This window comes from Arthrobacter rhizophilus, from assembly GCF_026241105.1.
Taxonomy (GTDB): domain Bacteria; phylum Actinomycetota; class Actinomycetes; order Actinomycetales; family Micrococcaceae; genus Arthrobacter.
Genome location: NZ_JAPFFT010000015.1, coordinates 1 through 114,396, shown reverse-complemented (window position 1 = coordinate 114,396; position 114,396 = coordinate 1). Strand labels below are relative to the sequence as shown.

The following is a 114,396-nucleotide window of genomic DNA, read 5'->3' as shown; positions in this document are numbered from 1 at the left end:
CACGGCCAACACCAAGAAAGCAACCCCCGGGACCGCTTCTCCCCGCCCCTTGACGGAACCAACCACATATTAGGGTTGTTCGGCGGAAATCTCGCAGGGCCACGAACCAGTGATAGAGACTGGCTGCGGAGTTCTTCGAGCAGCAGGACGGCGCCGATCAGATCTTTCTTGCACAGAACAGAAAGCCAGGATGCGCCTCGAACAGGCGACGACCGAAGCCAAGCCGAATGTCCTGAAGCGGAGAAGGGTGCTTCCTTCCTGAGCCTCATGGCTTGGACACCGCAATGTGCTAGTGGAAAGCCTTTAATGAAAGGTGCGGGTTCCTCTGAGCTGCGTTTGGCGTTTGGCGGAGGAGGTGAAGTTGCCGGTCTATGATCGGCGCGGCTGACAACTCAGCGGGCTGGTGAAACTGAAATGGTGGCTGCTGTGGCTCGCACCTTGAGCGTGAGCAAAGCCAGCGCGAGCATTTCGAGTCCGGTCCATGCGAGCGTCCCGCCCCAAATTTCAGGGGAGAAGCTGAGTGCGCCGTCGTGGAGCGCCACGCCAGCGAAGTACGGGGCCCAGAACACAACGGGGGAGAGGCCTATCGCGGTCATGAGCCTGGCGTGACGGTCCGGCCTGGGTCGCACCACCGCCCACACCACTCCGACGAGGACGGCACCGACGAGGGCCGCCGGCACGAGCCAGGCGTCCCGCAGCGCGACCATGATCTGCAGGGCTACGGAGGGGAGTAGTGCCATGGCCGCGGGCACCGCGGCGTGCAGGCGCCAGCGCAGCGACAGCAAGAGGACGGGCACGAAGAGCACGGCCGTTGAGACGAAGAAGGATGCCAAAGAGACCATGATGGACGACGACGTCGGCATCGTCACCGCGGGCTGCGCCCCGGCAGCGCCGGTGTATGTCTGGATGAGCCCGTGGCGCGCGAAGACCGCGAACTCCTGCAGGATGAACGCCGCGACCATGCCGGAGAGCATGGCGCTCACGACGGCGGGCATCAGCCGTGGCCATGACCGCTGGGGTGAGTGCCATGCTGCGGAGAACGGCGCGCTGAGGATGAGGAAGCCGCCGGTGGCGAGCCCCAGATGGGACGGGCTGAATAGTGCCTTGAGGCCCTGTTCAATGCCGAACACCGAATGCCAGGCGAAGTCGGCCGCCCCGGAGATGAGGAAGAGGACGACCCCGGCTGCCGCGGCCCCATAGCCGGCGGGGATCGCTTCCGTCCATCGCGAGCCGGGGGCGTGCCGGCGCCAGGTCAGGGCGGTGATCCAGAGGGCGCAGGCCGCGAAGCCCGAGTAGAGGATCGCGTGCCAGGGAGTGAAGAACGTCTCGAGGTCGCGGAGGTTGTTGTGCGCCCAGCCGTCAACATAGGTTCCGGTGAGGAGCCAGACGCCGGCTGCGAGGGTGATGACTTCCTCAACGGCAGTGGTGGGGCGGTGAACCGATACCGGCGGATTCGCAAAGGCGTGAGCTACTGGGGCGTCCATAGCTCCACAGTAAGTCTCGCGGCTTTCCGCGGCGAGAGGGAATCCCCTTGGCTGGCGAAGGGTCCGTCCTTACTTTGCCGTCCGAGCACAACCGGCGGATATCGAGCTGTAGTCCGAGATGTCGAATAGCTGGCGTTGTCATCCTCACTGAAGGTCTAGGCTCAGATACCATTCTCAAGGAATCGGTTTGGTGCCCTTTTGGGAACTGTCCTTGGACGGTGTTTTCTTCAGGGCTCCACGGATATTGGGGGAAAGTTGAAAAGAATAGTTGCCGGTGCCGTCAGTTCTTCGGTGAAACAGAAGAACGGCGTGCGTAATGCCGCACTGGGAGTCGCGACAGGTGCTGCACTTCTCATCCCCGGGATGATTGCCGCTCCAGCGGCGTTGGCTGCGGAGACACCTATTCCTGCACCGACTCAGGGAACAACCGCCAGCGCCCCTAGCACCAAGGCCGCCACCACGACGGCCCTTACCCCCGCTCCCCAGCCCTCGGTTGCACCCAAGCCTGGTATAGCCGTCAGGCCCCAGACTGCTCCTGCCCCTCCCCCTTCCGCTCCGGCACTGGCTACTCCGGCGCCCACAAAGCCCGCACCTTTGACTGCAGCGGTTGCCCCCGTGAAGGCTGCCGCGCTGCATTCTCTGAGCTCAACGATCTCGGACCGCACGGTAACCGTCAGCGGTTTCGGCTTTGAACCGAATGAGACCTTGACGCTGACACTGAACCGGAGTGACGGTCTCTCGATTCCGGCGACCTTACAGGCGACCTTGGCAGGCACGGTCGCCTTCACGATCAACGCAACCGATGCTGCATCGGGGTTCTACACCCTGACCGCGACGGGAACCACGTCGACGGCTGTATCCACCACCTTCGAGTTGCTCAAGGTATACACCTACGCTCCTACTGCGACGGCCACACCAGCAGTCAAGGTGGGCCAGCACTTCCTCGTCTCCGGTACCGGCTGGACCAAGGGTCCGGTCACGGTGACGCAAAGTGGATCTAACCAGGCCCAAGGCGTGAATACCGGGCTTGATGGCACCTTCAGCGTATTTGTGACTCCTCAGACGGTGAGAACGGTTACCATCACGATCACCGATGGAATCACCACTAAGACGGTCGCCGCCACTGCAGAGGCGTACACGCCGGCAGTGAACCCCGAAGTCTCGGCAGTCGCGGAGCAGGACAAGATCATCGTCCACGGCACCGGCTTCGTGCCGAACTCCACGGTGACGTTCGATCTGACACCGTGGCCCGCCTTCACCTTCGGTCCCGGTTTCCAGATGACCTCGGATGCGAATGGTGACATAACCGCCTCCTTCACGGTACCAAGCAACAGTGATCTCCCTGTCGGCACCAAGATGACCATCACTGCTACCGGCGATTACAGCACCACCGCCAGCACATTGGTGACCATCATCGACAACGTCCACCCGAATGCCGAACTAGGCGCCGTCGCTCCGGTGGAGCAGGGTGCGCCCGTAGTGCTCGGCGGCGACGGATTCCGCCCCAATGCGAAAGTGATGGTTGCCATCGACGGCGTGGGAGAGATGGATACCCACACCGACTCCAAGGGCAAGTTCAATGTCAGCATGGCGACGGACTACGACACCACTGCTGGGGATCACGCCGTCAAGGTGACCGCTGGATCAACTGTGCTCACCGGTGCAGCCACGGTGACGGAACATATCTTCCACCCTGTCCTCTCTGCAGACTCACAGGTGCAACAGGGAGAGACCTTCGCCGTCACGGGCAACAGATTCAAGCCGGGCGAGAAGGTCACCCTCGACATGGACGGAATCACCGTCAACACCGTAACGGTGAATCCCGACGGCATGTTCTTCTACGGGATCAGGGTGCTCCGGAACTCTCCGATCGGTAGCCACACCGTCACGGCCCGCTCCCAGGATGGCAAGCGGGTATCAAGCCTCGCCATCTCGGTGGTGGACCGGATCTCGCCCATCATTTCGGTAACACCGGTAATAACTGCCGGCGGCTATGTAAAAGTCACCGGTAGCGGCTTCGATCCCAATGGGCTCGTATGGATGACGATTCCCGGCGTCGGAACCTTCACCACCATGGCCGAAATCGACGGCACATTCGGTATGCACTATGGTGAAGTTGCCTATCGGGTGAACACCCCGGGAACGTACGCTATGACGCTGGAGGATACCAACGGCGACGTCCTCCAGGCCGCGTTCACCGTTGTACCAGCTGTTGCGGTCACTCCGGTTGATCCTGCTGTTTCCCCGGAGCCTTTGACGCAGGCTCCGCAAGCACCGGTTGAACCGATAGCGGCGGTAGCCCCGCACGTGCTGGCGTTCACCAGCCAGGACCCTATGCCTCGGCCGGAAGCTGTTTCCGCCTCCGTGGCTCCGATCGATGCCCAGAAGGGTTCCGAACAAAACACGGCCACGGTTCGGGCCAATCCAACGCCTTTGGTCGCTCCGAAGATTGAACCTTCCGCCGTATCGGCGGATATCTCCAAGGTGTCGGATGACATCAGCTGGATTCCCTACGTGTTCGGCGGGATCTTGGTCCTGGTGGCGGCTGGCGGTGGAGTGCTGGTGGCCGCAAGGGGCCGCCGGGCGGGTGATTCCGGGTAGTTCCGACATGGCCTGAACCTGGTGGCCGTTAGTGCCGGCAAACCCGCCACGTCTGTGTTGCGTTATGACGTGAGGTTCCCCATGACTGGGCCAGCGCGACGCGCACGGCCGACGCGAGATCGCTCAGGCGGTTTGATTCTCCAACCGTCGGTCTTGAGTCGTTGGGTTCGATCACCATAGAGTGATGCGACTGACAACCACTTCAGGAGATGACATGTCCCTCGTCCGCGTGCATAACTTCTCGGTCTCCCTCGACGGCTTCGGCACCGGCGAGGGTCAGCAACTCGACGCTCCGTTCGGTCACGCAGGCTCGCGGCTAATGGAGTGGGCTTTCGGGACGCGCACCTTCCGCGAGATGGGCATCCCCGGGGAGCCGGAGGGTTCCCACGGCGTCGACGAGGCATTCGCCAGCACTTGGGGGCCCGGGATCGGCGTGGAGATCATGGGGCGCAACAAGTTCGGCCCTCAACGCGGTCCCTGGGAGGACGAGGAATGGAAGGGATGGTGGGGCGATAACCCTGTCTTCCACACCCCTGTCGTTGTTCTGACACACCATGCTCGGCCGGTACTCGAGATGGAAGGCGGAACAACCTTCCATTTCGTTGATGCCGATCCCGTCTCCGCGCTAAAGCAAGCTCGCGCCCTGGCCGGCGATCTCGACGTCCGGATCGGTGGCGGCGTCAGCACGGTTCGGCAGTTCCTGGAGGCCGATCTGATCGACCACATGCACATCGTCCTCGTGCCGATCGTCCTGGGCCGGGGCGAACGGCTGTGGGATGGACTCGAAGGACTCGAACAACGCTTTGAAATCGAAGCGACCCCTTCTCCAGCCGGAGTTCTCCACCTGGTCTTCACTCGTCGCACGGCCCGGTAGGCCGACGTGGGAGCAATCGCCCCCGCGGATTTTGGGCACGTAGCGCTTTGACCGCGCGTGGCTGTTGACCCTCTCGGCGTCACGAAGCAGAACCGTGAGGGGTACCCGGATGTTGCGGCGGTGGTCCGCTGTCCCGGTTAAGCATGTCGCTCAAAGTTCACCACACCTATACCGGGCAGTAACTTGGCGCTGGAAGAGTCCATCGGGGATCACCGGACCACAACGCACTAGGAGCAGCTCATGGCAGGTTTGGACCGCCGACGTTTTCTTCAACTTTCGGCCGCGGGCGCCGCCGGCACCGCGATCTCGCAGATGCTGGGGGAGAGCATCGCCAGGGCGGCGGAGATCCCCGCCAACCGGGCCACCGGCTCGATCAAGGACGTTGAGCATGTGGTGATCTTCATGCAGGAGAACCGGGCGTTCGACCATTACTTCGGCACGCTCAAGGGTGTGCGAGGGTTCTCCGACCCGCACCCCGCGGTTTTGCCGTCCGGCAAGGACGCGTTCCACCAGGCCAACGCCGCACGCGAGGTTACTCCTTTCCACCCGACGGCGCCGAACCTCGGCATGCAGTTCATGGAGGACCTTGACCACTCGTGGAAGCTCACCCATGAAGCCTTTAACAACGGCAAGTACGATAAGTGGCTGCCGGAGAAGACCGACGCGACGATGGCGTTTTACGGACGCCAGGACATCCCTTTCCACTTCGCCCTTGCCGACGCGTTCACGGTCTGCGATCAGTACCACTGCTCGGTCCTTGGGCCGACGGACCCGAACCGGTACTTCATGTTCGCCGGCGGGGACGACCCGGACCGCAAAGGCGGGGGTCCTGACCTGTGGAACGATGAGAACGGGTACTGGTGGAGCACGTACCCCGAGGAGCTTGAGAAGGCCGGGGTGAGCTGGAAGGTCTACCAGGACGTCGGCGAGGGCCTCGACCCGGCGCACTATGAGGGCTGGACTGGCGACCCGTATATCGGCAACTACGGCGACAACTCGCTCCTGTATTTCAAGCAGTACCAGGACGCGAAGCCGGGCACTCCCTTGTATGAGAAGGCGCGCACCGGAACGAACGCGAAGGCCGGCGATGACCTCTTCCGGGTCCTCCGCGAGGACGTTGCGGGTGGCAAGCTTCCCCAGGTGTCCTATATCGTGGCGCCCGAGGCCTACACGGAGCACTCGAACTGGCCGCCGAACTTCGGCGCCTGGTACGCGGCGAACGTCCTGGACATCCTTACCTCCAACCCGGGGGTGTGGAGCAAGACGGCAGTGCTGTTCATGTACGACGAGAACGACGGTTTCTTCGACCACATCGTTCCGCCGCACCCCAACACCCCGGCGATCCCGGGAGCGTCCACGGTCTCGACCGCCGGCGAGTGGTACGACGGAACCCCGACGTTCTACGGCAGCAAGGACGTTCCGGGACATTTCGGCCTTGGCGTCCGCGTGCCGATGATCGTGGCCTCGCCATGGAGCATGGGTGGCTGGGTCTGCTCGGAGACTTTCGACCATACCTCGATCATCCGGTTCCTCGAAGCCCGATTCGGCGTCGCCTCGCCGAACATCACGCCGTGGCGCCGCGCTGTCAGCGGCGACCTCACCAGCGCCTTCGACTTCGCAGTGGCCGGCGGCGCTGCGCCGGCCATGCCCGACACCTCGGCCTACAAGCCAACTGACCATAACCGCCACCCGAGCTATGTCCCGACGCCCCCGGCGACGAACTCGATGCCCGCCCAGGAGAAGGGCACGCGTCCGTCCCGGCCGCTCGGCTACGCCCTCGACGTCGAAACGAAGATCGACGCAGGTAAACTCACCGCCCGCTGGGCGAACCGGGGCACCCTGGGCGCGCACGTGCAGGTCCGTTCCAATTCGCTGCCGCAGGCTCCCTACTCGTACACCATCGGGGCAACAGCCTCACTGGACGCGGCGTGGGCGCTCGGTGCCGAATACGATGTGCACATGCACGGCCCGGCCGGCTGGTACCGCCGCTTGGCGGGCACGACGGCGGCCGCGGACCTCCGCGTTACTGTCGCCGCGGACGGCAAATCACCGCACGCGCAGTTCCGGATCGAGAACACCGGCTCCATGGGCGAAGTCCTCACCCTGACGGACGCGTACGGCGCCGGTACCCAGACGCTCTCGCTCAACCCTGGCCAGGGCAAGACCGTCGTCATCCCCACCCAGGGCGGCTGGTACGACCTGACAATCACCTCCGCTGCCAACGCCAAGCTCGTCCGCGCCCTGGCGGGCCGGCTCGAAAACGGCCGTCAGCTCACGAGCGACCCCCAACTGGGCCGATAACGGGACCGGGCGCGGGAGCGACGGCCGGAGTGCTTTCGTACTTCGCCTGCAACTGGGCCTTACCTTGCTGCTGTACCCGAGAGACAGGTGCCCCGTCCGGGGCGCGAACCGAAAGGATTATTCAATGCTCAGCATGCTGAAAAACCGGGCGGCAGGCGCAGCTGCACTTGCTGCCGCCATCGCGCTCACTGGATCGGCAGCCGCTGGCGCGGCCGCACCCGCCGACGCCCAAACGACGTCGGGCACTGTCGCCCAGGCCAACGGGCAGGGCGAGAACGGCCCTGACCACGTTTTCGTCATCATGATGGAGAACCACGGCTACGACCAAGTCATCGGCAACATCGCCGACGCGCCGTACATCAATACCCTTGCCCAGCGGTACAACACCGCGGCGGATTACCACGGCGTGACCCACCCGAGCCTGCCCAACTACCTCGCAACCATCTCGGGAAGCACCCAGGGGATCTGGGATGACTGCAAAGCCGGCGCGGATGTCAAGTGCGCCCCGGAGGAGTTTGTCCCCGGCTCCAGCGACACGGGAGCCACCGGCCTCCTGACCCCTGCCCAGGTCGCCAGCGCCTCGGCGACTCCGCATATGTTCTCCGGCAAGACGATTGTTGACCAGCTCGAGAACAAGGGCCTGAGCTGGAAGGCGTACATGGAGAACCTCCCGAGCACCGGCTCGCAGGTCGAGTACGCGCCCACGATCGGATCCACCACGGTCAAGCTGTATGCGCAGAAGCACAACCCCTTCATGTACTTCTCGGATATCAACTACCCGGGCAGCCCGCGCCTACAGAACATCGTGCCAATGGAGAACAACCTCAAGGCCGACCTCGCCAGCGGATCCGTGCCGAACTTCGTCTGGATCAGCCCGAACCAGTGCCACGACATGCACGGAATTTCCCCCTCCGGTGCGGCCCTGATCGGCCTGCCCCAGTGTGGGTACCCTGACTCAGGCCTGGACCACGGAGCGATCCAGCTCGGCGACGCCTACCTCAAGCAGACCGTCCAGCAGATCATGGACTCCCCAACGTGGAAGACGACCAAGTCCAGCATCGTCCTGGCCTGGGACGAGAACGACTACTCCGGATCCACCGGCGGCCCGGGCAGCCCGGTCGGGCAGAACGGCGCGGTCCTCGGCGGCGGGCACGCCCCCATGATCGTGATCAACTCCTCCGACGGCCCGCACAAGACAACCAGCCAGCTTTCGGACCACTACACCCTGCTCTCCACCATCGAGCACCTGTGGCACCTCGGCTGCCTGGCCAACACCTGCTCGCCGACCACATCAGGCACCTTCGAGGAACTCTTCCGCCCCTGACTCGGGCTTGGATTCGCTCAGAGGGTTCAGACAAAGACGGCTCGCCTGCACGCCACGTGCGGGCGGGCCGTCGGTGCGTGTTCTTGAGGAGCTAGGACTCTCCGCATGTGCCAATGAAGCAGCTAGGGCTTGAAGGTGAATGAACCCGCCGCCGGTGCTGCCGAGCAAGCCGAGGAGCCAGAGAACAGCGAGAATGACGGCCCGGGCGATGCTCCATTGAGTTATGCTCACTTCAATGCGCCGGGCGAGTGCAGGCATGAGGAGAAGACATGATTTCAACGAAGGGCGCCCTGGTACTCGCCGGCGGCGGTGTGGCGGGAATCGCCTGGGAGACCGGCTTCCTCCTCGGCCTCCAGGACGAAGCGCCCGGCCTGGTGCGGCGCCTCCTGACCCACTCGACGACTTTGGTCGGGACGTCTGCAGGATCAACGGTCGCCGCCCAGATCGCTACCGGAAACAACCTCCAACAGCTTTTCGACCGGCAGGTCGCGGCGATGACCGCAGAGCGGATCGCCGTGATCGACTTGGCGCAGTTGGGCGGCATGGTGACGGAGGCGACAAAGGACGCGGCGTCGCCCGAGCAGGCGCGGCAACGGTTGGGCACGCTGGCCCGGGAGGCGGACACTCCACCGGCGGCCGTGCGTCGCGCCGTCATCGAAGCGCGATTGACGACGCACGAGTGGTCGGATTGGCCCCTGCTCATTCCTGCCATCGACACGAGCACCGGCGAGCTCCGAGTGTTCGACAACACGTCGGGCACGAATCTGGTGGATGTCGTGGCGGCGAGTTGCGCTGTTCCCGCAGTCTGGCCACCGGTTGAAATCGAGGGGCGCCTTTACATGGATGGCGGCGCGAGGTCATTGGCCAATGCGGACCTTGCTGCAGGAGCGGCGCAAGTCCTCATCCTCGTTCCATCGCCGGCGGAGTCATCTTTCGGCGTCGCGGTTTCAGACGAGCAGTTGCGTGCCCTGGATCCTGCCCGCGTCCGTATGATCAATGCGGACGCTGCGTCGCTGAAGGCAATGGGTGCCAATCCGCTGGATCCCGAGTCGCGTACTCCCGCAGCTCAAGCCGGCCGAGATCAGGGCCGCCGCCTCGCAGCGGAGGTCGACACCTTCTGGAGCTGAAGCCCAGGCGCCGGGGGAGGGGTTCGTTGGCCATGGCGGCGGGCGATCCCGGCCCGGGGTCTGGCCGGACGAAGCTGGAAAGCTCCACCTAAGACTCCTGCCGCGCGGCTGGAGTCTTTGTACGGGTCGCTTGACTTGCGAGGTGCGATGTAAAATCTCCGTATGACGGTCCCCGTCAAAATACAGACTGTTCGCCCCCGCACCCTGGCCGCCGTCCGGCGCGAGGTCCCTCCGAATGAAGTTGGCTCAGCATGGGGTCCTGCGGTGGGCAAGGTCTGGGAGTTCATTCGCAGTCAGCCGGGTCTGTGGACGGACGGCCACAACATCTTCGTCTACCACCACTCGAACAACCCCGACGCGCCCATTCTGTGCGACTTCGGCGTCGAAGTCACACGCGCCTTTGAAACGGCGGGCGAGGTATACGCGACCGAAACGCCCGGGGGCGAGGCTGCCGTGGCAGTCCACCACGGACCGTACCACCGCATGAACGAGGCATACAACGCGATCGACGAGTGGATGGCGACGAATCGTAGGGAGTCTGCCGGGCACTCCTGGGAGATCTACGGAGATCCGACACCCGATCCGGCCCACACCGAAACGACGGTCGTGCACCTGCTGAAGTAAATGACAGTGAGACCGAGCCTCACCGTCAGCCATCTTCAGCCATGCCAGACTGGACGCATGTGTCCTCATCCTGTGAAGCCGTGCCCTCAGTCCGACAGTGTTGACAGCGGCGGCCCGGCGCCGAGCGGCGAGGGCCGCCACCTCGCCCTCAGGCTCGACGACGCCTGGCTCAGGTTCCAGACGCGTCTCGCGATCCGGCGCGGTCGAGTTGAGACCGTCATCCCGTACACCGGTTACGGCACAACTTCCTGGGTCCGGGTGTTGGCCCGCGTTGTCCGCAGTGAGCCGCGGGACACCGGAAGCGGTGCTCAGGCAAGTGCACTCAAACCGCTGAAGGACGGCATGCGCGGCTGGCGCAATTTCACGAGTGCGCCCGTGGCACACGCCCGCGTGCACGTGACCATCGCAGGCACCGTCCATGATCTCGAAGCCGACCGCGGAGGCGTGGTCGACGCGCGGATCCCTGTAGCCCTCGACGCCGGCTGGCATACAATCACCGTGCAATCCGGGATCTCCAGGATCGTGGAGGCTCCAGTGCAGATCCTCGCTGACGACACAGCCTTCGGTGTCGTCTCCGACATCGACGACACCGTGATGGTGACGGCGCTGCCCCGTCCATTCCTAGCCGCCTGGAACACTTTCGTACTCGATGAGCACGCGAGGACCCCGACGCCGGGCATGGCTGTGCTGTACGAGCGGATCGTTAGGACGGTGCCTTCGGCGCCCGTGGTTTACCTGTCGACCGGACCCTGGAACGTCGCACCGACGCTGTCGCGGTTCCTGTCCCGCAATTTGTATCCCGCGGGTCCAAAGCTCCTCACCGACTGGGGACCCACCCCGGACCGCTGGTTCCGTAGCGGCCAGGAGCACAAAAGGACCTCTCTGGAGCGTCTCGCGGAGGAGTTGCCCGGAGTCAAGTGGCTGCTGATTGGCGACGACGGACAGCACGACGAGGCCATCTACGCAGAGTTCGCCCAACGCCATCCGAGGAACGTCAAGGCCATAGCAATCCGTCAGCTCTCCGCCGGCGAAGCGGTGCTCGCGGGCGGGCGGTCGAAGTCCGGAGGTCAGCCCACCCCCGGGATCCCCTGGATCTACTCTCCTGACGGCGCAGGGATGTCGGCCCAGCTTGAGCAGTTGGGCATCATCCGGAGCAGCGTCCGGTCCGCAGACGTGCCGGAGGAATCTGACTGAGGAGCGGTTGCCGGAAGGGACTGATCCTGCTTTGCGTGAACGGAATACCGCCTCCATGGGAAGTCGTGGCGCAGAGCGAAGGCCATGGTGACCAATGGATTATGGCGGCACCATCGGTCTCCGGCGAAGAGGAGACTGGCGATCGAGACTGCTTCCGTAAACACCGAAGGTGTTTTGCCTTAAGCTGATGAGTGATTGGGGATAATCAGCATGCTTAGCAATTAACGTAAGCGAAGAGCAGGAGAACAAAATGAGTGCTGTGGATTCCACTGAACCTGAATCCCGCGAGACCCCACCGAGCAACAGCAAGCCAGACGATTCTTCCGGCGGGGACAAGGCTCCTTCGGGCGCGAAGCGCTCGCCGGTCCGGCGGTTCCTCGGTTTGCTCGGTCCGGGCTTGGTCACGGGCGCAGCCGATGATGATCCGTCAGGAATCGCGACCTACGCCCAGGTCGGCGCTACCTTCTCCAACGGGATGCTCTGGACCGCGCCGGTGACTTTGCCGATGATGATGGCCGTCCAGGAGATCTGCGACCGCACAGCCTTGGCCACCGGGGATAGCCTAGGCAGGCTGGCTCGTCGGAAATTCTCGCGCAAACCGCGGGTGGTCATCGCAATCCTCGTTGTGGCCCTGTTGGGAGCCAATACCCTCAACGCGGCGGCGGACCTGATGGCAGTCGGCCAGGGCATGGAACTGTTCGGCGCGGGCCCGGCTCAGCTGTGGAGCGCGATCGCCGGAATCGGCATCGCCCTCGTCCTGGTCGCCGGCGGTTTCGCGGTCATTGCGAAGATCTTCAAGTGGCTCTGCCTGGCCCTGCTGGCCTATGTGGCGGTGCTGTTCGTGGCCAAGGTGGACTGGGCCGACGTTATGGCGGGTCTGCTGGGCCTGCAGTTCCGGTTTAGCTGGGACTACCTGGGCCTCATCGTCGCGGTCCTCGGCACCACCATCTCCCCGTACCTGTTTTTCTGGCAAAGCGCGCACCGGGTCGAGGAGCTGAGGGAAGATGACCTCGGAGGGGACAACGCCGTCGGGCTGGAAGACAGCTCCGCTGCCGCCGCCCACCGCAAGCTCCGCAACGCCCGCGCGGACGTGTTCATCGGCATGTTCTTCTCCGTCCTGGTCATGTTCGCCATCATCGCGGCCACCGCTGCGACCCTGGGAAAGAACGGCACGGACATCAAGACCGCCGCGGACGCGGCCAAGGCCCTGGAACCCATCGCGGGTCCCGCTGCCAAGTTCCTCTTCGCAGCCGGTTTCGTCGGCTCCGGGATCCTCGCGGTTCCTGTCCTGGCAGCCTCAGGCTCTGCCGGCCTGGCTGGCCTGCTCGGCAAGAACTGGGGTTTTGATCGGCGTCCCAGTCAGGCACGCACGTTCTATGTGCTGCTTGGTGTGGGAACCATCGGCGGCGTCATCATCAGCCTCTTCGACTCCGACCCCATTGGATTGCTGGTCCTGAGCGCTGTCATCAACGGGATTGCCGCCGCGCCGTTCCTCATTGTCACCATGCTCATCTCCCGGGACAAAGAGCTCATGGGCAAATACCGCAACGGAAAACTCGCGGCCACACTCGGTTGGTCCACGACCGCGATCATGGTTGTCGCGGGTGCTGTCGGCATCTGGACCACGGTGACAGGGACATAGCTGGGGCCGAGGTGCGGTTATGGGGCGCTGACAGGCACGGGACGCGGCAGTCGTCGAAGGTCCGGGACCACCCCGTCCGCAGAATTCTCGAGCATTCCTGGCATGTAGCCAGGGATTATCTGAACGGTGCCGAAAGGAACAGGCTGTGGACATAACTGATGTGATCCTCGACGATCATCACGACCAGCGCCGTATGTTTGCGCTCCTGGACGAGACGCGTGACGCGTCGGCTTCGGAACTCGATGCGGTCTGGTCTCGCCTATGCATACTCCTTGAGGTCCATGCGAGGGCTGAAGAGCTGACTTTACGGTTTCCCGGCCCTTCGGCCTGGGGCGCAAATGCAAATTGGGTTTTCGATGGTCCGGTGGCCACGCGGCCGGGACGTGGGATTTTCGGGCATCACGAGTAGATATCTGGAGCGGCAATGACTTCTGCAAGAACCTTTGAATCAATCGTCATCATTTTCAATCCCAACAGCACGGGGGATGCACGGAAGCTGGCTGAGCGTCTCCACGGCGAACTGGAGGATATCCTCAGCTACGCGGTGGACATCAGGCTCCAGCCGACCGGTCACGCCGGTCATGCCGTCGAGCTGGCACGGGATGCTGTCCGCGGTGGCGGGGACGTGCTGGTGGTCTCTGTCAGCGGTGACGGTGGCTACAACGAGGTTGTCAACGGAGTGATGCAAGGCGGCAATCCCAGAGCCGTGTGTGCGGTGCTGGGGGCGGGAAATGCCAATGATCACCGGCGAAGCACCGGCACCCAGCCGCTGGGGGAAGCGATCGCCGGGGGCAGGGTGCGGAGCATCGATTTGCTGCGTGTTCACACGGGCGAGGAAGCGCACTCCCCGGCGGAGTACGCGCACTCCTACGTCGGGTTTGGGCTGACGCCGGTGGTCGCTATGGACCTGGAAAAGGGCGGCAAGGGGGCCCTGAAGGAAATGGTCTCGGTGATGCGGAGCTTCTCGAAGTTTGAGCCTTTCGAAATACGCCAGGCCGACGGCGGGCACCGCACCTTGGACAGCCTCGTGCTCGCCAACATTCCAGAGATGGCGAAGTACGCCACACTCAGCGACGCGGACGAGAAGCTCTCAGACGGAAAATTCGAAGTGATCGCCTTTGCCCACGTGCCAAAGTGGCGGGTCCTCTTGACGGCGCTGCGGGCCGCTACGAAGGGACTGGGGGACCAGCCCAGTGTGAGCAGTTACTCGTTCACCACCCTCAAACCCCTGGCCTATCAGATCGATGGTGAAGTGAAATCCGTTGACGCGAACATGCTGGTCAGGATCGAGTGCGCCCCGGCGGCCCTCTCCACCCTGGGATAAAAACCCCGCCCAGGAAACCCATTGCCCGCGGCTCAGGGATCCCATAGCCGTGCGTTCCTGACGGAGGACCTCACCTGATAGCTGCAAACATTCGATGAGGCGAGCGCGGCGCGCCCGTCCGCTTCGAACCGCTCCGCGTCAATGGAGACCTCGCCGTCGGGCAGTAAAACAGCCAGTGTGATCGGCTGGATCTGACCCCGGTTCAGCCGCCGGTTCGTCACGTATGCCTTAGGCTGACGGGACTTCAACATTGGTTAAGTCCACGCCCACGTTTGAACCGCGGCGTGCGGCTCACTGGGGGGACCAAATGATTGACAAGATAGCTACGCCCAAGCCAGCGGACCGGAGCCGCCCTGAACCGGCGGCGACGCAGTCGGCTGAAAACGACCCCGAATTCCTCGCGGTGCAGTCCAACGCCGATGTCCGCACTGCTAGGCGCAGCCGGGTGGCCTCCTTGGTGCTGGTGCTGGTGCTGCTCGGCGTCGCTCTCTTTGCCGTCTGGTCCTCCCAATCCACATCCTCGGCGGCCCGTTCGGCTGATCTTGCAAGCAAGCTGTCTGATTATTATGATCAGGCCGATCGTGCAGTCGCGGCGGAGGAATCACTCGAGCGAAAGTACCGCCTTGAGCCCGGTCCGGGCGTGCGGGCCGAATACGACGCAGCCTCCGCTGATCTGATGAATGCGCTCGATCTCGTGGCCCGGAACGGGGACCAGGGTGACCGCGAGCGGGCATCGCGGGTAAACGCGGCGCATCAGGACTATCGCTCGTCGATCAGCCGCCTGTTCGACGCCGTCGATAGACGGGATACCCTGCTTGCCCTGGAAATCGACTCCAAAGAGGTCGACCCCAAGTTCGTTGCCATCGCGGAGGCGGTGCACTCGGCGGACGGTAGCCACCATGAGACTTCGTTGTCCCAACTGACTCAGCTCCGGCATCTGGAGGAGCTTCAGGGCTGGCTGACCCCGTGGGTTTTCCTGCTGGGGCTGCTGCTGGCCTTGGCGACGGCCTCGGTCACGCGGGGCCATCGCCGGCTCCTTGACGCCGAACGGCGCCGGGCGTTGCACCGCTCACTACACGATGCGCTGACTGGGCTGCCGAACCGCACGCTGCTCTTCGAACGTTGCAGGTGGGCGCTCTCTGAGGCCCAGCACACCGGCACGACCGCGGGGCTCTTGCTGATCGATATGGACAGATTCAAGGAGATCAACGACACTTTCGGCCACCACTACGGCGACGAGTTGCTGAAACAGGTCGGCGCACGGCTGCGCTCGGTGCTGACCGGAGGGGACACGATCGCCCGACTCGGCGGGGACGAGTTCGCCGTCCTGCTCCCGGACGTCACTGATGTCCTGGCGGCCACGGACGTCGGCGCCAAGTTGCGGGACGCATTAGAGGCGCCGTTCCTGATCGACGGCGTTGCCCTTGACGTCGAAGCCAGCGTCGGGGTGGTGCTCTCCGGCGAGCACGGGACCGACCCGACGACGCTGCTGCAGCGGGCAGACGTCGCGATGTATGTCGCCAAGGCCCAGAACCTCGGCGTATTCGCCTACGACCCGGGCGCGGACGGGCACAGCCCGGCCAGGTTGGCCCTGCTCGGAGATCTGCGTCGGGCCCTGACCGCGAACCAGCTCGTACTTGACTACCAGCCCAAGATCAGCCTCGGCGATGGGGAAATCATCGGGGCCGAAGCCTTGGTCCGGTGGCAACACCCCGAGAGGGGACTCATCTTCCCGGACGGCTTTGTTCCGCTCGCCGAACACACTGGCTTGATTGGACCACTGACCAGCCACGTGCTGGACTCCGCCCTTGCACAGGCCCGGGCCTGGATAGACGACGGGCGTCCTTTGCCTTTATCGGTCAATCTGTCCGCCCGCAGCCTGCTCGATGACAGCCTGCCCCGGCACGTTGCCGATCTGCTCGCATTACACAGGGTACCGGCCGAACTGCTCGAGCTCGAGATCACCGAGAGCGCACTAATGGCCGAACCTGCACGAGCCCGGCGGCTACTCGAAACCCTCGCCTTGATGGGCGTCAGGCTCTCCATTGACGACTTCGGCGCGGGGTATACCAGTCTGGGCCAACTCAAGAACCTGCCCGTCACCGAGATCAAGATCGACAAATCGTTCATCATAAACATGACAACGCAGCCCAGCGACGCCCTGATTGCGCGCAGCGTCATCGACCTGGGTCATAGCCTCGGACTGACCGTCCTCGCCGAGGGCGTCGAGACCAGCGAGATACTCTCGCATCTGATGACGTTCGACTGCGACGTTGCCCAGGGGTACTATTTCTGTCGCCCTGCGCCGGCGGCAGCATTCGATGCCTGGCGGGCCTCGTACTCGCCGGGCACGACCGTCAGCCGTGAGGAGCTTTGCCCGGCCGACGAACCGGTCGAAGGCATGGGAGGGATACCGACCTGATCCCCGGGACGTCCGAGTAACGGGCGACGCAGGTATCGAATGGTCCCCTCCGGTTGAAACAGGCACTGGCGCAATTCTTGCCAAGACCTCGCGGAGTCCATGCGCTGGCTCCCGCCGCGCCGGTGACACGGTGCTGTGCGGCTCCTGTGGCGGGGCCGTGGGTGGGCCGTTCGCGCGCTGAAGCCTTTGCAGGTGTATCGGGGCGCGAAAAGGTCTCAGAAAATTGTATACAGTAGTCAAAAGACGGAGTAGGGTGATGCATATCACGCAGCATGGCTGGCCGCCCCGCTGCCCGAACACACACTGAAGGAACTGCGATGACCCGCACCACCCGATTCAGGGCACTAACACTTTCCCTGGCCACCATGACGCTCGTGGCACTTGCAGGCTGTTCCGAGGGCGCCAGTACGACCACGTCCGGTACGCAGAACCCTGCCATCGATACCACCGCGGTGAAGGCCGTCATCGACCAGGCGAAGGCGGCACCGTCGTTTTCCGCGCCGGGTCCGGCTTTCGATGCTTCCAAGGCCAAGGGGAAAGTCGTGGCCAACATCAGCTTGAACAGCACTGTTCCGTTCAACCAGATTGTTGACGCAGCGATGGGAGACGCGGGCAAGGCTGCCGGAGTGAAGGTGGTTCAGTTCACCAACCAGGGACAGGTGTCGCAATGGATCCAGGGAATGGACAGCGCCGTCGCCCAAAAGGTCGATGCGATCGTGCTGGAGGGCTCACCTGACCCGAAGCTGCTCGGACCGCAGATTGCTGCGGCTAAGGCGGCAGGGATTCCCGTCATCAGCACTCACCTCTACGACGAGTCTTACATCGGTTCTGCAAAGAAGGATCTTCCTGATGTGACGGCTTTCGTGGACGCCCACCACTACCGCGCGGGGACGCTGATGGCCGACTATGCGATCGCGCAGTCCGGTGGTCATGTGAATGCCTACTTTGTGGCCTCCAATGAAGTCCAGCCCAGCGCGGGTATAGCGTCCGCGTTCAGCGATGAATTGAAAGCCCGTTGCCCCGACAGTTGCAAAGCCAAGGTCGTGAACATCCCGATTTCGAACTGGGCGACCGACGTTCCCACCCAGGTCCAGGCTGCCCTGCTCAGCGATCCGTCGATCAACTACGTTGTCCCGGTGTTCGACGGAATGACTCCGTTGCTTGGCACTGGCATCACCCAGGCGGGTAAGACAGATAGCGTCAAAATTGTTGCCTACAACGGAACAGCTTCGGTAATGAGCATGATCCAGGCGAAGAACCTGGTCGCAGCCGAGATCGGCGAACCCCTCGAGTGGCTGGGATGGGCCAACATGGACCAGGTCCTTCGCGTCCTCACCGGAACGGCCCCGATTGCCAGTGAAAAAACTCCGTTGCGGCTCTTCGACGCAGGCAACGTCAATGAGACGGGAACACCCGCGAACCAGAAGGATGGCTACGGGGATCCGGCGAAGTTCCAGGACGGATACAAGACCCTCTGGGGCGTGAAGTAATGTCAGCCGTTCTGCAGATCAGTAATCTCGCCAAGACCTTCGGCGGAGTCAAGGCGCTCCAGGGGGTTGACCTCACTGTCAACGCCGGCGAGATCCACGGGCTGCTGGGCCAGAACGGCTCCGGGAAGTCCACCCTCATCAAGGTGCTCGCCGGTTTCCACGAACCGGATGCCGGTGGCCGTTTGATGGTGAACGGAAGCGAAGTCAGGCTTCCGCTTGCCCCCGGAGACTACAAGGCGCTGGGGATGAGGTTTGTCCACCAGGATCTAGGTCTCATCTCCAGTCTGAGCGTTCTCGAGAATCTGTTTCTCGATGAGATCTCTACTGGAAACTCCGCGGGCATCCGCTGGAGGTCCTGGCGCCGGACCGCCAATGAGCTGTTCAGGAAGTACAAGGTCGAGCTGGATCCGTCCGCCGCGGTCAGCACGCTTCGGCCTGTCGAACGGGCGCTGCTGGCAATTGTCCGGGCCGTCTCCGGTGCGCCCCGCAACGGTCTTCTGGTCCTTGATGAACCCACGGTGTTCCTGCCGCAGGACGACACGGAGATGCTCTTCGATCTGACCCGCAACGTCGCCGCAGGCGGGGCGGGGGTGTTGTTTGTCTCCCACGACCTCGAAGAAGTGAAACGCCTTACGAACCGATTTACCGTATTCCGGGACGGTCGCGTTGTTGGCAACGGCGCGACGGAGCAGACCAGCCGCGAGGAATTGGTCAAGCTGATCGTAGGCCACGAGCTCGAGGCCGTGTCTCACCGCAGTGCGGCGCAAATCGCAGCCACCAAGCCAGTCGCGGTCATCGACGGGCTCAAGGGTGGCCTCGTCGCCGAGGCATCCTTCGCCGTTCATGAGGGAGAAATCCTCGGAGTGACAGGTTTGTCGGGGTCCGGCTTCGAGGATCTTCCCTACATTCTGTTCGGCGCGGCCAAAGCCGAGACCGGGACCCTGACCCTGAACGGATCGGTCATGCGTTTGCGGGGCCAAAACCCGACCAGTGCTTTCCGGTCAGGCATGGCTCTTGTTCCAGCCGACCGGCCTCGCGACGGGGCGATTCTCTCGCTCTCGGTCTTGGACAACGTCAGCATGCAGACCATGGACCAATTCCAGAAGGGCCCCTTCCTTCGCCGCTCCCGCATGCGCGAGGAGGCCAGGAAGGTCCTTTCCGCCTTCCAGGTACGGCCCAATGATCCGACCCTGCCGTGCTCAAGCCTGTCCGGCGGCAACCAGCAAAAGGTTCTCATGGCCAAATGGCTGCAGACCAGACCGTCACTGTTGATGGTCCATGAGCCGACACAGGGCGTCGACGTCGGCGCCCGCGAAGAAATCTTCAGCGTATTGCGGTCAGCGACCGCAGAAGGGATGGCTGTGCTATGCGCGAGCAGCGACCACGAACAACTGGCATTGATCTGCGACCGAGTCCTGGTATTCAGACAGGGACGGATCGTGGCGGAATTGACCGGAACCCACGTGAACAAGGAAGAGATCTCGGAGCAGTCGTACGCAGTGGACCAGGAAGCCCAACCGGCGGAGGCCTCATGACTCTTCTCAAAGGCGGGGGCCGGCTCAGCCTGGTTCAGCGCATCGCACTGCCCGGTGCGTGGCTACTGCTGATCATAGGTTTCGGCATCGCAAACCCCCACGTCTTCCTGACCCCGGCGACGTTCCAGACGATGTTCGGCTCCCAAGCCGTCCTCTTGGTCCTGACACTGGCCTTGATCGTTCCCCTCACCGCCGGCGACTACGATCTTTCGGTCGGTGCGGTGCTCACGCTGTCGGCCATGATGATCGCCATCCTGAACGTCCAATACGGCTGGCCCATCTGGGCTGCAATCCTGGCCGCCCTCGCGATGGGCCTGCTGGTCGGTTTCCTCAACGGCATCATCATGGTCTTCTTCGGGATTGAATCCCTGATCGTCACCCTCGGCATGGGTACTTTGCTCGGCGGAATTACCCTCTGGGTCAGCAACTCCGCAACCATTTCGGGAATCTCCCACACGCTGGTGGACTGGGTCATCGTAAAACGCTTTGGCGGCATCTCCTTGGCTTTCTTTTACGCGATCGGCTTGTGCGCCTTGCTGTGGTGGATCATGGAATACACCTCCATAGGACGCCGCCTGCTCTTCGTCGGGCGTGGTCGGAATGTCTCCAAGCTCAGCGGCGTCCGAGTCGGACGTGTACGGGTTGGCGCGCTGATGGGGTCCTCGACCCTGGCGGCAGTCGCGGGAGTCCTCTACGCCGGGACCTCAGGCGGCGCTGATCCCACCTCGGGCACGAATCTCCTGCTTCCCGCTTTCGCGGCGGCGTTCCTAGGAGCGACGAGCATCATGCCCGGCAGGTTCAATCCGTGGGGGACCGCCATCGCCGTGTACTTCCTGGTCACTGGAATCACCGGTCTGCAGCTGATGGGCATCCAGTCCTACGTCCAACAGCTCTTCTACGGTGGTGCCCTGCTTGTAGCGGTCGCCTTGTCCCAGCTGTCCCGACGCCGGGTTCCATTGGACAACGGATGATGCGCGTGATCGAAGCAGCCAAGGATCTGCTCGCCGTTCTCGAAGCAGAGCCTTCGGCGGACACCGTGGACGACATGATCGCAGTCCAGACGCTGGCGCTGGGGAACAAGGCCGTCGTCGTGGTCACGCTCACCCGCCCGGCCCAGCACAACGCCCTGACCCTCGCTGGCTGGCAGCGCCTAGGCGCGGTCTTCACCGATCTACGCGATGACACCGCTGTGCGGGTCGTCATCGTGAGGGGTGCCGGGGGACGAGCCTTTGGCGCGGGCGCCGACATCTCGGAGTTCCCGGCAAAGCGCCTTGGGACCGCCGCGGCAGATCGGTACAACGCTGCGATCGCCGTCGCCCTGCATGCGATCCAGTCAGTGCCCTTCCCGGTGATCGCTATGATCGATGGCTTGGCCGTCGGCGGCGGATGCGAACTTGCAACTGCCTGCGACATCCGCTTGGCCAGCAGCGGCTCGCGTTTCGGCATTCCGATCGGCAGGCTCGGCGTGACGTTGGGGCTCACCGAGACACGCGCCGTCGTCGGCCTCATCGGGGCCGCCAACCTCAAATACCTTGTCTACAGCGGCGCCCTCGCCACGGCGGACCAGGCCTTGGCCTGGGGTCTTGTTCAAAGGGTCGTCGAGGCCGGGGAACTCAGTGCTGAAACGGCCCGCCTGGCATGGAACATTGTCGAAAGCTCGGAGGTCACTGTCAGGGCCACCAAACAAATAACGGCGCTCGCCGCCGACCCAGCGGTCATGGATGGGCATGAACTGATCCGGGAACTGCACGCCCAGGCCTACGAGGGAAACGATCTCCGCGAAGGAATCGACGCATTTCTCACCGGCCGGACCCCAAATTTCACTGACGGAAGGATCCCCGCTCATGGCCGCGCTTGACGGTTTGAAAGTAATTGACCTTACTCGCTACCTTTCGGGCCCAACGCTGACGATGCTCCTTGCAGACCTTGGGGCCGACGTCATTAAGATCGAGACCCTCCCGACAGGGGATCCGGCCCGCCAGTCCGGCCCGTTCCACGGTGATGAAAGCGTGTATTACCTCGCGTCGAACCGCAATAAGCGTTCGTTTGCCGTGGACCTCCGGCAGGCTGAAGGCCGGAACCTACTGCTGGGGCTCATTGATGACGCCGATGTTTTCGTGCAGAACTTCCGTCCGGGGACGGCCGAACAGATGGGGTTGGGCGCCGAGGTGCTCAGGGCCCGCAATCCACGGTTGATCTACGTCAACATCAGCGGATTCGGCACGAAGCCACCAGGCGACGCACTTCCCGGATTCGACCAGACGGCACAGGCGATGTCGGGACTCATGAGTGTGACAGGGACACAGGAGACCGGGCCGCTGCGCGTCGGGATTGCCATCAGCGATTCGGCCACGGGCGTTTTCGCGGCTGTGGGCGTACTGGCTGCCCTTCACGAGCGCGACCGGACGGGCGCGGGCTCGGTAGTCGAATCCTCTCTGATGGAGTCCACGTTGACGCTGATGTCCTATCAAGCCCAGAAGTATCTCAGCCTCGGAATCATCCCGGGACGTGACGGGAACGATCACCCGATCATGTTCCCGCAGGGGACGTTCAAGACCCGGGATGCCTCGGTGACCCTCGCATCGGGGAACGAGAAGATGTGGCGGCGCCTCTGCACGGTGCTGAACCTGGATGGTTTGGCCGAGGACACCAGATTCGCCGACAACGCTGGCCGCATGGCCAACCGCGTCGAACTCCGCCGTCTCATCGAGGATGCTCTGGCAACGCGGGGCGCGGAAGCGTGGATTCCGCTCATCAACGACGCCGGCATCCCTTGCGGGCGTGTGCTGGACCTGGAGCAAGCCCTTAATCACCCGATTACCGCGGCTTTGGGCATGGTGCAAACCGTTGAGCACCCGGAACTGGGTACCATGAAAGTGCTTGGCCAGGCTGTCAAGGTCCAGGGCAGCGAAGAAGGCTGGCTGCGCCGCCCCGCACCGATGCTGGGCGAACACACGGTGGAAATCGCGGCGGAACTTGGCATCCCGACGTCGGAAATCACCCGCCTTATTGATGCCGGCATCATCACCGGTCCGGTCCACGTCCACCCGGACCCGGACAGGGCCAGCAATGGCGGACTATGAAGCCGACACACGATCAGGAGACACCATGAGTGCTGAAGCAACGGCCCCCGGCACGAGCAAAGTCTTGGTCCCGACCATGGCCGACGCCGTCGTCCAGCGGTTGAGGGCCCTGATCGTGTCCGGCGAATTCCGGCCCGGGGAACGGCTCGTTGAGGAACGGCTGTCGGAGATGTTCGGCGTCAGCCGGCCGCCGCTGCGAGAGGCCTTGCGGATACTTCAACGGGACGGCTTGGTCCAGAGCCTTCCCCGGCGAGGCTTCATCGTCATCCCCATCACGGCCGACGACGTCCGGGAGATCTATTCCCTTCGCTTCGCGCTGGAGCGGATGGCCGTGGAATTGGGCATGCCGGTCCTGGACCCGAACCGGCTTCAGCCCATGCGCGATGCCCTCGAAGACATGCGCGTCGCGGCCGAAGAAATGAACGATGAAGCAGCGGTCGAGGCCAATAGCCGTTTCCACGCGGCGTTGGTCTCCCTGCCGGGCCACAAACGGCTCATCGACACCTACGAAGGACTCCGCCTTCAGCTTGAACTCTGCATGGGGTACAACCTGAAGTTCCGTGAACAAATGTTTGGTGACCGCAAAGACATGCACCCCCGCCATGCCCAACTGCTGGAAAGCATCGAGACAGGCGACAAGGAAGCTGTCCTGTATGAGATCGCCCATCACGGTAATGCGTCTCTCCTTGAAAATCTCGATGATCTGATTGGCACTGGAGGGTGACCACAACCCCGGTGACCCTGCGGGATCTCACCGCGCAGCTGCGGTCCGGACAGTTGGCAAATGGCGCCCTTGTGAAGTACGCGGTGGACCAGATCGAACACCGCAACGGCACACTCAATGCCCTGGTCTGCAGCCGGGGCGCCGATGCCCTGGCAGAAGCTGTCGCGCCGGACGGGACAGGCCGCCCGCTTGCGGGCATCCCGTTCACCGTGAAGGACATGCTCGCAACGGCAGACCTGCCGACCACCTGCGGATCCAAGACTCTTGAGGGCTGGAGCGCTGGAACCGACGCAACTGCCGTGGCCAGAATGCGTGTGGCAGGTGCCGTCCTCATGGGCAAGTCCAACTGTCCGGAGTTTGCCCTAGGCGTGGACACGACAAACGAGTTGTTCGGTAGGACGTTCAATCCGCTCGGAGAGTGGACGCCGGGAGGATCCAGCGGCGGTGAAGGCGCCGCGATTGCCGCCGGAATGTCATTGGTGGGCCTCGGCAGCGACTACGGCGGCTCGATCCGCTGGCCGGCGCAGTGCGCTGGTCTCGTCGGTCTGCGTCCAACCGTGGGACGGGTGCCCAGATCGGGGGAGCAGCCAACCCTTCCCGGCGCCGATCCGCTGGGCGTGGAGGCATTGTCCTTCCAGGACGCCGTCCAGGTCATCGGCCCGCTGGGCCGGAGCATCGATGACATTCACATGGTGCTTTCGGTGATCAGCGGTCCAGACGGCATCGACCCGATCGCCGTCGACGAACCGCTGGGAGACTACCGCGAAGTGGACGCGCGTGACATCGAAGTCCGCTGGGGTACCCACATCGGGAACATACCGGTGGACCCCGAGGTTGTGGGAACCATCCTTTTCGCAGTCGAAGCACTCAGGTCATCCGGAACGCGTGTCCAGGAGGGCCTGCCTGAGGCGGTCAACGATGGGCTTCAGGTCTATGACCTGCTCCGAGCCGCGGACACCATGAGCACCATCGCCGCCCTCAATACTGCGCGCCCAGGACTCATTGGTGCCCCCGTTCGTGCCATGCTGGGGAACCGGACGGAACCCGGCCGGGCCGAACGGGCCGCGCTGTGGGAACACCGGAGCCAGATTATCGCCAAGCTTCGTCAGTGGCTCACGGGGGAGCGGGCCCTCATTCTGCCGGTGAGCGTCGACGTCCCGCGGGACCTGCGGGGCAACGTAGGAAACTTCGCCTTGCTTGCCCCCAGCCGGGCCATCAGCCTCTTCGGCCTTCCGTCCTTGTCCGTACCCGTCGCCACGGCCCACTCGGGAGCGCCCATCTCCGTCCAGATCGTCGCGCCCCCTTTCAGGGAAGATATCGCGCTCGCGCTTGGCGCGGCGCTGGAAAAGGCGTCCGAATGGGGGCGCACCACAACACTGAGGAACAGGATCCCGGATGCGAACTGACGTGCATGTATGCCAGATGCGAACCCCCGCCGATGTCTCGGAGATTGCCAAGCTCTTCGACGCCGGAACCATCGATCCCGCCGACGTTGTCGCCGTCGTGGGCAAGAGCGAGGGGACCGGCCTCGGCCGGGACGTCGGCCGGGAAACAGCCGATCTTGCAATCCGGACCCTTCTCGCTCAACGGACCGGATGCAGCCCGGCAGAGATCGCCGACCGGGTCTGCATCGTGCTCTCCGGCGGCAGTCCCGGGGTGATCACTCCCCACGTTGCCCTCTTCACACGGACGGCCGACCCCGCGCCGAAACCCGGCAACAGCAGTCCGCGCCTCGTCGTCGGGTTGTCCCACTCCGAGGAAATCCTCCCCGAGGAAGTCGGGCGGATGGGCCAGATCTCCAAGGTCCGGTCCGCGGTCAGCTCGGCCATGAAGGATGCCGGGCTGACGGATCCGTCCGATGTCCACCTCGTCCTTGTCAAGGCGCCGTCTCTGACCACCGAGTCGATCGCGGATGCGAACTCCCGTGGCCATGAAACTGTCACCAGAGATGTCTCTATCGGACCTGAGGGGGCCATCTGCTACTCCAACGACGGATCCGCGCTCGGCGTGGCTCTCGCCTTGGGCGAGGCAACGGACGATCAAGTACACGATTCGATGGTCCGCAGGGATTGGTCCGTGTACTCGGACGTCGCCATGACTTCCTCCGGGGGCGAGAAAACCCACGCCGAAGTCCTGTTGCTGGGCAACTCAACCGGCTCTTCCAGCCCACTGCGCATCGGCCACCGATCCATGCGGACCATCATCGACGCCTCCGCCGTGGGTGGCGCTCTCGAATCTGCCGGCATAGCACGCGGATGCGACGTCGGTGAGACGTCAAGAACCGTTGTCTACGCCTTGGCCAAGATGATCATGCCCGAAACAGCCGAGCTGGACGGCCGACGCATCACCATGCTCGACGACCAGGTGGGATACCACGTCGCAAAGGCAATGGGCGGCTTTCTCCTTGCGTCCCTGACAGGCCACACCGCTGTCTTCGTCAGCGGCGGCGAGCGGAACTCACATCAAGGCCCTCCCAATGGCAACCCGCTTGCCGTAATTGTCAGGATGGGGGTCTGAGGAGGATCGGTACGGAAATTCACGGCAAGGGATTCGGTGGTTGTTGAATTGGTGCCATGGCGGTCGATTTTCTAAGTGATGAGCAGGCCGCCGGGTTCGGCCGATTTCCTGATGAGATGTCGCTGGAGGACCTGGAACGCTTTTGTTGGTTGGACGACGCCGATCTGTCGGTAGCCGGCCGCCGCCGGGGGATGCACAACCGTCTGGGATTCGCTGTGCAGCTGGCTACGGCGTGGGTCGTGGGCCGGTTCCTGACGGATCCGTTGGTTGTGCCCTGGCCGGTGGTCGAGTCCTTGGCCGGACAGCTGGGCATTGCGGATGCCTCCGTTCTGAAGCTATACGCGCAGCGGGAACAGACCGGTTACGAGCATGCTGCGGAGATCTGTGCCGTGTACGGGTACGTGGACTTCGCCGATCCGGCGAGGAACGAGGAGCTGAAGCTGTTCTTGTCGGCCCGGGCGTGGACGTCGTCGGAGGGCCCGGTGCGCTTGTTTGAACGGGCGGCGGTCTGGCTGCGCGAGCGGAAGGTCCTTCTCCCGGGCGTCTCCACATTGACGCGCCTGGTTTCAGAGGTCCGTGCCGGCGCGAATGACCGACTCTATGCGGTGCTGATTGACGCGGCCGGGCCCTCCCTGATCCAGGAGTTGGAGGGCCTGCTTCGCGTCGAGGACGGCTCGAGGCTGACCTCCAGGGTGTCGGTGCCGGAGCTGCTGCGGCAGCTGGACCGGTTGGCACGCCTGCGGGCGCTGGGCGCGGGGACCGTTGACGTGGAAATGATACGCGACCGCCCGGTTGAAGTCCCTGCCCCGCTTGTCGCGGGCGTTGCTGTAGCTGACCAAGGCCTCGGAAACTCTGGTTGAGGTCCTGGGCAATGCGGAATTTTCCGGTGCAGAGGCCGCATCCATGCTTGCCGAGCAGATTTCGTTGCCCGAGTTGCGCGCTGCGGTCGATGTGGTGACTGAATTGGTGAATCCTGCCGGCAGCGAGGGCGATACCGCGGCCGAGATGGTGCGCCGGTTCACAACGGTGCGTTCCTTCCTGCCGGCCTTGGCATCGGCGGCACCTTTTGGGGCCACGGCAGGCGGGACCCCGACATTGGCGGCGCTGGCAGCGTTGCCGGACGTTTTTGGACGGCCGTAAAACCGATCCGGGCCAAGTTGATCTGTCCGTTCTGTCACCCGTTTGGAAACGCCTCATCAACGCCTCGGAAGAGATCGATCGCAGGGCCTACACGGTAGCGGTAATGGACGCCGTCCATAAGGCGCTGCGACGCAGGGACATTTTCGTTCTCGACGGGCGCCGTTGGGAAGACCCCAGGGCACGGCTGCTGACCGACCAGGCATGGCATGCGACCAAGAACGAGACCTTGAGAGCACTCCAGCTGCCTGAAGATCCCGCGGCACACCTCGACGGTGTCCGCGAGAGCCTGGACGCCCACTACCGGGCGGCGGCCGATCAACTGGCGGATAATCCTGCGGTGCGGATTGGCGATGACGGCAAGGTTCATCTCGCGCCCCTGGAGCCCGGCACGCCCTGGCCGGACTCATTTTCCGCGGCAGGAGGGGACAGATACGGCAGCCTTACCGGGAAGGCCAGGAAGACCAGCTCGGAGCCCTGGGCCTGGTCCTAAACGCAATCATCCTGTGGAACACCCGGTACGTGGACGCCGCTCTCACCGAGCTCCGCGACCGTGGCTCCAGTGTTGCCGATGAAGACGTGCGACGCCTTACCTCGCTGGCCTCAGAACACGTCAACATGCTGGGCCGCTACACTTTCACCGCAGGCCCCGCCGGCACCGGGCTTCGGCCCTTTCGGAACCCCGACGAAGACCGAGAGGCCTGACCCGGAAAACGGTGTGCGGCGGGCGCCACGGGTCTTGCGCCGGCGCTGACCGGGCCCAGATCGTCAGCCTACGCGGATGCCATTGTCAGCGAGGAACTGGCGGGCACGGCCCATCTGCCGGTCGGTGGAGAAGGCGTACCACTGTTCGCTAAGGTTCTCGCCGTGGACGATGTCGCGGAACCGGAAGAAGGCACCTTTACCCTCGATCGCCCGCTCCAGCCGCTCCCGGAGGGCCTCATCGTGCTGCCGCCCGGCGAAAGCCGCCATGTCCCGCCAGCCGTTCCCCGCACCCGTGCGGTGGAACCGAAGCCACCGGTCCGGCTCCTTCTCCACATCGATGGCAGACTCCTCCCCGACCATCATCGGGTCAGTGGCGGCCTCGTCGTACACCTGCCCGGTGCGCAGGTCGAGGTAGCCACCGGTCGACAGGTCCGGATCCCCTTCCAACACCATGCTGAGCATGTCCAGGTCTACGGGCACCACTCTGCCTGTCAGTGGCACGCGGCGCAGACCGGCCAGCAGGTCCTCGGCCAGCAGCCGGTCACCATCGCCGCCGCGCCACGTCAGCCGGTTAATGACCGACAGTGCCACCGGCTCGGTTTCCTGGCGTGTCTGCTCCAGCGCCATCGGTATGCCTGCCCCCACCTGTTGCAGAGTGTCATCGATGTCGCGCCCTGTCACCGCCTCGAGGAAGCGGGCGACATCTGCAGCAGCGATGGCTTCACGCAGCTCGGGCAGGTCGAGCCTTGGCACCTGCACCTGTGCGGGCCACGCATGCAGCAGCATCGGGTGTGGCCTGCCCGGTTTCGCCGGCGCCCGGCCCTCCCCGTCGTCGCTAGCCCACCGGCGCCCGTACTGGTCCGGGATGCTGCCCCAGCCCCAGTACGGCAGGGGGGCATCAGGGCGGATACCTAATACCTCCAGCGGGTCGACCTTCTCCTCCCCGACCACACACCGGTGCATCCAGGCGTCACCGAGGTCGAACGTGAACTGAAACTCAGCCCCCGGCTCCAGCGTCCGCACGACCTTGACTACATCGATGTCAATTGGTGCTATGACCGGGCCACCGATCGATGCGGCCATCTCGGCTCCCGTCTCTTCGTCGGTGATGACCCGGCCGTCGGCCAGGGTGAACATTGACAGGTGCGAGCGGTCCCACCGGGCGAAGGCATCGTTTATTGCATTGGCGAGATCCATGAAGGTGTGCGACGGTCCGACCGCGAAGATACGCCCCGGCCACGGCCACAACTCCTCACCACGACCGCCGAGCAGTTCCACCGTCACCGATAACCAAGTTCGTGCCATACCCCAAGAATGGCACGCGCCGCGGCGGTGCCGTAGTCGCGTTACGGCACTGCCCGCGTGCCAGAACCCGCGCAGGAGGGCCGTGTTCCGCGACAATGATGAGCGAAAACTCATGCTCGGGCTTGAATGCATGATGTGCCTGCGATCCGGCTCTAGCGGGCCTCGCTGCTGTCCCGTTTGATCATCCGTTCCCGGACACGATTAGGCTTGCAGCGACGCATGCCGCCGGCCGGCTCCGGCCGCCGTTCGTGGAAAGGTGTGGGGGCACGGGCCTGGTCCCGGGTGGATCAGGCCTTCCTGGAAGGCGGGCTCTGATCTGCGGTCGCCGATCGGTGGTCACGGCCTAAGGTGGCCCGGTCGTTTGTGTCGCGTCGCGGAGGTAGATCTCCGCCCCGCCTCCGGCGTAAACCGAGATTGAGACCAGGTGGTCGCCGGGCGCAAGGTACGCGCCGAATTGGCCGGAGAACATCGCCGCCTGTCCCGGCTCGAGCGAGACGGTCGGGTAGGGGTCCCAGCGGATAGTTGCGGTCCTGCCCGTGGAGCCGAAGTCGCCCGTTCGGTTGACGATTTCAAGGCCCTGGGACCCCGCCACCGTTTGGCATCGAGGGGTTGGTATGTCGGGGTTGATGACCACGACGGCGACGGGCCCGACGGCACGCTCGCAGACCCCAGCGGTGACCGTGCTGCTGACAGCTGGGATCAGGCCATGGGTGTTGAGCTGCACGGTGATGGTAGCGCCCTCCGATGGCAGCGGCGGATACACGATCGATCCGGACGGCGGCGCCGAGCTCGGGCTGGGTCCCGGAGCTGGCAGGTTCGGCGGGCTGGCGCAGGCCGCGAGGGTGACAGCGCACGCCGCAGCAAAGGCCGCTGGCTTCGAGGATGAGACTGACGACACGATGCACCTCCGAGAGACCCGATTATCGTCGCCGCCCGCCGCCGCCGCAAGAGCCCTGGCCGCTGCCGCGCAGCGCCCCGCCATGCAGGCCCTTTGCCTATCGCGAATGCGTTCTGCCAAGGCGACCTGATGGGCCACCGGTCACCGTGCCACGCGCTATTGTTCGGTGAGGGATCCATTACCGGGCGCTCCGGGGGTACACAGGTGACCCTGAGCATGCTCGCCATCCAGACGTTCGGGCCCCATGGCAACCGGCGGACCTCTACTAGGCGGGGCTCACGGTCTGGCTCTCGGTCGAAACGACAAGAAGTGGACCGTACGCCTTCTCGAGCTCTTCAGCAGCGGCTGGTGTATACATCTGCAGGTGCAACACGACTACGTCCTGCACGACGTCCGGCCCGAAGGAGCTGAACGTAATGCCCCGCGCGGCCCACGACGGTGCATCCGCCGCGAGCCGTTGCGTGAGGTCTAGAAGCACGCTCAAGGAATTCGGAACCGTTCGGACATAGATGGGCACAACGATCGATGGATCGGCGTGGCTGGTGCCAAGAATGGCAGGCGTCGTCGCCTTCGTTGAATTCAGGAGCGCATCCTCGGCCTTCGTGGGCGGCCCTGACAGGATCACCTCAAGGCCCTCCGCCGTGATCCGCAGTCCGACGAAGTTGGCTTCGTTCTTGAGGCTCGGCGCCATGCTGTTAGCCACCACAGAGGCCGCGTGATTCGCAGGACCTTGCTTCGAGAAGTCGGGTAAGGCGGAGCTCATCGGGGCCGGTATGGCGGGGTCCGCCCGAGGCTGAGTCTGCGCGGGCTCGCCGCAGGAGGTAATGGCTCCGCACGTGGCGGCGATGAGTCCGATAAGTGCCAGCTGGCGTGAGTAGCGCATGATCCCACCCTCATCAGTGAGGCGACGGTGACGACCTGTTGAGTGCCACGACGAAGTCGTCCACTGTCCCCGGGCACCCGACAAGGGCGAACCCGAGAAGCGCCGCGGCGGCGGCCGAGGTGCGCGGATACTTCATCAAAGCCCCTTCCCGTTGATGTCATTACAGCCTGCACCACCGGCCTCAACCGGTCAACGGGCCTAGTGCCGTCCCGCTCAAGGATCCTTCACCGGGCACCTTGTCCGTGGTTGCGTCTAGGTGTCAACACCACCGATCAGGATAGAACCGTACTCTGCCTCCCCTGATGTATCGTTCCTCCCATGAAGTTCGTCCACCGTGGCTGATCACAATTGTCGTTGCCAGCATCGCGGTCTTTGTAGCCGCTGGGAGTATCCCCGTCACGAGCTCGAATAACTATTTGTGCGGGAGCCCGTGGAACCACACAGCAATCCAAGGGATATTCTCGTCGTGCGTTGCTGCACGTACCCCGTCCGTGATTCTTATGGTGGTTGCTGCAGCTTTAGGACGCGGCATGACCGCTTAGCGTGAATTTCCGTACCGATCTTCCTCGGACCCCGGATGATGGAATAGCGGAACCGTCCCTGTTGCCGTCCTTCCTAAGAATTGGCCCCATTTTCCGAAGGAACCGATATGTCTGGCAATACGACTAGGTGTGTGAACCGGCCGCGGGGTCGGTGGATGCAGGCTTAATCAGGCAGCGACACGACGCGTCCGTCCTGGATGACAGCCGCGAGTCGGGACTCTGAGAGGATGCTGACGTCGTTCAGGGGATCTTGGTCGGTGATGATGAAGTCGCCGGCTGCTCCGGGTGCGATGACGCCCAGTTCGCCCTCGCGTTGCAGGAGTTTCGCGGCGGTTGTGGTGGCGCTCCGAATGACGTCGATGACGGGGATGATCTTCGCGCGGATCTCGAATTCTTTGGCCTGGTGCCGGTGCATTCCGCCGAGCAGGTCAGTGCCGAAGGTCAGGTTGACGCCGCCTTCGTAGGCCCGGCGGAGTGCCTCCAGGCCTCCGTTGAGTACAGAGTCGACCTTTTCCCAGTTGGTCTGGCTGAGCCCGAATTCCCGGCCTTCTTCCTGGAGCGACCAGTAGGTCACCAGGTTCATGGTGAGGAAAGCGTCGTATTGGTTGAAGAGTTCAATTGACTCCTCGTCGAGCAGGTTCCCGTGTTCGATACCCCGGACGCCGGCCTTCAGCGCCCGGTTGATGGACCGGCCGGTGTAGGCGTGGGCTGCGACGTACCTGTTTGCCGCTTCTGCTTCTTCGACGGCGGCACGGAGCTCTCCCACGGAGTATTGGGTGGAATCGATCCGGTCGGTGGGGGACGCGACCCCGCCGCCCGCCATGATCTTGATGTGATGAGCACCCTTTCGGAGCTCGTCACGGGCCGCCTGGCGTACGGCGTCGACGCCGTCGGCTATGCGTCCGATGCTCGCACGGCAATAGCCATGTTCGTGATTATCCTGGCCCCGCTGCCGGCTGTCTGCGTGGCCGCCGGTCTGGGTGAGGGCCTTGCCAGCGAAAAATACCTTCGGGCCACGGACCATGCCGGAGGCCTGGGCATCGTGGTAGCCATAGTCGGCCCCGGCCGCGTCACGGACCGTGGTGAATCCGCGGTCCAGCATGGCACCCATCACCTTCGCCGCGCCGAAGGCGACGTAGGCAGGCGACCATGTGGCCATCGCCGAGACATCCGCCGTTATGGCCGTCAGATGGACGTGGCAATCGATCAGTCCCGGCAGGACGAATTTTCCCTTAGCGTCGTACGTGGGTCCGGTCTGGGGGGCCTGGCTCTTGCCGATTCCTGTGATGATCCCGTTGGCGACCTGGATGTCGCCGTCCCTGTAGATGCCCGCGGCCACGTCGAGGTAGTGTGCGTTGGTAATGCTCAGATCGCTGCTCATGTCATCTCCTGAAGTGCTGTTCGAATGGCGTTTTGGGACCTGGCGGCGATGTCCGCGGCTGTGAGGACGTCGGTGTCGGCGTAGAGCCCTTCCGGGTTCAGTAGGTTCAGCGCGCCGATGAGAATTCCTTCGTCGGTGACAGGGACGTTGATGACCGAACCGCAGCCAAGGCTGTCTATCAGTTCGTGATCGCCGAAAATCTGCCGGACGTCCTCTTTGGTCCTGCCGAAATAGGGCGTGTGTCCGCCGACGAAGATCGCGGCCCACGCCGGGGACACGTCCTTGGCCATGTCTTTCCTGCCGCCCACAGGGTATGCCGCAGGTGTGGATGAATACAGGCGGACCATGGTCCGGCCGTCATCAGTGAAGCCCAATATTGTGAAGAGCAGGGCGCCTACTGTGGCGTTTACCTCGGCTCCGATCTCCCCGAGGGACTTGAGCTGACCGGACCCCTTGGATGTCCTATCCACGCTGGGGTTCCAGGACTTCCGTGACGGTGATTTCCTCCAGCGAGCGCCCCGCGGTCCGGACGGCGAAGAGAAGGGTGCAGATCACGCCTGCGGCCAGGACGGCTGTCGTCATACCGAAGACTCCGGCGAAGCCCCACTGGGCGGCGAAGACGCCGATGATCAGTGGTGCCGTGATGGATCCGACGCGGCCGAAGGAAGAACTCAGGCCCACGCCGGTTGCCCGCAGCCAGGTCGGAAAGACTTCCGGCGTGTAGGCGTACACTCCCGCGTACGTGCCGTTGAGGAAAAAGGAGAGGAACACTCCGGCCATTGTGATCATTGCCGGATCGGCCATTTGACTGAGCCAGAAGGCGCTGATTGCCGAGCCGACCATGTAGATGGCAATCGTGTGCTTGCGGTCCAGCCGTTCACTCAGCCACGCGGCGCTGAAGTAGCCGGGGATCTGGGCCAGATAGATGAAGAGTGAAAAGTCGAAGCTCTTGGTGACAGTGAGGCCCTTGGCCACGAGCAGGGTCGGGATCCAGGAGAAGAAGCCGTAGTACGAGAACGTGATGACGAACCAAATGAGCCAAGTGACTGCGGTGGTCCGCCACATTTTCGGTCCCCACAAGTAGGCCAGGGCCTTGCGCATGGAGTATTTTTCCGGTTCGAGTTCCAGGATTCTGGACTCCTCCACGGGCGGTAGCTCCGCGCGGGTCGCGGCACGGACTTTTTGTTCGAAGGATTCCACGATGTGCTCGGCGCGCAGTATTTCGCCGGTGTTGATCAGGAAGCGGGGAGACTCAGGGACGCTTCTTCTCCACCAGAGCACCATGACGATGGGCAAGAAGGTGATGACCTGCGCCCAGCGCCAGCCTTCCGGGAGCGGGACTACAAACCGTCCGATCAGGGCAGCGGCCACGAAGCCGAACGAGAAGAACCCGGCCAGAGCCCCGATGAACCATCCTCGGCGGTGACTCGGAACGAATTCGGACAGGAAGGGGGCGATGATCGCGCTTTCCGCGCCGCCGCCAAGGCCCGTGACGATCCTGGCGATCAGGAAAATTTCGAAGTTCCCGGCCAGCGCCGCAACGAGTGATGCCACTGCGTAGACAATGAGGGAGTACATCATGACCTTCTTGCGGCCAATCCTGTCGCCCAGATAACCGGCGATGATGGCGCCGAACAGGAAGCCGAAGGGAGACGCTGATGCCACGAGGCCAAGTTGGCTGTTGTCCAAGGCGAAGGCGGTTTTGATAGTCGGCATGAGGAACGCGACTACGGCGCCATCCATTCCATCGAATGTGTAGCCCAATCCTCCGATGAGCAAAAGAAGATAATGCGGGCGGCTGAGGGGAAGTCTGTCGAGACGGGCCGATAGGGTCACTGTTACTCCTGTGCCGATACAACGGTGCTTACAAGGTATGCACACGGTATGTGCAAAGATTCTTGCAGTCAACGAAATTCTGCAAATAAGTTCTCAAAAACTTGCTGTAGCGTCGATTCCATCTATGGATGCAAGCGTCGGGAGTGGGATGTCAGACACAATTTACGGGGACACCGATCCGGATTCCGTCGGCACGTGGCTCAGGCGGTTGTCCTCGAAGCAAAAGCTCAGCCGGGCCGGCAACCTGGTGCTTGGCAATATCCTGGCCCGGACTGACACGGCAAGCTACATGACGGCCTCTGAGCTGGCCGAAGAAGCGCGGACGAGCGTCTCAAGTGTCACCAGGCTGGCCCAGCGCCTCGGCTACAAAGGCTGGCCGGATCTCCAACGGGAGCTGCGCGTCAGGTACATGGCGAATCTTTCGGTCATGGAGGTCCACCGAGCACACAAGAGCTCTGATTCACCGTTTCAGGCATCGCTCCGCTGGGACGCGGATTCAATTTCCGCCGCCCTGCGGAACGTCGACGAGCATCAAATTGAACGGGTCGTGCGAATGCTGGCCGCCGCGGAAAGCATCTATGTCACCGCACAGGGCAGCTTCGCCGCGGTCGGGCACGCCCTTAACCACAACATCCAAATCGCCGGATACCCGGCCCGGGGACTGCTCGATGTCCCGGCGACCATGGCCAACACCGTGGTGCAGATGGGGCCTGAGGATGTGCTCATCGTGTGTTCCTATTGGCGGATCTATGACGTTGCCGTGACCGCCGCCGTGGAAGCCCATGCACGGGGAACGAAGATCGTAGTCATGACGGACAGCCTCCCGCCGGCACTCGAAGAATGCGCCGACGAAGTCATCCTCGTCCCGGCGGAAGGCACGTCCTTCTTCCCTTCGTTGGCGACGGCCATGGCCGTCCAGCAGGGAATCGTCGCAACCCTGGCCAGGCTTGATCCCGAACGCACTCGTCAGAGCCTGATCGAAATGGAAGCCTCGTGGCGGGCATTCAAGATGCTCCACCGCTCCATACCCAGCATCCCGCCGCAGTTCTAAGATGCGTCCACCGTCCGGGCCGGGCGAGCCGACAGCGACGCCGTCACCAACCTCCGCGCGTCGGCGTATGTCCCATTCTGGCATCGTCGGGCATTGCCATTTCGGCACGCAGGCCCAGGAGCCGGATCGGACGGCCCGCTTCGATTCCGGCCGCGAGGTCCAAGGCCCGCGCAAGGATTTCGTTACGGTCGAATGTCTCGGGAATCTTCCTCGCGTGGGTCGTGGTCAAGAACGGCGCGTACCGAACCTTGAGGGTCAGCCCAACCACGGGCCGTCCTTCGGCCACAACATCCTCGAGCACGCGCGCTGTCAGCTCCCTCACGGCGTCGTCCACCTGGGCTGGCTCGGTCAGGTCCCGCTGGAAGGTGGTCTCCCGGCTGTGCCCGCGGGCAATCCACGGGGTGTCGTCCACAACGCTGGCGCCGTCCCCGCGTCCGAGCTGCGCATACCACGGACCCATCCTGGGGCCGAACTCCGGGACCAGGTCTTGGGGGTCGGCCGCAGCGAGCTCGGCGACTGTGTTGATGCCGAGCTTGGCCAGCCGGGCCGACACCCGGGTTCCGACGCCCCACAGGTCCTTGGTGGGCCGGCTGCCCATGATGTCGAGCCAGTTCCCGGCAGTGAGACGGAAGATGCCGGCCGGCTTGCCGAAACCGGTGGCGACCTTGGCCCGGACCAAGGTGTCGCCGATGCCCACGCTGCAATGCAGCTGCGTTCGCTCCAGAACAGCAGCCTGCACCTGCCGGGCGTACGCTTCCGGATTCTCAGTCTCAATGCCCACAAAGGCTTCATCCCAACCCAGCACCTGCACGGTGGCGCCGGGCTGCGCGCGCAGAGTAGCCATCACCGTTTCAGACGCCGCGAGGTAAGCCTCGTGATCGACGGGCAGGATCACGGCGTCGGGCACTTTCCTGGCCGCGATACGTAAGGGCATTCCTGAACCCACGCCGAACGCCCGCGCTTCGTAGGATGCGGTCGACACCACAGCTCTTTCCGTGGGGTCGCCCCGACCGCCCACAATGATCGGCTTGCCCGCAAGCTCCGGCCGCCGGAGCACTTCGACAGCCGCGATGAACTGGTCGAGATCGACGTGCAGCACCCACCGGATTCCGCTCACGCCACCAGTCTGCCCTAGATATCCCGGGCACGTATCGGTTCTGGGGCTCCCGGTGGCCCGGCAAGGTGGATACTCGGTGTTGTGTACTATTCGTTGAGCCTTCTGGCGGACACGTTGGCCGGTCCAAGACATGGGTCCGCCGCCGCGAGCCGACGGGCGGCAAGGAAACATCCAGTTGTGCTGGAATGTTGGTGAGTGAAGTGAAACGGTTCGGCTTGGCCTTGTTGGCCGCGGTCACGTGGCTGTGCGGGTGCGCCGGTCAAAGCGGTTCGATTACTGGGCATTCCGGGGTAGTTACCGGCTCCGTCCTGACCGCCCCGGTGTGTCCTGTGGAACGTGTTGGTCAGGAGTGTCCGCCGCGCCCACTGTCAGGGGCCGCGGTTGTTGCCTTGGATCGGGAAATTGTGCGGGGCTCAACACTGACCGACAGCACGGGTGCCTTCAGCCTCACGCTGCCTGACGGTCTCTACGTCATCAAAGCGAGCAACGTGGGCGGTTACGCTTCGACGGTCAGCGAGCAAGTAGTCATCTCGCAAACCCCCGTTCACATCGCGCTGGTTGTTGACAGCGGGATTCGCTAAGCAAGCCGCTGTCACGTCGCCCAGCGCTCCGCCTCGATGTCGACGGCTGTGACCACATCGCCCGCGGGTTCTCAGACCTTTGGCGTGCGCCGCGAGAAGGCAAGCGCTCGACGGCGGCCCTTCCTTGGGTCGGCCCGGTCCCTTGAATCCCTGATCGCTCCAGGGCTAACATCGCCGCCACGGGCGTCGACAGCGCACCTGATGGTAGGCCCCGTGCCTTGAGCACCCGACGGTCGCATCCAGCTGCTCGAGTACGTCCCCACCGTGCTCAGCGGTCCGCCGCGCACGGCCTGACGTGGGTCAATCCGGCGTCGGTGCGGGAGCGCCGGTGCCGGAGCACGGCTCCGGCGGGCACGGCCCCAGTTTCGATTCCGAGGCATTGGAGTGCGATCTGTCCCTGGAAAATCGCTGGTCAGTCCAGCTCGTCGAACAGGCGCGTCAGGCAGTCGGCGTAGTTGCTCATTGCGTCCGCGAAACTGAGCAGTTGGAGTCCGCCGAACACGGACTTCCAAGGTCCCGAAGGATGGCAACTGCCTCGAGTGTCTTTTCGGGAGAGTATGAGGAAATGCCCGCGTACAGCGCCCTGCCGGAGCGGACCGCTGTGTCGAGCGCTCCCATGGTTTCCTCGAGCGGCGTATTCGGGTCCGGACGGTGGCTGTAGAAGATATCCACATAGTCCAGGCCCATGCGTTCAAGAGACTGGTCCAGGCTCGAGAGCAGGTATTTCCTGGACCCCCATTCCCCATATGGGCCGGGCCACATGTGGTATCCCGCTTTGGTCGAGATGACGAGCTCGTCTCGGTACGGCTTGAAGTCGTCTCTCAGGTGCCGGCCAAAATTCGTTTCGGCACTGCCGCTGGGCGGACCGTAGTTGTTGGCGAGATCGAAGTGTGTGACGCCGAGGTCAAAAGCGCGGCGAAGGATTGCCCGTTGTGTCTCAAAAGGCTTGTCGTCGCCGAAGTTATGCCAGAGGCCCAGTGAGACCGCCGGAAGTTTCAGACCGCTTCGCCCGACCCTTCGGTATGGCATGGAATCATAACGGTCTTGCGTGGGGGCGTAGTTCATCAATCTAGTTTCCCTTGGCTAGCTATCTGAAACGGTCAAGTTCTTGGTAATTACGGCTGTCGGTGACGTCGCAGCCTCACGAAATTGCAAGCGTTGTGCAAGCGTCTGTTCAGGGGGAGGTTCGGGAACCAGGGGTCCTGGTGGCGTCGGACCCGCCCCTTTCTTCGGATGCTTGTGCAGCCTCAGGGGTGCCGGTTCCGGCGCCGAAGCTGCCAAGCAGCGCGAGTGAATCCGCCGACGACGACCCCGGTGGGGCGGAATACACCCTCAGCATCTGATCTGGATCGTCGGGCAGTACCAGGTCTTCAACATTGAGTTCCAAGTCCCCGACGACGGGGTGGTGGAGCCGTACAGTTCCCGCCGATGCCTTTGCCACCCGGTGCCCTGCCCACCACTTGCGGAAGTGCTCGCTGGACACCGCGAGTTCGCCGACGAGTAGACTCGCCTGCGCGTCGTTGGGGTGACGCCCAATGTCCACGCGAAGGGATCCCACCGCATTGGATGCTACGGTCTTCCAATCTCGGAACAGTGATTGTGCGAGCGGATCCAGCATGATCCACCGGGTCAGGTTCCGTTCCGTTGCCGGCATCGTGGGGAAATCGGCAAGGAGGAGGAAGGCGAGACGGTTACCGGCCAGAACATCAGCGCGTCGACCGAGGATAAGAGCGGGCACATTGCCTACGGCGTCGAGAAGTTGGTGCAGGGCCGGCCGTACCCGCTGCCCGGAAACGGGCGGACGCTGGGACATCGCACAATTCTCCAAAAGGTCCATCATGTGGGCATGCTCGCCCGGATCAAGGTTCAGCGCCCGCGCCACCGAGTCAAGCACCGATCGGGAGGGGTGGATGTTGCGCCCTTGCTCCAACCTTGTGTAGTAGTCCGTGCTCACATCAGCCAGCCGGGCGATCTCTTCACGGCGCAGCCCCGGGACGCGGCGTGCACCGGCACCGGCGCTGATCCCGGCCTGTTCCGGGGTCATCCGTGACCGCATCGCCTTCAGGAATTTTCCGAACTCTGCACTCTGACCCATGCCTTCAATTCTGCGCCGCCGGACTCAGGCTTTCCATAGCGAAGGTAGGTCGCTCAGTCCTAGGAAAACCAGGGAGCGGCACAGCTGCTGACATGGTTCCCCTCGCCGCATACCGTGGGTTTGCAGGGGCTCGACGAAACCGATTTCCGGATGAGTCGCTCCGAAACCCCCGCAGACCGCTGCCCGAAGAATGCTTGGGGGCCGTTTCGGTGCAGACTAAAACTCAACGACAGAAGAGAACCATGGATTTTTCACTAATGATGGCTTGCGCAGTCATCAAGTCCATCAACCACGAAGCACTCAGCGCATTGCCAAATGCTCCAGTTATCGCTCCACGACCCGCGGGAGGCGCCCGCAGACGGCTGGTCCGCCTGCGGGCGTTGCTGGCCCGTCTTCTACACCAGGCGGCATGGGCCATTGAACCTCACTTCGCCAAACACCAGGGCAGTCCGGAGCTGTCCTAGGACTGAGAGGGCCACGCGGCAGGGCTGGACCAGGACCTACTGTGGATTGATATCACCGGCACGGATCAAGCAAACCAATGGTTTGGCCCAAAGAGGCTCGACCAGGCATCCGGTCGGAACCACCGAGCTATACCGAGGGAGTAACGATGAGAATTGCAGTGACCGGAGGAAGCGGAAAGCTGGGCCGACACGTGGTGCGCCGGCTCACGGAGGACGGGCACGAGGTGTTGAACCTGGACCGCGCGGGTGCGCGAAACCCCGGCCTGGCGATCGTGGACTTGCGCGACTACGGTCAGGTGTTGGATGTGTTCTTGGGGCTGGATGACCGGCACAGTGGCTTCGACGCCGTCGTTCATCTGGGTGCCATTCCCGCACCGGGGATCGTCCCGGACGCCGCGACGTTTGAGAACAACATGCTCTCCACGTACAACGTGTTCCAGGCGGCCCGCCGGGCTGGCATCAAGAAGGTTGTCTATGCCTCGAGTGAGACGGTACTGGGCCTGCCGTTCGACGTCGATCCTCCCTATATTCCGGTGGATGAGGAATATCCGGCCCGGCCGGAAAGCACGTATTCGTTGGTGAAGCATCTTGAGGAACAGATGGCTATCGAGCTGACGCGCTGGGACCCTGAGCTGAGCATTGTGGGGCTGCGGTTTTCCAACGTCATGGGCGTGGAGGATTACGAGCGGTTTCCGTCCTTCGACTCGAACGCCATGCTGCGTAAGTGGAACCTGTGGGGATACATCGATGGCCGGGACGGCGCGCAGGCTGTGGCCCGGGCCCTTGAGAACGGCAAGCCGGGGTTTGAAGCGTTTATCATCGCCAACGCGGACACGGTCATGAGCCGGTCCAGCGCCAGCCTGGCCGCAGAGGTGTTCCCGGACGTGAAAGTGATCAAGGAACTGGGGGAGCACGAGACCATGCTCTCCATCGACAAGGCCAGGCGGTTGCTGGGGTTCGCGCCCGAGCACACCTGGCGCACCTACCATCCCAACCGCACTACCCCCACCGAGGACTGAGGAACATCATGCAGTATCGCACTTTGGGCAACAGCGGCGCCGTGGTTTCGAACTACGCGCTGGGAACCATGACGTTCGGGGCCGAAGCCACCGAGGAAACGTCCCGCGCCATCCTGGACAGCTACGTTGCAGCCGGCGGCAACTTCATTGACACCGCCGACGTTTACAGCGCCGGGGCATCGGAGGAGATCATCGGCCGCTGGCTGGCCGAACGGCCCGATGCGCGGGAACGGGTGGTGCTGGCCACCAAGGGCCGCTTCCCCATGGGTGCGGCGCCGAACGACGTCGGCACCTCGCGCCGCCACCTCACCAGAGCGTTGGATGATTCGTTGCGGCGCCTGGGCGTGGAGCAGATTGACCTCTACCAAATGCACGCGTGGGACCCGATAACGCCATTGGAGGAGACGCTGCGTTTCCTGCACGACTCCGTCAGTAGCGGCAAGATCGCCTACTACGGCTTCTCCAACTTCCTCGGGTGGCAGTTGACCAAGGCCGTCCACGTGGCTAAGGCCTTTGGCTGGAGCGCCCCGGTGACCCTGCAGCCGCAGTACAGCCTGCTGGTCCGTGAGATCGAATCGGAGATCGTTCCGGCTTCGCTGGATGCCGGCATCGGGCTGCTGCCGTGGTCTCCCTTGGGCGGCGGTTGGCTCTCCGGTAAGTACAAGCGCGATGAACCGCCCGTCGGCGCCACCCGCCTGGGCGAGAACCCGAAACGCGGCATGGAGGCGTGGCAGGCCCGGAACGAGGACCCGCGCACCTGGGACATCATCGGAACGGTGGAAAAGGTCGCCGCGGACCATGGCGTCAGTGCTTCCCAGGTGGCCTTGGCTTGGTTGGTGGACCGGCCTGCCGTGACCTCCGTGATCCTCGGTGCTCGCACGACGGAGCAGTTGGCGGACAACCTTGCCGCTGCGGACCTGGAACTCAGCCCCGAGGAAACCGGGCGTCTCACCCAGGCCAGCCAGCCCCGGGTGGGCGTCTATCCATACGGTCCGATGGCCCAGAGCCAGCGCAGCCGGAAGATCGAAGGCGGCCGGTAGCCCCCGGCGGCGGGCCGCGTGTTTGGCCCGCCGCGCCGCGGTTGACTGCCCCCTTGACTTTTCCCTTAGGGGAAGGTGCAAGGGTTGAGGGTGCAGGCGTTCAGCCATGCATGAAAAGGGGGATTCATGAGACGGGCCAAAGACGTCACTGACGCGTCTTTCTACGCAGATGTGCTGAAGTCAACCAAACCCGTTGTCGTGGAATTCTGGGCGAATTGGTCTGGACCCTGTGCAAGGCTTTCCCCGGTCTTGGAGCAGCTCGCGGTCGAATACGCCGACAAAATCGACGTTGTTAAAGTCAATGTCGACGAGAATCCCGAAACTGCAGGGGCCTTCGGGATTAGCTCCGTTCCGTCGGTATTCCTGTTCAAAGACGGCGAGCGAAGAATCTCCGTGATTGGCGCCGGGGCGAAGCAGTACTTCGAAACGGAATTCGCTGACTACCTTCGCTAACCCGTACTTCATCGCGTGAACGCTTTCCCCTACAGTGGAGGGCGAGAGCGTAGGAAGACGGGGTGCATGGTGCGAATCGGTGAAGCCGCCCAGGCTGCGGGCATGACGAGCAAGGCCTTGAGATTCTATGAAAAGTTCGGGCTGCTGCCAGCTGCGGAGCGCACCGCAAACGGATACCGCTACTACACGGGCGAGACCATTAACAGGCTCGACTTCATTCGTCGCGGTCGCGCGGCAGGGCTGGCCCTGACGCAGATCCGCGAAATCCTGATCCTGCGCGACGCAGGCCGCGCCCCTTGCACCCATGTGCGGGAGCTTCTTGCCGGTCAGCTGACCGGCCTCGACGCGCAGATCGCCGAACTCGTCGCACTGCGCGCGACCGTCGCGGAGTACCATGCCGTCGCCGCTGCCGCGGACCCGGATGCGTGCGACGCCGGCCGGATCTGCAGCTACCTCTGAACGCCGCAATACCGTCTCCACCACCGTCTCCACCACCGTCTCCACCGCAGTTGTCGTCCGGGAGGCTTGGCGGATGGCAATCCGATACGTTCGAGCGATTACCGCCGCGACGGCGATGCTGAGTGGTTGCGCGGCTCCTGAGGCTCGGAAGGGGCACGCGTCGGAGGACGTGGGCTCAGCGTTCTTGCCCGGACTCCATCTGTGAGCTCCCCGGCACTTCGCGCCGTTCGTGCGTCTGCCCGTAGGGAACGTCACGGCTGATGGCGACCGTGTAGCTGGTGTATCCGTGTTGGGTAACGAGGATGCCGTGACTGTGGTTCTGTATGGCGTGCATGCGGGCGATGTCGACGGCGGTGTTCAGGTCGTTTTCGATCGTGTCCGGGTCGTCGGCTGTGATTTCCAGGACGACGTCCGAGTGGCGTTTGATCATCGTGGTCTCTTTCTCGGCGGGATGTGCCAGGGCCCTCAATGGGCACGGAATCCGGGCCCGGGCGTATCCGGGGAGGCGGAAAGCGGTGGTTCGAGAGGGGTTGCCCGGCATTCTGTGATGGGGCGGTGGCTGGCCGTTATGTCCGGCGGCCTGGATCGGCGGAAGCATTCTCGTGCGGATCTGTAGTCAGTGTGAATGATCAGCGGCCCGGGTGCAAGACGAAGTTTGAAAAAGTCAACCCGGCCGCTCTGGGTGTGACGCTCAGCCGGCACTACACGGGGTCGATGACGGGCGCCCTTCGCATTGAATCATGCCGAACTTGCCGGACGTGGCCGGTCGGCCCGAATGGCGGTTGCCGCTTCGGCCAGCGCAGTGTAGTTGTGTCCGCTGATGAAGGCGTCACAGTAGGGCAGCGCTGCGGCCATGCCGCCCACCAAGGGTTGGTAGTTCAGGCCGGCCTTCCTCGGGTTGACCCAGACGATCCGGTAGGCCAGGCGCCTTAACCGCGCCATCTGTGCGTCCACCAGCGCCGGCGCATCCTGGGCCCAGCCGTCGGAGAGCACCACAATGACCGCGCCCCTGGCCAGCCCGCGGCGGCCATGGCCATCGATGAATGCTCGCAGACTCTCCGCCAGCCTTGTGCCACCCGCCCAGTCCGGGGCAGCAGCGGCTCCGAGTGCCAGTGCCTTGTCTGCGTCCCGGTTCGAAAGCTGCCTGGTCAGCCTGGTCAGCCGGGTGGAAAACACGAATGCCTCTGCTCGGGCCCCGGCCACTGCGCCCTGCAGCAGGGAAAGGAAGACTTGTGTGTACGGTTCCATGGAGCCGGATACGTCGCACAGGAACACCAAGCGGCGCGGACGCGCACGACGGCGGGCATAGACCAGGAAGCTAGCGTCGGCGCCTATACGCCGAGCCGAACGGATTGTCCGCCGCAGGTCCAGTTTGGCGCCGCCGTGTGCCCATTGGCGTGTCCGGCGGCTTTGGCGCTCCGGGGTCGACAACACGATGTGCCGCACCAACTGCCGCACGTGGGCTGCTTCGTCCGGGGTGAGTTCGGCGAAGGACTTCTCATGCAAATGCTCCTCGGCGGAGGCCATGGCCAGGATTGCCTCCCGCTCCGGTGCGTTCGATTCGTCGTCGCTGCCTGCGCCGGAGGAGGTGATGGGTTGCTGCGATGCCAGGTCGTGACCGGCGGCTTCGGCTGGGCGTTGCGCGGTTGGTGCCGCCCGGGTCCGCTCCTCCGCGCCGATCGCCGGAGGACTGTTGGCGTCACCGCGGGTATCAGCAAGATCCAGCATCCCGTCGAATGCGGCCGAAAAGACGGAGTCGAATACCGGCAGCTGTTCCCGAGAGGACACAAGTACCACGCGGCAAGTCCAGTACAGCGGATCGCGGGAAATCGGGGGCACAATCCTGAGTGCCCGCGCTAGCCAGGCTGCGCGGTCCGGCGAGCCAGGCAGCCCCGCCCGACGCAGGGCCGTGCTGAACCCGACCGCCAGGGCTGCCGCATCGACAGCGGTCCGGCCATCCCCGAGCGCGTACTCAGTCATGGCCGGCCCCGGCCACCCATGCCGGGCCGCGGGACCACGCAATATCCAGATCGTCGCGATTCTTCAGGACCGATCCCCAGGTCTGGTTCACGGCAGTTGGGTCCAGCCGGTTCACGCCGAGCACCGTCAGCGCGGAAACCCAGTCGATTGCCTCCGCGATGCCAGGGGGTTTGGCCATGTCCAGGGACCGTAGCCTGGTGATGGCGGATGCGGCATCCAGGGCGAGCGGCTCGGCGCTCCCAGGCACCTTGCGGCGAACGATCGCGGCGATGCGCTCGGGCTGGGGGTAGTCAATCCAGTGGTAGAGGCAGCGCCGCGTCAGCGCGTCGTGCAGGTCCCTAGTCCGATTGGATGTCAGGACGACGACTGGCGGGTGCACGGCGCGAATAGTCCCCAGCTCGGGAATTGTCACCGCGGCCTCGGCCAGCAGTTCGAAAGTGAAGGCCTCAAACTCTGCGTCGGCCCGGTCGATCTCGTCCAGCAGCAGGACGGCCGGACGCGGGCCGGGGTGCTCGATCGCCTTCAGCAGCGGGCGGCGCAGCAGGTATTGTTCCCCGAAAAGGTCGGCCTCTTCCATGTGGACGTCCCGGACCTCCGCCAACCGGATGCCCAGAAGCTGGCGTTGATGGTTCCACTCGTAGAGTGCCTCGCCTGCGTCGATGCCTTCGTAGCACTGCAAGCGATACAGGGGAGTGTCCAGCACCTTGGCCAGCGCCTTCGCCGCCTCGGTTTTCCCGACGCCGGCCTCGCCCTCCAAAAGGATGGGCTGCGGTAGCCGGACGGACAAGAACAGTGCGGTGGCCAGTCCGACGTCGGCCAGGTAGTCGCCGTCGTCCAGCGCGGACATGAGCGCAGCGACGTCCGGGACCAGACGCCGCACATCGTCTTCCGCCCCCGCCCGCGCGGGCCCCGTCATCGGGCACGTTCCAGCCGCGCGGCCGTCCGCTCACGGCGAGGCCCTCCGGGCGCCAAACGCCGTGACGGTCCAGCAATCAGAATGAGCCCGGCAGTCGGGAGCTCAAGGTCCAGTGGCATAGCGCTCCGGATCGGCGAGGAAGGCTCTTCTGCATCCGGCAGAACAGAAGTAGTACGTCGCCCCGTCGTATTCGGCGTGCAGCGCAGACTCCACGGCCGCGACGCTCATGCCGCAGACAGGGTCCACGGCGCTTGCCGGTACCGGATCCGCCGGCATTGCGTCCGCCGTCACAGTCTCCGCCGTTCCGCTCTCTGCAGCCCCACCAAGGTGACGGACGGACACCAGCTCTGCCAGTATGGACAGCGCGATCTCGGCAGGCGTCCGGCCGCCCAGCAGCAGTCCGGCCGGGCTGTGTACACGCGCACGCTGGCCGTCGTCGACGTCGAGTGAGGCCAGGACGGCGGCCCCCCGCGTGCGGCTGGCGACAAGGGCGACGTATGGCACCCCAATTCGGAGTGCGGCCTCCAACGAGGGCTCCTCGTCGCGGCCTTGCGACGCGACGATAAGGGCGGCGTCGTCGGCCCTCGGTTCCGCCGCGGTTCCGTTGGTGAGCTCCATGTCCAAGTCGAGGAGGGCACCCAAGGCGCCCAGGGCCTGTGCCACAGGGGTCGCCCCGACCACGACCACCCGGGGAGCGGGCATCTGCGGCTCAAGGAAAATCTCCACCGCGCCGCCGCTGAGGCAGGGATTTGCGACCTCCACGGCGCCCTCCTCGCGAATGCGGGACGGCTCGCCTGGGACGACGCGCAGCAGCAAGGGTTCGCGCTTGGACAGCGTCTGCAGGCCGTATTCGCGCACGGAGGCCTCGACGCAGGTGCCGCCAAGGAACCCGTCGATTTCCCCGTTGGCGAGTACCAGGGCCGTGTCGCCGGCGTGGGCGCTGGTGGGGTGCTGCGCGCGCACTACCGTGGCACGCACAAACGGCTCCCGGCGTTCTACAAGTTCCTGCGCCCTCGCCGCCAAGGCTTCTCCGTGCAGGGGCATGTCACACCGGTGGCCTGGCTCGGCCCTGCATGGCCTCCCACACCCGGGCCGGCGTGCACGGCATATCCATGTGCGTCACGCCGTACGGCGTCAAAGCATCCACGATGGCGTTGACGATGGCCGGCGGGGAACCGACAGTGGCCGACTCGCCGATGCCTTTGGCTCCGATGGGGTGGTGCGGCGACGGCGTGACGGTAAACCCGGTCTCCCAGTCCGGGACTTCCATCGCCGTGGGGATGAGGTAGTCCATGAACGATCCGCTGAGGCAGTTGCCCTCCTCGTCGAACGCGATGATTTGCATGAGCGCCATCCCGACGCCGTCGGTCAGCCCGCCGTGGACCTGCCCCTCGATGATCATCGGGTTGATCCGGGTCCCGCAATCGTCCACCGCGATGAAGCGCCGGACCTTGACGTGTCCGGTCCCGGCGTCGACATCTACAACGCAGATATAGGCACCAAACGGAAACGTCAGGTTGGGAGGGTCATAGGTTACCTCCGCGTCCAGGTTGCCGTCGATGCCTTCAGGCAGGGCAACGGTGCCGTGGGCGCCGAAGGCGATCTCGGCGATTGTCTTACCGACGCTCGGATCGCCCTTGACGAACCAGCGGCCCTTTTCCCACTCGAGGTCCTCGGGCCGGGTCTCAAGCATCGCAGCAGCAATGAACTTCGCCTTTTCCCGGACCTTGCGCGCCACAAGCGCTACTGCGCCGCCGCTGACGGGGGTCGACCGGCTGCCGTAAGTGCCCAAGCCGAAGGGCGTTTGGTCGGTGTCGCCGTGTACGACGTCGATGCTCTCGGGAGGGATGCCAAGCTCCTCGGCCACGATCTGGGCGAACGTGGTTTCGTGGCCCTGACCCTGGCTCTGCACGGAGATCCTGACGACGGCCTTGCCGGTGGGGTGGACGCGGAGTTCCGCGCCGTCGGCCATGCCCAGCCCAACGATGTCGAAGTGCTTGCGCGGCCCGGCGCCGACGGTCTCAGTGAAGAAGGAGACGCCGATGCCCATCAGTTCGCCGCGCTCCCGCTTTTCGAGCTGTTCGCGGCGGAGATCGTCGTACCCGGCCATTTGCATGGAGAGCCGCATGGCGGGCTCGTAGTTGCCCGAATCGTAGACCCAGCCAGTCTTGTTGGCGTAAGGGAACTGTTCCGGCTTGATGAAATTCTTCAGTCGAAGCTCTGCCGGATCCATCTCCAGTTTCCGGGCCAGGATGTCCACCATGCGCTCGACCAGGTAGACCGCCTCCGTCACGCGGAAGGAACAGGCGTAAGCCACCCCTCCGGGGGCCTTGTTGGTGTAGACGCCGGTGACCTTGCAGTAGGCCGCTTTCAGGTCGTAGCTCCCGGTGAAGATGGAGAAGAAGCCGGCCGGGTTCTTGGTGGGCTGCGCGGTGGCATTGAACGCACCGTGGTCTGCCAGCACGTTGGTGCGGACTGCGAGGATCTTGCCGTCCTTGGTAGCCGCGATCTCGCCCTGCATGATGTAGTCGCGGGCGAACGACGTCGACATCAGGTTTTCCGAGCGGTCCTCCACCCACTTCACCGGCTTGCCGGTGACGATCGAACCGACGACGGCCAAGACGTAACCGGGATAGATACCCACCTTGTTGCCAAAGCCTCCGCCGATATCGGGGGAGACGATGCGGATCTTGTGTTCCGGGATTCCGGCGACTATGGCGTACAGCGTCCGGTGGGCATGCGGGGCCTGGGTTGTTTCGTAAAGGGTCAACCTGCCGTCGACCGGATCGAAGTCCGCCACGGCACCGCAGGTTTCCATGGGCGCCGGGTGCACACGCGGGTAGACAACCTCCTGCGCGACCACGAGGTCGGCAGTGGCGAACACGGCCTCGGTTTCGGCCGCATCTCCGATCTCCCAGTCGAAGATCCGGTTGTCCGTCCGGCCCTCGATATCGTCACGGATGACCGGCGCGCCGGGGTCGAGGGCGCGGCGGGCATCAATCACCGGCGGCAACATGTCGTATTCGACGTCGATCAGCTCCAGGGCGTCCCGCGCGGCGTAGCGGTCCTCGGCGACGACGAAAGCGACCTCTTGGCCCTGGAAGCGGACCTTGTCCGTGACGAGGACTGCCTGAACGTCCGCCGACAGGGTGGGCGCCCACGCAAGTTTGAGGGCCTGCAAGTCTTTGCCCGTGATGACGGCGAGTACCTTGGGGTGCGCCAAGGCCTCAGTGGTGTCGATTGAAACCAGCCGGGCGTGCGCAACGGGTGCGCGCAGTATGGCTCCATGCAGCATGCCGGGCAGCACGATGTCGTCAATGTAATTGCCCTTGCCGCGGACGAACCGCGGGTCCTCCTTGCGCTGGAGGCGGCCAAACCCGATCGGGCGGCTTGGGTCTCCGGCCGCCGGATTGGGTGCATGCTCCTGGGTGATGGTCATGCCGTCACCCCTTCTTCGATGGTTGCTCCGGCACCGCCGTCGTCGGTCGCGGCGTCCGTTCCTAGCGGGTGGGCTGCGGCCCATTGCACCGAACGGACAATGGTCGCGTAACCGGTGCAACGGCAAATCTGGCCGGAAATCGCTTGGCGGATCTCGGCGTCGTCGGGATGCGGATTGCGGTCCAACAGGGCCCTGGCGGTGAGCATCATTCCCGGAGTGCAGAATCCGCATTGCAGGCCGTGTTCCTCCATGAACCCCTGCTGCACCGGATCGAGCGTGCCACCGACGGCCAGCCCCTCGACTGTCCGGATGTCGTGTCCATCAGCCATGGCTGCTAGCACCGTGCACGATTTCACCGGCTGTCCGTCCATCAACACGACACAGGTTCCGCAGTTGCTGGTGTCACATCCCCAGTGCGTGCCGGTCAGTCCAAGGTTTTCGCGGATGAAGTGGACCAGCAATACGCGGGGTTCGATCTCCCGGGTCACCTTGTCCCCGTTGACCGTCATGCTGATCTCCATTGCTTTCAGCCTTCCTGTGCACCGGCGGCGCGCGCACACGCACGCCGCAGGACCCTGCGGGTGAGTTCGTCGGCCAGATGCCGTTTATAGTCGACCGGTCCACGTTGGTCGTCGACCGGGTGGCAGACGGCGGCTGCGATGCGGGCGGCCTCGATGAAGAGGTCTTCATGCGGCTGCCGTCCGCGGAGCGTGGCTTCGGCCTCGGGGACAGTGCCGTCCAGCCCAACCGCCGTCAGCCCGATCGCGGCCTCTTCGATCGTGCCGTCTTGGGAAAGCCCGACGGCGGCCCCGGCCGCGACGACTGCCCAGTCACCCACGCGGCGTTCCACCTTTTCATAGGCGCTGCCCGAGCGCGGGTGGATCGTAAAGCGGATTTCGTACAACAGCTCGTTCTGCGCCACGGCGGTTTCATAGGGGCCACGGTGGAAGTCCGACATAGCGACGATCCGTTCGCCGTCGGGCCCGCGGATCACGGCCTGGGCGCGCAGAACATCGCAGACGGTAGACAGGTCTTCGGCCGGATCCGCTTGGCAGAGCGAGCCGCCGATCGTGCCACGGTTGCGGACCACAGGGTCCGCGATAACCTGCTCGGCGTCGCGAATTATCGGAAAGAGCTCGGCGACGTCGGCGGACTCCAGAAGCGTTGTATGGCGGGTCAGTGCGCCTATGCGCAACTGGTCACCTTCCCGGCGGATGAAATCCAGTTCCGCCAGGTCGTTGATGTCGATCAGCCACTCCGGCCGCGCCAGACGCAGCTTCATCATTGGCAGCAAGCTGTGTCCGCCCGCGATGATCCGCGACTCGGGACCGTGGCGTTCGAGGAGTACCAGCGCGTTAGCCACGTCGCTCGCGCGCTCGTAATCAAATGGAGCCGGAATCTGCATTGTCCACCCCTTAGGGCCAGACGTCCTGCAGGTCGTAGGACGCGGATCTAAGATCAGTCTTGCCCCCGTCAATGTGGGTGTCAACATGGTCATGAAGGCAATATCATGGCCGCTTCGACTGCTGAGAGCTAGCCGCGTACGTCCGCATTTGGGCTCCAGAGGAACCGTGGATTGTTGATGCCTTGGGGCAGGGACGCCCGGGACCAGCTCCCTGCGCGGCTCTCAGGAGTAGGGTTTGCCTTGGCTGACGAAAGGGTCCAAATGAGCTACAAATATCGAACCGTCCGGGTGCGTGGTACCGACTTGGTTGGAACCATTGCGCGAAAACACGGGGGTGCGCCGGAGATCTACGAAACCTCGAAGGACGCGAACACTTCAGTAGTTCCAGTGTTCTTCCAGGCAACGGGCGAGATCCGATTCTTCGACAGGTCAATGTTGGAAGACGTCGTGACGCCGGCCAGCTAGCGGCAGTGGCACGTCCTCGGCACTGACCAGAAAACGTTTGATTTTGGGGGTCCTACGACCTGTGGTCGCTGGCGGCAGCTTTTGTGGCCCACACTTGGCAGGTGCGTACTCTTGGTGTTGAAGAAGAATTTCTGATCGTGGATCCTGACAACGGCAGCCCCGTGCCTCTCGCTGGCGAGGTGTTGCGCCTTCATAGCGCCGGTCGCCAGGGGATGACTCCTCCTTTTCTCCCGACCTTGGCGATCGAGCTTCAGCAGGAGCAACTTGAAGTCATCACCTCTCCGCACAGCAGCCTGAGTGCACTCGCCGCAGAGATACGTGCTGGACGCTCTTACGCCGATTCGCTCGCTCGGAAGGCGGGTGCGAGAATTGCCGCCCTCGCGACGTCGCCGCTGCCGGTCACTCCCCATGCAACCCGCACCGAGCGCTACGACGCACTCCTGGAAAAGTTCGCTCTGACGGCCAGAGAGCAGCTGACCTGCGGATATCACGTCCATGTTTCGGTTGATTCGGATGAGGAAGGCGTCGCAGTCTTGGACCGGATCAGGTCCTGGCTTCCGGCGCTGACTGCACTGAGTTCGAATTCCCCGTTCTGGAACGGGGCGGACAGCGGTTACGCCAGTTTCCGGACCCAAGCGTGGAACCGCTGGTCCAGCGCCGGTCCCACCGATGTATTCGGGTCTGCCGCGGCTTATCACTCGTTGGTGTCGGACCTGTCGGGAACCGGGGTGGTCATGAGCCCGGATTTTGATGCTCGCCTGTCCGCCCGGCATCCTACGGTCGAGATCCGCGTCTCGGATGTTTGCCTTGATGCCAGGGATACCGTCCTGATTGCGGCCTTCGTGCGTGCCTTGGTGGACACTGCCGCCAGGGAATGGAAGTCAGGACAACGGCCGGACATGGTTTCTGCCACTGTCCTGCGCCAAGCCACGTGGCGAGCGAGCCGGTTCGGCCTGCACGGGGAACTGCTTGACCCGAAAACCCATAAGCCCGGCACCGCAAGGCATGTCCTCGCCGCACTCCACTCCCACGTCCGCGATGCTCTGGAAGAAACCGGGGACGCACACTACGCCGAGGAGGGATTGCAAAGGATCCTTAGCCAAGGCACGGGAGCTGCCCGGCAACGGCAAGCCCACGAACGCACCGGCAGTCTCTCCGGAGTCGTCGCATATGCAACAGGCGTTACCCACCTCGAACCCGTAGATCACCGGCACACCGGCGAACCATACCTCGCGCCAGAGGCAGGCACTGCCGCCCTCGTGGCGAGCTAGCCGCCGTGGTTCCTATGTGGGTGAATCACGACCTGGGTGGGGCATGCCGCAGCGGTCGGGGGAAATTGCGGCTCCATTGGAGTGCGCCGTTAGGGTGAGGCATGAGCGATAAGGGAAAGACCTGGCACGAAAACCACAAGGAATCATTGACGAGGGGTCAACGCGCCGCGGATGTCATGCGGAACGGGATGGGCAGTTGGCCTTTCGTCGGCGGCTTTGTCGGGTTCATGATCCTCTGGGCAGCCGTCAACAGCTGGGCGTTGGCGAACAACGCCTGGGATCCGTATCCGTATATTTTGTTGAATCTCTTCCTCTCGATGCTGGCAGGGCTGCAGGGAGCCATCCTTCTCATCGCGGCCAAACGTCAGGATGCGATTGCCGCAGTGATGTCCCGGCACGATCATGACACCAACGTGAAATCCAAAGAGGAGATCGACCTGCTCATGGCCATCAACAGTCAGCAACTGGAGATCCTTCGTGAGCTGCAGGTACTTGCAGCCGCAGGGAACGTCAGGATCGATACAGTTGCGGGCAAGAGCTTAGACCGTTCGTAATGCACCGCGGCGAGGCATTTACTGCCGGAACCAGAACCAGGAAGGAAGCCAATGCCTGAGGGCAACAATTCCCCGAACAAACGCACCACGTCGGCGATCTGGTCCGACGGCCTTGGCCGCGCCGGGATCCGTTCGGGGCAGATGCTCCTGGTCATCACTCTGGCATCGGTGATTCTGTGGGCTTTGACCAGGGTGCCGCTCGCCGTTATTCCGGTCACGATCGCGCTCATTCTTGCCTCAGCAATTTCACCTCTTGTACGTTGGCTGACTGCTCGCAAGTGGCCCCGGGCACTCGCTGTCTCAGCTTCGTTCGTGGGGATCCTTGCAGTCTTCGGCGGAGTCGTCACCGGAATCGTCTTTCTTATTAGGGAGCAATCCAAGGAGCTTGCCGTGAAATTCACTGCTGGCATCGACCAACTGCACCAATTTCTGAACAACGGCCCATTCAAAGTCAGCGACGAACAACTCCGCTCCGTGATCGATTCCGTCCAGCGCTTCTTTACGAGCAGCACCTTCGGTGCCGAAGCGCTCACCGGGGCCCGTACGGTCGGTGAAATTCTGGCTGGCTTGGTTCTTATGGTGGTGATCTTGTTCTTCTTCCTCAAAGATGGCGAAAAGATCAGGACTTTCCTCTTCGGATTCCTCCCGGCCGGTCACCGAAGCAAGGCCCACCTGGCTGCGGAACGAAGCGCAACTGTTCTGGGAGGCTATGTCCGGGGCACGGCTCTCATCGCAGCAGTGAACGGCGTGATCATCGGGACAATCCTGCTCATCCTTGGTGTTCCGCTTGCCCTACCTCTGGGCGTCTTTGTGTTTATCGGCGGGTTCATTCCCATCGTTGGTTCCACTGCGGCCGGTACCCTCGCCGTGGGTGTTGCTCTGATCTCGAACGGTCCGGTGACGTCCCTCATCGTCCTCGCCGTCCTCATCGCGGCCAACCAGCTGGAACATCACTTCCTTCAACCCGTTTTGATGGGTAAGGTCCTGAGCATTCATGGACTGGCCATTTTGCTGGCCTTGGCCATTGGCACGATGCTCGCAGGCATTATCGGTGCCTTGTTGGCCGTACCGACCGCCGCCGTTGGCTGGACTGCTATCAAGACGTGGACCGGGCGCGGCGACGCGGCGTCGGCTGGCATTGACCCATCCGATGGAACCGTGGCCTGAACAGGACTTACAGCCAAAGCCCGATCCTACGGTTGCAGCCCGATCCTACGGTTGCGCGAGGAGTTCGTCGTGCAACTGCTGCAAGTGGGAGGTTTGAGCTGCCAACGCTCGTGTTGTCGGAGGGGGAGCGGGTGCCCGAACGTCCGCAAGGGGATCGTCAGCGCGGGGGACGGCGAGCCTCAGGGCCCCGCCGACATCAGGCGCCGCTGCATCACGGCGGGTGAGTGCTGGTAGATTCCAACGACGTTCGACGGTCGCCAGGATGCTGGTGTGATCGAGCGGGACCGGACCGGGAGCTCGAAAGACGGTGCCACGTGGGATGAGTGGACTGATCAGCACCGTTGGCACCCGTGGCCCGAAACGCGTGAAATCGAAACCGAATTCCCCCGGCGCGTTGTCCGGTGGCATCGCGCCCCACGGCGGGGCCACGTGGTCGTAGCATCCGCCGTGCTCGTCATACGTGACGATCAGCAGGGTGGAGTCCCAGTCCGGCCCATCGTGGACCGCGCGATAAGCGTCGAGCAGGAACTGCTCGCCGAGGGCGACGTTGTAGTTGGGGTGTTCGCTGTTGCCCGTCGCGGACCATGACGGCTCAAGGAACGCGTAGGCGGGGAGCTTCCCGGCTGCCGCGTCGGCCTGGAAATCGGTAAACAGGCCAACGTTCGACGCCGGAGCATGCCGTGTGTCGTCGAAGTCCAGCTTGGTCAGTGGAGACTCTGTTTCGCCGTAGATTTTCCACGGGATGCCATGGCTGCCCAGGTGCCCGAATATGCTCGGGACGGTGAATCGCTTGGCCTTGTCATCCAGGTGTCCTTGGCTGGTGCCGGCGCACGCGAAGGCCCGGTTGGGCATCGTCATGGTGGGAGCTGATGCGAACCAGGCGTCGCAGACTGCAAATCCCTCCGCCATCGCAGACAGCACAGGCAGTGTCTGCGGGGTGTAGCAGCCCATGATCATTTGCTCGGTTGTTCCCGGCACCACATGCCAACCCTTGGCCAGGTTGTCCTTGATGGCGCCCGCATAGTTGCTCACGAAACCATTCATCGATGGGGCAGCCCCGGCGTCCGGCGTGCTGGTGCTGCCATAGAGCTGGTCGTTGGTTGCCTGGTATCCCTCTCCAGGGTCGGCGCCCGGCATGAAGTAGACGTCGGGGGTCGACGGAGTCAGCCGATAGACGGTGGCCGGGCTGCCGTCGGTGCCCGGGCAGGACTCGGTGCCTGTGAGGCCATCAAACGGCTCACCGGTAGGGGACACATTGCCTGAATCGGCATAGAGGTATCCGAGCATATGGTCGAATGAGCGGTTCTCAAGCATCAGTACGACGATGTGCTCGACGGCGCCGAGACCGCTTGCCGCCACGGTGACCATCCCCTTCGAAAAGAGCTCCTGCCGTGCTGAACAGTCTCCCACGCCGAGGTCCTCGTGGCTACGCGGAAAGAACCGAAAAACGGAGGCGTAGCTCGGAGGCGCTACTCGTCAAACGGCCGCTTTCGTTGCCGTTTCGTCGCCGCCCGCTGTTCCTTTACGACTCGGTGCCGACGCTTCGAGCTACGGGTGGGTTTGGTCGCCCGGCGGGCAGCAGCTTCGGGAGCAAGACCTTCCAGGACGAGGTCGGAGAGCTTGGCCAGGGCGATCTCCCGATTGCGCAGCTGGGAGCGCCGCTCGGAGGCGGTCACAGTGATCACCCCAGCGATGAGACGTCGTCCGAGACGCGTGACCAGCATCAGCCGTTGGTCATCAGAAAGCGCCGTGGAGTCCGCGACATTCCACGAGAGTTCGACGCGGCTGTCCGAGGTGTTGACGTGTTGACCGCCCGGCCCGGACGAACGCGAGAACCGCCAACTGAGTTCCGACGTCGGAATCGTCAGCGCGGGCGACACCTCAAGATCCATGCGACTAGCGTTGCACGATATGGGCGGGATCAAAGCCCCGCCCCGCGCGGGTTCCAGCTCAGCGTTCGGATGCCTTCGCGGCTTTGATGGCGGCCTTGGCAGCCTGCTTGCTGGCGCGGACTTTTCTTAGCGACTCCGTGTCCACGATGTCGGCGACGGAAAGGAACGCACTCTCCTGGCCATAGGGCCCGGCAGCCTCACGCCAGCCTGTAGCCTTAAGCCCGCACTGCTTGCCGAGCAGCGCCAGGAAGATCTTTGCCTTTTGCTCGCCGAAGCCGGGCAATTCCTTCAACCTGCGGAGCACTTCCTGGCCGTCTGGGCGGTCCTGGGTCCAGATGGCAGTTGCGTCCCCGTTCCAATCGCGCTGTACGATCGCGGCGAGGTCCTGGACTCGGCCGGCCATGGAGCCGGGGAAGCGGTGGACGGACGGACGCTCCTTGAAGATTTCAACGAAGCTTGCCGGGTCATATTCGGCGATTGCGGCAGGGGCCATGGATCCAATGCGCGTCCGGATTTTTTCAGGTCCGGCAAACGCAGACTCCATGGTCACCTGTTGGTCAAGCAGCATGCCGATGAGAAGTGCGAACGCGTCATCGCTGAGTAGCTGGTCGGCGGCGGGGTCGCCAGTGATGTGCAATTCCATGCGCCCATCCTCCCACCTGCCCTCTTGATCCGCTGCCACTACGGGGTCCTGATTTTGAAGACGAGGCCCCGGGCGCCGTGGTGGGTGTCAGGCGATCCTGCGGCGGTAGGTGGCCATGGCGAATATGTACGCGACGACGAGGATGCCGACACACCAGGCAAGGGCGAGCCAGATGTCGCTGCCCACAGGCTGCTCCGTGAACAGGTCCCGGATCGCGTTGACGATGGACGTCACCGGCTGGTGCTCAGCGAAGGCGCGCACCGGGCCGGGCATCGTGGCCGTGGGCACGAACGCCGAGCTGATGAACGGCAGGAAGATGAGCGGGTAGGAGAACGCACTCGCGCCGTCCACGGACTTCGCGGTGAGACCGGGGATGACGGCGATCCACGTCAACGCCAGGGTGAACAGGACCAGGATGCCCGCGACGCCGAGCCACGCCAGCACTCCCGCCCCCGAACGGAAGCCCATGAGCAGGGCGACGAGCACGACGACCACGAGCGAGGTCAGATTGGCGACAAGTGAGGTCAGCACGTGCGCCCAAAGCACGGACGACCGTGCGATCGGCATGGACTGGAATCGCTCGAAAATGCCGCTTTTCATATCCAGGAAGAGCCGGTACGCAGTGTAGGAGATGCCCGAGGCAATCGTGATGAGCAGAATGCCGGGGAGTAGGTAGCTCACATATGAATCCGCGCCTGAGTTGATCGCGCCGCCGAAAACATAGACGAACAGCAGCATGAAGGCGATCGGCATGATGGCGGTCGTGATGATGGTGTCCATGCTGCGCGCGATGTGCCGGAGGGATCGTCCCAGCAGGACGGCGGTGTCGCCGAAGAAATGCGTGGTCATCGTAGTTCCTTACGCGTTCGTGCCGTGGCCGCGGTCATGGCGTCGTCGTTGCCGTTGTCACCGACTATGGCGAGGAAGACGTCCTCGAGGGTCGGCTGCTTCTCGACATATTCGACCTTGGCGGGCGGGAGTAGCTGCTTGAGTTCGGTGAGGGTGCCGTTCACGATGATCCGGCCCTCGTGGAGGATCGCGATCCGGTCGGCGAGTTGTTCGGCCTCGTCCAGATACTGCGTCGTGAGCAGCACCGTGGTGCCGCGCCCGGCGAGCTCCTTGACGGCGTGCCACACCTCGATGCGCGCCTGGGGGTCGAGCCCGGTGGTTGGCTCGTCGAGGAAGATGAGGGGCGGAGTCCCGATGAGGCTCATCGCTATGTCGAGGCGGCGGCGCATGCCACCCGAATACGTCGCGACCTTTCGTGCGGCCGCGTCAGTCAGGGAGAAACGATCGAGCAGGTCATCCGCGATCGTCCGCGGGTCCTTGAGGTGCCGCAACCGGGCTACCAGCACGAGGTTCTCCCGTCCGCTGAGGATTTCGTCGACGGCCGCGAACTGTCCGGTGAGGCTGATGGACTCCCGCACCTCCGCAGCCTGCGTGGCGACGTCGAAGCCGTTGACGCTGGCGGTCCCCGCATCGGCCTTGAGCAATGTGGAGAGGATATTCACCACCGTGGTCTTTCCTGCCCCGTTTGAGCCGAGGAGGGCGAAAATGGTCCCCGGTGCCACGTCGAAGTCCACGCCGCGCAATACGTGTAAGTCCTTGTAGGACTTTTCCATGCCCTGCACACGGATTGCGGGTTCGCGGGTGATGGATGCATTGGTCATGAGTCCTTCTCCTTTGCAACATCGCCGGCAGCGGCGTCGATCGCCTTGGTCAGGCGCTCGCGTTCCTTGTTGATCCATTGACCGCCCGTGTAGTTGCGCATGAACGTTTCCGCGAATTCGACGGGGTCGTTACCGACGATCTCGCGGATCGGCGTTCCGTCCGCGGCGCTCTGCTCGAAGAGATCGGCGAGGTCGCCGAGCATCGACACCAGCACATCGCCCTTGGTGATGGCCCCGAAGTACATCAGGTACCGCTCCAGCGCGGTCGCGGCCGCGCGATAGTCGGCGGGAAGCTGCTCCACGCGTGTCTTGTACTGCCGGTACTGCTTCTTCTGTTCGAGCGATCCCGTAAGCTGCTCGATCCACCCTGCGGCCATGCTACTTTCCTCCTTTTCGGAGCTGTTCCAGTCGTTCGGACAGGAAACTCCACGTGTTCCAGAATTCGTCCAGTTCTTTGTTGCCCTGTTCGTTGAGCGAGTACACCTTGCGTGGGGGTCCTTTCTCGGACGGACGTTTCTCGACGTTGACGAGGCCTTTCTGCTCGATCCTGACGAGCAGTGCGTAGACGGTGCCCTCTGCGATATCGGAGAAGCCCTTGGCCCGGAGCAGCGTCGTGATTTCGTACCCGTACGCAGGGTTCCCGGTCAGGAGGGCAAGGACGATGCCCTCCAGTGTCCCCTTGAGCATCTCCGTCATTTGCTTGCCCATTGGACTCCTCCTCGACTACTCAGTGTCACTAGCTACCAATACATAGTATCGCTAAGTACCGGGAGCGCAAGCCCCCTTCGATATAGTTGCGGCATGCCTTAAAAGGGGCGCGGCTGGGTGGGCCGGGCAAGTAATTCACTGGCGTGAATGGAGGGAATGCCCTTGGTCAAGGTCCGCATGATCGTGCCGGCAAACGTGCGTCACCGTTCCGGCGGCAACATCTACAACGCGAGGCTGGTCGAATCCCTCCGTGCCCAAGGCGCGGAAGTCGCGGTCCATAGCCTTGACGGTGGTTGGCCTTCCGGAACCGCCGCGGACAAGAGCCATCTAGCTGCGGCGCTCGCCGGAGACAATTTGTCCATCTGCATTGTCGATGGCCTGATTGCCACGGGAGCGCCCACGGAAATCGAGACCGCTACCGCTACCGGACGCAGGGTCTGGGTGTTGCTCCACATGCCCCTTTCCGGTGAACAGCCCCTTGAAAAGCGTGCACTCCGCGCCGCGACCGGTCTTCTTTGCACCGGCTCCGGCACCGCCGAAGCCGCCAAACGGTGGGGTCTGCCGAACGTGCATGTAGCGACCGCCGGCGCAGATCGCCCCGGGAAGCGGGCAATTCCCGGGGGACCGGGAGGAAGGCCAAGGCCGTCCGGGGCTTCGGAGGCACCGCACTTCATCATGGTTGGCGCCCTGCTTCCCAATAAGGACCAGATCTTCTTTGTCGAGGAGTTGGCGCGGATCAAGGATCTGGCCTGGACAGCGGCGGTTGTGGGTTCCACAACCGCCGACCCGTCCTACTCAGCGGCCGTGCGAGAGCGCATCTTCCGGCATGGACTCGAGAAGCGCGTGGAACTACGAGGCGAACTTTCCGGTCCGGCTTTGGAGGAACAGTGGCTCCGCGCGGATCTCAGTTTGCTGATCTCGCATTCGGAGTCCTTCGGCATGGTTGTCCAGGAATCCCTGGCTCACGGTATACCGGTGGTGGTTCGCAAGGGAACCGGCGCCGTCGAAGCGCTCGGAGCCCACGGGGCCGGCGAAGCCATCGATCTTGCCCCGGGAACCGGATCTTTGGCGGAGATGCTCCAAAGATGGCTCAGCGATTCGGCTCTGCGGAAGAGATGGCAGGATGCCGCTGCGGCAGCCAGCCAGGCGTTGCCGCGATGGGAGGAAACGGCCCGCGAGGTCCTTCGCATCGTCACCGGTACACATCATTAGCCTCGCGCGCGAAGCTCCCGCCTAAGGATCTTCCCCGACGCCGACTTGGGAATCGCGTCAACGAACTCGACGAACCGCACGCGCTTGAACGGCGCCGCGTGCTCGGCGACGAACACCATGACGTCCTCGTCACCCAGCTCAGCCCCCGCTTGCCGGACGACGAACGCCTTCGGGACCTCCTCGCCGTCGTCCGCTGGCACGCCGATAACCGCGGCGTCCGCAATCCGCGGGTGGGTGAGAAGGAGCGCTTCGAGTTCGGCGGGCGCGATCTGGTAGCCCTTGTACTTGATGAGCTCCTTAAGCCGGTCAACGATCGTCACGACGCCGCCAGCCGTAACCGTCGCGATGTCGCCTGTGCGGAGGAAACCATCGGGGTCGATCGTGGCGGCCGTCGCGTCCGGCCGGTTTAGATAGCCGAGCATGACCTGCGGACCCCTGACCAGGAGCTGGCCGCGCCCGCTCTCTCCCTCGGAGGGCAGCGGGATCTCTTCGTCGGTGGCAATGTCGAGGAGCTTGCACTCCGTGTTCGGGATGGGGTAACCGACGGAATCAAGGGGAACAGTGTTGGCGTCCTGAAGGGGAATTGAATGGGAGACCGGGCTGAGTTCGGTCATGCCGTATCCCTGGAGCATGACGCACCCGAGACGACGCACGACGGCGGCGCCCAGTTTGCCGTCGAGCGGCGCCGCGCCGGAGACCACGACGCGGACCGACGAGAGGTCGTACTGGTCGACCAGCGGGTGCTTCGCGAGCGGAACCGCGATAGGCGGGGCGATGAACAGGTAGGTGCAGCGGTAGTCCTGGGTGATCCGCAGGAACTCCGGGAAATCGAACTTCGGCATGGTCACGAGTTGCGCACGCTCGGCGAAGGCGAGGTTGAGCAGGACGGTCAGGCCGTAGATATGGAAGAACGGCAGGACGGCAAGCAGCACGTCGTCGGGAGTCAGCCCGAAGCCGCTGTTCTGGGCAACGTTCGCTACGAGGTTGTACTGGCTCAGCATGACGCCCTTTGGGGTGCCGCTCGTGCCCGAGGAATAGGGGATGACGGCCGCGGCGTGCGGGTCGACGCGCACGTCCGGAGCGGGGAGGCCCGCGGCGAGCGCCTCGGCGAGGGAAGGATGTCCGGCAGCGGCGGCCGCGTCACCGCCGTCGAGCACCATGAGCCGCTCGGCAGGTATGCCTGCAGCCGTTGCCGCGGCCTGGGCCCGCTCAAGGAACGGCGAAATGGTGAAGAGCCACGAGGCACCCGCGTCGGTAAGCTGGCGGCCGACTTCATCGGCCGTGTACAGCGCGTTGACGGTGGTGACGGCGGCGCCCGCGCGGAGGATCCCGTGGAAGACGACGGCGAACGCCGGGATGTTGGGGCAGAAAAGTCCCGCGATGGTCCCCGGCCCGGCTTCGTGGCTTGCGAGCCAGCCGGCGAGGGCATCGATGCGCGTGACGAGCTCGCGGTACGTCGTTTCGCCGCCGGCCGCGCCGTCCACAAGCGCCACCCGGTCCAGGTCTTCAACGCTTAACCCGCCGAACAGGTAGTCGTACAGAGTGGCTTCGGGAATCTCGACGTCCGGGTACGGGCTGGCGAACATGGGGGCTCCTTCGACGCACGACGGCGGGAGTCGCCGTCGTGCGTCCATTACACCCGGTGTCCGGGGCAGGGACAAGGGGAGCCTCGCCTGAGGATGCTCGTCTTCCGCCACGATGGGCGGCGTCCTGGCCGCCGCCCGCTGCAACCGTGATCCATGGCCTCTTGCCCCTGGGCGTGCCAGTATGTTGGGAATCAGGGTCAATTCGATGGGGCCCGGCCGCGGGCAGAATGGACGCACGGTTGTGACATACATCAACAACTTACGCGATGTGGGAAGCGCCGATGTCGCCGTGGCCGGTGGCAAGGGTGTTGGCCTGGGCGGCCTCGTCCGGGCCGGGGTGCCGGTCCCTCCGGGGTTTGTCTTGAACACCGCAGCCTATTCGGCTTTTGTGGATGCCAATCACCTTGGAGCGGGCACCCAGGAACTGGCCGCTCTGTCGCCCCAAGCCACGCCGCAGGACTACGAAGACGCTTCGGAGCGGATCCGGGCCCTGTTCGCCGGCGGCACCATGCCCGCCGGGATGGCCGACGAACTCGGCGCGGCCTATCGAAGCCTCGGCAACGGGGACGAGGCCGTAGCTGTTCGCTCCTCTGCCACGGCCGAGGACCTCGCCTCGGCCAGCTTCGCCGGACAGCAGGAAACCTACCTCAACGTCCGCGGCGCGGACGCCCTGGCCGTCGCGGTAAGAGATTGCTGGGCTTCCCTGTGGACGGCGCGTGCCATGGCCTACCGTGTCCGTGAAGGCATCGGACCGGAAGCTGTGCGCCTGGCGGTCGTGGTCCAGCAGATGGTCGAGGCCGAGGCCGCCGGGGTCATGTTCACAGCCAATCCGGCCAACGGGCGGCGCGAGCAGATTGTAATCGGTGCCGCGTGGGGCCTGGGAGAGTCCGTGGTCAGCGGAACCGTCACCACGGACGACGTCGTCGTCGATGCCGGGACTGAGCGAGTGCTCTCGCGGAGGACGGCAGACAAAGAGACGATGACCGTCTACGCGGACGGCGGCCAAGGAACCACAGAGCAACGGGTGCCGGCCGCCCGCCGGAACCAGCCAGTGCTCGACGACGGGGCGGCGGCCGCGCTGGCCCGCTACGGGACCCGGATTGCCGATCATTTCGGGGTCCCGCAGGACATCGAGTGGGCACGGGCCGGCGGCGAATTTTTCATCCTGCAGTCCCGGCCCATCACGGCACTGCCTCAACCTGCGGCTGACATCCCCGATACCTGGCCCGTGCCCTATCCGAAAGGACTTTATTTCAGGGCGAGCATCGTGGAACAACTGCCGGACCCGCTCTCGCCCCTGTTCGCCGACCTCATTGACGGCTCGGTGACCCGGTCGCTCAAGGCCCTGCTGAACGAGGCCGTCGGCAGTGACGTCGTCAGGGACGGCGACGTCGGACTGCCCACCGTCAACGGTTACGCCTACTATTACTACCGCACCTCAGGAATGTGGCGGGTGATGGGCAAGGCGCCGGCGGCTATGCTCGCCCTGGCTCGCGGCGAGGCGCACATGGGCGTCGATGGCTGGCGGGAATTCTCGCATCCTCGCTACCGGCAGGTGATCAACGGATGGTCGGAAAAGCCGATAGGGGAGCTCGCAGGTGGGGAACTGCTTGAGGGCGTCCGGACGTTGCTGGATGCGGGGACCGTCTACTACACGGCCGTGGAGTCAGTCATTCCGATCGCCGCGGCGAGCGAAATCTCTTTCCGGGCCTATTACGACAAACTCGTTCGGCGCCAAGGAGATCCCCCGGCCGAAACATTCCTCCTGGGCTACGACAGCGAACCGATCCGGGCGGAGAAGTCGTTGTACGACCTCGCAGGCTGGGCCCGGGAAGTTCAGGGGCTGGCCCCGGCGATCCTTAAGGAATCGACGGCGTCGTTGGCCGAGTCACAGCGCACCGGGCTCCCGCCTGCCGGCATGGACCAAGCACTCTGGGAGCAATGGCATCCACGCTTCCAGGCCCACCTCGACCGGTTCGGCCACGCGGTCTACAACCTTGACTTCCTCAGCCCTCTCCCGGCCGACGATCCTGCGGCGCTGCTGGACACGGTCAAGTTTTACCTACGGGGACAGGGCAACGACCCGCACGAGCGCCAGCGACTCTCGGCCGCCCGGCGGGAGGACCAAACCGAACGCATGCTTGCCCGGCTCGGGCAACGCCGGCTCGGGCGGAACCGCCGGGCCGCGTTCCTCCGTCTGCTCCGGTGGGCGCAGAAGTCCGCACCGATCCGCGAGGACGCCCTGGCCGACGTCGGGCTGGCCTGGCCCCTGATTCGGCGGATGCTGCTTGAGCTCGGACAACGGCTGGCCAGTTCCGGTGTGATCAGCCAGGCCGCCGACGTGTTCTGGCTGCGCGAGCAGGAGCTGCGAACCGCCGTCGAGTTCGGCCTTGCGGGGGAGGGAACGATAACCGGAGCGGAAAGGCCCGTACGGGCCGAAGCTATCGAGGAACGCAAGATGCTCTGGCGCGGCCAGGCAAAGGCCGCGGCCCCGCAACTGCTACCGGAGAGCCGTTGGATGGAACGGACCTTCGGGGGGATGATGCCGGCACGCTCGCAGCAACAGCAAGGCGACGTCATCAAGGGAGTCGGCGCCAGTTCGGGCCGGGTCACTGCTCCTGCCCGGGTCCTCAGCGGGCCCCAGGACTTCGCGCTGATGATGCCCGGGGACGTCCTGGTCGCCCGGATCACCACGCCTGCATGGACCTCCCTGTTCGCGATGGCCTCGGCCGTGGTCACAGACGTTGGCGGCCCGTTGAGCCACAGTTCGATCGTGGCCCGGGAGTACGGCATCCCCGCGGTGCTCGGCACCGGAGTGGCCACCCAGCGCATTGCCAGCGGTCAACGGATCCGTGTCGACGGCGACGCCGGCACCGTCACGATTGAGGGGCGGCCTTCAGGGTAGTAACGGCAGGTCAGCCCCCGACTGCCGCCAGTATGCGCTCGCCGTTGAAGTATTCGAGCTGCCAGCCGTCAACGGGGTGATGGTGGGCCAGATTGAGCGCAGCGTTGTCGATGCTTTCCAAGGTGCGGCCGATGGCGCGGTTAAGGCTCACCCGGAGCAGCGTGCCGTGGGCGACCACCAGGACGCGGCGGCCGCGGAACTCTTCGGCTAGTGCTTCCAGCGCGGACAACCCGCGGGATGCTGCCTCGTCCTCGCTTTCTGCGCCCTCGAAACTGCCGGAGATGCGCAATGCGTCCAGTTCCGGGCCGGCGTGCAGGCCCTCGGCTCGTCCGAAACGACGCTCGGTGAGCTCCGGCACGCGCCGGTCCACACTGCGCCCCAGCCCGCCGGCGATCAGGTCGGCGGTTTCCGCGGCCCGGCTCAGCGGCGAGGATACGATCGCGTCCCATTCGTAACCCGACAGGACGGCGACGGCGTCACGCGCCTGGCCGCGGCCGACGTCGTTCAGCGGAATGTCAGTGGATCCTTGCAGCCGGCGCTGCGCATTCCAGTCTGTCTGGCCATGGCGGACGAGGGCGAATGTCGTGAGGGGCATGTTTTCCATTCTGCCCTGCGTTCCTTCTGCCTCCCGCATCAGGGCAGTTGCGTAAGTGAACGTGGAGTGAAGGTTGGGGCAATAGGCGCCCCAAACCGCCAATCGGGGCCGGGCCCGCCGTCGAGCCTTTGTACGGTAGACGAATGAAATCGCCCCTTAAGTCCCGCAGCGTCCTGACCGGCGGCCTGGTACTCGCTGTCATTTCAGCGATCCTCAGCCCCGTTGGCCCGACCCACGCGGATGACGGTCAGATCAGTGAACACGGTACGGATCGGAACACGCACCTCAACCTCGGCGCCGCCGATCTTCCCGAGAACCGGACCGTGACAACCCTCGCCCCGGGCGTCACGTTGACCAAAATCAGCCGCGGCGGAGCAGACTCTTCGCTTTTCTGGACGGCCGAGGTTGCCATCCCTTCGGACTCGCCGGATCCTGACGCACCCGCCTCAGCTCTCTCAAGCCAGGCCACCGCGCAGCGCACCGCCGATAAGCTCAAAGCCGCCGGCGTCGATGCCCGGATCGAACAGGTCCAGTCGCCCCAGTTGGCTGATGCCGGGGGCGATCTCGGATACCGGGTCCGCGCCGGCCATCTCGCCGCGCGGGACGACGGGGCCTCTGTCGTCGCGAAGATCAAAGCCGCCGGTTTTGCCTCGTCAGTGATCTATTCGGGCTGGGACGGCGACGCCGGGACCAGCACGACGACCCGCGGGCCGTGGAACCTTGATGTCATCACGATCGACCCAGGGACGTACCAGGGTCAGCTTGCCGCCTCGTTCGGACCGGATCTGGAGAAGCGGGAGACGACGAGTCAACTGGCTTCCGACGCGCACGCCATCGCCGCGATCAACGCTGGTTTCTTCGTCTTCGACCCGAAGGCCGGCGCCGAAGGAGACCCCGCCGGTGTTGGTGTGTACGCCGGGAAAACCCTCAGCGAACCCGTCGCCGACCGACCGGGCCTGGTCATTGACGGCAAGAAGAACGCCACCAGCATCCAGCGCCTGACCTGGGCCGGGAAGCTCTCCTCGGGTTCCGGGGAGACGGCTTTGGACGGCATCGACCGGGTTCCCGGCCTGATCCGAAACTGCGGCGGCGCCAACGACTTGCCGACCCCGCGCGCACTCCAGGACGTCACCTGTACCAACCCGAACGAGCTCGTGACCTTCACCCCGGAGTTCGGGCCGTCCACTCCAGCCGGGGCGGGCCTTGAGGTGACGGTGGACAGCCACGACACCGTTACTTCCACCGCAGAAACCCGCGGCACGGCCGTTCCTGTGGGCGGACACACCGTCCAGGCGACCGGAACCGACGTCGCACGGCTCCGCGCACTGGCGCCCGTGGGCGCCAAGCTGAAGATCGACGCCGGCCTGCTCGGCCCGGATGGCAAAACCCTCCACACCAATAGGTCCACGAGCGTCGTGAACGGCGGCCCGCTGCTGGTCAAGGACGGCAGCGAAGACGTCACCGTCAAACATGACGGCATGGTCCACCCCAATGACGGAAACAGCTTCTACTACGGCTGGGTCCACAAGCGGAACCCCCGGACCTTCGCCGGGACGGATGCCCAGGGTAGAACCATCCTTGTTACCGCAGACGGACGCTCAACTGCCTCACTGGGACTGAGCTTGAAGGAAGAGGCTGACGTCGCCGTATCGCTCGGCATGGTTCAGGCCATGAACCTGGACGGTGGCGGCTCAACAACAGCGGTTGCCAGCGGAAAAGTCCTGAACAGCCCGTCGGGCGGATCGGAACGTGCCGTCGGGGACGCACTCCTCGTGCTTCCTGCCCGCAAGGACGAGCAGTAGGACTCCCACGTTGACCGGACGCAGGGGTGCCCTGCGTCCGGTCCGTCCTCCGCGGCGGCACTATTGTCCCCGGTCGGGTGATAGTGGAGGATCTTGTTTCCCACGAAGCAACGCGCATGCCGGGGCGTGATAAGTCCGTTGCTGGCATTGAGGTTTGAGGCGCCCCGCGGTTACAGGGGCCCATAACGACGGCTATTGGAGGAAACCTACACGGAGGTCCATCAACATACTCATGTGCTCGACGTGGCTTCAGACGACGGGGTTTTCCACGGTTTCCAGGCGCTGGCGGCCGTCTTCGTCTGCGGTGAAGGCGGGAGCCCGTCAGCTTGAACGGGATGGGTGTCTGATCCGGGCTTCCTTGAACGCGGGCCGGCCGGAACGGGCGCGAAGACTGTGGCACCGTCTTCACTGCCGCATCGCCGCCCTGGCCTTCGCCCACGAGAGACGATCCGTCCGCACCATGCCAGCGGCTTCGGCGGTTGTCCTGATGTTCGGGCCGTCGTAGGGAGTTCACGCCTTGCGTTCCCCTAGAGTGCTGAAGCGTGCGGTGTCTCGATCGGGGTGTCGGGGCGAAGGCCCCATTCGGCCCAGGATCCGTCGTAGACCCGGACACCCTCGCGTCCGAGAATTTCGGTGAGGACGTACCACGCGGTGGCCGCGCGGCCCCCGACGGTGCAGTAGGTGATCAGCTCGTCTTCTTCCTCGAGCTCGGGCAAGTGCATCGCCTGGCGCAACTCGTCGACCGGGAGGAATGCGCCTTTCTGGTCGTAGAGATCGTCGAACGCCCGGTGGACGGCCGTCGGGATGTGACCGGCGCGCCCTCCCGGCTCCATTCCGCCGGAGGGCCAGAACCGCTCACCGGCGTACTCTGGCCCGGAACGGACATCCAGAATCGTTGTTCCAGGGCGGCCGATGGCCTGCCGCACGGCCGGCATGTCGGCGAACAGCCCCTGGTCGCGTTCGGTGAGCTGATACGGAGCCTCGTCCACCCGGATCGGTGACGTGCCGTAGGGATGTCCTTCGGTGCGCCAGGCGTCGCGGGAGCAGTTCAGGATGCGGACGTCGGCGTGACCGTACAGTTTGAGCAGCCAGTAGCCGAGTGCCGGGGCGTATCCGTAGCACACGACCGTCGAGGCCGGGCCGATGCCGGATCGGGCCAACAGTCGTTCAAACGTTCCTCTGTCGATCGGGCGATACCGGTCGTCTTTGAGGTCGGCGTAGACGTTCCACAGCACGGCGCCGTCGATGTGCCATTGGTTGTAGGCGGTCGCGGAAACATCCACTTCGACGACGCGGACCGCAGGATCGTAGAGGTGATTTGCTAGCCAGATGGGTTCGATGAGCATGTCCACATTCTGCGCGCTGGTCATTGGGCCAAGGTTGGCTCAAAGTTGGCGCTACCTTGGCGTCGGCGTGTCTGCCTATTCCACTTGGATCCACCCCAGCAGATCCTCGCGACTGACTGCTTGGAGGAGGGCCGGATGGTCGCTGGCGATGTGGCCGCGGATCGCTCCGATCACTTCCTCGTCAGTGTCGCCGCGGACGACGAACCCGCATTCGCATCGGATGAGCTTCGCCATAACGACCTCCCAAACCTTGTCGAGCCCTCTCCGGAGCGATGAGGGCGCATGCGATCATGGTGTCATGACCGTGCAGTCAGCGCTGCGTCTCCAGATCTGCGGGCCACTAGTTGTGGAGCGGGACGGTATCAGGCTTGATCACGGCCTGCCCGGTCGTCAGGGGCGCCTCATGTTCACCTATCTCGTCGTCAACCGGCACCGCCAAGTGCCCCGCGACGAGCTCGTCGAGGCGTTGTGGCGCTCTCCCGATTCGGCCGGGATCGACGCGCGCCTCAACCCGTTGATCTCAAAGCTCCGCCACGTTTTCGGCCCGGACGCGGTCGATGGACGCGTCACTGTCCAGCTTCACCTCCCCGACGCATGGATTGACCTCGAAGCTGCCGTGGAGGCAATTCACCGTGCCGAGTCTGCCGTGGCTCAGCAGGACTGGGCCCGCGCCTGGGGACCGGTTCTGGTCGCCTTGTTCGTCGCCGAACGCGGATTCCTGCCTGGCGAGGATGCTGATTGGATCGACCAGACCCGCAACCAGCTCGCCGAGATCCGGCTGCGGGCCCTGGAATGTTACGCCGCCGCCGAGCTCGGCATCGGCGGCGCCGAACTCGCAGGTGCGCTCCGTGCTGGACGCCGGCTCATCGCTCTGGACCCTCTGCGCGAAAGCGGCCATCGCTACCTGATGCAGGCTCTCGCCGCGCAGGACAACCTGGCCGAGGCCCTGGCTGTGTACGGCCGGCTGTCCAACCTTCTCCGCGACCAGCTAGGTGTCTCGCCCGGCCCGAGCACCCGGGCGCTCTACCAGCAGCTCGTCGGCCGGACCTGACCCTCGGGGGGCACTCTCCTCGGGACAGGCGTTCACCGATGGGCCCGTGTGTCTATCGTTCTCCGATGAGGAGGCGCACATGGAGTCATGGCGTGGAGACGAGCCGGGAAGACGAGCTGGAAGGTCAGACCTCAATCAACGATCTGCTCGACGAGCCGGTCGGCACCGAACCGGTCCAGCTGGTCCTGCCGATTCCTTTCCAACTGCCTTCCGGGAAGTCCGGCGCGTGACCTGCTTTTGATCGGGGGCGGCGTTGATGGTGGCCGACATGCTCGATTACCACGGTCTTGGATTGGGGCTGTTCGAGGTCTCTGCCCGGTATCAAAAATTTCATGTGTAAAAGCATTGACATGAAATGCATATTTGGTGTTAATTGGCATTATCATGAAAGTTACCCGACCCTATGAGATGCGTACCCGCGCCGATACCGCTGCACAAACAAGGGAACGCATCATCAACGCGACAATCGAACTCGCCAACGAGAAGCCGCTCATCGCCCTTACGCTGCCCGCCATCGCAAGCCTGGCCGGGGTGACCGTGCAAACCGTGCTCCGCCAATTCGGCAGCCGCGATCGCCTACTGGACGCGGTGACAGAGTCCGCGACCGCGCGCGTCGTTACCGAGCGAGCGGTCAACCCTGGCGACGTCTCCACGGCCATCCGCACGCTGTTCGATCACTACGAGCTGCGCGGCGACGGCGTGCTTCTCCTCCTCGGCCAAGAGCACTGGGAACCCCGGGCCGCCGACATCACGGCGGCCGGCAGACGGCTGCACCGCGACTGGGTCACCCGGGTATTTGCCCCACTGCTGACCCAAAGCTCGGCCGCCGGGCAGGACGAGATCATCGACCTGCTCGTTGTCGCCAGCGATGTCTACACCTGGAAGCTCCTCCGCCGCGATCGGGGCCTCGCCCGCCCCGAGGCAGAGTCACGAATGCTTCGTCTGATCGGGAAAATCCTGGAAGGAATCTAAGATGTCAACCATCCTCTTTGTTACCGTCGATGCTGGCGGCAATGTCCCCCCGGCGATCGCCATAGGCCGCGAACTGCTCACCCGCGGCCACCGCGTACGCTTCCTCGGCCATGAGCGTCAACGCGTCTCGCTCCAAAACGCGGGCTTCGAGTTCACAGCATTCCGACGGATGCCGCACTGGGAGCCAACCCGAGGCAAGTCGGTCCCGCGGGCAATTGCCGATCTCCTGCACATCAGCACAAACCCTGGACTTGGCCAGGACCTCATCGACCTCATCAACGAGGATCCAGCAGACCTGATCGTCATCGACTGTATGCTCCTGTCCGTGCTCAAAGCAGCCAACACCGCTGGGCACAAGCACGCCGTGCTGTTCCACACTTATTACAAGTTCTGGACCAGGGACTGGGTCAAAGGGCCCATCGGCGGACTCGCCCGGCTGAAGGGACTCAATGCCCGCACGCTCTGGGCACAGGCGGACCTCGAGTTGGTGGTCAGCGATCAAACGCTCGACCCGGCCGGGAAATCTGCAAGCCCGAATCGTGTGTGGAGCGGCGTCGTTGAGCATGGCACACCCCGTGCCGTAGACCCAACCGCGCAGCCTCTCGTGCTGGTCAGCCTGAGCACCATATCGTGGCCGGGACAGGATGATGCCTACCGCCACATCCTGACAGCCCTCGCAAACCTCCCGCTCAGGGCGATCGTCACGACCGGACCAGCGATGGATCCCGACGAACTCTCGGCACCCCCAAATGTCGAAGTGCTGGCATTTGCCCGGCATGACAAAATAATGTCTACCGCCACTGCAGTGATCGGCCACGGTGGCCACTCGACAACCATGGCCGCCCTCGCCCACGATCTCCCCCTGATCATCATGCCGATGCATCCAGCAATCGACCAGCCAATCATTGCTCGCACGGTCGCAGATGCCGGTGCGGGCATCCGACTCAGCCGGAAAGCATCGCCCGAGGACATCGCCCGAGCGCTGACGACCCTGCTGGAGACCGAGAGTTTCGCTGCGGCGGCGGCCGTGATCGGCCAGCGGCTACGTGCAGGTGATGGTGCGCGCGTCGCCGCGGACCGCCTCCTCGAGATTCTGGGCGCACGCGCCCATGATGCCGATGTGGTCCCGGTCCAACTCGACTGAACAGCCCCGGCCGTCATTTGTACCGGATGCGTTCAATGCGGCCGTCATCATGGACCACCGCCTGACCCCTGTACGCCCATCCCGGAAACCCTAACCTCGCACCAGTCACCCAACAAATTGCTGGCCAGCTGCATGTCGGGCAGGGACACTACAGGAGTACCGGGCCTAGTACGTAGGTCCATACGCAACGCCGTTGCCGGGCAGCACATTTGGCTTGAGTTTCTAACTGGTCTCTCGTAGCCGCATCTTTCACGGGCAGTCGCCGGGGGCCCGCGAATTGTAAGAATCGAGGGAACCGTGCCGGCGCAAAGTACTCAGCATGGCCTTGCTCAGCACTGTCTATCATTTGTTCTGGCAGTCCTGTTGGGCATCGGATGGTTAGACGTACCTGGTGATCTAAACGAGTGCGGACCATGCCAATACGGTGGTTAAAGTCGGTGCTCAGGGCGTGGCTAAGATCCAGCCGGATAATCCCCGGAGCGGGTACCCGGTTGACTCTCGTGAGCTATGGAAGTTCCGGCTGACCACTAGGCGCTGACAGCCCCGACTGGCGCCTACCGGTTTGGAACCGCTCCGTCCATGACCCGACCGATCCCGTAGGTCGGCTCCTCTCCAACGTCCTGGCCATGGTTGCCGAATTCGAAGCCGACCTGATCCGGGCAGCGACCCGGGAAGGCATGGCCGTCGCCAAGGGGAAAGGCCGCCTCCGATGGAACAGCCCGAACTCTCCAAAACACAGGAAGCGCACCTGGTCTCCGTTCGCCGAGCTGGGACGCACACGACGGTGGAGCATGCCGAACTCTTCGCGGTAGCGCGTTCAACCGTCTAGCGCGCCATCGTTCGGTACTTCGGCATCGCTTGACAGCCACCGGCTTCTCTGACGTCCCGGTCGCCCAATTGAGGTGGGCAGAGGGGCGCCCTGGACGATCCTCCGGATGTCGGCGGGTCACCCAGCCTGCCGCACGCCGAACTTCAGTAACACTCCGGGCCGAAGGCATCCGGGTGATGTCCGCCCGATTTTCCGCGAGTACTACGGCGACCCCATGAGGTCGTCAGCGGACGACCGGATCGAGATGTTGACCTGGAAGTTGAACTCCTCCTCGTTTCAACCTGCGGGAAGGAGTTCAACCGCTGAAATGTACGGGTTGTGGTTATTGGGAATCGGTCCGAGGTGCAGTGCTTAGGAGATTGCGGCGCAGACGTCCACTGCCTGGCCGGAGGTTGCGTTCACGGATAGCGCGTTTTGGGTCACTAGTGAGTCCAGCGTGACCACGATCCGTCCGGTGTACTGGGTCACTCTCGGGCCCGTCGCGTCGGTCGGGAAGAAGATGAAGCCGTTGTGGCCGGTGGCCTCCAGAGTGACGGTTCCGTTCGCGTTTTGGATGAAACGGTTTACGGAGCCGGAGGTATTGACGGTATAGGTTTTGCCGTTGCTGAGGTTCGTGTAGGTAAGGAGGACTCCTTTCCCGACGTTGAAGATGCTGCCGTTTTTGAGGGTCACCTCGGTGATCTGTCCGTTCGTGCCTTTGATGTCTATAGCGAAGGAACAGCCTTGTCCTGCCGGTATCTTGAAGTCGAAATTTTGGAGGGAGGGCGGGCGGCTGACGTCGGCGCTGGCCGGTGCGGCGGCGAGCAACAACGCTGCGATCGCGGCCCAGGGTGCGAGACGGCGGGGTGTTTTTCCAAGCATGGTGGTCTCCTGAATGTCTTGCAGGGAACGCATCACCCATGGGCGGAGACCATGCGTTTCAAGTGGCGGCAACGGGTGAACCCTGACGGCGGCAGTGCCGCCCGCGTGCGGCCGGCTTCGATGCCCGGCACACGGGAACGACTTTACTCAATTCGGTGGGGAAGCGACTGAGTGGTCCTACTTGTTATTCGCGGTCCCATTCGTCGCCTCGCACTTGCTTACTTATTCTGCGGATCCGGGAATTTACCGTGGCAGTAGTCTTTCCATTTCGTCGATGAGCCCGTTGACCCCCGGCGAGGCGGCGATCGCGGCTCCGATCCGCCTACTGCCGGTCTGGTATCGTCCGTCGCTCAAGATCTTGCGCACAGCGTTCCTGATGGCCGCTGGTGTGGGCCGCCCGGTTTTGAGGTTGATTCCCACACCCGCCCATGCCACGCGGGCAGCGCCCTCCGGCTTGTCTTCAGTGTCGCCTGCGACGACGATGGGTACGCCGTTTTCCATCGCGTAGTGAAGACCTCCGTAACCTCCGTTCGTCACATAGACGGCAACCTTGGGCATGAGGTCAGCGTCAGGCAGGAACCCGGCGGCACGTGCGTTGGCTGGAAGCGGCGGCAGATCCTCCACGGGGCGGCGGCCGGCACTGACCACGACAAGCACGTTTTCTTGGGCAAGTGCTTGCAGTGTCGGCGCTATCAGGGCCGTGAAATCGGCATTCGACACCGTTCCTTGCGTCACATAGATCACGGGACGTGAGCCGTCCAGATCCGCCCACCACTCCGGCCTCGCCACGCCAGCGGCAGCGTGCCGGGACGTTGGCCCAAAGAATCGCAGGCTCTCTGGCGCATCTGACCGTGGGTACTCGAACTCAGCTACCGTGAACTGCGCGATGAGTTCGGCCCGTCGCGGCCAATCGAGCACGAACAACCCGTCCAATCCAACGCCCGTCAGCTCGCGCATCAGCGCATCCACCTGACGTTGGCTATCTCGCAACACGACATTTTCCACGAGCCAGTTCAGTGCCCTGTTTCTCATGCGGGCAACAGGTCCGCGCCCCGGCGTGAGCCCAAGACCGAAGGGCGCGCAATCCTGGCTGGATAGGGTTGAAGGCAGTATGCCGCAGGCGATGACTGCGGGTCGGCTCTTGCGGGGGAGTCCGGAGAGGGTCCCCGCTCCAACGAAGGTGACCTCCGCGAGGACGACATCCGCAGGTTCGGCAGCTATCGCAGTTGACAGGGCGAGGAACTGGCCGGGAGCAGGATCGATCACGAGCGCGCGGACACCTTCACGCACCGCCGCGATGCCGGTGGTGGAACTGGGCGCCGGCGCAGAGGCCGCCCCGTCGCCCAGAGGCACGAATTCCGCTCCGCTTGCCCGGACGGCTTCCTTGTATGCGGGACCCGTCAGGAACCTCACGCGGTGCCCTCGGGCGATTAATTGCCGGGCCACGCCCAGCATAGGCGAAACGTGACCGTCATGCGGTCCGCTGCAAACGATCACTGATGCCATGCCTGGAGCTTAGGTGAGCCGCAACGGTGCGTCTACGGAGGAGGCAGAAAGATCTGGTGTGGACGAGGGAGCATGCAGATTGATAACCATTCCCGCTATTGCGGGTGTACTCGCCGGGTCTACGCCTCAACCAACCCCACGCAAGCCGCCTCCACCCGTTCCGCGGTGTGCCAGGGCCGGGCTGTTCGATCTCTTGCCAGGAGTGGATTGTGGCGCCGCGGCGGGACGGGAAGATGTGGAACTCCGGACGGGCTGGTTTGCTTTGCAGCGGGGACCGGTGGCTTGGGTGATGGTCCGCGGACCGGTACTTCCGGGCATAGATCGGTTATCAGGCCCATTCCGGCATACTCACGCACATCACTGATGCCGCACACCGCGGCGAGCTTGTCGGGAAAGGACCTGGAGACGGCCACCACAGTTCCGTCCGGCGCTTTGAGTCTGAATCTGAAGCTCGTGTCCTCGTCGATGAAGACTTCAAACATTCCGGCCATGCGTATCCTCCTGAACAGCGGGCGGCTGGTTACGCCCGGTAGGTCTCGCCGGGTCCAGGACGCGCCGTCGCGCCCCGGACGTTTGGTCCGGCAAATGGATCATCTGACTCACAGCGTGTGATGCCCGCCACACGGTGTAGTTAACCAAAATACGGGGAAGAACCGTGACTGGCTAGTGCACGCTGGTGACGGGACGGTTACCGCTGCTCAAGGATGCGGTGTGCGGCGTCCTGGGCGGCCAATGCCCTGCCGTCCACTACTTGGCCGGACAAGTGACCTGCAGCGGCGATGGCCCTGCGTAGCTCTGCCACCGTGCGTGGCGTGCCTACGCCGTGGTGGGCCATTGCGTGGCAGTTGGCGCACAGCGGCACGAGGTCCGATACCGGATCCAACCGGTAGCCGCTACCGAGTTGCGATACAGGAACCACGTGGTGGACCTGGATGAAGTCCTTGCCGATATCCCCGTACGTGACTTCAAAGGAGAAGCCGCATGCGGCACAAGACGTTCCGTGGAAAGCCAGGCAGATACGTCGGGCTTCCGGGCTTCGCTCATAGCGGTTCACTTCAACCCGGCTGACGGCTTCGTCGGGGTAGGTTCCGGGAACGGTCTGGCTCGGGTCGGACGCCGCTGGTCCGTGCTCGCGCCACAGGCGCTGAAGCTCGGGTTCCAGCCCTGTGGGGATGGCCCGTCCGGAACCGCGGACCCTGTTCCAGACCACGCCGGGCGCTTGACTAGCGAGAACGCTCGCTGGTATTTGGTCGCCGAGGGGAAGCAAGGCATCGAAAGCGACGTTTACGCACCGCACCGTGCTCCCCGGATCGGAGGATTCTTGCGCCTCATAGGTTTCGGACATGACCATGCCATGCCCGATGAGCCCGCGCCCGTGTTGGCCCTGGCCCTGCAGGAGGAGCCACGCCTGTGTTCCGGGCTGGATGTTCCGGTGTCGCCCGACGCTCCACCGATCAAGGAATTGACCCGTTTCGGCCACCTGATCGGTCACGGCATCGTAGTTCCAAGCGTTCCAAAGCCCTGGATTCCACACCAAGATGATTGCGGCCATGGCTTCTCCTCCCGGCCAAAACAGGTTCCGGTCTATGCCAGCCTGGTCCGGACGATGTCGCTGACCAACTTGCCGTCGAAGCGGCCAGCCACCTTGGCTGTGACCGGCTTCATCACTGCACCCATCTGCCTGATGGTGAGCTCCAGACCATCAGCTTTCAAGGCAGCGATGGTTTCTTCGACGATTGCCTCAACTTCGGTCATGGTCAACATCTTGGGCAAGTATGCCTCGATGACTTCTGCTTCGGCGATTTCCGCGGCGGCGCGCCCGGCTTCACCGGCTTCCGTGTAGATGCGGGCCGTGTCCCGGCGCTTGGCAGCTTCCTTTTGCAGCAGAGCCGTCACCTGGGTGTCGTCCAGTTGGACGGGTGTCTTGCCGGACTTCTCGCGCGTCTCGATCTCTCCAAGCACGTTGCGCACTGTGGTGAGCGCGGTCTTGTTGTGGTCCTTCATATGGACGACGACGTCATCATGCAGGCGGTCCTTCAGGGTGCTCATTGCGATCCCTCTCCTAAGTGGTTGCTTCCATTCTTCACGAATCCGGCCCTCTAATATTCTGCCTCGGCAAATGCCCCAAGAAGGCCTGCAGGGACGTAGCATCAAGGTAGGCGGCTGCCAGGAGTGTGGCGAAATGTTTGAGAGATTTACGGACCGTGCCCGTCGCGTTGTTGTGCTTGCCCAAGAAGAGGCACGCATGCTCAACCACAACTACATCGGTACCGAGCACATCCTCTTGGGTCTGATCCAAGAGGGTGAAGGCGTTGCCGCCAAGGCGCTTGAGTCCATGAGCATTTCGCTCGAGGGCGTCCGCGAGAAGGTACAGGAGATCATCGGCCAGGGCCGGCAAGCCCCGTCCGGTCACATCCCCTTCACCCCGCGCGCCAAGAAGGTACTTGAGCTGGCGCTGCGGGAGGCCCTGCAGCTCGGCCACAACTACATCGGTACCGAGCACATCCTGCTGGGCCTCATTCGTGAGGGCGAAGGGGTTGCCGCGCAGGTGCTCGTCAAGCTCGGCGCGGACCTCAACCGGGTCCGCCAGCAGGTCATCCAGCTGCTCTCCGGCTACCAGGGTAAGGAACCATCCGGTGCCAGCGCAGGTGCGGGACCGGCCCAAGCTGAGGTCCTCCCTGCCGGTTCGGTGGTGCTGGACCAGTTCGGCCGCAACCTCACCCAGGCCGCGCGGGAAAACAAGCTTGATCCAGTGATCGGCCGCGAGTTGGAGATGGAACGCGTCATGCAGGTTCTCTCCCGCCGCACCAAGAACAACCCCGTCCTGATCGGTGAGCCCGGCGTCGGCAAGACCGCCGTCGTCGAGGGTCTCGCCCAGGCGATTGTCCGGGGCAACGTGCCCGAGAGTCTGAAGGATAAGCAACTCTACACGCTCGATTTGGGATCCGTGGTTGCCGGTTCCCGCTACCGTGGTGACTTCGAAGAGCGGCTGAAGAAGGTCCTCAAGGAAATCCGCACCCGCGGCGACATCATCCTCTTCATCGACGAAATCCACACCCTGGTGGGTGCCGGCGCTGCCGAGGGTGCCATCGATGCCGCCTCCATCCTGAAGCCCTTGCTGGCACGCGGTGAACTCCAGACAATCGGTGCCACCACTTTGGATGAGTACCGCAAGCACATCGAGAAGGACGCCGCGCTGGAGCGCCGCTTCCAGCCGATCCAGGTCCAGGAACCCTCAGTGGCTCACACCGTTGAGATCCTCAAGGGCCTGCGTGACCGTTACGAAGCGCACCACCGCGTGACTATCACCGACGGCGCGCTTGCGGCCGCGGCGAGCCTCTCGGAGCGTTACGTGTCGGACCGCTTCCTCCCGGACAAGGCGATCGACCTGATCGATGAAGCCGGTGCACGCTTACGTATCCGCCGAATGACACGTCCACCGGAACTGAAGGCGATGGATGAGCGCATCGCCGAGGTCAAGATGGAGAAGGAATCGGCCATCGACGCCCAGGACTTCGTGGGCGCCGCCTCCCTGCGTGCGAAGGAGCAGAATCTCGTCGCCGAGCGCAGAGAGAAGGAGCTCCGATGGAAATCCGGCGGGATGAACGGCATTTCCGAGGTCAACGAGGAACTTGTTGCCGAAGTTCTCGCGAATTCCACCGGTATACCGGTCTTCAAGCTTACTGAGGAAGAGTCCGGCCGTCTGCTCAAGATGGAAGAGGAACTGCACAAGCGGGTTATTGGCCAGGATGAGGCGATTAGCTCGGTGTCTCGTGCTATCCGCCGCACGCGTGCCGGCCTGAAGGACCCCAAGCGTCCGGGCGGTTCGTTCATCTTCGCCGGCCCCACCGGCGTCGGCAAGAGCGAACTCGCCAAGGCCCTCGCCGAATTCCTCTTCGCCGACGAAGAGGCGCTCATCACGCTGGACATGTCCGAATACTCCGAAAAGCACTCGGTCTCGAGGTTGTTCGGTGCCCCTCCGGGCTACGTCGGCTACGACGAGGGCGGGCAGCTGACCGAGAAGGTTCGCCGTCGTCCGTTCTCCGTGGTGCTGTTCGATGAAGTGGAGAAGGCGCACTCCGATCTGTTCAACTCGCTGCTGCAGATTCTGGAAGACGGCCGCCTGACGGATAGCCATGGCCGGGTGGTGGACTTCAAGAACACCGTGATCATCATGACCACGAACCTGGGAACCCGCGATATCTCCAAGAGCGTCGCGACCGGATTCCAGTCCGGCACGGACACCACCACCGGCTACAACCGGATGCGGGCACGGGTCACCGAGGAGCTCAAGCAGCAATTCCGTCCCGAGTTCCTCAACCGTGTTGATGACGTCATTGTCTTCCCGCAGCTCACGCAGGACGAGATCATCGAGATCGTGGACCTGATGATCGGTCGTTTGGAGCAGCATCTGGCCGACAAGGACATGGGCATCGAGCTCACGGCCGCCGCCAAGGTTCTCCTGGCCACCCGCGGCTACAACCCCGCCATGGGCGCCCGGCCGCTGCGGCGCACCATCCAGCGCGAGATCGAGGACCAGCTCTCCGAGAAGATCCTCTTCGGCGAACTGCACCCGGGTGACATTGTGGTGGTTGACGTGGACGGCGAGGGCGACGACGCCAAGTTCACCTTCGCAGGGAATGCAAAGCCGCGCATCCCCGACGCGCTGCCCGCCGTGAGCTAACGCGAGCTAAACAGACCATCCGTCCGGCCGTCGTCGGGTTTGGTTCAGTCAGACTCGATGTCCGAGGCTGGTGATCAGGCGGGCGACGGCGTCCTTGGCGGTTCGAGGTGGGCCGAACACTTCGCGTTGTCGTGAGGTATCGGCGACGTAGCGGCCGCTCTGGAACCAGTCCATCATCGCCCCTAGGTCCTTTGCCATCGGGTTGACCGGGTTGAGGACGACCTGAACCTGTCTGCCGAGCAGTTGGGCGGAGATATCAGCGATGTCCTGCATGCTTACGGGCTGGTCCCAGCCGATGTCGATCCGCTGCCGTCGACCCCGCTCGCGTCGACTGCTGCCGCAAGGTATCCGGCGAGGTCACTGGCAAGTACGAACGTCAAGGGAACGCTCGACGATCCGAACCACATGAGCCGCCCCTCGCTGAACGGGTCGCCGAAGCGAGTGATCTGCTCAAGGAAGGCGCCCGGACGCAGGGCCACGAACGGGACCCCGAGTTCTTCCAGGCGATCCTCGGCCAGTTTCTTGTGCCAGAAGTGCGGAACGTCCGGTGTTTGATCGCAGGTGAGGATGCTGGTGAGGACGAATCTGCGGATACCTGCACGACTGGCCGCATCGACGAGGTTGATGTTGCCCACCGTGTCGATGACGGGGCTGTCGCCCTCCCGATGGTGGGTGTATCCCGCCGCTGAGGTGATCACGGCGTGGACGCCGTCCATGGCGCGAAGGAGCGACTCGGGCTCCATCATGTCGCCCCGGGCGATCGTGGCACCAAGGGCTTCAATGCGGGTGGCGTCCGAACCGGGGCGCACCAAGGCGCGGACTTGCTTTCCTCCCGTTAGCAGCCTAGACACCACCTGGCTGCCCAGCATCCCGGTGCCGCCGACCACAAGCACTGGTCCAGGGCCTGTCATTGTTGCCTCCACCGCAATCGAACCGTAGACAATCCTGCGGTGAAGCAAATCTACTCACGTGGGGCCGCGCCGCAAGACTCCGGACAGAGTTTGGACCCAACCGGCGATGCGGTTAAACAGCCGGAAAGCGTTCCAGAGCGGGTTGGGGCTGAAGATCGAAATGCTCGATGATGGTCCGCGCGGACATCATGGAGCTGCTTGAATCGGTATCGATTTCGAGGTCGACCGGGGGCTGTTCGCCCTTGGCGGGATTGCCGCGAAGTCGACGGAGGGTCTCGACGTCGGAGAGTTTGTGGAACTCCCTCCGGCTCTCATCGACCACACGTCTCTCGCGTTCGGTTTCACTGACAAGGAGGCGGACGAAGGCGACGCGGCCGCCCCGGGATTCGATTTCTTCGCGCACACGGGCCGGAAAGCCCAGGGCCACGGTTGGATCCGGCGCAAACGTGAAAATGATTGATCTGCCGACGTCGGCCGCGTCCGAGAACACGGACATCCACATTTGCTCGCGGAGTCGGACGAATGGCTCCGACCCGAACGGGAAGATGCTGGAGAGCATGTCCACCACGAGATGGTTATGAAAGACGGGATAGTCCAGCAGCGAGGAAAGTTGACGGGCGGTAGTTAGTTTCCCGGAGGCCGCCGCTCCGTGGAGGAATACAAGATTCACAGGCCTAGGCTACCTTGACTGTCGCCTCCTTACACCGGCAGCAGTGATCATGATCGCTCACTCCTTTGGGTTCATCCAGCCTTGTACATGGATTCTCCCGCCGTTCCCGCGCGCGCGCCACAGCCTGTCATTCCGCAGGAAGCGCGGGTTCAAGCCATGGCGATCAGGGGGTGAGAAGAACCTTGATGGCGCGCCGTTCATCCATGGCGCGGTAGGCCTCGGGTGCTTCCTCGAGCGGCATCACCGTGTCGAAGACCCGGCCCGGATTGATCTTGCCGTCGAGTACGTCCACGAGCAGTTCCGGGATATACGTGCGGGCCGGGGCCATTCCGCCCGCAATCGAAATGTTCGTGTCGAACAAGTAGCGCAGCGGGGCTTCGGCTCCGCCTGTTGGGACACCAACAAAGCCGAGTGCGCCGCCAGGGCGGACACTGTGCAGTGCCTGTTCCATGGATTCCTTGGTCCCGACGCACTCCAGCACGGAGTCGGCCAAGACGCCTCCCAGCAACGCGCGGACCTTGGCTACGCCGTCCTCGCCACGCTCGGCGACGATGTCCGTGGCCCCGAACTCGAGGGCAATTGCCTGGCGGTCGGCGTGCCGGGACATCGCGATGATTCGCTCGGCTCCCAGCCGCTTTGCTGCGAGCACGCCGCAGAGCCCTACCGCCCCGTCGCCGACGACGACGACGGTCCTGCCGGGACCCACCTTCGCCGCGAGGGCGGCGTGGTGGCCGGTGGCCATGACATCGGACAGCGTCAGCAAGCTGGCGCGGAGGGCGTCGTCAGGTTCCGTGATGCCGGGCACCTTGACAAGGGTGGAGTCCGCCAGTGGTACCCGGACCGCCTGGCCCTGGCCGCCGTCGATCGCGTGCCCGCTGTCATCTTTGCCGCCCCAACCGGCCAAATGATCGCAGGCCACCGTGACTCCGTCCAAGCATTGCGGGCACGCGCCGCAGCTGACCACGAACGGGGCGATCACGAAGTCGCCCACCGCCAGGGTAGTGACAGCGTCGCCAACGCTCTCCACGGTGCCGATGAATTCATGCCCGATCGCGGACGGCTTGTGAGTGGGCTTGACGCCGCGGTACGGCCATAGGTCTGATCCGCAGACGCAGGAGGCGGTGACCTTCACGATCACGTCGGTGGGTAGCTGGACCGTTGGGTAGTTACGGTTTTCAACACGGATGTCGCCGGGGCCGTGGATGATGGTGGCGCGCATGGGGCTCCTCAAATGGTGGTTGTTGGGCTTGAATCGAGTCTATCCCCGGGACGCCCGTGGTCCTGGCCGGCGGTTGAGGTCATCCACGCCTGACTTCGCGACCGCCGCCTCCGGAAACCGTCCCTACATCAGCCACTGGACTGTGACGTTCATGGCAAGCAAGGCATTTGTCAGGGGTGCAAGTATCAAATCGTCGGCCTCCATGCGGCGCAGCGCCTCCACGAATTCATCTAGCTGAATGGGAGTGAATCCGCCGTCGCGGAGTTGCTGGAGAGCAAGCTCGATATTCTCATTCCGCGTGTTGCTGAACCGCGGATTTACCTCTGGCTGTAGCGGTTCCGAATCCATGACTTTTTGTCGCCCCAATGTTTTCCACGCGCGTAGGAAGCTCCACGCATCAAAAGTATTCCTGTATTGCAAATGCTACTATCTCGGCGCCGCCTTCTTTGTTGAACGAAAACGCGAATCGGCACTCGCCTGTCTCCGGGCTCGCAGCAATAACATTGGTCAATGATGGATAAGTCGTCGGACTCTGGCGCGTTGACGCACGAGGTGGCCCGTGACCCTCGCCGCGTTCACTGGATGGAGCTGTTCTTCGACCTCGTCTTTGTCGCTTTCGTCGGGCAGCTTGCACGCGGGATCCATGGCGATCCCGGATGGGCCGAGTTCGGTACCTACGTCCTGCTTTTCTTCCCGGCTTGGTGGGCATGGGTGAACATTGTTTCCGTAGTCAACCTCCTGCCCGGACTGTCGTCCCGGGCGCTGGGTATCGCGATGCTCGCGGCCATGGCGGCGGCGAGCGTCATGGCCGCGGCTGCACCGGGTGCTTTTGGGGAACGGGCGTGGGCCTTCTCGCTCGCCAATGCCGCCATCCGCGTTGTCCTGCTGGTCTTGTGGTTGTATCAACACCGAGGGAATTCAGTTGAAACCCCGTGGCGCATTTGGATCTACAACGGCGGCACGGCCGTCCTTTGGTTCATCGCAGCCTTCTTGCCACTCCATGTCGCCGTCGTCCTGTGGGCGACGGCAATCGTTGTCGAGGTTGGCATGATGGTGGTTAGCGCGCGCCTTTGGCCTGACCGCGGCATCGGCGGGATCAATATCGAACACGCTTCCGAGCGGCTTGGATTGTTTGTCATCATTGTCCTCGGCGAGTCCATCTTCACGATCGTCACTGAGGTTTCGGATGATTGGGGTCCGGGCCCCGGACTGGTCGGAGCTCTCGGATTCCTCATTGTTGCGTTCCTTGGCTGGGCGTTCTTCCAATATGGCACCGGGACCATCACCGCGGGGCTCGAGCGCCTGCAAGCTCGCTCGGACTTCGCCGGAATACTCCAGACCACGTTGTTCCTGCCGTTTCTCCTGGTGCTCGGCGTGACAGCGATCGCCGGCTCGATCGCGACCGCCATTCCAGCACCCTATGAACACCTGCCGCTCGGTTCGGGGATTTCGCTGGGCGGCGGTCTAGCCCTTTTCTATGGCTGCAATGCGATCGTCTCGCTTCGTTACGGCCAGCCACTGCGCGCGGTGCTGCCCTGGGCAGTGCCCACAGTGGTGATCGCTGTTTTGCTCATACCGGTGAGCGCTGTGGTTCCCGGTGCCGTCGTCTTGGTGCTTGCCGCGATTGTCTTGCTCCTCGTCACGGCGTACGTGGAGATTCAAAGGCGACGGCGCAGGGGTCCCGCCCCTGCAGCCGCGCCTCCGGCACCGCTCAGCCGTTGATGATCTGCGGCACGCCGAGGGCTTTGAGGCCTTCGACGCCGAATTCGAGGCCGTAGCCGGACTGTTTGGCGCCGCCGAACGGAATGCGCGGGTCCACGGCGCCGTGTTTGTTGATCCAGACCGTTCCGGCCTCGAGACGGGCGGCTACCTTCCGGGCCCCGTCGAGGTTCGATGACCAGACGGAGGCGCCGAGTCCGACGTCGAGCGCGTTCGCCATGGTGACCGCCTCATCAACGGTGCTATAGCGGATGATCGGCAACGCGGGGCCGAACTGCTCCTCCGCGACGAGGGGGTTGCTGTTGTCGATGTCGGCCACGAGCGTGGTGGGGTAGAAGTAGCCGGGCTGCTCCGTGTCCGGGTTTCCGCCGAGCAGGATCCGGGCGCCGGAGCCGCGGGCTGCGTCGACGAGCCGGGCGACGACGTCGTACTGGGCTTTGTTCTGCAGCGGGCCGAGCACGTTTGCCTCGTCCAGGCCGTTACCCATGGGCATCGCCGCGGCCACGGCGGTGAGTTCAGCGCACACGGCTTCGTACAGCGAGTCGTGGACGTAGAGGCGTTTGAGGGCGGCGCAGGTCTGGCCGGTGTTGATGAAGGCGCCCCAGAAGAGGCCTTCCGCGATGGCCTTGGGGTCGGCGTCGGGAAGGACGATGCCGGCGTCGTTGCCGCCGAGTTCCAGTGTGAGGCTCTTGACGGTGTCGGCTGAGGACTTGATGATGGCTTTGCCGGTGGCGGTGGAGCCAGTGAACATGACCTTGCCGATCGCCGGGTGTTCGGCGAGGCGCGCGCCGACGTCGCGGCCGCCGGAGACCACGGTCAGCAGGCCTTCGGGGAGTTCCTCGTTGAGCACCTTAGCCAGGGCCAACACGGAAAGCGGGGTGTATTCGGAGGGCTTGACCACCACGGCGTTGCCCATGCGCAGGGCCGGGGCGATCTGCCAGATGGTGATCATCATGGGCCAGTTCCAGGGCCCGATCGCGCCGACGACGCCGATGGGCCGGTAGTGCAGTTCCGCGCGGGTTTCGCCGTCGTCCACCACAGTTTCCGGTTCCAGCGGGGTGCCGGCGGCAGCTCGCAGCCAGGCGGCGCAGGCGCCGACTTCAAAACGGGCATTGGGCCCGTTGAGCGGTTTGCCCTGCTCGCGGGAAAGCAGTTGGGCGAGTTCTTCGGCAGAGCGTTCGACGGCGTCGGCGGCCTTGAGCAGCGCGGCAGACCGGGCGTCGTGGCCCAGCGCAGCCCATGCTGGCTGGGCCGCCCGGGCGGCGGCGATGGCGGACTCGAGGTCCTCGACGGTGTGTACCGGCGCGTGCCCGACGGCGGTGCCGGTGGCGGGGTCGAAAATCGTCCGGGTCTCGCCGGTGGTCGGGGTGATAGAGGCCAGGAGGGCGTCGTAGGTTTCCAAGGGTTTACTCCACTCTGAGTTGGTAATGGTTTCGAAGGACAAGTCTTTAAGGGGTCAAACAGCCATCAGGATCATCGCGCCCAACGCACCTGCCGAAGAAAGGGCCTCGACGGGTTCAAAGGCCTGACGACGGTGTCCCCGCCGGCCGCTCGGCCGGACCGCCACGATGACCGAGTAGGCGATGACTGCTACTGCGAGGGCAACTGCCAGGACCAGGTTCACTCCTCCAAGTCCGGAGTGTGCGTGTGCCTGGTGGAGTGAGCCGGATGATGCCGGGGAAAGGGTTGTGACCAGGATCGCGAACATGGCCAGGATTGACATGGAGCGGTGTATTTCCATGCCGCCGCGGCGATCCTTGGGCAGGAGCACCAACGGAAGCGGTGAAGTGAGGAGCAAAAGGAAGCCCCAAACAACGCCAGGAATGATGCCCGGCCCAACGGTCATGTCCGCCATTCCCACGAGCATGAGTGCCATCGGGCCCCATTGGCTGAGGTTTTTGATCACGCCTTCGCGCAGCGGGTTCCAGATTCCGAGGGCACAGCAGGCCAGCATGACTATCGAAAGGATTGCGTGCATGTTGTTCACCGATCATCAGTTCCGGTGCTGATCAGTCTTCTTCGTCACCGAGGTGCACGGAGGCTGGGTCCTCTTCGCCGTGTCCGATCCGCCGGTACACCGCGGGGTTGCTCCGCCGGAGTCGGAACGCCCAGGCGACACCCACCAATCCGGGTACCACGATGGTGGCGGGCAAGATGAGCGTCAGCGCATTGGTTTCGTTCTGCCCGAGCAGCACGTTGAAGTTGATCACGATCAGAATGAAGATCGCCGCCAGGAGCACAAACCCCAAAGCAGGGGCGAGCATGCGGGTCCAGATTCCCGCGTGATGCCTGTTCTTGCGGAAGAATCCAATGACGGCCAGCGAAACAACGGTCATCAAGAGGACAAGTCCCATCGCGCCGTCATTTGTCAGCCACGTGAACATGGTCAGGACAGGGTAGAGATCACCCAGCGGAGATCCTGTTCCCGCAACGGCGAAAGCTACTGTCACCACAACGGCGATGACCGTCTGGGCGAGCGATCCAGCGTAGGGGGCGCCGCTGTGCCGGCGTACGGCACCGAGCTTTCGGGGAAGGACTTGTTCGCGGCCGAGGGAGAAGAAGTAGCGGGCGGCGGCGTTGTGGAAGCTGACGAGGGCTGCGAAGAGACTGGTGACAAAGAGCAAGCGGGCCAGGTCGGCGAGAAGGACGCCTGCGTGATCGCCCAGGAAACCGAACATCAGGTCCGGTCCTTGTTTTGCGGAAGCGTCGACCACCGCGGACGGTCCTGTGCCAACCGCCATAGCCCAGGAAGAAACGGCGTAGAACAGGGCGATGATGGCGACGGCGGTGTACGTTGCCCGGGCGACAGTGTGCTTGGGATCCTTGCTTTCCTCGCCGTAGATCGCGGCCGACTCAAATCCCATGAACGCCGCGATGCCGAAGGAGAGGACCGCCCCTACGCCTGGCACGAAGAGACTCTCCGGGCTGAGCGGCGCTCCGCTGACACCTTCGGGTGCCACGACAAACGAGACGACGTCGTAGACGATCACCACGAGGAACTCCAGGCCGACCAGCACACCCAGGACCTTCGCCGACAGGTCAACCCGGTTCACACCAAGAAATGCGACGACGGCGATGCAGACCAGAACCGGAATCCACCAGGGGACAGTGACGCCGAAACGTTCGTTGATCAAGCTCGAAACGGTGAAGCCGAACAGGCCGTAAATGCCGACCTGCATCAGGTTGTAGGCCATGAGCGCCACCATGGAGACCCCGACGCCAACAGGGCGCGAGATGCCTTGCGCCACGTAGGAATAGAAGGCGCCGGCGTTGACCACGTACCTGCTCATGGCCGCGTAGCCGACGGCGAACACAGCGAGGGTGCCGCCGAGTAGCAGGAAGGACAGGGGTACGCCGGTGACCCCGGTGACGGCGAACGTCGTCGTCACCCCACCGGCAAGGACGGTGAGCGGGGCCGATGCGGCGATGATCATGAAGGTCACCGCCGGGACGCCGAGACGGCGTCGATTGTGATGCGGGTGGCCCACCTGGGTGGTCTCTTTTCCGGTTGTTAAACTCATTTCTGTGCCTCCATATGGCAGTGGCCGCCTTCGGCGGGCTTTGACGCGGGGACATCGAGGACAGGGCTACGGTCAAAGAAGCCCTCAGGGCGGAGCTTGAAGCCCACAGTGTCCACGGGCATGATGGGCCAGTCCTCCGGGCGTGGGAAGTGGGTCAGCCCGAACGTGTGCCACACAACGATGTCCTGTCCGTCGATGTCCCCGTCCCGGGCGATGTAGGACGGCAGTCCGGCTCCTCCGGAGTGTTGGTTGACGAAGTCGCCGCTGGGATAGCGCTCGGCCTGGTCGTAGCGGGTCACCCACAGGTCCTTGGTTGCAAAGGCGGCACGCCGGGCGATGGATGATTCGGGGTCGGCCAGAAGCATGGGATGCCCTTGGCCATGGAGCTTGTACGCCACGGGGTCGCCTAAGCGGTTAAGTGATTCGGGATTCGAGATCACCCAGGCCCGTCCGGCCGCCATGTCGGACTCACGCACAGCTTCCGATTCGCGCTTAAGGACAGTACGACGGCGGGTGAAGGCGTTGCCGCGTTCGTTGCCTTCGCCCATCGGCACCCGGATGGCGTCCTCTTCCTCGACGCGGTTCGTGAGTCCGTCGATGGCAAAGTCCAGTCGGGCGCTGAAGAGATGCTGGTGGAAGGGAGCCCCGAGGCCAGGGGCGAGTTCCGAGGCGTACGGGTAGCCTTTTCCGGGGTGGGCGCTGGTGAAGACGACGCCGGTGGCCTTGGCTTCGAATTCGATGGTGCCGTCGAGGTAGAGGTACCAGTAGAAGCCGTAGTCGTAGTTGCCGATGGTGGTAAAGAAGCTGATGACCAGACGGCGGTTCCGGCGCGTGTAGTTCACGCCGCTCCAGAGGTCGCTGTGCTTGGCGAGGATGCTCCAGTCCTCTTCGTGCATGCAGATGCCGTTGCGGATTTCCCGTGGCTGGCCGAACGCGTCGCTGACCACCGGGCTGAGGTAGGTGATTTCGCCGAGGCAATCGCAGCCGAGCTCCAATGAGTTGGCGTATTGGCCTACCAGGTATTCGCCGGTATCGAAGTAGTTCTGCCAGGAGCGCACGGGGGAGGGATCCCCGTAAGGCACCACCATTTCGGCGATGGAAGCGCGCTTGAGGATGCTGCGGCGGCGATCGACGTCGTCGAACGCTACATTTTGCAGGACGACGCCTTCCCGGACATCGAAACCGATGTCGAGGCTCCACTTTTCCCACTCGACGTGGTTTCCGCCCTGGACCGTGAAGCTCGGACCTTCCGGCTGCGTGATGTGGATCGGCTTCTGGGTAGTGCGCATCGGTCCGGTCAGCTCAGGGTCCGTAAAATTGCCGTGATCCTCCGGGACCGGAACGGGGCCGAAATCCAGGACCTGGTCGACGGTCTTGCTCACGACGTCGACGTACGCAACCAGCCCGTCCACCGGGTGAGCCCAGGCGCTGTCCTCCGGGAAATCCTGAACGAAAGCCAGGCCGCGCAGGATCCGGCGGCCCCTCTCTTCCGGGTATTCGAAAACCCCGGCGGACAGGGGAGCGACCCTGACTTTGGTGACATCGAGGTTCCGGTCAGCCAGGGCCTTGAGCCATCGTTCGTCTTGGGCCAGGATTTCTTCAACCACCTCGAATTCTTCTTCGATGACTGGAAGCTCGCCTGTCACGGACGTGTCCAGTTCCACTTTCGAGACGACTTCCCGGTGGGTCACAGAGACCACGACGTCCTGTGCCGCGCCGGATGAAGCGTTATGCAGGAACGCCCTGAACCTGCGGTCCGCGGCTCCTGAATCGCGAGTCACCGAATCGCGCGGGGGATCAAGCAGTCCAAGATAAGCGACCCTGATGGATTCACCGAAGAGTCCGGCATCGGCCAGGATGCCCCTGACCGCCGTGATGTCCTCGGCACTGGTCATTGCATACGGAGACAGTCCGGCAAACGCAGCCATTTCGGCGATTTCTGGAGAGGAAGTTGTGCTCATGGAAGGCCTTCGTGGTCGACGGTTTATTTTCTATGTGTGTAGAGAATAGCATCGTGTAATCTGAGTCACAACGGTTGTAGAAAAAAGATTTGGGGAACGCGTGCCGAAGATCGTAGACCATGACAAGCGCCGGGTGGAGCTGGTCGAAGCCACCTGGCGGATCATCGCGAAGAGAGGGATCGAGGGCGCGACCATGCGTGAAATTGCCATGGAAGCAGGCTTTGCCAACGGCGCGCTCAAGCCCTATTTTCCGACGAAGGACGATCTGCTGACGTTTGCGTTCGCCCACGTTTTCAACCAGACGAACGCCCGCATGGACACCTCCACTGCCGGCCAGCGCGGCCTGTCTGCTTTACGTAGCTATTGCCACGAAATCCTGCCGCTTGATGCTGAGAGGCTCAACGAAGCCCGAATTGCCATCGCGTTCTGGCAGCGCGCACTCACAGACCCGGCGAAGGCGGCCTTGCATGATTCCTCGATGGAGCAATGGCGTGAGTCGCTATTCGCCAGGCTCCGTGAAGCCAGGGACCTTGGCGAACTGAAGGAGGGGCTCTACGACGACGACATCGTTGGCGGGATCATGACGTTCGCCCTCGGTGCACAAATCACCGCCACGCTGACGCCCGAACACCACTCGCCGGATCAGTTGCGGTCCCAGTTGGAGACCTACATTTCGCTTATCTCTTCTGAGAAGAATGCACTGGTTCCGACTGGCGGCTCGACAAGCTCTACCTGAGAGCAGGTAGCTTTCGAGGTGGCCCTACGCGAGCGCGACGGGGAGTTCCCGCCCCCGGTACTCTGGTGTTAATTGCCGCCCTCTTCTTCGGATGCGGTTGTTCACGTTGGAATGGGGTTCGCATGGCGGGTCCGGTGATTGCGACCAAGCTTTACGTCCCGAAACCGGGCCGCGGCCTCGTCCCGCGCCCAAGATTGAGTGAGCGTTTGCGTCGCTCAGCCGAATCGAGACTGACGTTGCTATCTGCGCCGGCCGGATTCGGTAAGACGACGCTCCTCGCAGGATGGCTAGGGGAGGCGCAGGGCGAAGTCCGCTGTGTTGCGTGGCTCTCGCTCGATTCGGCGGACAGCGATCCGGTGTCTTTCTGGACCTACGTTGTAACAGCGCTCCAAACGGCGGTGACCGGCGTCGGCTCGTCGGCCCTCAAGCTCATTGCCAGCTCCCCTTTGCGGACCGATCTCGTGCTCAGCAGTGTATTGAATGAGCTTGCAGCCGTACAGCACGACGTGTGGCTCGTGCTGGACGACTACCACTCGGTCGAGAGCCAGGACGTCCACGATGGGATGGTTTTCCTACTGGATCATCTTCCTCCACAAGTACATGTTGTCATCAGCACCCGCGCCGATCCCGATTTTCCGCTGCCCCGTTGGCGAGTGCGGGGCGAGTTGCTCGAGATTCGTGCGGCGGATCTGCGCTTTACGTCCGAGGAGGCCGGCTCGTATTTCAACGGGGTGGCGGGACTGGGCCTCGAGGCTGCTGAGGTAGCCGCTTTGGAGCAGCGTACGGAGGGCTGGATTGCCGCGCTCCAGCTTGCCGCGCTCTCCCTCGAAGGGCGCGACGACGTCGCAGGCTTCGTCGCGCGGTTCGCTGGAGACGACCGGTACGTCGTCGACTATCTGGTCGAGGAGGTGCTCCAGCATCAGCCTGAACAAGTCCGCGGGTTCCTCTTGCGATCATCGATCCTTGACCGGCTCACGGGTCCGCTCTGTGACGCCGTCACCGGCCGTGATGACGGAAGCCGGATGCTCCTGGCCTTGGAACGCGCCAACCTCTTTATCGTTCCCCTGGACGATCGGCGGGAATGGTACCGCTACCACCACCTCTTCGCCGACGTGCTGCGGGCGCGCCTACTCAGCGAGCAGCCTGAGCAGATTCCGCTCTTGCACCAGCGCGCCAGCAGCTGGTACGGGCGCCAAGAGTTGTCAGCAGACGCTGTCCGGCACGCGCTGGCTGCCCTCGATTTCGACGGCGCGGTGCGGCACATGGAGCTTGCGTTGCCTGCGATTCGGCGTAACCGCCAGGATGCGATGTTGTTCGCTTGGCTGAAAGCACTGCCCGACGACGCCGTCCGCCGCAGCCCGGCGCTCAGCGTTTTCCATGGATTCATGCACATGGTTTCCGGTGACCTCGATGCAGTTGAGCCGAGGCTTGGTGACGCGGAAAAGGCACTGGCTGCAGTGCCGAACGGGACAGCGCCTCCGTGGGCCGACACCGAAGAACTCCGCACGTTGCCGGCGACTATCGCCGTCTACCGGGCTTCCCTCGCCCAAGCACGAGGAGACATCGCAGGCACGGTCGAGCATGCTCAGCACGCGCTCGACATCGCCGGCCCCAACGACCATCTGTCCCGTGGATCGGCGGCCGGCTTCCTCGGCCTCGCCGCGTGGTCCAAAGGCGACGTGAACACAGCGCTGCAGACGTTCACGCAGGCTGTGGCGAGCCTGGACGCATCGGGAAACCTGATCGACGAGCTCAGCAGCACCGTGGTGCTCGCTGACATGTGGGTCGTCGCAGGGCAGCCCGGCAAGGCACGCAGACTCTACCGGAATGCGCTGGAGCGGGCCGAGGCGGAAGGCGAGTCCGTGGCGCGGGCAACTGCCGAATTGCACGTGGGAATCAGCGAGATTGACCGCGAAGCCGGGGATCTCGTCAGCGCCCGGCGACACCTTGAGACCGCCGCACTGTTCATAGAGCGCGGGTTGATGACCGAGAGCCGCTACCGGTGGTTCCTGGCGACGGGACTGCTCGCCCTTGCCGAGGGAGATCCCATGGCAGCGATTAACTTCCTTGAGCAGGCGGAACCGCTCTATCGGCGCGGGTTCTTCCCGGACGTACGCCCCATCGCCGCGGTGAAGGCCCGTGTGTGGATTGCCCAGGGCAAGATTTCGGAGGCCGCCGAATGGTCACGCGAACGGGGGGTGTCGGCCGCGGACGATGTCAGCTACCTCAGCGAGTTCGACCACCTGACGCTGGTGCGCCTGTTCATCGCGCAGCACCGGGCACACCCCGAAACCGGGGCAGTCGAGCAGGCAACTCGCCTTCTGGACAGGCTTCTCGACGCCGCCGAGACCTCCGGGCGCGCGGGAAGCCTGCTGGAGATCCGCATGCTGCAGGCTTTGGCACATGACGCCAGAGGGCTGAGCACCCCCGCCGAAGGTAAAGCCGCGGGCGTAAGGCGGGGTACGCCGTCGTCGTCCGCGGAGCCGCTGAGCGATCGTGAACCGCTGAGCGATCGTGAACCGCTGAGTGAGCGCGAACTGCAGGTACTCAGACACCTCGACAGTGAGATGAGCGGCCCGCAGATCGCTAAGGCGCTGTTTATCTCGTACAACACGCTACGCACCCACACCAAGCACATCTTCACCAAGCTCGATGTCGCCGACCGCCGGGCGGCGGTCCGTCGCGCGCGGGAACGCGGCCTGATGTAGCCGGCCCGGCCACCAGGATCTCACCCCGTCAATCACATCGTTGGGTGACGCCTGGTCACCCCGTTGGTTCCTACATTTGAGTTATCCCATGGCGCCAGGCCACTGATACCAAAACCAAGGAGCCGGACATGTCCATCACTACCACCAAGCTCACCCGAGCGGCCGGCCTGTGCGCCGTTGCGGCAGGACTTCTGTTCGCTGCCGTCCAGTTCAACCACCCCCACTTGGATGCCAACTTCGTCACCACGATCGAATGGACGGTCCGGCAAACCATGAAGGTGCTCATGGCCGTCCTGGCACTCGTCGGGATCACCGGCATGTACCTGCGCCAGGTCAAGCAGACCGGGGTCCTCGGCGTGATCGGGTACGTCTTGTTCAGCGCCGGCTACCTCGCAATGCTGAGCGTTGAAGTAATTGGGACGGTTGTCCTCCCGTCCATTGCCCACAGCGCACCCGGCTACGTCAACGACGTCCTTGCCGTGTCCACCAGTGGCCAGGCGGTTGGCGACATAGGCCTGATGCAGCCGCTCCTCTCGTTCATGGGCATCGGCTACTTGGGCGGCGGCTTGCTCTTCGGCATTGCCCTCTTCCGTGCCAACATCCTCGCGCGTTGGGCTGCCGTGCTGCTTGCCGTGGGTACCCTTGCGACCATCGCTATCCCAATGTTGCCGCGGATCAATGAACGGCTGTTCGCCTTGCCTACCGCCGTCGCTCTGGTCGGTCTCGGGATCTCGCTATGGCGTGAGCAGCGCACCGTGGCCGGTCAGTCCCTGCCCAAGGTCGCGAGCTCGCCCCTCGACCGGGCCGGCGCGAAGTAACGCTTCCGCGAGGCGGGCCCTCATGAAGGACACCAGCAGCCGTCAGGTGCCCGCGGGCTATCAGCTTCGGGTCGACGGGCACCTCCCCGGGCACTGGTCTGCCTGGTTCAGTGAGTTCATCCTCACCCACGAAAGCGATGGCACCACAAGCCTTCGGGGTTTCGTCCCGGACCAAGCGGCGCTGCACGGTCTACTCACGAAGGTCCGGGACCTCGGCCTGGTCCTGATCTCGCTCGAAGCTATAGAACCGCCAGGCAAGGAAGACCGCTAGTGCTGGCGTGACTGTTCTTAGGGTGACTGTTCTTAGCGAGACGGGGCCTGACGAGACTTGGCGCGAACATGAATGCGTTCGCCCTGCCCGCCGAACAACGCCTACCCTTCGGCCTTGGTCCGGATGAAGCTGAGGTCCTCAGGGGAGAGACTGACCTGGCTATGCTGGTCGGCGTCGGGGGTGACGCCGGTTTCCTGGTGAATTATTTCCGTGATGGTGCGCGGCAGAACCACGCACCCGGGGTTGTCGGTGAGCCATCGTCGCGTTTCGGGACTAAGCCTGTCCCAGTGGTTCCTGATGTCCATTTCCATGGATGACGCCTAACTGAGTAGGTACGGAACAATATGCCGGCCGAAGCCGGTGCCGGAAGCGTAATTAGGATACGCCGGGGCTTGGGGGAATGACAGGGCCGCCCATTAGCCGATCAGTATCCGCCGATCCGTTCTGGTGGATCGCGGAGACTTGCCGGATATCTTCGTTGCGTCCGCCCAAGGATGCGCCTAGCGTGATCAGACAAGGGGAGCCGCACGATGGGTCATGAGATGACAACTCCAACCGAAGGGATCGGCTTCCGCTCCCAACGTGGACCGGTGCTGATTGCCCTGATGCTGTCGAGCGGGCTCGTCGCGATCGACTCCACGATCGTAGCGACCGCAGTGCCTTCGATTGTGCGTGAAATCGGAGGTTTCTCTTCGTTCCCGTGGCTCTTTTCCGCTTACCTGCTTGCGCAGGCCGTCTCGGTTCCCGTTTACGCGAAACTCTCCGATATGGCAGGTCGCAAACCAATCATCCTCACCGGCATCGGACTCTTCCTGCTCGGCTCGATCCTCTGCGGGTTGGCGTGGAGCATGCCGACGCTCATCGTGTTCCGCGTCGTGCAAGGGCTGGGTGCGGGTGCGGTGTTGCCCGTTGCCATTACCATCGCCGGAGACATCTACTCCCTGGCCGAGCGCGCGAAGGTGCAGGGCTACCTCGCCAGCGTGTGGGCGGTCTCGTCTGTCGTAGGCCCCACCCTGGGAGGGGTATTCTCTTCGCTCGGACTTTGGCGCGGAATCTTCCTCGTCAACATTCCACTGTGTCTCGTGGCCGCGTGGATGCTGATTCAAAAGTTCCACGAGAACATCGAACGCATAAAGCACCGGGTCGACTACCTCGGAGCCGCACTTCTCACAACGTCCTTGACCCTGATAATCCTGGGGGCCCTGGAGGGCGGCCAGGCGTGGGCCTGGACCTCCCCGATCAGCGTCGCCGTGTTCGCCGTTGGTTCAGTCTTGTTCGTTGCTTTCGTCCTGGTGGAGCGGCGAGCGGCCGAGCCCGTCCTTCCGCCCTGGGTCGTCTCGAGGCGCCTTCTGGTTACGACGACATTGATTTCCTTCGGCGCCGGAGCAATAGTGCTCGGACTTACCTCCTACGTTCCCACTTTCCTCCAAGGAGCGCTTTCGGTCTCTCCGGTTCTGGCGGGCCTTTCCTTGGCGGCCCTGAAAATTGGCTGGCCGATCAGCGCTTCGCAATCGGGGCGTTTCTACCTTCGAATTGGATTCAGGGCAACAGCTTTGATCGGTATCACTGTGACACTCATCGGTGCGCTGATCCTTGCCGTCACGGCCTACACGCCGAACCTCGTCCTCGTCGCTTCCAGCTGCTTTGTCTCCGGGCTCGGACTGGGGCTCCTTGCAACCCCGAGCCTGATCGCTGCCCAGTCCAGTGTCGATTGGAACGAGCGTGGAGTAGTGACAGGCACCAATCTCTTTGCGCGTTCCATTGGCAGCTCTCTAGGGGTTGCGGTCTTCGGGGCCGTGGCAAATGCAATCTACGCCGGCAGCCCCGGCGGCGAGAAGAATCCGCAGACGATCGTATCCGCCTCTGCTGCAGTATTTCTTGCGGTGCTTGTATGCGCCGCGCTCACCGTCGCCGCGGTCCTCGTCATGCCGTCCACGGTCCTTGAGGATTTGCTTCCTCAGGTGACTAAGTTCTCTGGCCCCCCTGAAGACTGATTGGCTTCGCGGCCACCCGTACGGACGACGCGGATTTTGGTGGTGGGGGACTCTGACCGTTCGGGAAGCTGGATGCGGATTTCGAGGACACCGTCCTCGTACGTAGCCACGATGCCGTCCTGGCGCACACCCCTGGGAAGCGGGATGCTACGTGAGCGTTCGCCATAGCGAAGTTCGCTGCGATAACCCCTCTTGGCTACGTGATCGACGTTCTCCTCCCTCCGCGAATGGATGTGGAGGCTGTCGTCGGAGACGCTGATGTCGACGTCCGTCTCCGGGTCGATTCCCGGCAGATCCACTCTTACGACGAGGGTGTCCGCCTCTTGGTATTGCTCGACGCGAAGCGAAGGATCAGATTCGCCCTGAAGGAAGCGTCGGAGGGGCTCCGGGACTTCGAGCCCCCCGCGTCCGAATAGGTTGTCCATGATGACCTCCCGATAGGTGCCCAATGCTGGCCAATTTGGGCCTGCGTGATGGAAAAAAGCTACGCCTAGCATGGTCCCGTGGATAGCCCCTGGGGAGGACGGTTGCGCGTGTCAGCTCTGATGGAAGTCCGGAGCCTTTGGCGCGTCGAGTATTCCCACGATCTTCTCTTCCAACGCTGCGATGGTCGCTTCGGGCAGGACAATCAGCCCATCCAATTCGCGCCGGGCACGCTTGTAGGCGGTCTGCCGCTCTGCCGGCGTCGCAGCACTGTCCGAGGCGATCCTGAGCAGCTTCCTGGCGGTCGCCAGCCGCTGGCGTTCGGGCTCGGAAAAGTTGCTGTCCTTGACGCGTTTGGCTTCCCGCTCGGCGACATCGAACGCCAGCTCAAAGCTGCGCACGGCCGTGCGGTATTCCGCCAACCGGGCCGCCGTCGTAATGTCGCCGGGTGCCGCAGGGCGCAAACCGTCCGCTTCCCGTTTGGCCCGAAGAAAGGCCACGGTGAGCGGTTCGCGCACGTCGGACATGACCGGAAAATCAATGAGTTTTCCGACGTCAAGCTCGTATTCCAGCCATCGCCGGTTTACTGCGTCGTGAGCCTCCAGCAGCCGGAGGACCTCGGCCTGGCTGGCCTGCTCCGCCTGCGCCGCTTGGTTCTGGAGCCAGTAGAGCTCCACCCGACGGCGATGCCGCCGTTCGCTGGCCCTTGACCAGGACCGCGCCCATCCGCCAGCCAGACCGCTCAGGGGAAAGACCAGCCACCAGTAATGGCTGAGAAAATCGAAGAGGGGATTCACCGCTTCATCGTCCCACCGGCCCGGATGTGTCTCAAGAGTCTTGTCAATGCAAGCAGGCCTAGCCGATCTTCCGGAGCCAGTCCGTCAGGATAGGCAAGACGACTGAGCTGTGCATCGCGCTGATGTGGTCGAGGCCGGGAAGTACTTGGACATCCCATCCGGCCTCAATGAGGGCTTGCTTGTGTAACGCCAAGGGCTCACCGATCTCTACGTGGACATTTCCCCATGCGGGTCCGTAGTCGATCCGGTCGTCCGCGCCGGCGAAGGCAAGCCTCGGCAAATCACGCGGGACCGCGTCCGAGGAGTCGTCGAAGTCCTGGAGGGCCTCGTAGAGCGTGACGAATTGGCGGGTTTGTGCCTCATTTGTTTGGACGGGGACCGCGTCCCAGTCGCCGGGTTCCGCCGCAGTGGCCGGTGAAGGAACCTGATTGGCGGATTGTTTGGCCATCGAGTGCGCTGCCCTCGTGACCGCCAGCATACTCTCGTAGGGTCCATCGCGCGGCGGGTATCCGCCCATGGCCAGCGCCCAAAGGCGGTTCGTTCGGATTGCGAGTTGCAGCCCGCAAAGCGCCAACCATGAGTAACCGTAGTAGGCGAAGGTGCGAGCGTCAGCGGCATCGGCGATGGCAAGGAAATCTGCGGACACGTTCCCAGGGGTGAGGGTGTCCGGTGCAGGATGGGCCATCCGATGCCCTTCGTAATCGGCGACGACGACTCGGTTTGTTCGCGCAAGACCGTTGACCAAGTTGGGTCCCAGATCTGGATCAGCGCCCCACCGGCGCATGGTGTCGGCCTCCTCCGGAAGATAGGGAGCGATGCGTGCTGGGATTATCAGCGCACGCCCGTTCCCTTGGATGGTTACCGGGATCATCGTGCCGTCGTGAAGAACGGCCTCGGCAGTGTCAATCACGGCTTGCCCTCCATGCGGGTGCGGCGTCTTTGTGGTCAAGCTTGCCACTGAATTGCCTTTGACAGAGCTTGGGATGGTCCCTGAATTTGGGGGCTTCCCCATCGACAGGCACTCGGGCCAGGAATAGCCTTAACCCGTCCCATTTGACCGACGAGGATGACGGAGAGGTATCCGACATGGGAGCTACAGAAAACGCTGAATTGGTCCGGCGAGGGTACGAGGCCTTTAACGCAGGTGATCTCGCGGCACTCGGCGAGTTGTTTGCGGAGGACGCAGTCTGGTACGCAGGAGGAAGTGGCGTGCTGTCCGGGACGAAACAAGGTCACGACGCCATCCTGGCCTACTTCGGCGAGCTGGGAGCGCGTTCCCAAGGTTCCTTCAAAGCGATGGTCCAGGACATCGTCGGCGGGGAAAACCACACCGTGGGGCTCCAGCAAACCCACGCTGAAAGCGACGGAAAAACCCTGGACGTTGCCACTGCCATCTCCTTCGTACTCCGCGACGGAAAGGTTGTCGAGGGCCGGGAGTACTTCGAGGAGACGGCCAAGGCAGACGAATTCTGGGCCTGAATATCGGATTTGGATCGCGCCCTTGAAAAGTCATTGACATACCGAGTTGCCGGGTCTATTGCTTGGCATGTCCATACACTTCCACACCAGCAAAGGAGCAGAAATGGAAGCCGCACCCAGGTCTGGCGGCGGCCTGCGTCTTTTCGGGGCCGAAGTGGAAAGGAACATTCATGGCCTCCACAGTGAACTACTTCGAAGTCGGCTCCCCTGATCCGGACAGTGCGCGGACCTTCTACGGCTCACTCTTCGACTGGGCGTTTGGTGAGTCCTCGCCCGCCGGCTACCAGATGGTGAACGGCGACAAGGGCGGTCTATGGAACACCACGTCGCTGGACGGGACGTCCTGGGCGATCTTCTACGTGCAAGTCGACGATGTGAAGGCCGCGATCGCCAAGGCCGAGTCTCTCGGTGCGAGTGTCGCCCTTCCGTTCGTTGACAACGGCGCCATCGAGTTCGCGCACCTCCTGGACCCGCACGGCAACCGTTTCGGAGTGTGGCGTCCCAAAATGCCGGATTGAAGCACCACGTGAACACTCGTGCGACACTCGATGAAAAGGACGAAATGCATTGACACTCGATACATTGCCCGTACTCGATCTTTCACGTTTGAATGCCGGAGCGGACGAGGCGGCCCGGTTCCGTGACGAACTCCGCAATGCCATGCACGAGATTGGCTTTCTCTACCTGGCCGGGCACGGCATCCCGCTGGAGTTGACGGACGCTATTCTCGATGTGTCGCGCCGCTTCTTCGAGTTGCCGGAACAAGAAAAACTCGCGATCGAGAATGTCCACAGCCCCCAGTTCCGCGGTTATACCCGTGTCGGCGGTGAGCTCACCGATGGTGGGGTCGATTGGCGCGAGCAGATCGACATCGGCGTCGAGCGTGACGCTGTGGAGCCGGGGCCGGACGTTGCGGACTATTGGCGCCTGGAAGGGCCCAATCTGTGGCCAGCCGCGCTCCCGGAAATGCAAGGGATTGTCTCAGAATGGACGGAACGGCTGAGTGCCATTTCCCTGACACTGCTGCGGGCATTGGCGGTTTCTCTCGGAGCGCCCGAGGACACTTTTGATGCTGCGTTCGCCGCACGGGCTTTCCCGGTGCTCAAGATTGTCCGATATCCGGGGGAGTCCAACCCGGAACCCAAACAGGGCGTCGGGTCCCACCGCGATGGAGGCGTGCTGACGCTCCTCCTCGTGGAGCCTGGAAAGGGAGGCCTCCAGGTCGAGTATCAAGGGAAGTGGATCGACGCGCCCCAAGTGCCGGGAACATTCGTGGTCAACATTGGCGAAATGCTGGAGCTGGCCACCAACGGCTACCTCAAGGCAACACTGCATCGCGTGATCTCACCCCTTCGAGGCACTGACCGGATATCCCTACCGTTTTTCTACAATCCGGCGCTGGACGCGAGAATGCCGCAGCTCGCGGTGAGCCCGGAGTTTCAAGCGAAGGCGCGCGGCCTGTCGGTTGACCCGACGAACAGCCCGATTCTTGAAACCTACGGTGACAATGCCCTCCGCTACCGGCTTCGGGCACACCCGAACGTCGTCGCGGCCCAGCACGCTGACCTGCTGACAGGCTGACGGCGCCGGGGCGGATAATGAGGGCATGGACTTCGAATTGCTCACCATCCAAGACTGCCCGCACGGGTCCGCAGCCCGGGAACTGTTTTCCCAAGCTTTGGAGCTTGTTGGGACCGATCCTGCGCTGATGGCAGTCAGGGAGATCATGACGGACGAAGAAGCCACCGTGTCCGGCTTCCACGGATCCCCGACGTTCACCCTGGACGGAGTGGACCTCTTCCCGTCGACGGCCGAACCGGCCATGACTTGTCGCGTCTACCCTAGGGTCGGAGGCCTCTCCGGGCTGCCCAGCCTGGAAGCCCTTCGGCAGGCGATCCAGGCCAGGCTGGTTGGGTAGCGCCGGCGGCTACGCGAAGACCCGGTGCCTATGCGGAGACCCGCGCCTCCGCAACCACCGGGTGGTCCCGCCCGAGGTTCCCCAGCGCCGAGGCGCCTTGCGGAGATCCGAGGTCATCGAAGAACTCCACGTTGGCCCGGACATAGTCCGCCCACTCATCCGGGACATCGTCGGCGTAGTAGATCGCCTCTACCGGGCAGACAGGATCGCAGGCACCGCAATCCACGCACTCGGATGGGTGGATGTAAAGCGAGCGTTCGCCTTCGTAGATGCAGTCCACCGGGCATTCGTCGATGCAGGCTTTGTCCTTGACATCCACGCAGGGCTGCGCAATCACGTAAGTCATGGCGCGCTACACACCGGTGTAAACGGTCTTGCCCCAGGTGAAGAAGTCCAGTGCGGACTTGCCCTGCTCGCGGAAGGTGTTGGTGGAGGAGTCCTTCACGCCACCGAACGGCACGTTCAAGTCCAAGCCCGCGGTGGGACGGTTGACCTTGATCACGCCTGCCTGCGCCCGCGCGGCGAAGTCCGTGGCCAGGGCCAGGGAATCGGTGCAGATGCCGGCTGTGAGCCCATAGCGGGAATCGTTGATCGCGGCGAGGCCCGCCTCGTAGTCGGGAACCTCAAGGACCGCAACAACCGGGCCGAAGATTTCCTCCGTCACGGCAGCGTCGTCAAACCGAAGATCGGTGAGCACAGCGGCCGGGAAGAACAGCGCACCGGAGGAATCGCCGTCGTACTCTCCGTGCAGGAGGGTGGCGCCGCGTTCGACGGCGGTGCGCACCGCAGCCTGGTCCTGTTCGAACTGCTGGCTGCTCACCACTGCGCCCATCTTGGCGCCGTCAAGGCCGTCACCGGCAGTGTACTTGGCTGCCTCGGCAACCAGGGCCTCAAGAAAGGCGTCGCGGATGCCAGGGGTGACGTAGACGCGGGACGTTGCCGTGCACGCCTGGCCGGTAAGTCCGAACGCACCGGCTGCGACTACCGCAGCGGCTTTGCGCGGATCGGCGTCGTCGAGGACCAAGACGCCGTTCTTGCCGCCCATTTCCAGCTGTACGCGGGCACGGCGGGCGTTCAGGATTTCCTGTAGCCCGAGCCCCACTTTGGTGGATCCGGTGAAGGACAGCCCGGCGATGCGGGGATCGCGCGCCAAGGCGTCGCCCACCACGCGGCCCTTGCCGTGCACCACGTTGAAGATTCCGGCCGGGAGTCCGGCGTCCCGCAGGGCGTGGGCGAGGTGAGTCGCGGAGAGCGGGGTGAGTTCGGCCGGCTTGATGACCACGGCGTTACCGCTGATGAGTGCCGGGGCGGCTTTCCATGCCGGGATGGCAATGGGGAAGTTCCACGGGGTAATGAGGCCGACGACGCCGAGCGGCTCGCGCCGGGTGGTGATGGTCGTGTCCGGCAGGCCGCTGGGCAGTACTTCGCCACTGGCGGCCCAGCCAAGGGAGCCGAAGAAGCGCAGCACGTCCGAGGCGCGCTTGACCTCTCCCATGGCCTCGGCGAGGGTCTTGCCTTCCTCTCGGACCAGGTCCTCCGCTATGGCGCTCTGGCGGTCCGCGAGCAGGTTGCCGGCGGTCATGAGGATGGCGCCACGGGCCGGGGAGGGCAGGGCTGCCCATGCCGGTTGGGCGGCGGCAGCGGCGGTGATGGCCGCGTCGACGTCGGCGGCGGTGCCACTCGGGGAGAGGGCAGCGAGTTCGTCCGGGCGGGCCGGGTTGATTCGCTCGGTTTCGGGCTCACCGCACCATTCGCCGTTGATCAGGTGCAGCGCGATTGCCACCTCGGTGGAGGTTGCTGTTTCGGTGGCGATGGAAGTCATGGTAATCCTTTGGCTTGGCAGTTGGGATTGGGCAGTTTGGTTTTGTTGGAGACCGGGGACTAGAGACTCCGGATCAGGCCGCCGTCGCAGCGAAGCGCGACGCCGGTGATGTACGACGCCGGGGCGCTGCAGAGGAAGGCGCCGGCGGCACCGAACTCTTCGGGTTCGCCGTAGCGCCGGGCCGGGATGGTCTTGCGCGATTCGAGTTGGATTTCCTCCGGTGTGGTGCCGCGGCGCTTGGCTGCCGCCCGGTCCAGTTCCGCGACGCGGTCTGTGCCGATGCGTCCGGGGAGGAGCATGTTGACCGTGACAGCGTCGAGGGCTACTTCAGCCGCAAGGGTCTTGAGGTACCCGGCCAATGCCGCACGGCCCGTGTTGGAGACGGCGAGGTTTGGCAGCGGCGCCGCGATTCCGCTGGATCCGATGGCCAGGATTCGCCCCCAGCGCCGCTCCCGCATCCCGGGCAGGATCTTCGAGACAAGCGCGTGGTGCGGTTTCACCAGTAACTCGAACGCCGCAGCGATGTCGTCGGCGCCAAGGCTCGCTGCGGCTCCGGGCTTGGGGCCGGGGCCATTGAGCACCAGGATATCGATGGGGCCGAGCAGATCCACGGCGCGTTCGACGGCGGCGGTCACTCCGTCCGCGGTGCTCAGGTCCGCTTCGACAGCCACGGCGCTGTGGCCGTCTGCTTGCAGCTCCGCCGCGATCTTCTCTGCCAGCTCGCCGCGCCGGCCGGTAATGGCCACGCGCACGCCCTCGGCAGCGAGGGCGCGGGCGACGGCGAGTCCCAGTCCTCCTGTGGAGGCGGCGACGAAGGCGGTCTTTCCGCTGATTCCGAAGTCCATCAGGGCCTTCCTGCTGTTTGGGCGGTTGGGGCAAGGGAGAGTGCGCTGGCGGCTTCGGCGAGATGCGTCAGCATTCCGTTCCTGAGGGCCGCGGGGAAAGGAGCCGCAGGCGGGCGCACTCCGGAGTCCTTGATGAGCCCCCGCTCACGGAAACACTCCTTCCGGACCGCCAGGGCGATCCGGGCCTGCTGCTCGAAGTTGATGAGCGGCAGGTACGGGAGCAGCGCGTCCCGGGCGGCGTCGTAGCCGTTGGACTGCCATGCGCGGACGCAGGCGACGAGGGCTTCCGGGAAGGAGAACCCGGTCATGGCGCCTGCGGCGCCGGCCACCAGCTCATCCAGCAGACCCTGTCCGCCGAACACGGAGACGTCGACGGCGGCCGCCAGTTGGGCGATGGCCACACTGGTGGGCGGGGCCTCGGCCTTTACCGCGACAACGAACTTGCACGTCTGGACCACGTAAATAAGTGCTTCCGTGCTGATGCTGACGCCGCTGGCCACCGGGTAGTCCTGCAGGACCACCTTGGCGCCGGTGGATTGGTGGATGGCGTTCAGGTGCGCGATCACCACCTCCGGGCGTGCTGAATTGGCTTGCACCATGACTGCCGCGAGCCGGTCTCCGGTCACGGCCTGGGCCGCGCGGATTTCTTCGACCGCGGTGCCGGTGAAGAGCGAGGTCACCCCCACCACAAGGGGCAATCGGGTTTCTTCGACTACCACTTCAAGTGCCAGGCTGCGCTCCGCTGCGGTCAGGGCGGCGGCCTCACCGAAGACACCCAGGACAGTCAGCCCCGTGGCGCCGATGGATTCATAGTGCTCCACCAACTGGGCCAGGCTGTCGGTGTCCAGATTGAGGGTGCTGCCCTGGAATGGCGAGGCGACGACGCCCCACACTCCGGGTGCTAGTGATTCCCGCATTGGATTGTCCTTCCGTTCATGCTGAAGTTCGGTGTCTTGCACTTGTTCGTGCCGCACCTAGCGGCCCGGCCACACTGGCGGGCGCTTTTCCTGGAAAGCGCACACGCCTTCGGCGGAGTCTTCACTGTCCAGGGCGGCCATGAGGGCCGGTAGCCTGAGGCCACGGGCTTCCGCGGCACTGAGGTGGCCGGTCCTGCTGACCATCTGCTTGACGGCCCGGACGGAGCTGGGCGCGCACGCGAGGATCTGGTCCACCCAGCGCTGCACCGCGGCGTCGAGCTCATCTGCGGGAACTACTTCATTGACCAATCCCATCGATTGCATCTCCGAGGCCTCGGCCTTGCGACCGGTGAGGAGCATGCCCATCGCCTGGGTGTAGGGGACGCGGCGCACCAGCTGATGGATGCCGCCGTCGAGCGCCAGACGCCCGACGCGAGGTTCGGTGAGGCCGAATCGCGCCGTGTCCGCGGCGACGACGATGTCGGCACCGAGTACGATCTCCATGCCGCCGCCCAGCGCGTAGCCGTTCACCCGGGCAATCACCGGAATGTCCAGGCTTGTCCTCAGGCTCAGTCCGCCGAAGCCGTTGGGGTCGAGTTCGGCCCAGTACTGCAGGCCGGTCTTGTCCACGGCAGAGGCGGACATGTCCGCCCCGACGCAGAACGCCCGCGCGCCGGCACCGGTGATGACGACGGCGCGTACTTCAGGATCGGCTTCGAGCTGGTCCCAGATGTCATTGAGCCTGGCCTGGGCGGTCCCGTCGACGGCGTTGAGCACGTGCTGGCGGTCTATGACCACTGTGGCTACGTGGTTCTCGATGGTCAGCGTGACCTGGTCAACTGGGTTGGGAACTGAGATTGTCTTCTCCACTATCGAAGCCGTCACCGGAGGACCCCCAACTGCTGCAGGCGCTCGATGGTTTCCTTGTCGAAGCCGTTCTCGAGCAGGACTTCCACGTTGTGTTCTCCGAGCCTCGGCGCCACGCGCTTTTGAACTCAGCGAGTCGGATGTGGAGCTTTACGACGCGGCCCGTCAGCTTCTCCTTCAGGCGCATCACAGTGAGAACCATCGCGTGGCCGCTGCTATGCGCGGGGCGTCAGGGACCATCTACTTGGGCCTCCACCTAGGCTCCAAGCGGATCAACGTGTGTGCCGAATCCAGCGCCCTCGCCAACGCCCGTATTGCGCAGGAAGCATCGATCCACTCGGTGGTTGCAGTCAGCATGGACGAACGCGGAGAACCCCAGGTCACCAACCCTTGCGGCGTCTGCCGGGAACTGCTGCGCAACTACGGGGCCGAGACATCTGTCCTGGTTGATGCCGGGGGAGAGGTGGGAACCGTCAGTCTTGAGGATCTCCTGCCCTATCCCTGGATGCGGGCCACGGAAACCGAGTGGACCACCCTTCCGCCAGGCGCCGGGACACACGGCCTGGCGCGCCAGTCGAGGTGAGGGCGCGCTGAGGTGCGATGCAAACGGCCGGGACTCAAGGGTCCCGGCCGTTTGCGACCGTTTCTATACCTGGCCAGTTATTTGCCCGGCTGTAGCCCGCGACAGTCCAGGCGGAGGGTTTTGATGCGCTCCGTGGCGTGTTCGATGGCTGCCGCGAGCTCCTCGGGCGGCACGGGGCGCGCAAATAGGTAGCCCTGGAGGGAATGGCAGCCGAGGCGCAGCAGGTACCGCGCCTGTTCCGGGCTCTCCACGCCCTCCGCGGTGATGCGGTGCCCGAGGTGGTGGGCCATGGCGCTCATCGAGGTCAGGATCGGAAGATCCTCCTCTCCTGTGTGTATGACGGAGACGAAGGTCCGGTCGATTTTGAGGATGTCCACGGTGAGGTCCTGGAGGCGCCCAAGGGAGGAATAGCCGGTACCAAAGTCGTCCAAGGCCACCCGGATTCGCTGACTGCGGAGCGTTGCCAGCTGGTCGATGATATGGGGTGCCGGGTCAAGGAAGACGCTCTCAGTGACCTCCAGTATCAGCTGGCTACCTTTGATTCCCGCGGCCGCAAGCGTACTGAGGACGGCGTCTGCATATCCCTGTTCGCGCAGTTGGACCGCTGAGGCATTTACCGCAACGGCGCGGTTCGCGTTCCCGACGAGCCAGGGCCTGAGCTGCGTGCACGCCTGGGACAGGACTTCCTGCCCGATCGCGTTGATCAGCCCGGAACGTTCTGCCGCGGGGATGAATTCCGACGGCGGAGTCAGCCCTCCGGGCCGCTCCCAGCGGGCCAAGGCCTCCACCTGCGTGACCGTGGCAGACTCGGCGTCAACGACGGGCTGGTAGTGGACGGTAATTTCTCCGTTGTCGACGGCCGAGCGAAGGCCGGTTTCCATGTTGTTGCGGACGAGCAGGGCCGTCATCATGTCCGGATGGAAGCGCAGGCATCGGTTCTTTCCGGCCGCCTTTGCCGCATACATGGCAATATCTGCACGCCGCATCAGGTCGGGGGCATGCAGTTCGGGATCCGCGCCGGTCAGTCCGATGCTGACGCCGGGGCGTAGCTCACGTCCGTGGAGTGCGAAAGGGGCGCTCAGCGCGGCCATCATGATGGAAGCCATGCGGTCGGGGTCGGGCGTGCGGGTCAAGAGGATGACGAATTCGTCCCCGCCCAGCCTGGCGACTGTATCGCCCTCGCCCACGCAGCGGCGTAGCCGGCGGCCGATTTCGATAAGCATTTCGTCGCCGGCCTGATGACCAAGGACGTCGTTGACCTCCTTGAAATCATCCAGGTCCAGGAGCAGTACATGGATGCCGGAGCGTTCCGTCGAGGCCAATGCAAGTTCAAGTCGTTCACGGAACAAGGCACGGTTCGCCAACCCCGTAAGGTGGTCGCGGAAGGCAAGAAGCCTCAGTTCCTCCGCCTTCCTGGCGAGTTCCGCCAACGCCGTCCGGGCTTGATCCTGCGCCTGCATCCGGGCTGTGGTGTCGCGGAAGCTCCAGACTCGTCCAACGATTGTTTCGGCGAGCCTCTGCGGCCTTGAATAACGTTCAAAGGTCCGGCCGTCGTGAAAATGCAGCACGTCCAGGCTCTCGGCACCTGGATCCGAGTAGAGCTGCTGGACTTTCGCGACGAACGCTTCCGGGTCCGTGAGTTGGTCCAGGACGAAGCCCATGACCTTCCCGTCATCGTGGGAGTCAAGTAGATTCTTGGGGATGCCCCACATGGTCGCAAACCGCTCATTCGAACCAGCGATTCTTCCGTCGGCCGTAACGACGAGGATACCGTCCGCTGTGGACTCGAGGGTTGCGCTGACCAGGGACAGCGCCTGGCGCAGCGCTGCATCGCTTCGTTTACGCTCGCTCACGTCACGGATCGATGCCACAACGTTGGCCGCGTCCGCGGTTACGGGCGCGAGATTGACCTCCATGGGGAATTCCGTGCCGTCACGCCGCAGGCCGAAGAGTTCAAGATCAGTCCCCATATGCCTGGCTTGCGCATCGATGCCGAAAGGCTCCCCGAGGCCTTCATTGTGTCCTTGGAGCCTGCCCGGGAGCAGTGCCCGGTAATGCCGGCCCAGCAGCCACTCGCGGCGATATCCGAAAAGACGCTCCGCTGCGGCATTGAAAAAGCGGATGGCGCCGCAGGAATCGATCATCAGCAGGGCATCCGGCGACCCCTCCAGCAGTTCGCGATAGGAGGGGACCGCGGTGCCGACAGTAGGCTCACCCATCACGGGACGCTTCGTTTGCATGGCCATCCAGTGCCCGCAAGCGGAACCTGTACGGTGTTTTGGCATCCACATCCAGTTCGAACATGCCTATGATCGCTGACCTCCCCAAGTCAAGGACGATAGTCCTCTACGGACCGTACCGGGCACTCGCCTGAAAAGCAAAGCACCCTTAGCGCCGACGCGCACTGCCAAGAGGTTGCCGTATGAGTTACTGGCGTGTAACTTTGGCGATGCCAAGTAAGCTTAGTATTACCCGCCGCCGCCGGGCTCGCGGTTCAGCAGGAGGTACAGCAGTGAGAATTGGATCATCCATCTTCCTTATCGCCCTAGGCGCCATTTTGGCCTTCGCCATCGCCGGAGATGTTGTGCCCTACTTCGACCTCCACATGGTCGGTTACATCCTCATGGTGGTCGGCGTAATTGGCTTGATCGTTTCCCTTCTCGTGTTCGGCCCGCGCCGAACCCGCCGTGTCAGCGAAAGCCGAGCTTCGGTTGACCCGGTCACGGGGGAGCGCATCGTCACCAGAGATAGCCGCGACATGGGAATCTAGCTGTCGGAGGCAGAGAAACGGGGAGGGACGGCACTGCCGTCCCTCCCCGTTTCTCTGCCTCCGGACGCGCCGGTACTAACTCAAGCGTGGAACCGGCGCCGGTTCCTAATCGCCATTACCCTTGCCGCCGCCCTTGTGACGTCCCGGGGCCGGGGTCACAGGAGCCGGAGCAACAGGCGTCGATGTCTCAACGCTCGGTGAGGGCGTTGGCGTAAGGGTGCTGGCCGTAGTCGCAGCAGAGAGGTCTGCCCGGACCAGGTCGATCGCACTCTGGATCTCTTGGCGCCGAGACGGCGAAACCTCACCACGCGCGACTGCATCTGCAAGGTCCTTCGTGAGCAGGTCCAGCGCCCTGGTTGCCGCCGGGATGTCTTTGTCGGCTGCGGACTGTGCCAGTGCCGTAACTTCGGACTGCAGTTTCCCGGCGGCGCCGGGCTTCAGTTCGTCCGATGCATTTGCGCAGCCGGCGAGGAGTCCGGCCACGAGGGCCAAGGCCGTCGTGGCTTCCAAGAGTCTGTTTTGTGCCCGGTTCACGGCGTCACGCTCTTTTGCAGCTGCTCGATGTGTTGACCCAAGAGGCCGGGAACGTTCGGGGAGGGAGCCGGTGCGGCGGGTGCGGGCGGCTGGAAGGCACTCACGCCAATGATCACCAGGGCGGTGGTAAGCAGTCCGGCTCCGATGGCCCATGCCGAGCGGCGCGGGTGGCTCAGCGATTTCCCCCGCCGTTGCCGCCAGTTTCGTATGGTTGGCACGACGACGGTGCCGTTACCGCTGCCACTGCTCCCCGATGCCGCAGGCTGCACGCGTGTCTGGATTGTTGGCTTGGCTGTGCGGGGAGGGCGGTCGGGCAAGCGGGGAAGCGTCTGCGTGGCGCCGCTGGCGACCCCGGGTATCGCGGCGGGAACGCCGGAACTGATGGCACGCCGGAGTGTTTGCTCAACGTCTCGTGCTGACGGTCGTTCGGAAGGACGGGTCAATGTCATGGCGGCGAGGAGGTCAACCCACTGCTCCCCGAGGGTCGCCGGAACACGCGGCGGACGGTGTAGCCTCGCAACGGCTGACTCCACGCTGGTTCCCGGGTACTCCAGCATTCCGGTGAGGCACTCGAGGAGGACCAGTCCCAGCGAGTAGATATCACTTGCCGGACCGAGAGTGGAGCCGGTGGCCTGTTCCGGGCTTAGGTACGCGGCGGTTCCGACCATAGTGCCTGTTGCCGTCAATCGGGTTCCCTCAATGATTCGCGCGATTCCGAAGTCCGTGAGCTTTGGCCGCATTGGGGATCCTGCGGGAGCTTCGGCCAGCAGGACATTCGCCGGTTTGATATCGCGGTGAATGATCCCACGCCCGTGGACATACTCCAGGACCGAGGCAAGATCTGCTCCGATATGGGCAACGTCCCCGATCGCCAGTGGGCGGCCCCGCAATCTGGCATGCAGGTCCGGTCCGTGAATCAGTTCCATGGTGAGGAATGTCCGGGGATGCTCCGGGTCCCGGTGGTCGGTGCCTGCGTCGAAGAGAGTCACGAGGGACGGGTGGTTGAATGTCGCAAGGAGCCGCATTTCGTTTTCGTGCCGGGCGAGCCCCTCCGGACCTCCCAGCAGCGGAGCGAAGAGTTTCAACGCCACGTCGCGGCCCAGTCTCTCATCCTGTGCCTGGTACACGGACGCCGTCGCGCCGCGGCCGATCAGGCTTCCCAGCCTGTATCGACCTGCTATAAGAGCATCGTTCTCTCCGGTGATAGGGCCATCCGGCACAGCTCCCCTCGCTTTCTTTGAACCTGCGGAAACTGCAATGCAGCTTGCGAGACACACGCCCCTCTAGGGTAATCGTCCCGCGAGGCCAGAAAGTTACGGTTCGGCCGAAAGTCCCCTGACAAGATGAACGACGGGTGAACAAAGGCTCAATCGCCCGTCCGCGGGGGTGATATCCAGCGGCTTCTGTGCCTACGTTGGTGCGGGAGTTCCGATACCGGAGCGCGCGGTGAGGCAACCGCAACCCAGTCCGTGAAATATCCAATGAGCAATCAAGACGAGAATTCCGGAGGTCTTCATGCCTATTCTGACCAGCCTTGCAGCCAGTAAAGCAGTGATCACTATGATCACTGCTGGCGCCATCGCAGGAGGCGGCGCCGCCGCCTTTACCAGCATCAGCACCACAGAGGTGCCGGCTCCTGCGTCCACCGCATCGGCCAGCCCGTCGCCGTCGGCGCCTTTGGTGTCTCCGACAACGGCGGTACCCCCTGCCAAGGCTCCCGAGACGGAGCCCTCGGGCCAAACGCCGTTGGTGCCCGCCACTGAGGAGCCAGTTGAGCAGCCGCCGAGCGCCGCGGCGCCCGCCCCGATTCCGAGTTCAACAGCACCCGTTCCTACTAATGCGTCACCTTCGTCCGATGTCCCGGCGGTTCAGCCCGCTGATAGTGACAACGACGGAATGAAGGAAGCCAAGGACGAAGACGGTGGCGACCGCAAGGCGGACCACGAGTCGAAAGGCGAAGGCCAGCACAAGTCACACCGTACCCACGCCGAAGGCAACTCGGACGCCGGCAAGCGCTAGGGGTTCCCAGCCCAAAGGTCAGCTCCAGCGGTCACATCCCATGGCGGGAGGGTCTTTCCGGACCCTCCCGCTACGGGGCGGTCCGGCTCTGCTTATCCCAGGGCGTGCGGCGCGCAGGCATTCCTCCATGCGTTCAACGGTCAGGAGGGACGAGGCTTCGAGGTCACCGGCCGATTCGCCCGACGGGTCGGCGTGTGTCTCCGCACGGGTTGTTGGCGCCCGCACCGGGACCGCCTGAACGCGTTGAGCCTCGCACCACCGAGGAGTAGGGTGGCCACACCGCCAACTCGCACAACCTAGATGGGGGAGCCACCATGCCAAATCCGAGACTTCGACTGGTTACCATGTCGGCAGTTCTCGCGCTGAGCGTGACGAGCGGTGCCGTTGCCAGTCCCGCTTTTGCCGATCCGCGCCACACTGAAAAGACCGCCACCGCCACCGGATATGGCGGCGCGGTGAGCACCGTAGACCCCGAGGCATCCGCCGCCGCGATCGAGGTCCTCCGCAAGGGCGGCAACGCAGCCGACGCCGCCGTCGCCGCGGCCGCGACCCTCGGGGTGACCGAACCCTATAGCGCCGGGATCGGCGGTGGCGGATACTTCGTGTTCTATAACGCAAAGACCGGAAAGATCGGCACCATAGACGGCCGCGAGACCGCCCCAGCGGCGATGCCACACGACGCGTTCATCGACCCGAAGACCGGCAAGCCCTACAACTTCACGCCCGAGCTCGTCACCAGTGGCGTCTCCATAGGCGTCCCCGGCACAGCGGCAACCTGGGAGCGTGCCCTGGACCGCTGGGGTACGTTGAGCCTTGGAGATGCCCTCCAGCCGGCCATCAAAGTCGCGACCCGGGGCTTCGTGGTGGATCCGACCTTCCGCCAGCAGACACTCGACAACAAGCTCCGCTTCGGGGCGTTCAGTTCCACGAGCAAGCTGTTCCTCCCGGGAGGCGACGCACCCGCCGTCGGAAGCGTCTTCCAGAACCACGACCTCGCCGCGACGTATCAGCTCCTCGCGAAGCAAGGCACCAGCGCCTTCTACAGCGGCCCGTTGGCGGACGAGATCGCGGCAACAGTCCAGGCGCCCCCGAAGACTGCCACCACCACACTGCCGATCCCCGTGGGGCACATGACCACCGCAGACCTCGCGGCGTACAAACCCCTGGACCAGGCGCCCACCCACGTCGACTACCGCGGCCTTGATGTCTACGGCATGGCGCCGTCGAGCAGCGGTGGCACCACGGTCGGCGAGGCGCTCAACATCCTGGACACCGTAAATCTCTCGGAGATGTCCAAGCCGGCCGCCCTGCACCAATACCTCGAAGCGAGCGCGCTCGCGTTCGCGGACCGTGGAAAGTATGTCGGCGACCCTGCCTTCGTCGACGTTCCTACGAACGCGCTCACCGACCCGATCTTCGGCAAGGAACGCTCCTGCCAGATCGATCCGCTGCACGCGGCTACGAAACCCGTCGCCGCGGGGGATGTGTCCGGGTACGACGGCGTGTGCCCGGCGTCCGCAGCCGCGCTCGCCGATAAGAAGGACACCGAGAACATCTCGACCACCAACATGACGGTCGCGGACAAATGGGGAAACGTGGTCGAGTACACGCTTACCATCGAGCAGACCGGCGGATCGGGCATCGTGGTGCCCGGGCGGGGGTTCCTGCTCAACAACGAGCTCACCGATTTCTCGACCGTCTACAACGCGGCCGATCCAAACCGGATCGAGCCGGGGAAGCGCCCGCGCTCCTCGATGTCCCCGACTATTATCCTCAAGGACGGCAAGCCGTTCCTCGCCCTCGGCTCACCCGGCGGATCGACGATCATCACCACCGTGTTGCAGACGATCCTGAACAGGGTGGACCTGGGCATGAGCATCTCCGACGCGATCGCTGCCCCACGTGCTTCGCAACGGAACACCGCCAAGGTCACCGCCGAGCCGGACTTCATCACGGCATACGGGAGCCAACTGACACCGTATGGCCATCAGTTCACGCCATCAGGTGATGCCTTCACCTCGGCCGCGGAGATCGGTGCGGCAACAGCGATTGAATTCAGGCCCAACGGGAGCATGATCGCGGCCGCTGAGCCGGTCAGGCGAGGGGGAGGCTCGGCGATGGTTCTCAAGCCGTCGCCGTGAAGCGGTTGAGCATGGTGAGCTGCGTGCGGGGCAAGCCCCGCTGTGCATGACGGGCAAACGGTGGGAGAATTGTGGCTGGACCAAAACGGCCGGCGGCGCATCTCGCCTGCTGAGACCCAGGTGAGTCCCCCAGTGCGCCGTCGGTCTTGACCTTGTCGAATTCCTATGCCGCGCCGGTCCACCTGGGTGCGGTTGCCGCCCGCCGGAGTTCCTTGGCGCGGGCACGAAATCCGTCGCTCGCCTTGCGCCGTTCATCACACGCTTGTGGAGCCGCTCTTTGGGGAAGCGTGCTCTGCGGAACCGTGCTTGGAAGAGCAATCATCGTGGCCGGTTGCCGGGCACCCGCAGCCGGGCAAAGGTCTGTGACCAGCCCCATGCCTGCACACTCGCGCGCAGCGGCGATGCCGGCGACCACCCCGGACTTGTCCTCGAACGGCGCCGAAACGGCAATGACGATTCCGTCAGGAGATTTGAGGCGGAATCTGAAAAAGGACTCCCCGTCAACAAACACTTCGAATACGCCGGCCACTGCTACCTCCCGGTCTGCGGACCCGCTGCGTAGCGACTTCACTACGGAGCGGGACGGAGCATCGCTGCATTCCTTACCGCTGGTTTGGTGGACGATCGCCAACGGATCGCCCCTCACATCACATTCAGTCTGTGCCAGCTCCGTTTGGGCTCACAAGACCGGGCGAGTAAACCCTATGTAAAACCTGTCAAACCCGAAGTCTTCCGGCACACCCGGTCCTCCGGCGATGCCGGCAAATCGCAGTGCCGAACGGGTGCTCCGATGACAGGCACGCCGAGATCTTTGCGGGCGGTCCTTTCCGGGTGAAGGAGCCTAGACGATATGTGTGAAGGGTTGCGGCCCGGGTTGGGTTCTGGTCCTTCTGATCGTCCATTGTCGCCGGGCGGTTC

At 63.8% G+C, this 114,396-nt stretch carries 109 protein-coding genes and 3 pseudogenes; 56 read left to right on the top strand and 56 right to left on the bottom strand.

Translation table 11 applies throughout. From position 1 onward, the window contains the following. Positions 1–392 precede the first annotated feature (392 nt). Positions 393–1,484, bottom strand: coding sequence for a hypothetical protein (locus tag OOZ51_RS13925; protein ID WP_265980285.1), 1,092 nt, complete (start codon positions 1,482–1,484; stop codon positions 393–395). A gap of 309 nt (positions 1,485–1,793) precedes the next feature. Here OOZ51_RS13925 and OOZ51_RS13920 point away from each other — a divergent pair, with 309 nt between their 5' ends. The 4 genes from OOZ51_RS13920 to OOZ51_RS13905 all read left to right on the top strand — a co-directional run bounded on the left by OOZ51_RS13920 (position 1,794) and on the right by OOZ51_RS13905 (position 8,584). Beyond that, positions 1,794–4,085 carry a hypothetical protein gene (locus OOZ51_RS13920; protein WP_265980283.1) on the top strand — a complete coding sequence of 764 codons (2,292 nt, stop codon included), beginning with the start codon at positions 1,794–1,796 and terminating at the stop codon, positions 4,083–4,085. Between the two features lie 214 nt (positions 4,086–4,299). Then, a complete protein-coding gene (locus OOZ51_RS13915) occupies positions 4,300–4,959 on the top strand; it encodes a dihydrofolate reductase family protein (protein ID WP_265980281.1) in 660 nt (219 codons plus the stop codon). A 240-nt stretch (positions 4,960–5,199) separates the two neighbouring features. Next, entirely contained in the window at positions 5,200–7,260 is a 2,061-nt protein-coding gene (locus tag OOZ51_RS13910; protein ID WP_265980280.1) for a phosphocholine-specific phospholipase C, read from the top strand. A gap of 124 nt (positions 7,261–7,384) precedes the next feature. Beyond that, complete coding sequence (locus OOZ51_RS13905) at positions 7,385–8,584, top strand: alkaline phosphatase family protein (RefSeq protein WP_265980279.1); 1,200 nt, start codon at positions 7,385–7,387, stop codon at positions 8,582–8,584. Here the strand turns inward: OOZ51_RS13905 and OOZ51_RS22525 are convergent. Then, the gene (locus OOZ51_RS22525; RefSeq protein ID WP_416346383.1) at positions 8,552–8,842 is read right to left on the bottom strand and encodes a DUF5670 family protein; all 291 of its coding nucleotides are present in this window, start codon (positions 8,840–8,842) and stop codon (positions 8,552–8,554) included. The genes OOZ51_RS13905 and OOZ51_RS22525 overlap by 33 nt on opposite strands. Positions 8,843–8,853: 11 nt before the next feature. On the opposite strand from OOZ51_RS22525, the gene OOZ51_RS13900 reads away from it, so the two are divergent. The 18 genes and pseudogenes from OOZ51_RS13900 to OOZ51_RS13815 all read left to right on the top strand — a co-directional run. Next, on the top strand, positions 8,854–9,711 hold the full coding sequence (locus tag OOZ51_RS13900; protein WP_265980278.1) for a patatin-like phospholipase family protein: 858 nt from the start codon (positions 8,854–8,856) through the stop codon (positions 9,709–9,711). 162 nt (positions 9,712–9,873) lie between these two features. Then, on the top strand, positions 9,874–10,335 hold the full coding sequence (locus OOZ51_RS13895) for a GyrI-like domain-containing protein (protein ID WP_265980276.1): 462 nt from the start codon (positions 9,874–9,876) through the stop codon (positions 10,333–10,335). A 57-nt stretch (positions 10,336–10,392) separates the two neighbouring features. Beyond that, on the top strand, positions 10,393–11,529 hold the full coding sequence (locus OOZ51_RS13890) for an App1 family protein phosphatidate phosphatase (RefSeq protein ID WP_265980275.1): 1,137 nt from the start codon (positions 10,393–10,395) through the stop codon (positions 11,527–11,529). Between the two features lie 250 nt (positions 11,530–11,779). Then, the gene (locus OOZ51_RS13885; protein ID WP_265980274.1) at positions 11,780–13,171 is read left to right on the top strand and encodes an Nramp family divalent metal transporter; all 1,392 of its coding nucleotides are present in this window, start codon (positions 11,780–11,782) and stop codon (positions 13,169–13,171) included. A 424-nt stretch (positions 13,172–13,595) separates the two neighbouring features. Beyond that, on the top strand, positions 13,596–14,495 hold the full coding sequence (locus OOZ51_RS13880; protein WP_265980273.1) for a diacylglycerol/lipid kinase family protein: 900 nt from the start codon (positions 13,596–13,598) through the stop codon (positions 14,493–14,495). A 307-nt stretch (positions 14,496–14,802) separates the two neighbouring features. Continuing rightward, a complete protein-coding gene (locus OOZ51_RS13875; RefSeq protein WP_265980272.1) occupies positions 14,803–16,917 on the top strand; it encodes a putative bifunctional diguanylate cyclase/phosphodiesterase in 2,115 nt (704 codons plus the stop codon). Positions 16,918–17,234: 317 nt separating this feature from the next. Beyond that, a complete protein-coding gene (locus OOZ51_RS13870) occupies positions 17,235–18,407 on the top strand; it encodes a sugar ABC transporter substrate-binding protein (protein ID WP_265980271.1) in 1,173 nt (390 codons plus the stop codon). Continuing rightward, positions 18,407–19,942, top strand: a complete 1,536-nt coding sequence (locus OOZ51_RS13865) for a sugar ABC transporter ATP-binding protein (RefSeq protein WP_265980270.1) — start codon at positions 18,407–18,409, stop codon at positions 19,940–19,942. Before OOZ51_RS13870 ends, OOZ51_RS13865 begins: the two co-directional genes overlap by 1 nt. Further along, on the top strand, positions 19,939–20,913 hold the full coding sequence (locus OOZ51_RS13860) for an ABC transporter permease (RefSeq protein WP_265980268.1): 975 nt from the start codon (positions 19,939–19,941) through the stop codon (positions 20,911–20,913). The genes OOZ51_RS13865 and OOZ51_RS13860 overlap by 4 nt, the downstream gene beginning before the upstream one ends. A gap of 5 nt (positions 20,914–20,918) precedes the next feature. After that, a complete protein-coding gene (locus OOZ51_RS13855; RefSeq protein ID WP_265980266.1) occupies positions 20,919–21,800 on the top strand; it encodes an enoyl-CoA hydratase-related protein in 882 nt (293 codons plus the stop codon). Further along, positions 21,787–23,025, top strand: coding sequence for a CaiB/BaiF CoA transferase family protein (locus OOZ51_RS13850; protein WP_265980264.1), 1,239 nt, complete (start codon positions 21,787–21,789; stop codon positions 23,023–23,025). Before OOZ51_RS13855 ends, OOZ51_RS13850 begins: the two co-directional genes overlap by 14 nt. 25 nt (positions 23,026–23,050) lie before the next feature. Next, positions 23,051–23,749, top strand: coding sequence for a GntR family transcriptional regulator (locus tag OOZ51_RS13845; protein ID WP_265980262.1), 699 nt, complete (start codon positions 23,051–23,053; stop codon positions 23,747–23,749). Further along, a complete protein-coding gene (locus OOZ51_RS13840; RefSeq protein WP_265980260.1) occupies positions 23,746–25,155 on the top strand; it encodes an amidase in 1,410 nt (469 codons plus the stop codon). Before OOZ51_RS13845 ends, OOZ51_RS13840 begins: the two co-directional genes overlap by 4 nt. Next, positions 25,145–26,266, top strand: a complete 1,122-nt coding sequence (locus OOZ51_RS13835; protein WP_265980259.1) for a ring-opening amidohydrolase — start codon at positions 25,145–25,147, stop codon at positions 26,264–26,266. Before OOZ51_RS13840 ends, OOZ51_RS13835 begins: the two co-directional genes overlap by 11 nt. 56 nt (positions 26,267–26,322) lie before the next feature. After that, positions 26,323–27,126 carry a DUF4158 domain-containing protein gene (locus OOZ51_RS13830; protein ID WP_265980258.1) on the top strand — a complete coding sequence of 268 codons (804 nt, stop codon included), beginning with the start codon at positions 26,323–26,325 and terminating at the stop codon, positions 27,124–27,126. A gap of 43 nt (positions 27,127–27,169) precedes the next feature. After that, positions 27,170–27,406, top strand: coding sequence for a hypothetical protein (locus OOZ51_RS13825; protein WP_265980256.1), 237 nt, complete (start codon positions 27,170–27,172; stop codon positions 27,404–27,406). 103 nt (positions 27,407–27,509) lie between these two features. Beyond that, the gene (locus OOZ51_RS13820) at positions 27,510–27,896 is read left to right on the top strand and encodes a hypothetical protein (RefSeq protein ID WP_265980255.1); all 387 of its coding nucleotides are present in this window, start codon (positions 27,510–27,512) and stop codon (positions 27,894–27,896) included. Continuing rightward, positions 27,788–28,108 (top strand): annotated as a pseudogene (locus OOZ51_RS13815) (Tn3 family transposase); the annotation flags it as partial. The gene OOZ51_RS13820 and the pseudogene OOZ51_RS13815, both read left to right, overlap by 109 nt. A 63-nt stretch (positions 28,109–28,171) precedes the next feature. On the opposite strand, the gene OOZ51_RS13810 reads toward OOZ51_RS13815, so the two are convergent. The 6 genes from OOZ51_RS13810 to OOZ51_RS13785 all read right to left on the bottom strand — a co-directional run bounded on the left by OOZ51_RS13810 (position 28,172) and on the right by OOZ51_RS13785 (position 34,953). Beyond that, positions 28,172–29,392 (bottom strand): UPF0158 family protein, encoded by a 1,221-nt coding sequence (locus OOZ51_RS13810; RefSeq protein WP_265980254.1) that lies wholly within the window; start codon positions 29,390–29,392, stop codon positions 28,172–28,174. A 364-nt stretch (positions 29,393–29,756) separates the two neighbouring features. After that, positions 29,757–30,311: a hypothetical protein gene (locus OOZ51_RS13805; protein ID WP_265980253.1), complete on the bottom strand. Its 555-nt coding sequence runs from the start codon at positions 30,309–30,311 to the stop codon at positions 29,757–29,759. A gap of 265 nt (positions 30,312–30,576) precedes the next feature. Further along, positions 30,577–31,194 (bottom strand): hypothetical protein, encoded by a 618-nt coding sequence (locus OOZ51_RS13800; RefSeq protein WP_265980252.1) that lies wholly within the window; start codon positions 31,192–31,194, stop codon positions 30,577–30,579. A 705-nt stretch (positions 31,195–31,899) separates the two neighbouring features. Continuing rightward, positions 31,900–33,117 carry a metal-dependent hydrolase family protein gene (locus OOZ51_RS13795; protein ID WP_265980251.1) on the bottom strand — a complete coding sequence of 406 codons (1,218 nt, stop codon included), beginning with the start codon at positions 33,115–33,117 and terminating at the stop codon, positions 31,900–31,902. Further along, a complete protein-coding gene (locus OOZ51_RS13790; protein ID WP_265980250.1) occupies positions 33,114–33,587 on the bottom strand; it encodes a GAF domain-containing protein in 474 nt (157 codons plus the stop codon). Before OOZ51_RS13790 ends, OOZ51_RS13795 begins: the two co-directional genes overlap by 4 nt. Beyond that, positions 33,580–34,953: an MFS transporter gene (locus OOZ51_RS13785; RefSeq protein WP_265980249.1), complete on the bottom strand. Its 1,374-nt coding sequence runs from the start codon at positions 34,951–34,953 to the stop codon at positions 33,580–33,582. Before OOZ51_RS13785 ends, OOZ51_RS13790 begins: the two co-directional genes overlap by 8 nt. Positions 34,954–35,101: 148 nt before the next feature. Between OOZ51_RS13785 and OOZ51_RS13780 the strand changes: the two genes are divergently transcribed. Beyond that, positions 35,102–36,004, top strand: coding sequence for a MurR/RpiR family transcriptional regulator (locus tag OOZ51_RS13780; RefSeq protein ID WP_265980247.1), 903 nt, complete (start codon positions 35,102–35,104; stop codon positions 36,002–36,004). A gap of 43 nt (positions 36,005–36,047) precedes the next feature. Here the strand turns inward: OOZ51_RS13780 and OOZ51_RS13775 are convergent, their stop codons facing one another. Then, on the bottom strand, positions 36,048–37,121 hold the full coding sequence (locus OOZ51_RS13775; protein WP_489667153.1) for a DNA polymerase IV: 1,074 nt from the start codon (positions 37,119–37,121) through the stop codon (positions 36,048–36,050). A gap of 191 nt (positions 37,122–37,312) precedes the next feature. Between OOZ51_RS13775 and OOZ51_RS13770 the strand changes: the two genes are divergently transcribed. Continuing rightward, positions 37,313–37,702 (top strand): carboxypeptidase-like regulatory domain-containing protein, encoded by a 390-nt coding sequence (locus OOZ51_RS13770; protein WP_265980246.1) that lies wholly within the window; start codon positions 37,313–37,315, stop codon positions 37,700–37,702. 501 nt (positions 37,703–38,203) lie between these two features. On the opposite strand, the pseudogene OOZ51_RS13765 reads toward OOZ51_RS13770, so the two are convergent. Together OOZ51_RS13765 and OOZ51_RS13760 are read right to left on the bottom strand one after the other, a co-directional pair. Then, positions 38,204–38,767, bottom strand: a pseudogene (locus OOZ51_RS13765) (aldo/keto reductase); the annotation flags it as partial. Between the two features lie 109 nt (positions 38,768–38,876). Further along, on the bottom strand, positions 38,877–39,797 hold the full coding sequence (locus OOZ51_RS13760) for a helix-turn-helix transcriptional regulator (RefSeq protein WP_265980245.1): 921 nt from the start codon (positions 39,795–39,797) through the stop codon (positions 38,877–38,879). A 242-nt stretch (positions 39,798–40,039) separates the two neighbouring features. Here OOZ51_RS13760 and OOZ51_RS13755 point away from each other — a divergent pair, with 242 nt between their 5' ends. The 5 genes from OOZ51_RS13755 to OOZ51_RS13735 all read left to right on the top strand — a co-directional run bounded on the left by OOZ51_RS13755 (position 40,040) and on the right by OOZ51_RS13735 (position 43,232). Further along, entirely contained in the window at positions 40,040–40,261 is a 222-nt protein-coding gene (locus OOZ51_RS13755) for a hypothetical protein (protein ID WP_265980244.1), read from the top strand. 146 nt (positions 40,262–40,407) lie between these two features. Continuing rightward, positions 40,408–41,280 carry an NAD-dependent epimerase/dehydratase family protein gene (locus OOZ51_RS13750; protein WP_265980243.1) on the top strand — a complete coding sequence of 291 codons (873 nt, stop codon included), beginning with the start codon at positions 40,408–40,410 and terminating at the stop codon, positions 41,278–41,280. A gap of 8 nt (positions 41,281–41,288) precedes the next feature. Further along, positions 41,289–42,320: an aldo/keto reductase gene (locus OOZ51_RS13745; RefSeq protein ID WP_265980242.1), complete on the top strand. Its 1,032-nt coding sequence runs from the start codon at positions 41,289–41,291 to the stop codon at positions 42,318–42,320. A gap of 126 nt (positions 42,321–42,446) precedes the next feature. Next, complete coding sequence (gene trxA / locus OOZ51_RS13740; protein ID WP_265980241.1) at positions 42,447–42,773, top strand: thioredoxin; 327 nt, start codon at positions 42,447–42,449, stop codon at positions 42,771–42,773. 69 nt (positions 42,774–42,842) lie between these two features. After that, the gene (locus OOZ51_RS13735) at positions 42,843–43,232 is read left to right on the top strand and encodes a heavy metal-responsive transcriptional regulator (protein WP_265980289.1); all 390 of its coding nucleotides are present in this window, start codon (positions 42,843–42,845) and stop codon (positions 43,230–43,232) included. Positions 43,233–43,407: 175 nt separating this feature from the next. On the opposite strand, the gene OOZ51_RS13730 is transcribed toward OOZ51_RS13735, so the two are convergent. The 7 genes from OOZ51_RS13730 to OOZ51_RS13700 form a co-directional block, all read right to left on the bottom strand. Then, positions 43,408–43,662: a hypothetical protein gene (locus OOZ51_RS13730; protein ID WP_265980240.1), complete on the bottom strand. Its 255-nt coding sequence runs from the start codon at positions 43,660–43,662 to the stop codon at positions 43,408–43,410. 308 nt (positions 43,663–43,970) lie between these two features. Further along, positions 43,971–45,212, bottom strand: coding sequence for a vWA domain-containing protein (locus OOZ51_RS13725; protein WP_265980239.1), 1,242 nt, complete (start codon positions 45,210–45,212; stop codon positions 43,971–43,973). Next, positions 45,205–46,128, bottom strand: a complete 924-nt coding sequence (locus tag OOZ51_RS13720; protein WP_265980237.1) for an AAA family ATPase — start codon at positions 46,126–46,128, stop codon at positions 45,205–45,207. Before OOZ51_RS13720 ends, OOZ51_RS13725 begins: the two co-directional genes overlap by 8 nt. 102 nt (positions 46,129–46,230) lie before the next feature. Further along, complete coding sequence (locus tag OOZ51_RS13715) at positions 46,231–47,172, bottom strand: XdhC family protein (protein ID WP_265980236.1); 942 nt, start codon at positions 47,170–47,172, stop codon at positions 46,231–46,233. 1 nt (position 47,173) lies between these two features. After that, positions 47,174–49,567: an aerobic carbon-monoxide dehydrogenase large subunit gene (locus OOZ51_RS13710; RefSeq protein WP_265980234.1), complete on the bottom strand. Its 2,394-nt coding sequence runs from the start codon at positions 49,565–49,567 to the stop codon at positions 47,174–47,176. Further along, entirely contained in the window at positions 49,564–50,088 is a 525-nt protein-coding gene (locus tag OOZ51_RS13705; RefSeq protein ID WP_265980233.1) for a (2Fe-2S)-binding protein, read from the bottom strand. The genes OOZ51_RS13710 and OOZ51_RS13705 overlap by 4 nt, the downstream gene beginning before the upstream one ends. A gap of 5 nt (positions 50,089–50,093) precedes the next feature. Continuing rightward, positions 50,094–50,972: an FAD binding domain-containing protein gene (locus OOZ51_RS13700; RefSeq protein WP_265980231.1), complete on the bottom strand. Its 879-nt coding sequence runs from the start codon at positions 50,970–50,972 to the stop codon at positions 50,094–50,096. Positions 50,973–51,149: 177 nt separating this feature from the next. Between OOZ51_RS13700 and OOZ51_RS13695 the strand changes: the two genes are divergently transcribed. The 4 genes from OOZ51_RS13695 to OOZ51_RS13680 all read left to right on the top strand — a co-directional run bounded on the left by OOZ51_RS13695 (position 51,150) and on the right by OOZ51_RS13680 (position 54,429). Next, a complete protein-coding gene (locus OOZ51_RS13695; RefSeq protein WP_265980229.1) occupies positions 51,150–51,437 on the top strand; it encodes a hypothetical protein in 288 nt (95 codons plus the stop codon). An 83-nt stretch (positions 51,438–51,520) separates the two neighbouring features. After that, positions 51,521–52,708: a glutamate--cysteine ligase gene (locus tag OOZ51_RS13690; RefSeq protein ID WP_323054756.1), complete on the top strand. Its 1,188-nt coding sequence runs from the start codon at positions 51,521–51,523 to the stop codon at positions 52,706–52,708. A gap of 101 nt (positions 52,709–52,809) precedes the next feature. After that, positions 52,810–53,262: a DUF1003 domain-containing protein gene (locus tag OOZ51_RS13685; RefSeq protein ID WP_265980226.1), complete on the top strand. Its 453-nt coding sequence runs from the start codon at positions 52,810–52,812 to the stop codon at positions 53,260–53,262. A gap of 51 nt (positions 53,263–53,313) precedes the next feature. Next, the gene (locus OOZ51_RS13680) at positions 53,314–54,429 is read left to right on the top strand and encodes an AI-2E family transporter (protein ID WP_265980224.1); all 1,116 of its coding nucleotides are present in this window, start codon (positions 53,314–53,316) and stop codon (positions 54,427–54,429) included. A 45-nt stretch (positions 54,430–54,474) separates the two neighbouring features. On the opposite strand, the gene OOZ51_RS13675 is transcribed toward OOZ51_RS13680, so the two are convergent. From OOZ51_RS13675 to OOZ51_RS13645, 7 genes are all read right to left on the bottom strand, one after another. Beyond that, positions 54,475–55,839 carry an alkaline phosphatase family protein gene (locus OOZ51_RS13675; RefSeq protein WP_265980223.1) on the bottom strand — a complete coding sequence of 455 codons (1,365 nt, stop codon included), beginning with the start codon at positions 55,837–55,839 and terminating at the stop codon, positions 54,475–54,477. Between the two features lie 59 nt (positions 55,840–55,898). Continuing rightward, entirely contained in the window at positions 55,899–56,321 is a 423-nt protein-coding gene (arfB, locus tag OOZ51_RS13670; RefSeq protein WP_265980221.1) for an alternative ribosome rescue aminoacyl-tRNA hydrolase ArfB, read from the bottom strand. Between the two features lie 58 nt (positions 56,322–56,379). Continuing rightward, complete coding sequence (locus OOZ51_RS13665) at positions 56,380–56,964, bottom strand: HhH-GPD-type base excision DNA repair protein (protein WP_265980220.1); 585 nt, start codon at positions 56,962–56,964, stop codon at positions 56,380–56,382. A gap of 87 nt (positions 56,965–57,051) precedes the next feature. Then, the gene (locus OOZ51_RS13660; RefSeq protein WP_265980219.1) at positions 57,052–57,813 is read right to left on the bottom strand and encodes an ABC transporter permease; all 762 of its coding nucleotides are present in this window, start codon (positions 57,811–57,813) and stop codon (positions 57,052–57,054) included. Next, entirely contained in the window at positions 57,810–58,634 is an 825-nt protein-coding gene (locus OOZ51_RS13655; RefSeq protein ID WP_265980218.1) for an ABC transporter ATP-binding protein, read from the bottom strand. Before OOZ51_RS13655 ends, OOZ51_RS13660 begins: the two co-directional genes overlap by 4 nt. Beyond that, on the bottom strand, positions 58,631–59,011 hold the full coding sequence (locus tag OOZ51_RS13650) for a DUF1048 domain-containing protein (protein WP_265980217.1): 381 nt from the start codon (positions 59,009–59,011) through the stop codon (positions 58,631–58,633). The genes OOZ51_RS13655 and OOZ51_RS13650 overlap by 4 nt, the downstream gene beginning before the upstream one ends. Position 59,012: 1 nt before the next feature. After that, the gene (locus OOZ51_RS13645; RefSeq protein ID WP_265980216.1) at positions 59,013–59,342 is read right to left on the bottom strand and encodes a PadR family transcriptional regulator; all 330 of its coding nucleotides are present in this window, start codon (positions 59,340–59,342) and stop codon (positions 59,013–59,015) included. A gap of 156 nt (positions 59,343–59,498) precedes the next feature. Here OOZ51_RS13645 and OOZ51_RS13640 point away from each other — a divergent pair, with 156 nt between their 5' ends. Then, the gene (locus OOZ51_RS13640) at positions 59,499–60,554 is read left to right on the top strand and encodes a glycosyltransferase (RefSeq protein WP_323054754.1); all 1,056 of its coding nucleotides are present in this window, start codon (positions 59,499–59,501) and stop codon (positions 60,552–60,554) included. Here OOZ51_RS13640 and OOZ51_RS13635 read toward each other — a convergent pair. Beyond that, the gene (locus OOZ51_RS13635) at positions 60,551–62,140 is read right to left on the bottom strand and encodes an AMP-binding protein (RefSeq protein WP_265980215.1); all 1,590 of its coding nucleotides are present in this window, start codon (positions 62,138–62,140) and stop codon (positions 60,551–60,553) included. The genes OOZ51_RS13640 and OOZ51_RS13635 overlap by 4 nt on opposite strands. A 241-nt stretch (positions 62,141–62,381) precedes the next feature. Here OOZ51_RS13635 and OOZ51_RS13630 point away from each other — a divergent pair, with 241 nt between their 5' ends. Then, positions 62,382–65,045, top strand: a complete 2,664-nt coding sequence (locus OOZ51_RS13630) for a PEP/pyruvate-binding domain-containing protein (protein ID WP_265980213.1) — start codon at positions 62,382–62,384, stop codon at positions 65,043–65,045. A 10-nt stretch (positions 65,046–65,055) separates the two neighbouring features. Here OOZ51_RS13630 and OOZ51_RS13625 read toward each other — a convergent pair whose 3' ends face one another. Further along, on the bottom strand, positions 65,056–65,640 hold the full coding sequence (locus OOZ51_RS13625) for a histidine phosphatase family protein (RefSeq protein ID WP_265980211.1): 585 nt from the start codon (positions 65,638–65,640) through the stop codon (positions 65,056–65,058). 143 nt (positions 65,641–65,783) lie between these two features. On the opposite strand from OOZ51_RS13625, the gene OOZ51_RS13620 reads away from it, so the two are divergent. Then, positions 65,784–67,442: a phosphodiester glycosidase family protein gene (locus OOZ51_RS13620; RefSeq protein ID WP_265980209.1), complete on the top strand. Its 1,659-nt coding sequence runs from the start codon at positions 65,784–65,786 to the stop codon at positions 67,440–67,442. A 527-nt stretch (positions 67,443–67,969) separates the two neighbouring features. On the opposite strand, the gene OOZ51_RS13615 is transcribed toward OOZ51_RS13620, so the two are convergent. Then, the gene (locus tag OOZ51_RS13615; RefSeq protein WP_265980208.1) at positions 67,970–68,788 is read right to left on the bottom strand and encodes a sulfurtransferase; all 819 of its coding nucleotides are present in this window, start codon (positions 68,786–68,788) and stop codon (positions 67,970–67,972) included. Between the two features lie 75 nt (positions 68,789–68,863). After that, positions 68,864–69,022: a DUF1059 domain-containing protein gene (locus tag OOZ51_RS13610; RefSeq protein WP_265980207.1), complete on the bottom strand. Its 159-nt coding sequence runs from the start codon at positions 69,020–69,022 to the stop codon at positions 68,864–68,866. A gap of 64 nt (positions 69,023–69,086) precedes the next feature. Here OOZ51_RS13610 and OOZ51_RS13605 point away from each other — a divergent pair, with 64 nt between their 5' ends. From OOZ51_RS13605 to OOZ51_RS13585, 5 genes and pseudogenes are all read left to right on the top strand, one after another. Continuing rightward, entirely contained in the window at positions 69,087–69,839 is a 753-nt protein-coding gene (locus OOZ51_RS13605) for an AfsR/SARP family transcriptional regulator (RefSeq protein ID WP_265980206.1), read from the top strand. A gap of 92 nt (positions 69,840–69,931) precedes the next feature. Further along, complete coding sequence (locus OOZ51_RS13600) at positions 69,932–70,069, top strand: hypothetical protein (protein WP_265980205.1); 138 nt, start codon at positions 69,932–69,934, stop codon at positions 70,067–70,069. A gap of 154 nt (positions 70,070–70,223) precedes the next feature. Beyond that, the gene (locus OOZ51_RS13595) at positions 70,224–70,811 is read left to right on the top strand and encodes a TetR/AcrR family transcriptional regulator (RefSeq protein ID WP_265980204.1); all 588 of its coding nucleotides are present in this window, start codon (positions 70,224–70,226) and stop codon (positions 70,809–70,811) included. Position 70,812: 1 nt separating this feature from the next. Next, the gene (locus tag OOZ51_RS13590) at positions 70,813–71,955 is read left to right on the top strand and encodes a glycosyltransferase (RefSeq protein ID WP_265980203.1); all 1,143 of its coding nucleotides are present in this window, start codon (positions 70,813–70,815) and stop codon (positions 71,953–71,955) included. Positions 71,956–72,527: 572 nt separating this feature from the next. Beyond that, positions 72,528–72,784, top strand: a pseudogene (locus OOZ51_RS13585) (recombinase family protein); the annotation flags it as partial. 351 nt (positions 72,785–73,135) lie between these two features. Here OOZ51_RS13585 and OOZ51_RS13580 read toward each other — a convergent pair. From OOZ51_RS13580 to OOZ51_RS13560, 5 genes are all read right to left on the bottom strand, one after another. Further along, on the bottom strand, positions 73,136–73,645 hold the full coding sequence (locus tag OOZ51_RS13580) for a hypothetical protein (protein ID WP_265980202.1): 510 nt from the start codon (positions 73,643–73,645) through the stop codon (positions 73,136–73,138). 243 nt (positions 73,646–73,888) lie between these two features. Next, positions 73,889–75,151, bottom strand: a complete 1,263-nt coding sequence (locus OOZ51_RS13575; RefSeq protein WP_265980200.1) for a nucleotide disphospho-sugar-binding domain-containing protein — start codon at positions 75,149–75,151, stop codon at positions 73,889–73,891. A gap of 119 nt (positions 75,152–75,270) precedes the next feature. Continuing rightward, a complete protein-coding gene (locus tag OOZ51_RS13570; protein ID WP_265980199.1) occupies positions 75,271–75,642 on the bottom strand; it encodes a YegP family protein in 372 nt (123 codons plus the stop codon). A 197-nt stretch (positions 75,643–75,839) separates the two neighbouring features. After that, positions 75,840–76,703 carry an HNH endonuclease gene (locus OOZ51_RS13565; RefSeq protein WP_265980198.1) on the bottom strand — a complete coding sequence of 288 codons (864 nt, stop codon included), beginning with the start codon at positions 76,701–76,703 and terminating at the stop codon, positions 75,840–75,842. Between the two features lie 32 nt (positions 76,704–76,735). After that, positions 76,736–77,200, bottom strand: a complete 465-nt coding sequence (locus OOZ51_RS13560) for a GatB/YqeY domain-containing protein (protein ID WP_265980197.1) — start codon at positions 77,198–77,200, stop codon at positions 76,736–76,738. 133 nt (positions 77,201–77,333) lie between these two features. On the opposite strand from OOZ51_RS13560, the gene OOZ51_RS13555 reads away from it, so the two are divergent. Then, entirely contained in the window at positions 77,334–79,835 is a 2,502-nt protein-coding gene (locus OOZ51_RS13555; RefSeq protein ID WP_265980196.1) for an ATP-dependent Clp protease ATP-binding subunit, read from the top strand. 48 nt (positions 79,836–79,883) lie between these two features. Here the strand turns inward: OOZ51_RS13555 and OOZ51_RS13550 are convergent, their stop codons facing one another. From OOZ51_RS13550 to OOZ51_RS13530, 5 genes are all read right to left on the bottom strand, one after another. Beyond that, positions 79,884–80,108 (bottom strand): hypothetical protein, encoded by a 225-nt coding sequence (locus OOZ51_RS13550; RefSeq protein ID WP_265980195.1) that lies wholly within the window; start codon positions 80,106–80,108, stop codon positions 79,884–79,886. A gap of 2 nt (positions 80,109–80,110) precedes the next feature. Then, positions 80,111–80,746 carry an SDR family oxidoreductase gene (locus OOZ51_RS13545; RefSeq protein ID WP_265980194.1) on the bottom strand — a complete coding sequence of 212 codons (636 nt, stop codon included), beginning with the start codon at positions 80,744–80,746 and terminating at the stop codon, positions 80,111–80,113. Between the two features lie 112 nt (positions 80,747–80,858). Further along, positions 80,859–81,416, bottom strand: a complete 558-nt coding sequence (locus tag OOZ51_RS13540; protein WP_265980193.1) for a hypothetical protein — start codon at positions 81,414–81,416, stop codon at positions 80,859–80,861. A 163-nt stretch (positions 81,417–81,579) separates the two neighbouring features. Further along, the gene (locus tag OOZ51_RS13535; RefSeq protein ID WP_265980192.1) at positions 81,580–82,635 is read right to left on the bottom strand and encodes a zinc-dependent alcohol dehydrogenase family protein; all 1,056 of its coding nucleotides are present in this window, start codon (positions 82,633–82,635) and stop codon (positions 81,580–81,582) included. A 123-nt stretch (positions 82,636–82,758) separates the two neighbouring features. Then, entirely contained in the window at positions 82,759–82,983 is a 225-nt protein-coding gene (locus tag OOZ51_RS13530; protein ID WP_265980191.1) for a hypothetical protein, read from the bottom strand. A 162-nt stretch (positions 82,984–83,145) separates the two neighbouring features. On the opposite strand from OOZ51_RS13530, the gene OOZ51_RS13525 reads away from it, so the two are divergent. Then, a complete protein-coding gene (locus tag OOZ51_RS13525) occupies positions 83,146–84,357 on the top strand; it encodes a low temperature requirement protein A (RefSeq protein ID WP_265980190.1) in 1,212 nt (403 codons plus the stop codon). On the opposite strand, the gene OOZ51_RS13520 is transcribed toward OOZ51_RS13525, so the two are convergent. The 4 genes from OOZ51_RS13520 to OOZ51_RS13505 are packed head-to-tail and all read right to left on the bottom strand — an operon-like array spanning position 84,347 to position 89,803. After that, complete coding sequence (locus OOZ51_RS13520) at positions 84,347–85,756, bottom strand: aldehyde dehydrogenase family protein (RefSeq protein ID WP_265980189.1); 1,410 nt, start codon at positions 85,754–85,756, stop codon at positions 84,347–84,349. The genes OOZ51_RS13525 and OOZ51_RS13520 overlap by 11 nt on opposite strands. 54 nt (positions 85,757–85,810) lie before the next feature. After that, entirely contained in the window at positions 85,811–86,332 is a 522-nt protein-coding gene (locus OOZ51_RS13515; RefSeq protein WP_265980187.1) for a hypothetical protein, read from the bottom strand. A gap of 31 nt (positions 86,333–86,363) precedes the next feature. Continuing rightward, positions 86,364–87,875: an APC family permease gene (locus OOZ51_RS13510; RefSeq protein WP_265980186.1), complete on the bottom strand. Its 1,512-nt coding sequence runs from the start codon at positions 87,873–87,875 to the stop codon at positions 86,364–86,366. Continuing rightward, a complete protein-coding gene (locus tag OOZ51_RS13505) occupies positions 87,872–89,803 on the bottom strand; it encodes a primary-amine oxidase (protein ID WP_265980287.1) in 1,932 nt (643 codons plus the stop codon). Before OOZ51_RS13505 ends, OOZ51_RS13510 begins: the two co-directional genes overlap by 4 nt. A gap of 133 nt (positions 89,804–89,936) precedes the next feature. Here OOZ51_RS13505 and OOZ51_RS13500 point away from each other — a divergent pair, with 133 nt between their 5' ends. The 4 genes from OOZ51_RS13500 (at position 89,937) to OOZ51_RS13485 (ending at position 94,369) form a co-directional block, all read left to right on the top strand. After that, positions 89,937–90,572 carry a TetR/AcrR family transcriptional regulator gene (locus OOZ51_RS13500; RefSeq protein ID WP_265980185.1) on the top strand — a complete coding sequence of 212 codons (636 nt, stop codon included), beginning with the start codon at positions 89,937–89,939 and terminating at the stop codon, positions 90,570–90,572. A 134-nt stretch (positions 90,573–90,706) separates the two neighbouring features. Next, the gene (locus tag OOZ51_RS13495) at positions 90,707–93,280 is read left to right on the top strand and encodes a winged helix-turn-helix domain-containing protein (RefSeq protein ID WP_265980184.1); all 2,574 of its coding nucleotides are present in this window, start codon (positions 90,707–90,709) and stop codon (positions 93,278–93,280) included. Positions 93,281–93,408: 128 nt separating this feature from the next. Beyond that, the gene (locus tag OOZ51_RS13490) at positions 93,409–94,098 is read left to right on the top strand and encodes a hypothetical protein (protein WP_265980183.1); all 690 of its coding nucleotides are present in this window, start codon (positions 93,409–93,411) and stop codon (positions 94,096–94,098) included. A 22-nt stretch (positions 94,099–94,120) separates the two neighbouring features. Next, positions 94,121–94,369 (top strand): DUF8691 family protein, encoded by a 249-nt coding sequence (locus OOZ51_RS13485; RefSeq protein ID WP_265980182.1) that lies wholly within the window; start codon positions 94,121–94,123, stop codon positions 94,367–94,369. Between the two features lie 101 nt (positions 94,370–94,470). On the opposite strand, the gene OOZ51_RS13480 is transcribed toward OOZ51_RS13485, so the two are convergent. Continuing rightward, entirely contained in the window at positions 94,471–94,680 is a 210-nt protein-coding gene (locus tag OOZ51_RS13480; protein WP_265980180.1) for a hypothetical protein, read from the bottom strand. 231 nt (positions 94,681–94,911) lie between these two features. On the opposite strand from OOZ51_RS13480, the gene OOZ51_RS13475 reads away from it, so the two are divergent. After that, positions 94,912–96,363 (top strand): MFS transporter, encoded by a 1,452-nt coding sequence (locus OOZ51_RS13475; RefSeq protein WP_265980179.1) that lies wholly within the window; start codon positions 94,912–94,914, stop codon positions 96,361–96,363. Here the strand turns inward: OOZ51_RS13475 and OOZ51_RS13470 are convergent. The 3 genes from OOZ51_RS13470 to OOZ51_RS13460 form a co-directional block, all read right to left on the bottom strand. Beyond that, positions 96,327–96,788, bottom strand: coding sequence for an Hsp20/alpha crystallin family protein (locus tag OOZ51_RS13470; RefSeq protein WP_265980178.1), 462 nt, complete (start codon positions 96,786–96,788; stop codon positions 96,327–96,329). The genes OOZ51_RS13475 and OOZ51_RS13470 overlap by 37 nt on opposite strands. A gap of 111 nt (positions 96,789–96,899) precedes the next feature. Further along, positions 96,900–97,583: a hypothetical protein gene (locus OOZ51_RS13465; RefSeq protein WP_265980177.1), complete on the bottom strand. Its 684-nt coding sequence runs from the start codon at positions 97,581–97,583 to the stop codon at positions 96,900–96,902. A 58-nt stretch (positions 97,584–97,641) separates the two neighbouring features. Continuing rightward, positions 97,642–98,493, bottom strand: coding sequence for an alpha/beta fold hydrolase (locus OOZ51_RS13460; protein WP_265980176.1), 852 nt, complete (start codon positions 98,491–98,493; stop codon positions 97,642–97,644). 176 nt (positions 98,494–98,669) lie between these two features. On the opposite strand from OOZ51_RS13460, the gene OOZ51_RS13455 reads away from it, so the two are divergent. The 4 genes from OOZ51_RS13455 (at position 98,670) to OOZ51_RS13440 (ending at position 100,980) form a co-directional block, all read left to right on the top strand. After that, positions 98,670–99,062 (top strand): nuclear transport factor 2 family protein, encoded by a 393-nt coding sequence (locus OOZ51_RS13455; protein WP_265980175.1) that lies wholly within the window; start codon positions 98,670–98,672, stop codon positions 99,060–99,062. A 170-nt stretch (positions 99,063–99,232) separates the two neighbouring features. Beyond that, positions 99,233–99,580, top strand: a complete 348-nt coding sequence (locus tag OOZ51_RS13450; protein ID WP_265980174.1) for a VOC family protein — start codon at positions 99,233–99,235, stop codon at positions 99,578–99,580. Positions 99,581–99,629: 49 nt separating this feature from the next. Beyond that, entirely contained in the window at positions 99,630–100,643 is a 1,014-nt protein-coding gene (locus OOZ51_RS13445) for an isopenicillin N synthase family dioxygenase (RefSeq protein ID WP_265980172.1), read from the top strand. A gap of 25 nt (positions 100,644–100,668) precedes the next feature. Then, on the top strand, positions 100,669–100,980 hold the full coding sequence (locus OOZ51_RS13440) for a hypothetical protein (protein WP_265980171.1): 312 nt from the start codon (positions 100,669–100,671) through the stop codon (positions 100,978–100,980). A 28-nt stretch (positions 100,981–101,008) separates the two neighbouring features. Here OOZ51_RS13440 and fdxA read toward each other — a convergent pair whose 3' ends face one another. Genes fdxA through OOZ51_RS13415 form a run of 5 tightly spaced genes read right to left on the bottom strand, consistent with a single transcriptional unit; the run spans position 101,009 to position 105,434 of the window. Then, a complete protein-coding gene (fdxA, locus tag OOZ51_RS13435) occupies positions 101,009–101,326 on the bottom strand; it encodes a ferredoxin (RefSeq protein WP_265980170.1) in 318 nt (105 codons plus the stop codon). Between the two features lie 6 nt (positions 101,327–101,332). Next, entirely contained in the window at positions 101,333–102,802 is a 1,470-nt protein-coding gene (locus OOZ51_RS13430) for an aldehyde dehydrogenase family protein (RefSeq protein WP_265980168.1), read from the bottom strand. Between the two features lie 59 nt (positions 102,803–102,861). After that, entirely contained in the window at positions 102,862–103,647 is a 786-nt protein-coding gene (locus OOZ51_RS13425; protein ID WP_265980167.1) for an SDR family oxidoreductase, read from the bottom strand. After that, positions 103,647–104,564 carry a dihydrodipicolinate synthase family protein gene (locus OOZ51_RS13420; RefSeq protein WP_265980166.1) on the bottom strand — a complete coding sequence of 306 codons (918 nt, stop codon included), beginning with the start codon at positions 104,562–104,564 and terminating at the stop codon, positions 103,647–103,649. Before OOZ51_RS13420 ends, OOZ51_RS13425 begins: the two co-directional genes overlap by 1 nt. Before the next feature lie 57 nt (positions 104,565–104,621). Next, a complete protein-coding gene (locus tag OOZ51_RS13415; protein ID WP_265980165.1) occupies positions 104,622–105,434 on the bottom strand; it encodes an enoyl-CoA hydratase-related protein in 813 nt (270 codons plus the stop codon). Positions 105,435–105,573: 139 nt separating this feature from the next. Here OOZ51_RS13415 and OOZ51_RS13405 point away from each other — a divergent pair, with 139 nt between their 5' ends. Further along, a complete protein-coding gene (locus OOZ51_RS13405; RefSeq protein WP_323054753.1) occupies positions 105,574–106,014 on the top strand; it encodes a cytidine/deoxycytidylate deaminase family protein in 441 nt (146 codons plus the stop codon). Positions 106,015–106,091: 77 nt separating this feature from the next. Here OOZ51_RS13405 and OOZ51_RS13400 read toward each other — a convergent pair whose 3' ends face one another. Beyond that, a complete protein-coding gene (locus OOZ51_RS13400) occupies positions 106,092–108,233 on the bottom strand; it encodes a putative bifunctional diguanylate cyclase/phosphodiesterase (protein WP_265980163.1) in 2,142 nt (713 codons plus the stop codon). A 293-nt stretch (positions 108,234–108,526) separates the two neighbouring features. Between OOZ51_RS13400 and OOZ51_RS13395 the strand changes: the two genes are divergently transcribed. Further along, positions 108,527–108,784 carry a DUF6458 family protein gene (locus OOZ51_RS13395; RefSeq protein WP_265980161.1) on the top strand — a complete coding sequence of 86 codons (258 nt, stop codon included), beginning with the start codon at positions 108,527–108,529 and terminating at the stop codon, positions 108,782–108,784. A 105-nt stretch (positions 108,785–108,889) separates the two neighbouring features. Here the strand turns inward: OOZ51_RS13395 and OOZ51_RS13390 are convergent, their stop codons facing one another. After that, positions 108,890–109,318: a hypothetical protein gene (locus OOZ51_RS13390; RefSeq protein ID WP_265980159.1), complete on the bottom strand. Its 429-nt coding sequence runs from the start codon at positions 109,316–109,318 to the stop codon at positions 108,890–108,892. After that, entirely contained in the window at positions 109,315–110,538 is a 1,224-nt protein-coding gene (locus tag OOZ51_RS13385; protein ID WP_265980158.1) for a serine/threonine-protein kinase, read from the bottom strand. The genes OOZ51_RS13390 and OOZ51_RS13385 overlap by 4 nt, the downstream gene beginning before the upstream one ends. Positions 110,539–110,833: 295 nt before the next feature. On the opposite strand from OOZ51_RS13385, the gene OOZ51_RS13380 reads away from it, so the two are divergent. Both OOZ51_RS13380 and ggt read left to right on the top strand, forming a co-directional pair. After that, a complete protein-coding gene (locus OOZ51_RS13380; protein ID WP_265980157.1) occupies positions 110,834–111,337 on the top strand; it encodes a hypothetical protein in 504 nt (167 codons plus the stop codon). Positions 111,338–111,651: 314 nt separating this feature from the next. Further along, positions 111,652–113,478, top strand: coding sequence for a gamma-glutamyltransferase (gene ggt, locus OOZ51_RS13375; protein WP_265980155.1), 1,827 nt, complete (start codon positions 111,652–111,654; stop codon positions 113,476–113,478). 163 nt (positions 113,479–113,641) lie between these two features. On the opposite strand, the gene OOZ51_RS13370 is transcribed toward ggt, so the two are convergent. Beyond that, a complete protein-coding gene (locus OOZ51_RS13370) occupies positions 113,642–114,124 on the bottom strand; it encodes a YegP family protein (RefSeq protein WP_323054752.1) in 483 nt (160 codons plus the stop codon). Positions 114,125–114,396: the final 272 nt, after the last annotated feature.

Coding starts and splice junctions, on each gene's coding strand:
- OOZ51_RS13925 (WP_265980285.1), bottom strand. CDS start 1,484: ATGGACGCCCCAGTAGCTCACGCCTTTGCGAATCCGCCGGTATCGGTT.
- OOZ51_RS13915 (WP_265980281.1), top strand. CDS start 4,300: ATGTCCCTCGTCCGCGTGCATAACTTCTCGGTCTCCCTCGACGGCTTC.
- OOZ51_RS13910 (WP_265980280.1), top strand. CDS start 5,200: ATGGCAGGTTTGGACCGCCGACGTTTTCTTCAACTTTCGGCCGCGGGC.
- OOZ51_RS13905 (WP_265980279.1), top strand. CDS start 7,385: ATGCTCAGCATGCTGAAAAACCGGGCGGCAGGCGCAGCTGCACTTGCT.
- OOZ51_RS22525 (WP_416346383.1), bottom strand. CDS start 8,842: ATGCCTGCACTCGCCCGGCGCATTGAAGTGAGCATAACTCAATGGAGC.
- OOZ51_RS13900 (WP_265980278.1), top strand. CDS start 8,854: ATGATTTCAACGAAGGGCGCCCTGGTACTCGCCGGCGGCGGTGTGGCG.
- OOZ51_RS13895 (WP_265980276.1), top strand. CDS start 9,874: ATGACGGTCCCCGTCAAAATACAGACTGTTCGCCCCCGCACCCTGGCC.
- OOZ51_RS13890 (WP_265980275.1), top strand. CDS start 10,393: ATGTGTCCTCATCCTGTGAAGCCGTGCCCTCAGTCCGACAGTGTTGAC.
- OOZ51_RS13885 (WP_265980274.1), top strand. CDS start 11,780: ATGAGTGCTGTGGATTCCACTGAACCTGAATCCCGCGAGACCCCACCG.
- OOZ51_RS13880 (WP_265980273.1), top strand. CDS start 13,596: ATGACTTCTGCAAGAACCTTTGAATCAATCGTCATCATTTTCAATCCC.
- OOZ51_RS13875 (WP_265980272.1), top strand. CDS start 14,803: ATGATTGACAAGATAGCTACGCCCAAGCCAGCGGACCGGAGCCGCCCT.
- OOZ51_RS13870 (WP_265980271.1), top strand. CDS start 17,235: ATGACCCGCACCACCCGATTCAGGGCACTAACACTTTCCCTGGCCACC.
- OOZ51_RS13865 (WP_265980270.1), top strand. CDS start 18,407: ATGTCAGCCGTTCTGCAGATCAGTAATCTCGCCAAGACCTTCGGCGGA.
- OOZ51_RS13860 (WP_265980268.1), top strand. CDS start 19,939: ATGACTCTTCTCAAAGGCGGGGGCCGGCTCAGCCTGGTTCAGCGCATC.
- OOZ51_RS13850 (WP_265980264.1), top strand. CDS start 21,787: ATGGCCGCGCTTGACGGTTTGAAAGTAATTGACCTTACTCGCTACCTT.
- OOZ51_RS13845 (WP_265980262.1), top strand. CDS start 23,051: ATGAGTGCTGAAGCAACGGCCCCCGGCACGAGCAAAGTCTTGGTCCCG.
- OOZ51_RS13835 (WP_265980259.1), top strand. CDS start 25,145: ATGCGAACTGACGTGCATGTATGCCAGATGCGAACCCCCGCCGATGTC.
- OOZ51_RS13830 (WP_265980258.1), top strand. CDS start 26,323: ATGGCGGTCGATTTTCTAAGTGATGAGCAGGCCGCCGGGTTCGGCCGA.
- OOZ51_RS13825 (WP_265980256.1), top strand. CDS start 27,170: ATGCTTGCCGAGCAGATTTCGTTGCCCGAGTTGCGCGCTGCGGTCGAT.
- OOZ51_RS13820 (WP_265980255.1), top strand. CDS start 27,510: ATGGACGCCGTCCATAAGGCGCTGCGACGCAGGGACATTTTCGTTCTC.
- OOZ51_RS13800 (WP_265980252.1), bottom strand. CDS start 31,194: ATGCGCTACTCACGCCAGCTGGCACTTATCGGACTCATCGCCGCCACG.
- OOZ51_RS13795 (WP_265980251.1), bottom strand. CDS start 33,117: ATGAGCAGCGATCTGAGCATTACCAACGCACACTACCTCGACGTGGCC.
- OOZ51_RS13780 (WP_265980247.1), top strand. CDS start 35,102: ATGTCAGACACAATTTACGGGGACACCGATCCGGATTCCGTCGGCACG.
- OOZ51_RS13760 (WP_265980245.1), bottom strand. CDS start 39,797: ATGGGTCAGAGTGCAGAGTTCGGAAAATTCCTGAAGGCGATGCGGTCA.
- OOZ51_RS13755 (WP_265980244.1), top strand. CDS start 40,040: ATGGATTTTTCACTAATGATGGCTTGCGCAGTCATCAAGTCCATCAAC.
- OOZ51_RS13750 (WP_265980243.1), top strand. CDS start 40,408: ATGAGAATTGCAGTGACCGGAGGAAGCGGAAAGCTGGGCCGACACGTG.
- OOZ51_RS13745 (WP_265980242.1), top strand. CDS start 41,289: ATGCAGTATCGCACTTTGGGCAACAGCGGCGCCGTGGTTTCGAACTAC.
- trxA (WP_265980241.1), top strand. CDS start 42,447: ATGAGACGGGCCAAAGACGTCACTGACGCGTCTTTCTACGCAGATGTG.
- OOZ51_RS13730 (WP_265980240.1), bottom strand. CDS start 43,662: ATGATCAAACGCCACTCGGACGTCGTCCTGGAAATCACAGCCGACGAC.
- OOZ51_RS13725 (WP_265980239.1), bottom strand. CDS start 45,212: ATGACTGAGTACGCGCTCGGGGATGGCCGGACCGCTGTCGATGCGGCA.
- OOZ51_RS13720 (WP_265980237.1), bottom strand. CDS start 46,128: ATGACGGGGCCCGCGCGGGCGGGGGCGGAAGACGATGTGCGGCGTCTG.
- OOZ51_RS13715 (WP_265980236.1), bottom strand. CDS start 47,172: ATGCCCCTGCACGGAGAAGCCTTGGCGGCGAGGGCGCAGGAACTTGTA.
- OOZ51_RS13710 (WP_265980234.1), bottom strand. CDS start 49,567: ATGACCATCACCCAGGAGCATGCACCCAATCCGGCGGCCGGAGACCCA.
- OOZ51_RS13705 (WP_265980233.1), bottom strand. CDS start 50,088: ATGGAGATCAGCATGACGGTCAACGGGGACAAGGTGACCCGGGAGATC.
- OOZ51_RS13700 (WP_265980231.1), bottom strand. CDS start 50,972: ATGCAGATTCCGGCTCCATTTGATTACGAGCGCGCGAGCGACGTGGCT.
- OOZ51_RS13695 (WP_265980229.1), top strand. CDS start 51,150: ATGCCTTGGGGCAGGGACGCCCGGGACCAGCTCCCTGCGCGGCTCTCA.
- OOZ51_RS13685 (WP_265980226.1), top strand. CDS start 52,810: ATGAGCGATAAGGGAAAGACCTGGCACGAAAACCACAAGGAATCATTG.
- OOZ51_RS13680 (WP_265980224.1), top strand. CDS start 53,314: ATGCCTGAGGGCAACAATTCCCCGAACAAACGCACCACGTCGGCGATC.
- arfB (WP_265980221.1), bottom strand. CDS start 56,321: ATGGATCTTGAGGTGTCGCCCGCGCTGACGATTCCGACGTCGGAACTC.
- OOZ51_RS13665 (WP_265980220.1), bottom strand. CDS start 56,964: ATGGAATTGCACATCACTGGCGACCCCGCCGCCGACCAGCTACTCAGC.
- OOZ51_RS13660 (WP_265980219.1), bottom strand. CDS start 57,813: ATGACCACGCATTTCTTCGGCGACACCGCCGTCCTGCTGGGACGATCC.
- OOZ51_RS13655 (WP_265980218.1), bottom strand. CDS start 58,634: ATGACCAATGCATCCATCACCCGCGAACCCGCAATCCGTGTGCAGGGC.
- OOZ51_RS13650 (WP_265980217.1), bottom strand. CDS start 59,011: ATGGCCGCAGGGTGGATCGAGCAGCTTACGGGATCGCTCGAACAGAAG.
- OOZ51_RS13645 (WP_265980216.1), bottom strand. CDS start 59,342: ATGGGCAAGCAAATGACGGAGATGCTCAAGGGGACACTGGAGGGCATC.
- OOZ51_RS13640 (WP_323054754.1), top strand. CDS start 59,499: ATGCCCTTGGTCAAGGTCCGCATGATCGTGCCGGCAAACGTGCGTCAC.
- OOZ51_RS13635 (WP_265980215.1), bottom strand. CDS start 62,140: ATGTTCGCCAGCCCGTACCCGGACGTCGAGATTCCCGAAGCCACTCTG.
- OOZ51_RS13625 (WP_265980211.1), bottom strand. CDS start 65,640: ATGCCCCTCACGACATTCGCCCTCGTCCGCCATGGCCAGACAGACTGG.
- OOZ51_RS13620 (WP_265980209.1), top strand. CDS start 65,784: ATGAAATCGCCCCTTAAGTCCCGCAGCGTCCTGACCGGCGGCCTGGTA.
- OOZ51_RS13615 (WP_265980208.1), bottom strand. CDS start 68,788: ATGCTCATCGAACCCATCTGGCTAGCAAATCACCTCTACGATCCTGCG.
- OOZ51_RS13610 (WP_265980207.1), bottom strand. CDS start 69,022: ATGGCGAAGCTCATCCGATGCGAATGCGGGTTCGTCGTCCGCGGCGAC.
- OOZ51_RS13605 (WP_265980206.1), top strand. CDS start 69,087: ATGACCGTGCAGTCAGCGCTGCGTCTCCAGATCTGCGGGCCACTAGTT.
- OOZ51_RS13595 (WP_265980204.1), top strand. CDS start 70,224: ATGAAAGTTACCCGACCCTATGAGATGCGTACCCGCGCCGATACCGCT.
- OOZ51_RS13590 (WP_265980203.1), top strand. CDS start 70,813: ATGTCAACCATCCTCTTTGTTACCGTCGATGCTGGCGGCAATGTCCCC.
- OOZ51_RS13580 (WP_265980202.1), bottom strand. CDS start 73,645: ATGCTTGGAAAAACACCCCGCCGTCTCGCACCCTGGGCCGCGATCGCA.
- OOZ51_RS13575 (WP_265980200.1), bottom strand. CDS start 75,151: ATGGCATCAGTGATCGTTTGCAGCGGACCGCATGACGGTCACGTTTCG.
- OOZ51_RS13570 (WP_265980199.1), bottom strand. CDS start 75,642: ATGGCCGGAATGTTTGAAGTCTTCATCGACGAGGACACGAGCTTCAGA.
- OOZ51_RS13565 (WP_265980198.1), bottom strand. CDS start 76,703: ATGGCCGCAATCATCTTGGTGTGGAATCCAGGGCTTTGGAACGCTTGG.
- OOZ51_RS13560 (WP_265980197.1), bottom strand. CDS start 77,200: ATGAGCACCCTGAAGGACCGCCTGCATGATGACGTCGTCGTCCATATG.
- OOZ51_RS13555 (WP_265980196.1), top strand. CDS start 77,334: ATGTTTGAGAGATTTACGGACCGTGCCCGTCGCGTTGTTGTGCTTGCC.
- OOZ51_RS13550 (WP_265980195.1), bottom strand. CDS start 80,108: ATGCAGGACATCGCTGATATCTCCGCCCAACTGCTCGGCAGACAGGTT.
- OOZ51_RS13545 (WP_265980194.1), bottom strand. CDS start 80,746: ATGACAGGCCCTGGACCAGTGCTTGTGGTCGGCGGCACCGGGATGCTG.
- OOZ51_RS13535 (WP_265980192.1), bottom strand. CDS start 82,635: ATGCGCGCCACCATCATCCACGGCCCCGGCGACATCCGTGTTGAAAAC.
- OOZ51_RS13530 (WP_265980191.1), bottom strand. CDS start 82,983: ATGGATTCGGAACCGCTACAGCCAGAGGTAAATCCGCGGTTCAGCAAC.
- OOZ51_RS13525 (WP_265980190.1), top strand. CDS start 83,146: ATGATGGATAAGTCGTCGGACTCTGGCGCGTTGACGCACGAGGTGGCC.
- OOZ51_RS13515 (WP_265980187.1), bottom strand. CDS start 86,332: ATGCACGCAATCCTTTCGATAGTCATGCTGGCCTGCTGTGCCCTCGGA.
- OOZ51_RS13510 (WP_265980186.1), bottom strand. CDS start 87,875: ATGAGTTTAACAACCGGAAAAGAGACCACCCAGGTGGGCCACCCGCAT.
- OOZ51_RS13505 (WP_265980287.1), bottom strand. CDS start 89,803: ATGGCTGCGTTTGCCGGACTGTCTCCGTATGCAATGACCAGTGCCGAG.
- OOZ51_RS13490 (WP_265980183.1), top strand. CDS start 93,409: ATGTCCATCACTACCACCAAGCTCACCCGAGCGGCCGGCCTGTGCGCC.
- OOZ51_RS13485 (WP_265980182.1), top strand. CDS start 94,121: ATGAAGGACACCAGCAGCCGTCAGGTGCCCGCGGGCTATCAGCTTCGG.
- OOZ51_RS13480 (WP_265980180.1), bottom strand. CDS start 94,680: ATGGAAATGGACATCAGGAACCACTGGGACAGGCTTAGTCCCGAAACG.
- OOZ51_RS13475 (WP_265980179.1), top strand. CDS start 94,912: ATGACAACTCCAACCGAAGGGATCGGCTTCCGCTCCCAACGTGGACCG.
- OOZ51_RS13470 (WP_265980178.1), bottom strand. CDS start 96,788: ATGGACAACCTATTCGGACGCGGGGGGCTCGAAGTCCCGGAGCCCCTC.
- OOZ51_RS13455 (WP_265980175.1), top strand. CDS start 98,670: ATGGGAGCTACAGAAAACGCTGAATTGGTCCGGCGAGGGTACGAGGCC.
- OOZ51_RS13450 (WP_265980174.1), top strand. CDS start 99,233: ATGGCCTCCACAGTGAACTACTTCGAAGTCGGCTCCCCTGATCCGGAC.
- OOZ51_RS13440 (WP_265980171.1), top strand. CDS start 100,669: ATGGACTTCGAATTGCTCACCATCCAAGACTGCCCGCACGGGTCCGCA.
- fdxA (WP_265980170.1), bottom strand. CDS start 101,326: ATGACTTACGTGATTGCGCAGCCCTGCGTGGATGTCAAGGACAAAGCC.
- OOZ51_RS13430 (WP_265980168.1), bottom strand. CDS start 102,802: ATGACTTCCATCGCCACCGAAACAGCAACCTCCACCGAGGTGGCAATC.
- OOZ51_RS13425 (WP_265980167.1), bottom strand. CDS start 103,647: ATGGACTTCGGAATCAGCGGAAAGACCGCCTTCGTCGCCGCCTCCACA.
- OOZ51_RS13420 (WP_265980166.1), bottom strand. CDS start 104,564: ATGCGGGAATCACTAGCACCCGGAGTGTGGGGCGTCGTCGCCTCGCCA.
- OOZ51_RS13400 (WP_265980163.1), bottom strand. CDS start 108,233: ATGGGTGAGCCTACTGTCGGCACCGCGGTCCCCTCCTATCGCGAACTG.
- OOZ51_RS13380 (WP_265980157.1), top strand. CDS start 110,834: ATGCCTATTCTGACCAGCCTTGCAGCCAGTAAAGCAGTGATCACTATG.
- ggt (WP_265980155.1), top strand. CDS start 111,652: ATGCCAAATCCGAGACTTCGACTGGTTACCATGTCGGCAGTTCTCGCG.